This window comes from Paracoccus sp. SY, assembly GCF_002901215.1.
GTDB lineage: Bacteria > Pseudomonadota > Alphaproteobacteria > Rhodobacterales > Rhodobacteraceae > Paracoccus > Paracoccus acridae.
The window spans coordinates 1-107,031 of record NZ_NWMQ01000009.1 but is presented as its reverse complement, the minus strand read 5'-3'; the positions used below and the strand labels follow the sequence as shown (position 1 = coordinate 107,031).

Annotated in this window: 115 protein-coding genes, 2 tRNA genes and 1 other RNA gene (1 of these 118 only partly in view); 55 read left to right on the top strand and 63 right to left on the bottom strand. The window is 65.5% G+C overall.

Annotation, left to right across the window (positions count from 1 at the left end; translation table 11 throughout):
• Positions 1-329, top strand: the 3' portion of a protein-coding gene (locus CK944_RS09815; RefSeq protein ID WP_158247985.1) for a hypothetical protein. Its footprint begins 529 nt before the window's first position; only the last 329 of its 858 coding nucleotides appear in the window; its start codon lies beyond the left edge, outside the window; the stop codon is at positions 327-329.
• Positions 330-792: 463 nt separating this feature from the next.
• Here the strand turns inward: CK944_RS09815 and CK944_RS23200 are convergent, their stop codons facing one another.
• Positions 793-1,023, bottom strand: coding sequence for a hypothetical protein (locus tag CK944_RS23200; protein ID WP_158247984.1), 231 nt, complete (start codon positions 1,021-1,023; stop codon positions 793-795).
• 46 nt (positions 1,024-1,069) lie between these two features.
• On the opposite strand from CK944_RS23200, the gene CK944_RS09810 reads away from it, so the two are divergent.
• Genes CK944_RS09810 through CK944_RS09800 form a run of 3 tightly spaced genes read left to right on the top strand, consistent with a single transcriptional unit; the run spans position 1,070 to position 1,793 of the window.
• Complete coding sequence (locus CK944_RS09810; RefSeq protein ID WP_103172875.1) at positions 1,070-1,390, top strand: hypothetical protein; 321 nt, start codon at positions 1,070-1,072, stop codon at positions 1,388-1,390.
• Positions 1,387-1,596, top strand: a complete 210-nt coding sequence (locus CK944_RS09805; RefSeq protein ID WP_103172874.1) for a hypothetical protein — start codon at positions 1,387-1,389, stop codon at positions 1,594-1,596. The genes CK944_RS09810 and CK944_RS09805 overlap by 4 nt, the downstream gene beginning before the upstream one ends.
• Positions 1,593-1,793: a hypothetical protein gene (locus CK944_RS09800; RefSeq protein ID WP_103172873.1), complete on the top strand. Its 201-nt coding sequence runs from the start codon at positions 1,593-1,595 to the stop codon at positions 1,791-1,793. Before CK944_RS09805 ends, CK944_RS09800 begins: the two co-directional genes overlap by 4 nt.
• Before the next feature lie 141 nt (positions 1,794-1,934).
• Here the strand turns inward: CK944_RS09800 and CK944_RS09795 are convergent.
• The 4 genes from CK944_RS09795 to CK944_RS09780 form a co-directional block, all read right to left on the bottom strand.
• Positions 1,935-2,011, bottom strand: a tRNA-Arg gene (locus CK944_RS09795).
• A 59-nt stretch (positions 2,012-2,070) separates the two neighbouring features.
• Positions 2,071-3,093: a hypothetical protein gene (locus CK944_RS09790; RefSeq protein ID WP_103172872.1), complete on the bottom strand. Its 1,023-nt coding sequence runs from the start codon at positions 3,091-3,093 to the stop codon at positions 2,071-2,073.
• Positions 3,094-3,182: 89 nt separating this feature from the next.
• On the bottom strand, positions 3,183-4,091 hold the full coding sequence (gene rpoH, locus CK944_RS09785) for an RNA polymerase sigma factor RpoH (RefSeq protein ID WP_103172871.1): 909 nt from the start codon (positions 4,089-4,091) through the stop codon (positions 3,183-3,185).
• Between the two features lie 142 nt (positions 4,092-4,233).
• Positions 4,234-5,256 (bottom strand): RluA family pseudouridine synthase, encoded by a 1,023-nt coding sequence (locus CK944_RS09780; RefSeq protein ID WP_103172870.1) that lies wholly within the window; start codon positions 5,254-5,256, stop codon positions 4,234-4,236.
• Between CK944_RS09780 and CK944_RS09775 the strand changes: the two genes are divergently transcribed.
• A complete protein-coding gene (locus CK944_RS09775) occupies positions 5,255-5,560 on the top strand; it encodes a DUF6476 family protein (RefSeq protein WP_103172869.1) in 306 nt (101 codons plus the stop codon). The two genes, CK944_RS09780 and CK944_RS09775, sit on opposite strands and share 2 nt — an antisense overlap.
• Here CK944_RS09775 and CK944_RS09770 read toward each other — a convergent pair.
• A complete protein-coding gene (locus CK944_RS09770) occupies positions 5,551-5,799 on the bottom strand; it encodes an accessory factor UbiK family protein (protein ID WP_103172868.1) in 249 nt (82 codons plus the stop codon). The two genes, CK944_RS09775 and CK944_RS09770, sit on opposite strands and share 10 nt — an antisense overlap.
• A gap of 160 nt (positions 5,800-5,959) precedes the next feature.
• Between CK944_RS09770 and lgt the strand changes: the two genes are divergently transcribed.
• Genes lgt through dacB form a run of 5 tightly spaced genes read left to right on the top strand, consistent with a single transcriptional unit; the run spans position 5,960 to position 10,589 of the window.
• On the top strand, positions 5,960-6,838 hold the full coding sequence (gene lgt, locus CK944_RS09765; RefSeq protein ID WP_103172867.1) for a prolipoprotein diacylglyceryl transferase: 879 nt from the start codon (positions 5,960-5,962) through the stop codon (positions 6,836-6,838).
• On the top strand, positions 6,835-7,893 hold the full coding sequence (locus CK944_RS09760; protein WP_103172866.1) for a class I SAM-dependent methyltransferase: 1,059 nt from the start codon (positions 6,835-6,837) through the stop codon (positions 7,891-7,893). Before lgt ends, CK944_RS09760 begins: the two co-directional genes overlap by 4 nt.
• A complete protein-coding gene (gene pgeF, locus CK944_RS09755; RefSeq protein ID WP_103172865.1) occupies positions 7,877-8,641 on the top strand; it encodes a peptidoglycan editing factor PgeF in 765 nt (254 codons plus the stop codon). The genes CK944_RS09760 and pgeF overlap by 17 nt, the downstream gene beginning before the upstream one ends.
• Entirely contained in the window at positions 8,641-9,231 is a 591-nt protein-coding gene (locus CK944_RS09750; protein ID WP_103172920.1) for a nicotinate-nucleotide adenylyltransferase, read from the top strand. The genes pgeF and CK944_RS09750 overlap by 1 nt, the downstream gene beginning before the upstream one ends.
• A complete protein-coding gene (gene dacB, locus CK944_RS09745) occupies positions 9,228-10,589 on the top strand; it encodes a D-alanyl-D-alanine carboxypeptidase/D-alanyl-D-alanine-endopeptidase (protein ID WP_103172864.1) in 1,362 nt (453 codons plus the stop codon). Before CK944_RS09750 ends, dacB begins: the two co-directional genes overlap by 4 nt.
• On the opposite strand, the gene CK944_RS09740 is transcribed toward dacB, so the two are convergent.
• Entirely contained in the window at positions 10,590-11,012 is a 423-nt protein-coding gene (locus CK944_RS09740; protein ID WP_103172863.1) for a tellurite resistance TerB family protein, read from the bottom strand. It lies immediately after the preceding gene.
• Positions 11,013-11,107: 95 nt separating this feature from the next.
• Here CK944_RS09740 and CK944_RS09735 point away from each other — a divergent pair, with 95 nt between their 5' ends.
• The gene (locus CK944_RS09735) at positions 11,108-12,691 is read left to right on the top strand and encodes a lysine--tRNA ligase (RefSeq protein ID WP_103172862.1); all 1,584 of its coding nucleotides are present in this window, start codon (positions 11,108-11,110) and stop codon (positions 12,689-12,691) included.
• Here the strand turns inward: CK944_RS09735 and recR are convergent.
• The 6 genes from recR to trpA form a co-directional block, all read right to left on the bottom strand.
• Positions 12,688-13,287: a recombination mediator RecR gene (gene recR, locus CK944_RS09730; protein ID WP_103172861.1), complete on the bottom strand. Its 600-nt coding sequence runs from the start codon at positions 13,285-13,287 to the stop codon at positions 12,688-12,690. The genes CK944_RS09735 and recR overlap by 4 nt on opposite strands.
• A gap of 2 nt (positions 13,288-13,289) precedes the next feature.
• Complete coding sequence (locus CK944_RS09725) at positions 13,290-13,634, bottom strand: YbaB/EbfC family nucleoid-associated protein (RefSeq protein WP_103172860.1); 345 nt, start codon at positions 13,632-13,634, stop codon at positions 13,290-13,292.
• A gap of 4 nt (positions 13,635-13,638) precedes the next feature.
• Positions 13,639-15,408 (bottom strand): DNA polymerase III subunit gamma/tau, encoded by a 1,770-nt coding sequence (locus tag CK944_RS09720; RefSeq protein ID WP_103172859.1) that lies wholly within the window; start codon positions 15,406-15,408, stop codon positions 13,639-13,641.
• 66 nt (positions 15,409-15,474) lie between these two features.
• Positions 15,475-16,200, bottom strand: a complete 726-nt coding sequence (locus CK944_RS09715; protein WP_229665038.1) for a molecular chaperone DjiA — start codon at positions 16,198-16,200, stop codon at positions 15,475-15,477.
• Positions 16,201-16,244: 44 nt separating this feature from the next.
• Positions 16,245-16,763 carry a GNAT family N-acetyltransferase gene (locus tag CK944_RS09710; protein ID WP_192877750.1) on the bottom strand — a complete coding sequence of 173 codons (519 nt, stop codon included), beginning with the start codon at positions 16,761-16,763 and terminating at the stop codon, positions 16,245-16,247.
• Entirely contained in the window at positions 16,763-17,560 is a 798-nt protein-coding gene (gene trpA, locus CK944_RS09705) for a tryptophan synthase subunit alpha (RefSeq protein ID WP_103172918.1), read from the bottom strand. The genes CK944_RS09710 and trpA overlap by 1 nt, the downstream gene beginning before the upstream one ends.
• Before the next feature lie 230 nt (positions 17,561-17,790).
• Here trpA and CK944_RS09700 point away from each other — a divergent pair, with 230 nt between their 5' ends.
• A complete protein-coding gene (locus CK944_RS09700; RefSeq protein WP_192877749.1) occupies positions 17,791-18,603 on the top strand; it encodes an NF038132 family protein in 813 nt (270 codons plus the stop codon).
• A gap of 37 nt (positions 18,604-18,640) precedes the next feature.
• Here the strand turns inward: CK944_RS09700 and CK944_RS09695 are convergent, their stop codons facing one another.
• Positions 18,641-19,510 (bottom strand): LysR family transcriptional regulator, encoded by an 870-nt coding sequence (locus tag CK944_RS09695; RefSeq protein ID WP_103172857.1) that lies wholly within the window; start codon positions 19,508-19,510, stop codon positions 18,641-18,643.
• Positions 19,511-19,644: 134 nt separating this feature from the next.
• On the opposite strand from CK944_RS09695, the gene CK944_RS09690 reads away from it, so the two are divergent.
• Positions 19,645-19,872 carry a DUF1127 domain-containing protein gene (locus CK944_RS09690; protein WP_103172856.1) on the top strand — a complete coding sequence of 76 codons (228 nt, stop codon included), beginning with the start codon at positions 19,645-19,647 and terminating at the stop codon, positions 19,870-19,872.
• 68 nt (positions 19,873-19,940) lie between these two features.
• On the opposite strand, the gene CK944_RS09685 is transcribed toward CK944_RS09690, so the two are convergent.
• From CK944_RS09685 to CK944_RS23620, 6 genes are read right to left on the bottom strand one after another with little or no spacing between them, the layout of a single operon-like run.
• Entirely contained in the window at positions 19,941-20,426 is a 486-nt protein-coding gene (locus CK944_RS09685; protein WP_192877748.1) for a low molecular weight phosphatase family protein, read from the bottom strand.
• Between the two features lie 2 nt (positions 20,427-20,428).
• On the bottom strand, positions 20,429-20,908 hold the full coding sequence (locus CK944_RS09680; RefSeq protein WP_103172854.1) for a UPF0262 family protein: 480 nt from the start codon (positions 20,906-20,908) through the stop codon (positions 20,429-20,431).
• Positions 20,905-22,218, bottom strand: coding sequence for a histidinol dehydrogenase (gene hisD / locus CK944_RS09675; protein WP_103172853.1), 1,314 nt, complete (start codon positions 22,216-22,218; stop codon positions 20,905-20,907). The genes CK944_RS09680 and hisD overlap by 4 nt, the downstream gene beginning before the upstream one ends.
• 60 nt (positions 22,219-22,278) lie before the next feature.
• Entirely contained in the window at positions 22,279-22,755 is a 477-nt protein-coding gene (locus CK944_RS09670; protein ID WP_103172852.1) for a DUF2948 family protein, read from the bottom strand.
• Between the two features lie 3 nt (positions 22,756-22,758).
• On the bottom strand, positions 22,759-24,027 hold the full coding sequence (gene murA, locus CK944_RS09665) for a UDP-N-acetylglucosamine 1-carboxyvinyltransferase (protein WP_103172851.1): 1,269 nt from the start codon (positions 24,025-24,027) through the stop codon (positions 22,759-22,761).
• Positions 24,028-24,192 carry a hypothetical protein gene (locus tag CK944_RS23620; RefSeq protein WP_192877747.1) on the bottom strand — a complete coding sequence of 55 codons (165 nt, stop codon included), beginning with the start codon at positions 24,190-24,192 and terminating at the stop codon, positions 24,028-24,030. It lies immediately after the preceding gene.
• 123 nt (positions 24,193-24,315) lie between these two features.
• Between CK944_RS23620 and CK944_RS09660 the strand changes: the two genes are divergently transcribed.
• Positions 24,316-24,390: transfer RNA gene (locus CK944_RS09660), tRNA-Thr, on the top strand.
• A 77-nt stretch (positions 24,391-24,467) separates the two neighbouring features.
• Complete coding sequence (locus tag CK944_RS09655) at positions 24,468-26,063, top strand: peptide chain release factor 3 (protein ID WP_103172850.1); 1,596 nt, start codon at positions 24,468-24,470, stop codon at positions 26,061-26,063.
• Between the two features lie 29 nt (positions 26,064-26,092).
• On the opposite strand, the gene CK944_RS09650 is transcribed toward CK944_RS09655, so the two are convergent.
• Positions 26,093-26,560: an SspB family protein gene (locus CK944_RS09650; RefSeq protein WP_103172849.1), complete on the bottom strand. Its 468-nt coding sequence runs from the start codon at positions 26,558-26,560 to the stop codon at positions 26,093-26,095.
• Positions 26,561-26,691: 131 nt separating this feature from the next.
• Positions 26,692-27,046, bottom strand: a transfer-messenger RNA (tmRNA) gene (ssrA, locus tag CK944_RS09645).
• Between the two features lie 54 nt (positions 27,047-27,100).
• Between ssrA and CK944_RS09640 the strand changes: the two genes are divergently transcribed.
• Complete coding sequence (locus CK944_RS09640) at positions 27,101-27,358, top strand: PepSY domain-containing protein (RefSeq protein ID WP_103172848.1); 258 nt, start codon at positions 27,101-27,103, stop codon at positions 27,356-27,358.
• A 51-nt stretch (positions 27,359-27,409) separates the two neighbouring features.
• Here CK944_RS09640 and gndA read toward each other — a convergent pair whose 3' ends face one another.
• The 4 genes from gndA to CK944_RS23990 all read right to left on the bottom strand — a co-directional run bounded on the left by gndA (position 27,410) and on the right by CK944_RS23990 (position 30,855).
• On the bottom strand, positions 27,410-28,810 hold the full coding sequence (gene gndA, locus CK944_RS09635) for an NADP-dependent phosphogluconate dehydrogenase (RefSeq protein ID WP_103172847.1): 1,401 nt from the start codon (positions 28,808-28,810) through the stop codon (positions 27,410-27,412).
• A 69-nt stretch (positions 28,811-28,879) separates the two neighbouring features.
• The gene (locus tag CK944_RS09630; protein WP_239986025.1) at positions 28,880-29,329 is read right to left on the bottom strand and encodes a PaaI family thioesterase; all 450 of its coding nucleotides are present in this window, start codon (positions 29,327-29,329) and stop codon (positions 28,880-28,882) included.
• 12 nt (positions 29,330-29,341) lie between these two features.
• Positions 29,342-30,178, bottom strand: a complete 837-nt coding sequence (gene pdxY, locus CK944_RS09625; RefSeq protein WP_239986024.1) for a pyridoxal kinase — start codon at positions 30,176-30,178, stop codon at positions 29,342-29,344.
• Positions 30,175-30,855: an MOSC domain-containing protein gene (locus CK944_RS23990; protein ID WP_239986030.1), complete on the bottom strand. Its 681-nt coding sequence runs from the start codon at positions 30,853-30,855 to the stop codon at positions 30,175-30,177. Before CK944_RS23990 ends, pdxY begins: the two co-directional genes overlap by 4 nt.
• Positions 30,856-30,987: 132 nt before the next feature.
• Between CK944_RS23990 and CK944_RS09615 the strand changes: the two genes are divergently transcribed.
• Entirely contained in the window at positions 30,988-32,109 is a 1,122-nt protein-coding gene (locus tag CK944_RS09615; protein WP_103172844.1) for a Ppx/GppA phosphatase family protein, read from the top strand.
• Position 32,110: 1 nt separating this feature from the next.
• Complete coding sequence (locus CK944_RS09610; protein WP_103172843.1) at positions 32,111-32,854, top strand: RlmE family RNA methyltransferase; 744 nt, start codon at positions 32,111-32,113, stop codon at positions 32,852-32,854.
• Here CK944_RS09610 and CK944_RS09605 read toward each other — a convergent pair.
• Complete coding sequence (locus CK944_RS09605) at positions 32,842-33,834, bottom strand: AraC family transcriptional regulator (protein ID WP_103172842.1); 993 nt, start codon at positions 33,832-33,834, stop codon at positions 32,842-32,844. The two genes, CK944_RS09610 and CK944_RS09605, sit on opposite strands and share 13 nt — an antisense overlap.
• A gap of 78 nt (positions 33,835-33,912) precedes the next feature.
• Positions 33,913-34,815, bottom strand: coding sequence for a tRNA (adenosine(37)-N6)-dimethylallyltransferase MiaA (gene miaA / locus CK944_RS09600; RefSeq protein ID WP_103172841.1), 903 nt, complete (start codon positions 34,813-34,815; stop codon positions 33,913-33,915).
• An 83-nt stretch (positions 34,816-34,898) separates the two neighbouring features.
• Between miaA and pyrH the strand changes: the two genes are divergently transcribed.
• From pyrH to CK944_RS09560, 8 genes are all read left to right on the top strand, one after another.
• Positions 34,899-35,633: a UMP kinase gene (pyrH, locus tag CK944_RS09595; protein ID WP_103172840.1), complete on the top strand. Its 735-nt coding sequence runs from the start codon at positions 34,899-34,901 to the stop codon at positions 35,631-35,633.
• 116 nt (positions 35,634-35,749) lie between these two features.
• Positions 35,750-36,313: a ribosome recycling factor gene (gene frr / locus CK944_RS09590; protein WP_103172839.1), complete on the top strand. Its 564-nt coding sequence runs from the start codon at positions 35,750-35,752 to the stop codon at positions 36,311-36,313.
• 9 nt (positions 36,314-36,322) lie between these two features.
• Complete coding sequence (gene uppS, locus CK944_RS09585; RefSeq protein WP_103172838.1) at positions 36,323-37,057, top strand: polyprenyl diphosphate synthase; 735 nt, start codon at positions 36,323-36,325, stop codon at positions 37,055-37,057.
• Positions 37,054-37,899, top strand: coding sequence for a phosphatidate cytidylyltransferase (locus tag CK944_RS09580; protein WP_103172837.1), 846 nt, complete (start codon positions 37,054-37,056; stop codon positions 37,897-37,899). Before uppS ends, CK944_RS09580 begins: the two co-directional genes overlap by 4 nt.
• A gap of 3 nt (positions 37,900-37,902) precedes the next feature.
• On the top strand, positions 37,903-39,060 hold the full coding sequence (gene dxr / locus CK944_RS09575) for a 1-deoxy-D-xylulose-5-phosphate reductoisomerase (RefSeq protein ID WP_103172836.1): 1,158 nt from the start codon (positions 37,903-37,905) through the stop codon (positions 39,058-39,060).
• Positions 39,057-40,388 carry an RIP metalloprotease RseP gene (rseP, locus tag CK944_RS09570; protein WP_103172835.1) on the top strand — a complete coding sequence of 444 codons (1,332 nt, stop codon included), beginning with the start codon at positions 39,057-39,059 and terminating at the stop codon, positions 40,386-40,388. The genes dxr and rseP overlap by 4 nt, the downstream gene beginning before the upstream one ends.
• Before the next feature lie 104 nt (positions 40,389-40,492).
• Positions 40,493-42,805, top strand: a complete 2,313-nt coding sequence (bamA, locus tag CK944_RS09565; protein WP_103172834.1) for an outer membrane protein assembly factor BamA — start codon at positions 40,493-40,495, stop codon at positions 42,803-42,805.
• Positions 42,805-43,467, top strand: a complete 663-nt coding sequence (locus tag CK944_RS09560) for an OmpH family outer membrane protein (protein ID WP_103172833.1) — start codon at positions 42,805-42,807, stop codon at positions 43,465-43,467. The genes bamA and CK944_RS09560 overlap by 1 nt, the downstream gene beginning before the upstream one ends.
• Here CK944_RS09560 and CK944_RS09555 read toward each other — a convergent pair.
• Positions 43,439-44,377, bottom strand: a complete 939-nt coding sequence (locus tag CK944_RS09555) for a nucleoside hydrolase (protein WP_103172832.1) — start codon at positions 44,375-44,377, stop codon at positions 43,439-43,441. The genes CK944_RS09560 and CK944_RS09555 overlap by 29 nt on opposite strands.
• A gap of 112 nt (positions 44,378-44,489) precedes the next feature.
• Here CK944_RS09555 and CK944_RS09550 point away from each other — a divergent pair, with 112 nt between their 5' ends.
• A complete protein-coding gene (locus CK944_RS09550; protein ID WP_103172915.1) occupies positions 44,490-46,298 on the top strand; it encodes an ABC-F family ATP-binding cassette domain-containing protein in 1,809 nt (602 codons plus the stop codon).
• Here CK944_RS09550 and CK944_RS09545 read toward each other — a convergent pair.
• Positions 46,295-47,269, bottom strand: coding sequence for a putative zinc-binding metallopeptidase (locus tag CK944_RS09545; RefSeq protein ID WP_103172831.1), 975 nt, complete (start codon positions 47,267-47,269; stop codon positions 46,295-46,297). The two genes, CK944_RS09550 and CK944_RS09545, sit on opposite strands and share 4 nt — an antisense overlap.
• A gap of 262 nt (positions 47,270-47,531) precedes the next feature.
• Between CK944_RS09545 and rplU the strand changes: the two genes are divergently transcribed.
• The 4 genes from rplU (at position 47,532) to CK944_RS09525 (ending at position 49,967) form a co-directional block, all read left to right on the top strand.
• Positions 47,532-47,894 carry a 50S ribosomal protein L21 gene (rplU, locus tag CK944_RS09540; RefSeq protein WP_103172830.1) on the top strand — a complete coding sequence of 121 codons (363 nt, stop codon included), beginning with the start codon at positions 47,532-47,534 and terminating at the stop codon, positions 47,892-47,894.
• A gap of 12 nt (positions 47,895-47,906) precedes the next feature.
• Positions 47,907-48,179, top strand: a complete 273-nt coding sequence (rpmA, locus tag CK944_RS09535; RefSeq protein ID WP_103172829.1) for a 50S ribosomal protein L27 — start codon at positions 47,907-47,909, stop codon at positions 48,177-48,179.
• Positions 48,180-48,259: 80 nt separating this feature from the next.
• Entirely contained in the window at positions 48,260-48,841 is a 582-nt protein-coding gene (locus CK944_RS09530) for a GNAT family N-acetyltransferase (RefSeq protein WP_239986023.1), read from the top strand.
• Positions 48,842-48,986: 145 nt separating this feature from the next.
• Complete coding sequence (locus CK944_RS09525; protein WP_103172828.1) at positions 48,987-49,967, top strand: LLM class flavin-dependent oxidoreductase; 981 nt, start codon at positions 48,987-48,989, stop codon at positions 49,965-49,967.
• 72 nt (positions 49,968-50,039) lie between these two features.
• Here CK944_RS09525 and trpS read toward each other — a convergent pair whose 3' ends face one another.
• A complete protein-coding gene (gene trpS, locus CK944_RS09520) occupies positions 50,040-51,074 on the bottom strand; it encodes a tryptophan--tRNA ligase (RefSeq protein WP_103172827.1) in 1,035 nt (344 codons plus the stop codon).
• 75 nt (positions 51,075-51,149) lie between these two features.
• Between trpS and CK944_RS09515 the strand changes: the two genes are divergently transcribed.
• On the top strand, positions 51,150-51,851 hold the full coding sequence (locus tag CK944_RS09515; RefSeq protein WP_103172826.1) for a rhomboid family intramembrane serine protease: 702 nt from the start codon (positions 51,150-51,152) through the stop codon (positions 51,849-51,851).
• Here CK944_RS09515 and murJ read toward each other — a convergent pair.
• Genes murJ through CK944_RS09500 form a run of 3 tightly spaced genes read right to left on the bottom strand, consistent with a single transcriptional unit; the run spans position 51,848 to position 57,376 of the window.
• The gene (gene murJ, locus CK944_RS09510) at positions 51,848-53,377 is read right to left on the bottom strand and encodes a murein biosynthesis integral membrane protein MurJ (RefSeq protein ID WP_103172825.1); all 1,530 of its coding nucleotides are present in this window, start codon (positions 53,375-53,377) and stop codon (positions 51,848-51,850) included. The two genes, CK944_RS09515 and murJ, sit on opposite strands and share 4 nt — an antisense overlap.
• Positions 53,378-53,381: 4 nt before the next feature.
• Positions 53,382-56,138 carry a [protein-PII] uridylyltransferase gene (locus CK944_RS09505; protein WP_371411661.1) on the bottom strand — a complete coding sequence of 919 codons (2,757 nt, stop codon included), beginning with the start codon at positions 56,136-56,138 and terminating at the stop codon, positions 53,382-53,384.
• Between the two features lie 29 nt (positions 56,139-56,167).
• The gene (locus CK944_RS09500; protein WP_103172823.1) at positions 56,168-57,376 is read right to left on the bottom strand and encodes a penicillin-binding protein activator; all 1,209 of its coding nucleotides are present in this window, start codon (positions 57,374-57,376) and stop codon (positions 56,168-56,170) included.
• A gap of 89 nt (positions 57,377-57,465) precedes the next feature.
• Here CK944_RS09500 and rsmI point away from each other — a divergent pair, with 89 nt between their 5' ends.
• Both rsmI and CK944_RS09490 read left to right on the top strand, forming a co-directional pair.
• A complete protein-coding gene (gene rsmI / locus CK944_RS09495; RefSeq protein ID WP_103172822.1) occupies positions 57,466-58,371 on the top strand; it encodes a 16S rRNA (cytidine(1402)-2'-O)-methyltransferase in 906 nt (301 codons plus the stop codon).
• Positions 58,372-58,484: 113 nt separating this feature from the next.
• A complete protein-coding gene (locus CK944_RS09490) occupies positions 58,485-58,814 on the top strand; it encodes a YraN family protein (RefSeq protein WP_239986022.1) in 330 nt (109 codons plus the stop codon).
• A gap of 75 nt (positions 58,815-58,889) precedes the next feature.
• Here CK944_RS09490 and CK944_RS09485 read toward each other — a convergent pair whose 3' ends face one another.
• Positions 58,890-59,666: an alpha/beta fold hydrolase gene (locus tag CK944_RS09485; RefSeq protein WP_103172820.1), complete on the bottom strand. Its 777-nt coding sequence runs from the start codon at positions 59,664-59,666 to the stop codon at positions 58,890-58,892.
• Complete coding sequence (locus tag CK944_RS09480) at positions 59,663-60,262, bottom strand: 2-hydroxychromene-2-carboxylate isomerase (RefSeq protein WP_103172819.1); 600 nt, start codon at positions 60,260-60,262, stop codon at positions 59,663-59,665. Before CK944_RS09480 ends, CK944_RS09485 begins: the two co-directional genes overlap by 4 nt.
• Before the next feature lie 87 nt (positions 60,263-60,349).
• Between CK944_RS09480 and CK944_RS09475 the strand changes: the two genes are divergently transcribed.
• Entirely contained in the window at positions 60,350-61,369 is a 1,020-nt protein-coding gene (locus tag CK944_RS09475) for a ribose-phosphate pyrophosphokinase (protein ID WP_103172818.1), read from the top strand.
• Positions 61,370-61,430: 61 nt separating this feature from the next.
• Here the strand turns inward: CK944_RS09475 and purD are convergent, their stop codons facing one another.
• Positions 61,431-62,687, bottom strand: a complete 1,257-nt coding sequence (gene purD, locus CK944_RS09470; RefSeq protein ID WP_103172817.1) for a phosphoribosylamine--glycine ligase — start codon at positions 62,685-62,687, stop codon at positions 61,431-61,433.
• Between the two features lie 62 nt (positions 62,688-62,749).
• On the opposite strand from purD, the gene xseA reads away from it, so the two are divergent.
• Positions 62,750-64,312, top strand: a complete 1,563-nt coding sequence (gene xseA / locus CK944_RS09465; RefSeq protein ID WP_103172816.1) for an exodeoxyribonuclease VII large subunit — start codon at positions 62,750-62,752, stop codon at positions 64,310-64,312.
• A 74-nt stretch (positions 64,313-64,386) separates the two neighbouring features.
• Here xseA and CK944_RS09460 read toward each other — a convergent pair whose 3' ends face one another.
• The 3 genes from CK944_RS09460 to CK944_RS09450 all read right to left on the bottom strand — a co-directional run bounded on the left by CK944_RS09460 (position 64,387) and on the right by CK944_RS09450 (position 66,985).
• A complete protein-coding gene (locus CK944_RS09460) occupies positions 64,387-65,589 on the bottom strand; it encodes an MFS transporter (RefSeq protein ID WP_239986021.1) in 1,203 nt (400 codons plus the stop codon).
• A gap of 2 nt (positions 65,590-65,591) precedes the next feature.
• Positions 65,592-66,236 carry a bifunctional 4-hydroxy-2-oxoglutarate aldolase/2-dehydro-3-deoxy-phosphogluconate aldolase gene (eda, locus tag CK944_RS09455; protein WP_103172815.1) on the bottom strand — a complete coding sequence of 215 codons (645 nt, stop codon included), beginning with the start codon at positions 66,234-66,236 and terminating at the stop codon, positions 65,592-65,594.
• Between the two features lie 98 nt (positions 66,237-66,334).
• Positions 66,335-66,985 (bottom strand): hemolysin III family protein, encoded by a 651-nt coding sequence (locus CK944_RS09450; RefSeq protein WP_103172814.1) that lies wholly within the window; start codon positions 66,983-66,985, stop codon positions 66,335-66,337.
• Between the two features lie 238 nt (positions 66,986-67,223).
• On the opposite strand from CK944_RS09450, the gene rpsB reads away from it, so the two are divergent.
• The 3 genes from rpsB to CK944_RS09435 all read left to right on the top strand — a co-directional run bounded on the left by rpsB (position 67,224) and on the right by CK944_RS09435 (position 69,711).
• The gene (gene rpsB / locus CK944_RS09445) at positions 67,224-68,009 is read left to right on the top strand and encodes a 30S ribosomal protein S2 (RefSeq protein WP_103172813.1); all 786 of its coding nucleotides are present in this window, start codon (positions 67,224-67,226) and stop codon (positions 68,007-68,009) included.
• Positions 68,010-68,093: 84 nt separating this feature from the next.
• A complete protein-coding gene (gene tsf / locus CK944_RS09440) occupies positions 68,094-69,005 on the top strand; it encodes a translation elongation factor Ts (RefSeq protein ID WP_103172812.1) in 912 nt (303 codons plus the stop codon).
• 121 nt (positions 69,006-69,126) lie between these two features.
• Positions 69,127-69,711, top strand: coding sequence for a d(CMP) kinase (locus CK944_RS09435; protein ID WP_103172811.1), 585 nt, complete (start codon positions 69,127-69,129; stop codon positions 69,709-69,711).
• A gap of 6 nt (positions 69,712-69,717) precedes the next feature.
• Here CK944_RS09435 and CK944_RS09430 read toward each other — a convergent pair whose 3' ends face one another.
• Positions 69,718-69,993, bottom strand: a complete 276-nt coding sequence (locus CK944_RS09430; RefSeq protein WP_158247983.1) for an I78 family peptidase inhibitor — start codon at positions 69,991-69,993, stop codon at positions 69,718-69,720.
• A gap of 73 nt (positions 69,994-70,066) precedes the next feature.
• Between CK944_RS09430 and CK944_RS09425 the strand changes: the two genes are divergently transcribed.
• Entirely contained in the window at positions 70,067-70,369 is a 303-nt protein-coding gene (locus tag CK944_RS09425) for a hypothetical protein (protein WP_103172810.1), read from the top strand.
• 1 nt (position 70,370) lies between these two features.
• Here the strand turns inward: CK944_RS09425 and CK944_RS09420 are convergent, their stop codons facing one another.
• Positions 70,371-70,895: a superoxide dismutase family protein gene (locus CK944_RS09420; protein WP_103172809.1), complete on the bottom strand. Its 525-nt coding sequence runs from the start codon at positions 70,893-70,895 to the stop codon at positions 70,371-70,373.
• Positions 70,896-71,016: 121 nt separating this feature from the next.
• Here CK944_RS09420 and CK944_RS09415 point away from each other — a divergent pair, with 121 nt between their 5' ends.
• Positions 71,017-71,325, top strand: a complete 309-nt coding sequence (locus CK944_RS09415) for an ETC complex I subunit (protein WP_103172808.1) — start codon at positions 71,017-71,019, stop codon at positions 71,323-71,325.
• A gap of 174 nt (positions 71,326-71,499) precedes the next feature.
• On the opposite strand, the gene CK944_RS09410 is transcribed toward CK944_RS09415, so the two are convergent.
• The 4 genes from CK944_RS09410 to pyrC all read right to left on the bottom strand — a co-directional run bounded on the left by CK944_RS09410 (position 71,500) and on the right by pyrC (position 75,154).
• Complete coding sequence (locus tag CK944_RS09410; protein ID WP_103172807.1) at positions 71,500-71,856, bottom strand: DMT family protein; 357 nt, start codon at positions 71,854-71,856, stop codon at positions 71,500-71,502.
• Positions 71,847-73,334, bottom strand: coding sequence for a replicative DNA helicase (locus tag CK944_RS09405; protein ID WP_103172806.1), 1,488 nt, complete (start codon positions 73,332-73,334; stop codon positions 71,847-71,849). The genes CK944_RS09410 and CK944_RS09405 overlap by 10 nt, the downstream gene beginning before the upstream one ends.
• Positions 73,335-73,442: 108 nt before the next feature.
• Positions 73,443-74,114 (bottom strand): orotate phosphoribosyltransferase, encoded by a 672-nt coding sequence (locus tag CK944_RS09400; RefSeq protein ID WP_103172805.1) that lies wholly within the window; start codon positions 74,112-74,114, stop codon positions 73,443-73,445.
• Positions 74,111-75,154 carry a dihydroorotase gene (pyrC, locus tag CK944_RS09395; protein ID WP_103172804.1) on the bottom strand — a complete coding sequence of 348 codons (1,044 nt, stop codon included), beginning with the start codon at positions 75,152-75,154 and terminating at the stop codon, positions 74,111-74,113. The genes CK944_RS09400 and pyrC overlap by 4 nt, the downstream gene beginning before the upstream one ends.
• Positions 75,155-75,288: 134 nt before the next feature.
• On the opposite strand from pyrC, the gene CK944_RS09390 reads away from it, so the two are divergent.
• Both CK944_RS09390 and CK944_RS09385 read left to right on the top strand, forming a co-directional pair.
• On the top strand, positions 75,289-75,588 hold the full coding sequence (locus tag CK944_RS09390) for an antibiotic ABC transporter (protein ID WP_103172803.1): 300 nt from the start codon (positions 75,289-75,291) through the stop codon (positions 75,586-75,588).
• A gap of 54 nt (positions 75,589-75,642) precedes the next feature.
• On the top strand, positions 75,643-76,395 hold the full coding sequence (locus tag CK944_RS09385) for an SDR family NAD(P)-dependent oxidoreductase (protein WP_103172802.1): 753 nt from the start codon (positions 75,643-75,645) through the stop codon (positions 76,393-76,395).
• 32 nt (positions 76,396-76,427) lie between these two features.
• Here CK944_RS09385 and gap read toward each other — a convergent pair whose 3' ends face one another.
• The 4 genes from gap to purB form a co-directional block, all read right to left on the bottom strand.
• Entirely contained in the window at positions 76,428-77,447 is a 1,020-nt protein-coding gene (gene gap / locus CK944_RS09380) for a type I glyceraldehyde-3-phosphate dehydrogenase (protein ID WP_103172801.1), read from the bottom strand.
• Positions 77,448-77,535: 88 nt separating this feature from the next.
• On the bottom strand, positions 77,536-77,679 hold the full coding sequence (locus CK944_RS23615) for a hypothetical protein (protein ID WP_188714260.1): 144 nt from the start codon (positions 77,677-77,679) through the stop codon (positions 77,536-77,538).
• Between the two features lie 40 nt (positions 77,680-77,719).
• Positions 77,720-78,730, bottom strand: a complete 1,011-nt coding sequence (locus CK944_RS09375; protein WP_103172800.1) for a FliG C-terminal domain-containing protein — start codon at positions 78,728-78,730, stop codon at positions 77,720-77,722.
• Between the two features lie 69 nt (positions 78,731-78,799).
• The gene (purB, locus tag CK944_RS09370) at positions 78,800-80,113 is read right to left on the bottom strand and encodes an adenylosuccinate lyase (RefSeq protein ID WP_103172799.1); all 1,314 of its coding nucleotides are present in this window, start codon (positions 80,111-80,113) and stop codon (positions 78,800-78,802) included.
• A 145-nt stretch (positions 80,114-80,258) separates the two neighbouring features.
• On the opposite strand from purB, the gene CK944_RS09365 reads away from it, so the two are divergent.
• Together CK944_RS09365 and CK944_RS09360 are read left to right on the top strand one after the other, a co-directional pair.
• Positions 80,259-80,972, top strand: coding sequence for a hypothetical protein (locus CK944_RS09365; protein WP_103172798.1), 714 nt, complete (start codon positions 80,259-80,261; stop codon positions 80,970-80,972).
• 24 nt (positions 80,973-80,996) lie between these two features.
• Positions 80,997-82,019, top strand: coding sequence for a YihY/virulence factor BrkB family protein (locus CK944_RS09360; RefSeq protein WP_103172797.1), 1,023 nt, complete (start codon positions 80,997-80,999; stop codon positions 82,017-82,019).
• A 10-nt stretch (positions 82,020-82,029) separates the two neighbouring features.
• On the opposite strand, the gene CK944_RS09355 is transcribed toward CK944_RS09360, so the two are convergent.
• The 3 genes from CK944_RS09355 to CK944_RS09345 form a co-directional block, all read right to left on the bottom strand.
• Entirely contained in the window at positions 82,030-83,709 is a 1,680-nt protein-coding gene (locus CK944_RS09355; protein WP_103172796.1) for a peptidoglycan -binding protein, read from the bottom strand.
• A gap of 3 nt (positions 83,710-83,712) precedes the next feature.
• Complete coding sequence (locus CK944_RS09350) at positions 83,713-85,077, bottom strand: hypothetical protein (protein ID WP_192877746.1); 1,365 nt, start codon at positions 85,075-85,077, stop codon at positions 83,713-83,715.
• A gap of 76 nt (positions 85,078-85,153) precedes the next feature.
• Positions 85,154-85,711: a gamma-glutamylcyclotransferase gene (locus CK944_RS09345; protein ID WP_103172795.1), complete on the bottom strand. Its 558-nt coding sequence runs from the start codon at positions 85,709-85,711 to the stop codon at positions 85,154-85,156.
• Positions 85,712-85,792: 81 nt separating this feature from the next.
• On the opposite strand from CK944_RS09345, the gene CK944_RS09340 reads away from it, so the two are divergent.
• Complete coding sequence (locus tag CK944_RS09340) at positions 85,793-86,755, top strand: DUF2125 domain-containing protein (RefSeq protein ID WP_158247982.1); 963 nt, start codon at positions 85,793-85,795, stop codon at positions 86,753-86,755.
• Here the strand turns inward: CK944_RS09340 and CK944_RS09335 are convergent.
• From CK944_RS09335 to CK944_RS09315, 5 genes are all read right to left on the bottom strand, one after another.
• The gene (locus CK944_RS09335; protein WP_103172793.1) at positions 86,739-87,659 is read right to left on the bottom strand and encodes a prephenate/arogenate dehydrogenase family protein; all 921 of its coding nucleotides are present in this window, start codon (positions 87,657-87,659) and stop codon (positions 86,739-86,741) included. The two genes, CK944_RS09340 and CK944_RS09335, sit on opposite strands and share 17 nt — an antisense overlap.
• Entirely contained in the window at positions 87,656-88,747 is a 1,092-nt protein-coding gene (hisC, locus tag CK944_RS09330) for a histidinol-phosphate transaminase (protein WP_103172792.1), read from the bottom strand. Before hisC ends, CK944_RS09335 begins: the two co-directional genes overlap by 4 nt.
• A gap of 98 nt (positions 88,748-88,845) precedes the next feature.
• A complete protein-coding gene (locus tag CK944_RS09325) occupies positions 88,846-90,084 on the bottom strand; it encodes a Hint domain-containing protein (protein ID WP_103172791.1) in 1,239 nt (412 codons plus the stop codon).
• Between the two features lie 190 nt (positions 90,085-90,274).
• The gene (gene rpsD, locus CK944_RS09320) at positions 90,275-90,895 is read right to left on the bottom strand and encodes a 30S ribosomal protein S4 (RefSeq protein WP_103172790.1); all 621 of its coding nucleotides are present in this window, start codon (positions 90,893-90,895) and stop codon (positions 90,275-90,277) included.
• 139 nt (positions 90,896-91,034) lie between these two features.
• Positions 91,035-92,141 (bottom strand): ROK family transcriptional regulator, encoded by a 1,107-nt coding sequence (locus CK944_RS09315; protein WP_103172789.1) that lies wholly within the window; start codon positions 92,139-92,141, stop codon positions 91,035-91,037.
• Positions 92,142-92,260: 119 nt separating this feature from the next.
• On the opposite strand from CK944_RS09315, the gene CK944_RS09310 reads away from it, so the two are divergent.
• Genes CK944_RS09310 through CK944_RS09295 form a run of 4 tightly spaced genes read left to right on the top strand, consistent with a single transcriptional unit; the run spans position 92,261 to position 95,854 of the window.
• Entirely contained in the window at positions 92,261-93,289 is a 1,029-nt protein-coding gene (locus CK944_RS09310; protein ID WP_103172788.1) for a sugar ABC transporter substrate-binding protein, read from the top strand.
• Positions 93,290-93,348: 59 nt separating this feature from the next.
• Entirely contained in the window at positions 93,349-94,404 is a 1,056-nt protein-coding gene (locus CK944_RS09305) for an ABC transporter permease (RefSeq protein ID WP_103172787.1), read from the top strand.
• Positions 94,401-95,174, top strand: a complete 774-nt coding sequence (locus CK944_RS09300; protein WP_229665047.1) for an ATP-binding cassette domain-containing protein — start codon at positions 94,401-94,403, stop codon at positions 95,172-95,174. The genes CK944_RS09305 and CK944_RS09300 overlap by 4 nt, the downstream gene beginning before the upstream one ends.
• Entirely contained in the window at positions 95,171-95,854 is a 684-nt protein-coding gene (locus tag CK944_RS09295; RefSeq protein ID WP_239986020.1) for a nucleoside/nucleotide kinase family protein, read from the top strand. The genes CK944_RS09300 and CK944_RS09295 overlap by 4 nt, the downstream gene beginning before the upstream one ends.
• Here CK944_RS09295 and CK944_RS09290 read toward each other — a convergent pair.
• The 4 genes from CK944_RS09290 to thrS all read right to left on the bottom strand — a co-directional run bounded on the left by CK944_RS09290 (position 95,813) and on the right by thrS (position 100,149).
• Positions 95,813-97,027, bottom strand: coding sequence for a multidrug effflux MFS transporter (locus CK944_RS09290; protein WP_239986029.1), 1,215 nt, complete (start codon positions 97,025-97,027; stop codon positions 95,813-95,815). The two genes, CK944_RS09295 and CK944_RS09290, sit on opposite strands and share 42 nt — an antisense overlap.
• A gap of 60 nt (positions 97,028-97,087) precedes the next feature.
• Complete coding sequence (locus CK944_RS09285; protein WP_103172785.1) at positions 97,088-97,714, bottom strand: DsbA family oxidoreductase; 627 nt, start codon at positions 97,712-97,714, stop codon at positions 97,088-97,090.
• A 78-nt stretch (positions 97,715-97,792) separates the two neighbouring features.
• Complete coding sequence (locus tag CK944_RS09280) at positions 97,793-97,999, bottom strand: cold-shock protein (RefSeq protein WP_089388183.1); 207 nt, start codon at positions 97,997-97,999, stop codon at positions 97,793-97,795.
• Positions 98,000-98,202: 203 nt separating this feature from the next.
• Complete coding sequence (gene thrS, locus CK944_RS09275) at positions 98,203-100,149, bottom strand: threonine--tRNA ligase (RefSeq protein ID WP_103172784.1); 1,947 nt, start codon at positions 100,147-100,149, stop codon at positions 98,203-98,205.
• Positions 100,150-100,268: 119 nt separating this feature from the next.
• On the opposite strand from thrS, the gene CK944_RS09270 reads away from it, so the two are divergent.
• Together CK944_RS09270 and CK944_RS09265 are read left to right on the top strand one after the other, a co-directional pair.
• Complete coding sequence (locus CK944_RS09270) at positions 100,269-101,009, top strand: carboxylesterase (RefSeq protein WP_103172783.1); 741 nt, start codon at positions 100,269-100,271, stop codon at positions 101,007-101,009.
• The gene (locus tag CK944_RS09265) at positions 100,996-101,949 is read left to right on the top strand and encodes a carboxylesterase (protein ID WP_103172782.1); all 954 of its coding nucleotides are present in this window, start codon (positions 100,996-100,998) and stop codon (positions 101,947-101,949) included. The genes CK944_RS09270 and CK944_RS09265 overlap by 14 nt, the downstream gene beginning before the upstream one ends.
• Before the next feature lie 31 nt (positions 101,950-101,980).
• On the opposite strand, the gene phaZ is transcribed toward CK944_RS09265, so the two are convergent.
• Positions 101,981-103,288: a polyhydroxyalkanoate depolymerase gene (gene phaZ, locus CK944_RS09260; protein ID WP_370463835.1), complete on the bottom strand. Its 1,308-nt coding sequence runs from the start codon at positions 103,286-103,288 to the stop codon at positions 101,981-101,983.
• A 427-nt stretch (positions 103,289-103,715) separates the two neighbouring features.
• On the opposite strand from phaZ, the gene phaC reads away from it, so the two are divergent.
• From phaC to phaR, 3 genes are all read left to right on the top strand, one after another.
• Positions 103,716-105,500, top strand: coding sequence for a class I poly(R)-hydroxyalkanoic acid synthase (gene phaC, locus CK944_RS09255; protein ID WP_103172908.1), 1,785 nt, complete (start codon positions 103,716-103,718; stop codon positions 105,498-105,500).
• Positions 105,501-105,693: 193 nt separating this feature from the next.
• Complete coding sequence (locus CK944_RS09250) at positions 105,694-106,158, top strand: Phasin (RefSeq protein WP_103172781.1); 465 nt, start codon at positions 105,694-105,696, stop codon at positions 106,156-106,158.
• A gap of 147 nt (positions 106,159-106,305) precedes the next feature.
• Positions 106,306-106,917 (top strand): polyhydroxyalkanoate synthesis repressor PhaR, encoded by a 612-nt coding sequence (gene phaR / locus CK944_RS09245; protein ID WP_103172780.1) that lies wholly within the window; start codon positions 106,306-106,308, stop codon positions 106,915-106,917.
• Positions 106,918-107,031 lie beyond the last annotated feature (114 nt).

Genomic DNA, 107,031 nt, shown 5'->3' with positions numbered 1-107,031 from the left:
CTGCGGCCCTTGCTGGCCGAAACCTTCCACCGCAAAAATATCCGCCCCGTGATCATGGGAACTGCGAGGTCTGCGGAACCCGCTTTCTCAAGAAGGAGCGCCATACAAGATATTGCAGCCGCCAGTGCTGGTTTCAGTCACAGCATCTGCTGACCGCAAAGCGGCTGGACCGCATCCTTGGCATCATACCGCCGCGCCGGTTTCCTCTGACTGTCGAACGCTTGGACCGGGTGTTCAAGGAAACACGGCCGAAACGGTTAAAGAGGCCATTCAACTGGCACCTGACAGCGGCACGCCTTGATGCCATGCTGGAGCGGGTGGCAGGATAAAGCAGCAGGAAAGGCCCTCACGACCGGGCGTGGTGCAAGGGCCTCCCATGAAGGATGTGCGTTTAGCCCTCACCAAAGCGAACAGAACCAGCGTGGCAGTGGTTCCATGGCGGCAGAAAAAAGCCCCGCTGGCCTAGCGGGGCGTTAATCGTGAAGATGGCCCCGGCAACAAAGACGCGTGTCTATGTCCGGCATATCACAGAAAGCGCAATTGGCTAAATGATTGTTGCCCCCGGCGTGTCGTGGCGCCGGGGGTGCGAGACGAGGGTTGAGTGCCTGTAGCCGCCTACAATTACAGATAATGCAACCTTAAGGCGTTTGTAAATAGAAGTTTGATCGCGTTGGTAAAAATTTAAGGAATAGCTGCAAAGGTGGGCGCGACCTCTGGTCCAATAAACTTATCAACTTGCTCCTGAACCTGAAACTGAACCCAGTGCTACTGCTGAAACGATCTTTAAGTATCTCATTGTGCCAAATAACCTCGCTCTTTCAGCCAGTCCCGTAGAATAATCGTGACCAGCGAGGACAGAGAGCGATCATCTGCCTCCGCAGCAGCCTCCAACGCCGCCTTGATATCAGCGTCGATGCGGAACCCAATAGGGGCGCCCTTAGCCATTACTACAATCTCCAACATTGTTGTTGCGGTGTGTTGGAGATTGTAGTAGAAAGTAGCAGGCCGGGCAAGAGTTCGCACCTCTCATCCGGCCCTAACCGAAACCCGATCCGTGAGGAGATCGAGAATGGCTGATCATTGCCATAACACCCCCGGCTTGCCTGGGGAAACCCAAATTGAATTCCCGATCATCGATAACCTGATCAAGGTCGATGACCCTGCACAGTGGGCCGAACAACTCGCCTATCATGTGGAGGCGATGATCCTGACAGCAAGGCTGGCGTTGGACAACGATACCAGCGGCGAAATCATGACAGCCGGACGCCTCGATGCTGTGGAGCGCACTTTGAACGTGGCAGGCGCATTGATGGCTGTTGTCACCAACGGCACCGAATTGCTGTCTCGGCGCCAGAAGGCTGGGATCTGGCGCAAGGAGGACGCAGCATGAGCCGCAAGCCGATCCACATGGTGAACGATGGTTCTGACAAGATCAACGAGGCCATGTCCTTCCTCGATCTGATCTACCTGGCCGGTCTGCATGATAAGGATACTGCCTGCTTCTCAGTTGGCGCGCAGCAGGTTGTCGATCTACTGCGCGAAGCGAAGATGCAGTTGGACAATGCAGCAACAATCCTCAGAGAGGATGCAGCATGAGAACCGCCGATGAACTACAGGACGAGGTTATCCGGCTGGACGGCCAGTTGGCGGAATGCCGCAATCTGGTGAGCGCGTTGTTCCTCCTCGTGGATGATCTGGCGACCACCACAATGGAAGGCCATGCCGCCATGGTCCGTGACGGGATCGTAGGTGTGACCTGGGCACTCCAGCGCGAAATCGGCATGCCGATCTGACCATCAGCGCCCGGCTTCGGTCGGGCGTTTGATTCCCGCAAGTTCCCGCAGCTTCCACAATCGGATGGGGGATACGGAGGGGGACACGGCAAGCCAGACAGAGGCTAGTGCGTTGTAATATATACGAAAATATGGCATGATTGGCGCACCCGAAGGGATTCGAACCCCTGGCCTCTGCCTTCGGAGGGCAGCGCTCTATCCAGCTGAGCTACGGGTGCCTGGGGCGGTGATAACCGCAGCCGGGGCGGGGCGCAACGGCGAAAACGATATGGCGCTGTCAGCCTGCGCAGATCTGTTGCAAGGCCAGCCATTGCTCGTCGGTCAGAAGGGGACGGGCAGGGGGGGCGTTGCGGAACGGATCGCCCTCGATCAGGGGGATCACCGACTGCCCGGTCGGATCGATGGTCCGGGCATAGGGTTCCGCCGGGATGCCGCGTTCCGCAAGGGCTTCCAGGAAGTCGGTATTGTCAGGGCGTGGCGCCGGTTCACGCAGAAGCGTTGCCCCGAAGCCCTGCATCGCCTCCGCCGGCAAATGGCCCAGCGTCATCAGCCGCAAGGATGCCAGAAGCCCCGCGTGATGCACCGCAGCCTGCCGCAACATCTCGTCGGCAGTGGCAAGTTTCGCGGCAATCAGATGCGCGGCTGCGGCCTCGGGGCCGGGCGCGGTTCGCAGAAGGTCGCTGCCCATGACATAGACCTGGCCCGGCAGGCGCCGGGCCCCGCCGACGGGCCCGGGGACCACGCGGATCGCGGCGTCCGCGCCAAGCAGTTGGGGCGCCAGCCAATCCAGCACCGCCTGACCCGAGTTGCGCCGGCAGACCGCACCCGCTTCGCGTTCCAAGTCGGCCAGGATCGCCATGCCCATGTCGCGTGCCTGGGCCGGTGGCGCGATGCGGGCCGCATGGGTGACCAGGGCGCCGGGAAGCCAGAAGGCCAGCCAGCCAAGCGCAGCCAGGATCGCCAGCACGATCAACCCGCCGCGCAGCCGCCCCCGGTGGGCCCGATGGCTGGCGACCGCGCCCTGAACGCGGGTGATCGCCTGGATCATCAGCGGATCGTCGATGGCAACGGTTTCATCCGCGCCTTCAAGGCCGGGGGCATAGATTGCTGGCATGTTCCCGGGGTTCAACTGGACCACAGCGGGCAGCGACCAGTGGGACAATGGCCGGTCGGTCTTGGGGTCGGACAGGACCAGCGTCGCCTCGCCCACCGACACGATCACCTCGCGCAACGGCGCATCGGGCGCAGAGCGCCACGAGCCTTGGGCTTCGAGCCGTTGAAAATCCGTAAGCGCGGTCATGTTGTTTGATCTGCCAGCCTGCCTTGGACCATAGCGACCGCGCACGGCAGGTCAATCGCGCCTGCCGGACCGCGGCAGGATGCCCGATCCTAGAGGGCGGTGTCGGGCACCCTCATGCCCTTGTCGCGGGCCAGGACGCGCATCCGGTCCTGCAGCTTCTCGAAGGCGCGCACCTCGATCTGGCGGATGCGTTCGCGCGACACGTCATAGCGCGACGACAGGTCTTCCAGCGTCAGGGGATCGTCGCGCAGGCGACGTTCGATCAGGATGTCCTTCTCACGGTCGTTCAGCACGTCCATGGCCTGCATCAGCATCTGGCGCCGGGTATCCAATTCCTCGGATTCGGCGAAGGCTTCGGCCTGGTTGGCATCCTCGTCCTCAAGCCAGTCCTGCCACTGGGACGCGGATTCGCCCTCGCCGCTGCCGACGGTGGCATTCAGGGACGCGTCGCCACCCGAAAGGCGGCGGTTCATGTCGATGACTTCCTGTTCCGTCACGTTCAGGTCGTTGGCGATCTGGGCGACGTTTTCGGGGCGCAGATCCCCTTCCTCAAGCGCGCCGATGCGCGACTTGGCCTTGCGCAGGTTGAAGAACAGCTTCTTCTGCGCGCTGGTCGTGCCCATCTTCACCAGCGACCAGGACCGCAGGATGTATTCCTGGATCGACGCCCGGATCCACCACATCGCATAGGTCGCCAGCCGGAAGCCCCGTTCGGGATCGAACCGCTTGACGGCCTGCATCAGGCCCACATTGGCTTCGGAAATCACCTCGGCCTGGGGCAGGCCGTATCCGCGATACCCCATGGCGATCTTGGCGGCCAGGCGCAGGTGGGACGTCACCAGCCTGTGCGCGGCCTCGCTGTCCTGGTGATCGGCCCAGGCCTTCGCAAGCATGTATTCCTCTTCCGGCTCAAGCAGGGGGAACTTGCGGATCTCTTGCAAATAGCGGTTCAGCCCCTGTTCGGGGCTTGGGGCGGGAAGATTTCCATAATTCGCCATGGTTCGGGCCTTTCGCAACTATGCGGGGAACGCGCCCTGAAAGTGCAGGGTTCCGGCTTGCGGGTGCAACCCCAGGCAACGCTTGTGGTATCATTCTGTTTTGAAATCGTGAACGGGCCAGCACCGAAGCTTCACGATTGCGTCATGATGCCGTCCGCAACAGGTCCAGCAGCCCCTGCATATCGGTGGGCAAGGGGCTGTCGAATGACAATGGCTCGCCGCTGATGGGGTGATCGAAACCCAGATGCGCCGCGTGCAGCGCCTGGCGGGGAAAGGCCGCGACATCCGTCGCAGCGGGCCCGAGCGCCTTGGCGGATGCCCGGCGTGCCCCGCCATAGACCTGATCGCCGATCAACCCCAATCCCGCATGGGCCATGTGGACCCTGATCTGGTGGGTTCGCCCGGTTTCCAGGCGGCATTCCACCAGCATCGCGGACGGAGGAGTCCCGAACCGTTCCAGCATTCGCGCCCGCGTTACCGCATGCCGACCCTTGTCGAAATAGACCGCCTGCCGTTGCCGGTCCGTCGCATGGCGCGTCAGGCGCGAGGTGATTTTCAGCACCCCGCCATCCTCGAAGCTGACGCCCGGGGTGCCGCGCAGGCGCGGGTCGGCGCCATCGATCACCCCATGTGCAAGCGCAAGATACCGGCGTTGTGCCGTATGCGATTCGAACTGTGCGGCCAGACCGTGATGGGCGCGGTCGGACTTGGCGACCACCAGCAGGCCCGACGTGTCCTTGTCGATCCGATGGACGATGCCCGGTCGCCTTTCGCCGCCGATCCCCGACAGCGTATCGCCGCAATGGGCCAGAAGCGCGTTGACCAGCGTGCCGTTGGGCGATCCCGGCGCGGGGTGGACGACCATGCCTGCGGGCTTGTCGATGACGATCAGGTCGTCATCCTCGAAGGCGATGACCAGGGGGATCGCCTCGGGGCGGGTTTCCACGGGCTCGGGTTCCGGGATTCGGATCAGATAATCCTGCCCCTCGGCCACGCGGGCCTTGCCGTCGCGGACGACGCCGTCGGGTCCGCTGACCGCGCCATCGGCAATCAGTCGCGCCAGGCGCGACCGCGACAGGGCCGCCGCCTCTGGCACCGCAAGGGCAAGCGCCTTATCAAGACGGTCTGGCGGATCGGCCGGGATGGTGACGACAAGGTTCGACATGGATCAGGATGATAGCGACTGGAAAACGGCTGCGAAAGCGGTGCCGGAACTGCGGCTGCTGCGGTGGCTGGTGACAGGGCTGGCCCTGGTCATGGGCCTGGGGATGATCGCAATCGTCGCGCTGTTATGGCTGCGGCTGGGACAGCCGACGCTTCCCGACCTGCCTGACGCGATTGCCCTGCCGGACGGCGCGCAGGCCCAGGCCGTGACCTTCGCCCGCGACTGGATCGTCGTCGTCACCGACGCGGGCGAGGTGCTGCTGTACGACCGTTCCGGCGCGCTGCGTGACCGGCTTCAGCCCTGACGACCCGCAGACATCGCGTCCAGCCGGGCCTTCAGCTCGGCATTCTCGGTGCGGGCCTTGATGGCCATCTCGCGCACGGCCTCGAACTCCTCGCGGGTCACGAAGTCGCGATCCGCCAGCCAGCGGTCTATCCAGCCCTTCATGGCGGTTTCGGCCTCGGACTTGGCGCCGTGGGCCACGCCCATGGCATTGGTCATCAGCTTCGAGATGTCGTCAAAGAACTTGTTTTGCGTGGTCATTTGGCCTTCGCCCCTGATACGTGCTTGGCATCCTATATGGGCCGGGCCGCGCTGGGGTTCAATGCGGGCCATGCGCGAATGCACGATGGCGGCCGGCTGCCGCCATGTTGACACCGCGCCGCCGCCCGCTAGCGTGCGCCGCGCACAAGCCCGAGGCCCCATGATCCCCTTTCCCGACATCGCCCCCGAGATTTTCACCATCAATCTTGGCGGCCTGACGCTGTCGCTGCGCTGGTATGCGCTTGCCTATCTGGCGGGGCTGCTGATCGGCTGGCGGATCATCGTGGCGATGATGCGGCGCGACGCGATCTGGGGGGACCGCGCGCCCATGGCGGCGGACCGGGTGGACGACCTGCTGACTTGGGTGATCCTGGGCGTGATCCTGGGCGGGCGGCTGGGCTTCGTGCTGTTCTACGAACCGGGATATTACCTGTCGAACCCGGCCGAGATCATCAAGGTCTGGCAGGGCGGGATGAGCTTTCACGGCGGTTTCGCCGGGGTCATCGTGGCGACCTGGGCCTTTTGCCGCGCGAACGGCATTCCCACGCTGCGGCTGGCCGATGCGATGGCGGTCGTGGCGCCCATCGGCATCTTCTTCGGCCGCATCGCGAACTTCATCAACGCGGAACTGTGGGGCCGCCCGACCGACCTGCCCTGGGGCGTGATCTTCCCGGGACAGGCCGCGCAGGCCTGCCCTGACGTTGTCGGACCCTGCGCCCGCCATCCCAGTCAGCTTTACGAGGCGGGGCTGGAAGGGTTGCTTCTGGGGCTGATCCTGTTTGCCCTGGTCCGCGCGGGCGGGCTGCACCGTCCGGGCCTGGCCTTTGGCGTCTTCCTGGCCGGATACGGGCTGGCGCGGATGTTCGTGGAACTGTTCCGTGTGGCGGATGCGCAATTCATCACGCCCGACAACCCCTTGGGTCATGTGATCGGCGGGCCGGTGGTCGGGCTGACGATGGGTCAGCTTCTGTCGCTGCCCATGGTGCTGATCGGGTTGTTCCTGGTCCTGCGCGCCTTGCGCCGCCCTGCCGCCAGATGACACCCCTGGCGGAAATCATCGCGGGGCGGATCCGGGCGACGGGTCCGATCACGCTGGCGGATTACATGGAGATCTGCCTGCTGCATCCGCAATACGGATATTACGCCACGCGCGATCCCTTCGGCGTTCGCGGCGACTTCACGACGGCACCCGAAATCCACCAGATGTTCGGCGAATTATGCGGTCTTGCCCTGGCGCAGGCCTGGATGGACCAGGGGCGCCCGGCACCCTTCACCCTGGCCGAGCCTGGGCCGGGACGCGGCACCTTGATGGCCGACATGCTGCGCGCGATCCGCAAGGCCCCCGGCATGGCCGAGGCAGCCGAGGTCGCGCTGATCGAGGCATCCCCCCATCTGCGCCAGGTTCAGCGCGACCGGCTGGGCGCGGTCACCCACCTTGATGGTGTCGAGGATATGCCCGGCAAGCCCTTGTTCTTGGTTGCAAACGAATTCTTCGATGCGCTGCCGATCCGACAATATCAGCACGGCCCGGATGGCTGGTGCGAACGCATGGTGGGCTTGTCCGACGACGGGTTGCGCCTTGGCCTTGGACCGGTGGTGGACCTGCCGCGTGACGGTCGGCCCGGCGACGTGGTCGAGGAATGCCCCGCCGCCCCGGCCATCGTCGAAGCCATCGCCCGGCGGATCGCCGTTCATGGCGGGGCGGCGATCCTGGTCGATTACGGGGGCTGGAACGGCTATGGCGATACATTCCAGGCGCTTCGCGACCACCGACCCGAAGATCCCCTGGCTCATCCGGGCGAGGCCGACCTGACCGCCCATGTCGATTTCGCGCCCCTTGCCGCAGCGGCGATCCGTGCAGGCGCGGTCGCCTCGCGCCCCATCCACCAGGGCGACTGGCTGATGTCGCTGGGAGCGGGGCAGCGGGCGGAACGGCTGGCGGCCGCAGGGGACGAGGGGGCGATGACGGCGCTTCGGCGCTTGACCCACCCGGATGAAATGGGTCACCTGTTCAAGGCCATGGCCATCTGGCCGAAAGGGGCGCCCCCGGTGCCCGGTTTTGACGCGCTGAGGCTTCATGCAGACCACGCTTGAGATCCTGACCCATCCCAATCTTCACGGCGTCAAGCACGGGTTCTTCACCCGCAAGGGCGGTGCGTCATCGGGGCTGTTCTCGGGGCTGAACTGCGGCCGCCGGTCCACCGACCAGACCGATATGGTGGCCCTGAACCGCGCCCGCGTCGCAACCGCCATGGGCGTTTCTGCCGATGCGTTGGCAACGGTGAAGCAGGTCCATTCCGCCGATGTGATCACGCTGCGGGATGGCGACGACATCCCGACCGTCGCCAATACCGAAGCCGACGGCATCGTCACCGCCCGCCGCGACGTCGCCCTTGCCGTGCTGACGGCAGATTGCCAGCCGATCCTGCTGGCCGACGCAGATACGGGCGTGATCGGTGCCTGCCACGCAGGCTGGCGCGGCGCGCTTGACGGCATCATCGAGGCCACGGTCAGTGCCATGCGCGACCTTGGCGCCACCCGCATCCGCGCGGTGATCGGCCCCACCATCAGCCAGCGCGCCTATGAGGTCGGTCATGATTTCATGGACAGCTTCCTGGCCGAGGATCAGGCTTACGACCGCTTTTTCAGCGGCGGGCCGAACGGGCGGCCGATGTTCGACCTGCCATCCTTTGGCCTGATGCGGCTGCGCGATGCCGGGGTAGAGGCGGAATGGTCCGGGCATTGCACCTATTCCGACCCCGACAAGTTCTTCAGCTATCGCCGCGCCACGCATGAAGGCAAGGCCGATTACGGCAGGCTGATCTCGGCCATCAGGCTGTGATCCGGGCAGGGCTTCCCGTCGCCGTGCCGGGGATGCGCGTCGGCCTGCTGGGGGGATCCTTCGATCCCGCGCATGAAGGTCATTTGGCCATCACCCAGGCTGCGATGCGCCGGTTCCGGCTGGATCGCGTCTGGTGGCTGGTCTCGCCCGGCAATCCGCTGAAGGCGCGGGGGCCTGCGCCGATGCTGGAACGCATTGCCCATGCGCGGCGATTGCTGGACGATCCCCGGGTTGTTGTCACAGATATCGAACGGCGGCTGGGCACGCGAATGACGGCCGATACCATTGCCGCCTTGCGCGGCCTTTATCCCGGCGTGCGATTTGTCTGGCTGATGGGGTCTGACAACCTGGTGCAGTTTCACCGGTGGGACCGTTGGAAGCGGATCGCGGCGGCTGTCCCCATCGGCGTCTTGGCCCGGCCGGGATCGCAAACCGCCGCGCGCCATTCGGTCGCCGCGCAAGCCATGGCGCGGTCACGCCTGCCGCAAGAGCAGGCTGGAACGCTGGCCCTGCGCAGGCCGCCTGCCTGGGTGCTGGTCAACCTGCCGATGTCGCCTCAGTCCTCGACCGCCCTGAGGGCGGGGCGATGATCGCCCGCCGGTGCCTGCTGGCCGGACTGGCCGCGCTGCCTGCGGCCGCCTGGGGCAGGCCGCCGGAAAAGCCCCGCTTCAAGGCGGGTCAGGCCGTCGCCCTGGGCAAGCTGCGGGGCGTCGTCGCCTATGCGCGGCTTGACGCGGAGGGCGCGGGCCTTGCCGATGCCGCGCTGGCGGATGCGCAGATGATGCCCGCAAGCACGCTGAAGGCGGTGACGGCGCTTTACGCGCTTGCCCGGCTTGGCGGCGGCTGGACCTTCGCGACGCGGGTGATCCGCGCGGGCGACATGTTGGTCCTGGCGGGGGGCGGGGACCCGGTCCTGTCCACGGACGACCTTGCCCGGCTGGCCGCCGGTCTTGCGGCGACGGGACAGCCCGCGCCCGCGCGCTTTGCCGTCTGGGGCGGCGCCTTGCCCCGGTTCGAGGAGATCGCCCCGCCCCAGGCCGACCACCTTGCCTATAATCCCGCGCTTTCGGGTATGATGCTGAACTTCAACCGCGTCCACCTGGGATGGCGGCAGGGCGGGTCGCAGATGTCGCTGGAGGCGAGGGCTGCGGATCATTCGCCCCGCGCCTATACGATCACCGCCGCGCCCGGCGATCAGCCCGACCTGTTTTCCTATCGCGCCGAGGATGATCGTGAAAGCTGGACCGTCGCGCGCGCGGCCGTCAGGAACCCCGGCAGCCGCTGGCTTCCCGTCCGCAAGCCCGAACTTTACGCGGGCGATGTCTTCCAGACGCTGTGCCGGTCCAAGGGGCTTGTCCTGCCCATCCCCGAGGTAATCCAGACCCTGCCGCAGGGCGAGGTCGTCGCAAGCCATTCCAGCCCACCCCTGCGCGAAATCCTGCGCGGGATGCTTTATTTTTCGACCAACCTCACGGCCGAGGCGGTGGGCCTTCATGCCAGCGGGGCGCGGGATCTGGAAAGCTCGGCCCAGGCGATGCAGGCATGGCTTGCTGCCCAAGGCCATGGCGCGGATTTCATCCTGGCGGATCATTCGGGCCTGTCGTCCGACAGCCGCGTCACGGCGCAGGGCATGGCCCACCTGCTGGCAGGCCCCGGAGTCGCGGCGGGTCTGCCCGATCTCTTGAAGCTGAACCCATTGGACGAGGATCTGGGCCGCGACCCCGCAAGCGCGACGCAGATCCGCGCCAAGACCGGCACGCTGAACTTCGTGTCGAACCTTGCAGGCTATCTTCGCCGCCCGGACGGGACGCAATCGGCCTTCGCCATCCTGACGGCGGATGCGCAACGGCAGGCGGCCACGGCAGGGCAGGACCTGCCGGCGGGCGTTCTGACCTGGACGCGCGATGCAAAGCAGCTTCAGCGCGACATCCTGAACCTGTGGTCCTGACTACAGGACGCGGTGGCGGACCTGGGCCGAAAGCTCGATCGCGGCGGCGTGCAGGCGGGGGATGTTCAACTGGTGCCGGATCTCGGCCAGCATCGCGACCTCGCCCTCATACAGCCGTCCATCCGCCGCGCCCACGTCGCAGGCCAGGGCGTAGGCGGTCTCATACAGTTTTTCCGGCAAGGCGTCGCGGATCAGGCCGAACAGGGCGTCGATGCCGTCCTCATGCTCGAACAGGGTTATGACCGTCTGGCTGATCGCACGGATGCGGTCGTCGTCATAGGATGCGAAGACCGGGTAATGATCGACGCTGCGCTGGATCGCCACCAGTTCCGAGGTGCGATAGGTCTGGTCGGACGCCGACACGGCAACCATCACCGCCACCAAGGCATCGCAGGGCGAGAACGAGGGCAGGTCGATGGTCATGTCTGGTCCTGTGTCAGTCGGCATCTGGTGCAAATTATTGACCATTCACCCTGCTTTCAATAAGGCGTCAAGCCTTGGAACAGGAGAAGTATGCGATGACCACGCTGCGCGACGCCGCAATGCAATCGAAGGCCTGGCCGTTCGAGGAGGCGCGCCGGGTGCTGAAACGCTATGAAAAGAAGGATCCCGAAAAGGGCTATGTCCTGTTCGAGACGGGCTATGGCCCATCCGGCCTGCCCCATATCGGCACCTTCGGAGAGGTCGCGCGCACGACGATGATCCGCCGCGCGTTCCAGATCATCAGCGACATCCCGACCCGGCTGTTCTGCTTTTCGGACGACATGGACGGGATGCGCAAGGTGCCCGAGAATGTCCCGAACCAGGAGATGCTGCACCAGCACCTGCAGGAACCGCTGACCACGGTGCCGGATCCCTTCGGCGAATACGACAGCTTCGGCGGCCACAACAACGCGATGCTGCGGCGTTTCCTGGATACATTCGGCTTCGAATACGAATTCATCAGCGCGACCGAATTCTACAAGTCCGGCCGGTTCGACGACACGCTGCTGCTGGCGGCCGAGCGTTACGACGCGATCATGGAGGTGATGCTGGCATCCTTGCGCGAGGAACGCCAGCAGACCTATAGCTGCTTCCTGCCGATCAGCCCCAAGACCGGCAAGGTCCTGTATGTCCCGATCAAGCATGTGGACGCGAAGAACGGCACCATCACCTTCGACGACGAGGATGGGCAGGAACTGACCCTGCCGGTCACGGGCGGGCAGGTGAAGCTGCAATGGAAGCCCGATTTCGGCGCCCGCTGGGCCGCGCTTGACGTGGACTTCGAGATGTATGGCAAGGACCATTCCACCAACACGCCGATCTATGACGGCATCTGCCGGATCCTCGGCGGTCGGGCGCCGGAGCATTTCACCTATGAACTGTTCCTGGACCAGCACGGCCAGAAGATCTCGAAGTCCAAGGGCAACGGGCTGTCCATCGACGAATGGCTGACCTATGCGGCGACTGAAAGCCTGTCCTATTTCATGTATCAGAAGCCTAAGACGGCCAAGCGGATGTATTTCGACGTGATCCCCAAGGCCGTCGATGAATATCACCAGCAACTGCGTGCCTATCCCGACCAGACGCCGGACCAGCAGCTTGCGAATCCGGTCTGGCACATCCATGGCGGCGAGGTTCCTGCATCCGACATGGTGGTGCCGTTCCAGATGCTGCTGAACCTGGCATCCGTCGCGGGGGCCAAGGACAAGGACGGCCTCTGGGGCTTCATCCGCCGCTATGCGCCCGAAGCCTCGCCCGAGACGCATCCGGGGCTGGACCAGGCGGCGGGCTTTGCCGTTCGCTACTTCACCGACTTCGTGGCGCCGACCCGCCAGTTCCGCGAGCCGACCGAGGTCGAGCGCCGCGCGATGGAGGATCTGGCAGCCCGCTTGGCCGCCTGGGACCAGCCGGCGGATGCCGAGGCCTTGCAGTCGATGGTCTTCGCCATCGGCAAGGATCACGGCTTCGAACGCCTGCGCGACTGGTTCGCGGCGCTTTACCAGGTGCTGTTGGGGGCGGACCAAGGGCCGCGCTTCGGTGGCTTCATCGCGCTGTACGGCATTGACGAGACACGCGCGCTGATCGAGAAGGCCTTGGCGGGGGAACTGGTGGCGGCCTAAAGCCGCCGCCGCGCGCGCAGCGCCGCGCTGATCGTGCCGTCGTCGAGGTAATCCAACTCCCCGCCGATCGGCACGCCCTGCGCCAGTCCCGTCACGGCGGCGCCGGTTTCGGCCAGGGCGTCGGCGATGTAATGCGCTGTCGTCTGGCCGTCCACGGTGGCGTTCAGCGCCAGGATGACCTCGCGGATCTTCTCTCGCTCGACCCGGTCGATCAAGGACGGGATGCCCAGGTCGTCGGGTCCGATCTCGTCCAGGGCGGAAAGCGTGCCGCCCAGCACATGATAGCGGCCGCCGAAAGCGCGGCCGCGTTCCATCGCCCAAAGGTCGGCCACATCCTGGACCACGCACAATTCGCCCGTGGCGCGGGCGGGATCGGTGCAGATCGCGCATTCGTCGCGGTCGGTGATGTTGCCGCATGTCACGCATTCGCGCGAATTGACGGCCACGCGGTCCAGCAGCCCGGCAAGCTGGGACATCTGCCCGCTACGCTTGCGGATCAGGTGCAGCACGATCCGCCGGGCCGACCGGGGGCCAAGCCCCGGCAGCCGGGCCATCAGGCCGACAAGCGCCTGGATGTCGTCGCTGCCGTCGGCCATGCTCAGAAGGGCAGCTTCATGTCGGCGGGCAGGCCAAGTTCCTGCGTCACGCGGGCCATTTCGGACTGCATCCTGTCCTGCGCCTTGCGCTGCGCGTCCTTGATCGCGGCCAGGATCAGATCCTCGACCACTTCCTTTTCCGTGGGCACGAAGATCGACGGGTCGATGTCAAGCGCGGTCAATTCGCCCTTGGCGGTGGCGGTGGCCTTGACCAGGCCCGCGCCGGATTCGCCGGTCACGGTGATCGTGTCCAGGCTGGCCTGCACCTGAGCCATCCGGTCCTGCATGTCCTTTGCGGCCTTCATCATCTTGGCCATGTCGCCAAAGCCGCCCAAACCCTTGATCATGTCTCTATTCCTCGTCCTCGAAGGGATCCCATTCCTCGACCTCGGCCACGGGGCCTTGGGTCAGCTCGTGCGGGTTGGCCGCGCCTTCCGCCTCGACCGCCTCGACCTCGGGGGCAACGCGCCGCACGTCGCGCAGTTTCGCGCCGGGAAATGTCGCCAGCACCTGCTGCACGATGGGCAGTTGCATGGCCCGTTCCTCGCGTTCGCGCTGTTCCGCCGCCTGCTGTTCGGCAATGGTCGGTGCGCCGCCGTCGTTCGTGACGGTGACAGCCCAACGCTGCCCGCCCGTCCAGCCGCGCAGGCGTTCGGCCAGCTTCTGCGCCAGATCGCGGGGCGCGTTGCCCTTCGGCTCGAACTCGATCCGGCCGGGGCTGTAGCGGACAAGACCCACATGCCGTTCCACCTGCACCAGCAGAAGCATGTCGCCCATCCGCCGGATCAGTTCCAGGACCGAGGCGAAGTCGGGCCAAGCCGCGAAGGCGTCGGGGCTGACGGCAAGCGCCGTCGCCGCGCCCGACCGCTGCGCGATCACCGGCGCGGGACGTGCCGCGCGGGGGGCCTGCGAGGGTGCGGCTGGGACGCCCTGGCGCGCGAAATCACCCGCCGCCTGCGCCTGCTGGACGCGGCGGATCAGTGCCTCGGGGTCGGGCAGGTCGGCCACGTGGGTCAGGCGGATGATCGCCATTTCCGCAGCCATCATGGCGTTCGGCGCCGCCGACACTTCCTCCAGCGCCTTCAGAAGCATCTGCCAAAGCCGGGTCAGCACCCGCATCGCCAGCTTCTCGGCCAATTCCCGGCCGCGCGCGCGTTCGTCGGGCGCGATGGTCGGATCCTCGCCCGCGTCCGGCGTGATCTTCACCACCGAAATCCAGTGCGTGATCTCGGCCAGGTCGCGCAGCACGGCCACCGGGTCCGCGCCGTCGGCATATTGCGACTGCAATTCGGTCAGCGCCGAAGCCGCGTCGCCGCGCAGGATCATCTCGAACAGGTCGATGACGCGGCCACGGTCGGCAAGGCCCAGCATCGCGCGGACCTGTTCGGCGGTGGTTTCCCCCGCGCCATGGCTGATCGCCTGGTCCAGCAGGCTGGTCGCATCGCGGGCGCTGCCTTCCGCCGCGCGGGTGATCAGCGCAAGCGCGTCATCGGTGATCTGCGCGCCCTCGGCCGTGGCGATGCGGCGCAAAAGGGCGATCATCACCTCGGGCTCGATCCGGCGCAGGTCGAAGCGCTGGCAGCGCGACAGGACCGTGACCGGCACCTTGCGGATCTCGGTGGTGGCGAAGATGAACTTCACATGGGGGGGCGGTTCCTCAAGCGTCTTCAGCAGCGCGTTGAAGGCGCTTGTGGACAGCATGTGGACTTCGTCGATGATATAGATCTTGTAGCGCGCCGAAGCCGCCCGGTAATGCACGCTTTCGATGATCTCGCGGATGTCGTTCACGCCGGTGCGCGACGCGGCGTCCATTTCCAGCACATCGACATGGCGGCCTTCGCTGATCGCCACGCAATGTTCGCAGGCGCCGCAAGGTTCGGTCGTGGGACCGCCCTGGCCGTCGGGACCGATGCAGTTCATGCCCTTGGCGATGATGCGCGCGGTGGTGGTCTTTCCGGTGCCCCGGATACCCGTCATGATGAAGGCCTGCGCGATCCGGTCGGCGGCAAAGGCGTTCTTCAGGGTGCGCACCATCGCGTCCTGGCCGACAAGGTCGGCGAAGGTCTCGGGCCGGTACTTTCGGGCCAGGACCTGATAGACAGGTGCAGCGTCTTGGGGCATCACGGGGTCCGTCGCAGGGTCAGGGCGAACCTAGTCGCTGGCACCCGGCGCGGCAAGGGCCGCGGATCACTCGGCCGGCTGAGGAACCGATCCGCGACGCATCTGCCGGAACTTCTCCCACGCCTCGTTCAGGCGGCGGGTGCGGGCCTCGGCCAGGCGCACGGCCTCGGGCGGCAGGCCGCGGGCGATGGCGCGGTCGGGATGGGATTCCAGGATCAGGGCGCGGAACCGCTTGCGTGCCTCGGGCATGGGGGTGTCCAGCGGGATCCCCAGCACGTCGCAGGGCGGGCAGTCGGTCTGGCGGTCATGGCGCAGGCGGATCGCGGCCACGCGTTCGGCGGGCAGGCCGAAGATGCGGCCCACCTCGTCGATGAACAGGATCTCGTTCTCGTGCATCCCGCCGTCGGCCACGGCGATGATGCACAGGCCTTCGATGACGTCGGCCAGAACCGGATCGCCTGCCGGGAACATGGCGGCGATGCGGCGTGCCCAGGCGTCGAAGCCCGCGACGTCCTGGCGGGCCAGGTCGAAGACGCGGGCCGCGTTCTTTTCCTCGGCCCGGGGGATGATGAAGACGCGGCGGAAGGCCGCGACCTCGGACCGGGCAACGTCGCCGTCGGATTTGGCAAGTTTGGCGCCAAGGGCGATCACGGCGATGGTGAAGGCCACGGATCGTTCAGGCGGAATCGCCGGCTTGGCGCTGCCCAGAAAGGCCGCCAAACGGTCGCCGATGCGCTGCCAGAAGCTGCGTGGCTTCGGCAGGCTGGGGCAGGGGGTATCGGTCGCGCGCATGTCCATGCCTTCAGGTTATCCCCTAACAACGCGCATGGGTAGTGTCAGGGTGTCGCGGTTTGTTCGCTTTTGTCCAGATCCTTGCCCATCAGGATCAGGTCGTGGAAGGCACCGAATTTCCATCCGGCGCAGGGGATGCGGCCCCATTCTCGATATCCTGCCCGCGCGTGGAAGCGCAGTGAGCCTTCGTTGGAAGCCGTGATCCCGCCGACCATCAGCCGGTGTCCGCAGGTGCGGGCGTGATCTTCCAAGGCTGTCAGCAACAGCCTGCCCGTCCCGCTGTTACGGGCCTGGGGTGCAAGATAGATCGTGTGTTCCATGCTGCGAGCATAGCCGCCGCCATTGCGGAACTGGCTGTAGGTCGCGAAGCCCAGGATGTCGCCGCCAGCCTCGGCCACCATGAAGGGGCGACCGTCGGACTGGCGGTCGCGGACCAGGGCGGCGATTTCGGCCTCGCTGCGCTCGGTCGGCCAGAAGGTGATCACCGTGTCCCGGATGATCGGGTTCCAGATCGCCGCGATGGCGGGAACGTCTTCCTGCCGGGCACCGCGCAGCAGGACCATCAGCCGCGATGCGCCCCGGCGGCCAGGTCGCGCACGAAGTCCAGCACCTCGGGGACCGGGCGGCCTTCGCCGATCTTCTTGACGATGGCGCTGCCCACCACGCAGCCGTCCGCCACGCTTGCGATCGTCTCGGCCGCCTCGGGGGTCGAGATGCCGAAGCCCACGACGACCGGCAGATTCGCCGCCTTGCGGATGCGCGCAACCTCGGGGGCGACTTCGGCGGCATTGGCGGCGGGGCCGCCGGTGATGCCGGTCACGCTGACATAATAGACGAAGCCCGAGGTGTTCTTGACCACTGCGGGCAGGCGCCGGTCGTCGGTCGTGGGCGTGGCAAGGCGGATGAAGTTCAGGCCCGCGCGTTGGGCGGGAATGCACAATTCGTCGTCTTCCTCGGGCGGAAGGTCCACGACGATCAGCCCGTCCACGCCTGCCTCCTTGGCGTCGGCCAGGAAACGCTCGACCCCGCCGGTGCGGGCATAGATCGGGTTGTAATAGCCCATCAGCACGACGGGCGTGGTGTTGTCGGTCTTGCGGAATTCTTGCAGGATCGCCAGCGTCCGCGAGACGCTGCCCCCGGCGGCAAGCGCGCGCTGCCCGGCGGACTGGATGGTCGGGCCGTCGGCCATCGGGTCGGTGAAGGGCATCCCCAGTTCGATGATGTCCACCCCGGCTTCCGGCAGGCCGCGCATGATGTCCAGCGTCGTCGCGTCGTCGGGATCCGAGGCCATGATATAGGTCACGAAGGCCTTGCGCCCCTGGGCCTGAAGGCGCTGAAAGGTGTCGTCGATCCGGGTCATGGTCATCCTCTTGAGAACGCCAGTCTGTGTGTCCCACTTCGGCAGCGGGATCAAGTGTCCCGCCCGGCTGGGACCGGCGCAATTCGCAGTAGAGCAGTTCTTCCGATCGGCACCTGGAAATTGATAATCGCCTTAGACGAAAGAATAAATTTTTAGTTATCTGGAAATCTGTTATTTATCCAAGCGCAACCGATGTTGCGACGACTCTTTCGATGGTGGAGTTTTAAGTGATGATCAGAACCTTTTTTGCAACGGCAGCTGCGACCGCCTTGCTGGCCTTCGGGGCACATGCCGCCACCCTGCCGTCCGGCTGGACGGCAGAAGGCAATGCCGGCACCGGCGATCCCAACGGCGTCGTGTCGGCGCCTCCTGCCCAAGGGCCCGGCTATTATTATGTTTCGACATCCGGCGGCGTGACGGGCGGCGGTTCGCTGCCGGGCGTGGGCGGATCGGGCAACCCCACGAATGGCAGCAATGTCATCACAGCGGCCTTTACCGCCGCCGTGGGCGACGTGTTGGAATTCTATTTCAACTATGTAACCAGCGACGGTGCCGGCTTTGCGGATTACGGCTGGTCCAGGCTTCTGGATGCCACGACCAGCGATGAGGTCGCCCTGCTGTTCACGGCACGCACCACGCCGTCGGGGTCCAGCGTTCCGGGCTTTGGAATGCCTGCACCGGCGGCCACGCTGGATCCCGTGTCCGTCGATATCCAGGACGGTGCGACGACCTGGGACGTGCTGGGTGGTAGCAGCGGCACCTGCTATCAGGCCATAGGCCAGGGATGCGGCGCGACGGGATGGGTCAAATCGACCTATGCCATCACCGAGGCAGGCACCTATACGTTGCAGTTCGGGGTGACCAACTGGAACGATGCCGCGTTCGATAGCGCCATGGCCTTTGCCGGCGCCAAGATCGGCGACGTGATCATCACGCCGCCGGTCGATCCTTCCGCTGTCCCGCTGCCGGCCAGTGCGCTGCTGCTGGGTGCGGGGATTGGCGCCATGGGCGTGATTCGCCGTCGTCAAAAGGCCAAGGCCTGAAGAAAGCCGGCTGATCCGCCAACGTGCGGGTCAGCCGTCACGCCGCCATGGCGGCCACTTCGCAGACGGCCCGTCGGAGATATCCCGCAAACTCGGCCGCTTCGCGCCGCGCCGGACCGTCGGCGACATAGACGTTCAGCCATGTGGGCGGCAGGGGCGGCAGCGCCCCGCCATGTTCCACCGGCCCCAGCCCCGCCTGCGCGATGCCGCGCGGCAGGATGGTGATGCCCAGGTCGGCCGCCGCGCTGACCCGCCATGTATCGCTGCCGCCGTCGGCCACGGCCTGCACCCATTCGATGCCCGCCCGGTCCAGGGCCGTCAGCCCCACCGGATAATAGGCGCAATGCGGCGAATTCGCCAAAGGCAGCGGGCGCTGGGTCCAGGCATTGCCGCCGATCGCGCCGAACCAGGCCAGATCCACCTTGGCCAGATGGATCGCACCCGGCGGCGTCTCGAATTCCGTGGTCAGGATGACGTCATGCTCGCCACGCTTCATCTGCTGGCGCAGGTCCTTGCTGCGGCCATCGTTGATGATCAATTCGATCCGCGGATTGGCCTGGCGAAAGGCGCGCACAGCCTGCGCCACCTTGGTGAACAGCCAGTCGCTGGTCAGCCCGACGCGCAACCTGGAATCGGGCCGTTCGCCGGTAAAGCGGGACACGATTGAATCGTTCAAGGCCACCAGCTTGCGCGCCTCGATCAACAGTTCGGTCGCAAAATCCGTCAGCACCACGCCGCGGCCCTGCTTTTGCAGCATCGATTCGCCGAACAGGTCGTCCAGCCGCTTGATCTGCATCGACAGCGCGCTTTGCGTCATGTTCAGCGCCTCGGCCGCGCGGGTGACGGCACCATATTCGGCCACCGCCTGAAGCGAGCGCAGGGTAGAGATGTCGAGGTTCCGCATCATTCATGTTCCTTGATGAAAAGGATCAAAAACATTCGTTTCAAAGATACAAGAAGCTGCGCTATCTATCAATCATGGAAATTGAAAAACCCTAAGGCATCACGTCAGGTGATGCTTTTCATCACCGGAGACGAACGATGTTCACCAAGACAGCCGCTTCGCTTCCCTTTGTTGCCGGGCACGGCCATTCTCCGCGCCCGTCCTGGGGCAAGCGCATCATCACCATGCTGAGCCTGCGTCGCTCGCGCCTGGATCTTGCATATCTCAGCGACGAACAATTGCGAGACGTCGGACTGACCCGCGACGATGTCGCGACCGAAATCGCCCGTCCGATCTGGGACGTGCCTGCGAACTGGCGTCGCTGATCTTACCCCATCAGGATTGCCAAACTGCCGCGCCGCCCTTGATGGGCTGGCGCGGTTTTTTCATCGGGTCACAAGGGGTCGGCATCCTGGGTGTCCGGCAGGATGGGCGGGCCGAAGCGTTCGATCATCCGGGCCTTGATCTGGTCGCGCGTCTGGCGATAGACGGCCAGCCTAGCTTCGCGCCCTTCTGCCAGGCCGGTGGGATCCATGATGGGCCAGTATTCGACGTCCAGATGGAACACGCGGGTCAGTTCCAGGGCCTGCCTCTGGCTGGCCGGGGACAGCGCGACGATCAGGTCGAAGCCGCCCAGATCGTCCCCCCAGTTCTTCATTTCCTCGAAGCTGCGGCTGCGGTGGTTTTCGATCCTGATGCCGATTTCGTCGCACACGGCGATGGCGAAGCCGTCCACCTCCATGTCGTTCTTGACGCCCGCCGATTGCACATAGGCCGCCCGGCCATAGAATTTCTTCATCATGCCTTCGGCAATGGGCGACCGGATGGAGTTGTGATCACAACAGAACAGGACCGAGGCAGGGATCGTGTTCTGCGTCATCGTCAGCCTTGGGGCACCAGGGCGCAGATCAGGGTGAACAGGCGCCGGGCGGTGTCGATGTCCAGTTCAGCCTTGCCTTCCAGCCGTTCCTGCAAGGTCCGCGCGCCTTCGTTGTGGATGCCGCGCCGGGCCATGTCTATCGCCTCGATCTGGGCGGGGGGCAGGCGTTTCACCGCATCGAAATAGCTTTGGCAGATCTGGAAGTAATCCTTGGTCACCTGCCTGAACGGCCCCAGCGACAGGTGGAATTCGGCCACCTTTTCGCCCCCTTCGCCCGCCAGGTCGAAAACCAGCCGGCGCTCGCGGATGCACAGGTCCAGCTTGAACGGTCCCTGCGACGCGGGCTGGCCGTCGCGCCCCGGCACGGTGAAGCTGTTGTCCTCGATCAGGTCGAAGATCGCGACGCGGCGCTCCTGCTCCATTTCAGGGGTGGCGGGCGGCGCCTGGGAATCGTCGATCTGGATATGGATGATCCGGGTCATTCCGGCGCCCTTTCGTTCAGCTGCTCCAGCCGGACGCGGATGGATTCGCCATGCGCCTGCAGGCCCTCGGCTGCGGCCAGCCGCATGGCGGCGTGGCCCACGGCGTTCAGCGCGCCCGGCGTCAGGCGGGCCATGGTCGTGCGCTTCAGGAAATCCAGCACCGACAGCCCCGAGGAGAAGCGCGCCGACCGCGCTGTGGGCAGGACGTGGTTGGGTCCGCTGACGTAGTCGCCCACGGCTTCGGGCGTGTGCGGTCCCAGGAAGATCGCGCCCGCATGGACGCATTTCGTGGCTAGGGCCTCGGGGTCGTCCACGCACAGTTCCAGATGTTCGGGCGCGATGCGGTTCGACAGGGTTGCCGCCTCGTCCAGGTCGCGCACCACGATGATGGTGCCATAGTCGCGCCAGCTTGCCCCGGCGATGGCGGCGCGGGGCAGGGTGGGCAGGATGCGGTCCACCGCGCCCGCGACCGCATGGCCCAGGGCCGCGTCGGTGGTGATCAGGATCGACTGGGCATCCGCGTCATGTTCGGCCTGCGCCAGAAGGTCCAGCGCCAGCCAGTCGGGATGCTGGTCTCCCTGGGCGATGACCAGAACCTCGGACGGGCCGGCGATCATGTCGATGCCCACGCGGCCAAAGACCTGCCGCTTGGCGGCGGCGACATAGGCGTTGCCCGGCCCGGTGATCTTGTCCACCGGCGCGATCGTGTCGGTGCCATAGGCCATCGCCGCCACGGCCTGCGCGCCGCCGATGCGATAGATCTCCGTCACGCCCGACAGTTGCGCGGCCAGCAGCACCAGCGGGTTGATGTGACCCCCCGGCGTCGGCACGCAGATCACCAGCCGTTCCACCCCCGCGACCCGCGCCGGGATGGCGTTCATCAGGACGGATGAAGGATAGGCGGCCTGGCCCCCCGGCACATACAGCCCCGCTGCCGAAACCGGCGTCCACCGCCAGCCCAGGGTCGCGCCCTGGGGGTCGGTCCAGCTGGCGTCCTGGGGCATCTGGCGTTCGTGATAGGCGCGGATGCGGTCGGCGGCCAGCGTCAGGGCCGCGCGGTCCTGGGCCGGGACATGGGCCACCTGGGCCGCGATCTCCTCGGGCGAGAAGCGCAGGCGGTCGGCGGGAAGATCCAGCCTGTCGAAGCGGCGGGTCAGGTCGCACAGCGCGGCATCGCCCCGCTTGCGCACATCGGCGATGATCGCGGCCACCGCGTCATTCACATCGGTCGAATCCTCGCGCTTGGCCGACAGCATGTCGGCGAAGCGGGATTCGAAGTCGGGCTGCGATGTGTGAAGCGTTACCGGCATGGTCTTTCCCCTGGCGTCACGCCTTGTTAGCCGCAAGCCGGCGGCGCCTCAAGCCGCGCTTCAGTCGGGATGGACGGGTGCCTTGCCGGACACGGCGCGATAGGGCCGCGTCACGTCGCGAAGGTCTATGTTGATGCATTCGACCTCGGCCACCAGGGTGCCGTCGCCCGCGAATTCCAGCAACAGCCGCCCCGTGCCGTCCTCGCCCGACTGCCAGACCATCGCCAGCAGTTCCAGGACGGTGTCGGCATCCCGGCTGATCCCGTCCGACAGGACCCGCTGCACGTCGCGGATCAGCAGGACCGACCGGACGCGTTCATAATCGCGCCCCTCGGATGCGGCCTGTTCGGCGTCTTCCCAGCGGAACCGGTTCAGCAACAAGGCCAAGGACCGCCCGCGGTGGTCATAGGACATCTCGGACGCAGGCAGGATCGCGTCCTGCAGCAAGGCCGAGAGGATGCGCAGATCCTGCTCGTCCTCGGCCATCAGCGCCAGGGGCGCGGGATCGGCATCGGCAAAGCGGGCGTCCTGTGGCATGGCTTATTCCTCTTTCACGCGTTCGATATGGGCTCCCACGCCGCGCAGCTTGCGCACGACATGTTCATAGCCCCGGTCAAGGTGATAAACCCGGCTGACCGTGGTCTGGCCTTCGGCGGCAAGCCCCGCAAGGATCAGGCTGACCGAGGCGCGCAGGTCCGTGGCCATCACCGGCGCACCCCGCAACCCGTCAACCCCGGTCACGGTTGCATGGCCGCCGTGAACCTCGATCCTTGCGCCCATGCGGGTCAGTTCGGGGGCGTGCATGAAGCGGTTCTCGAAGATCGTCTCCTCCAGCACGCTGGTGCCTTCGGCCACGCACATCAGCGCCATGAACTGCGCCTGAAGATCCGTCGGGAAGCCGGGGAAGGGTTCGGTCGTGACATTGACGGCGCGGATGCCGTTCCTGCGGCTGACCTTGATCCCGCGCGCGGTTTCGGTGACGTCGATCCCGGCCTCGTCCAGCTTTTCGCAGAAAGCCGACAGAAGCTCGATCCGGCCGCCCAGGCACTCGACCTCTCCGCCGCAGATGGCGGGGGCCAGCATATAGGTGCCAAGCTCGATCCGGTCGGTCACGACGGGATGGGTCGCGCCGTGCAGGGCATCGACGCCCTGGATAGTGATGGTGCTGGTGCCTTCGCCCTCGATCTGGGCGCCCATGGCGCGCAGGCAGCGGGCCAGGTCCACGATCTCGGGCTCTCGTGCGGCGTTCTTCAGGACGGTCGTGCCCTTGGCAAGCGTCGCGGCCATCAGCGCGTTCTCGGTCGCGCCGACGGAAACCAGCGGGAAATCGACCACCGCCCCGCGCAGCCCGCCCATCGGGGCCTTGGCATGGACATAGCCTTCCCGCAGATCCAGTTCCGCGCCCATCGCCTCCAACGCCTTCAGGTGCAGGTCCACGGGCCGCGCGCCGATGGCGCAGCCGCCGGGCAGCGACACCTTGGCCCGGCCATCGCGGGCCAGCATCGGACCCAGCACCAGGATGGATGCGCGCATCTTGCGCACGATGTCGTAATCGGCGCGGTGGCTGGTCAGCGCGTGGCTGGACATGGCAAGGACCTGGCCGTCCTGCAGGCTGGCGGCCTCGGCCCCCAGGCTTTGCAGCAGGGCGGTCATGGTGCGGACGTCCGACAGGCGCGGCGCATTGGTCAGCGTCAGCGGCTGGTCGGTCAGCAGCGTCGCGGGCATCAGCGTCAGGCAGGCGTTCTTGGCCCCCGCAATCGGGATTTCGCCCTGAAGCGGGCCGTTCCCGCGAACGATGATCTGGTCCATCTAGCTGTCGTCCTTGCCTGTACCGCTGTCCTGCGGCCCGTCCGCGTCATCGACCGCCCGCGCGCGCGCCTGTGCCTTGCGGCGTTGCAGGTTGGCGCGCAGGGCAGCACGCAGCCGTTCGTCGCGGCTGTTCTGCTTCTTGCTGTCGTCGGGCCGGTCGCTCATCCGCATCCTGTTAGCCTTGGTTGCACGCGCAGTCCAGCAAAGGTGACAGGAACGCCAGGTCGGATTTTTCCGCCGACCCCCCTTGCGCGGGGCCGCCGCTTTGTCTAAACGCCCCCTCAAGATGCTGTGGTAGCTCAGTGGTAGAGCACACCCTTGGTAAGGGTGAGGTCGAGAGTTCAATCCTCTCTCACAGCACCATCTTCCAGAATGCCTCCGACCATGCCGCAAAGCCCTTGGCGATTGCGCATTTCCGTTTCGCAGGCTACAGGCCGCCCATGACAAACCGCCCCGATCTTCCCCCCGAAATCGCCCGCCGCCGCACCTTCGCGATCATCGCGCACCCGGATGCCGGCAAGACCACGCTGACCGAAAAGTTCCTGCTGTTCGGCGGGGCGATCCAGATGGCCGGGCAGGTGCGCGCCAAGGGCGAGGCACGGCGCACGCGGTCGGACTTCATGAAGATGGAACAGGACCGGGGGATCTCGGTCAGCGCGTCCGCGATGTCCTTCGACTTCGACCGCTATCGCTTCAATCTGGTCGATACGCCGGGCCACAGCGACTTTTCGGAAGACACCTATCGCACGCTGACCGCCGTGGACGCGGCGATCATGGTAATCGACGGGGCCAAGGGCGTCGAATCGCAGACCCGCAAGCTGTTCGAGGTCTGCCGGATGCGCGACCTGCCGATCCTGACCTTCTGCAACAAGATGGACCGCGAAAGCCGCGACACCTTCGAGATCATCGACGAGATCCAGGAAAACCTTGCCATCGACGTGGCGCCTGCAAGCTGGCCGATCGGATCGGGCCGCGATTTCCTGGGCTGCTATGACCTGCTGCATGACCGGCTGGAACTGATGGACCGGGCCGACCGCAACCGGGTGGCCGACTCGATCAAGATCAGCGGGTTGGACGATCCCAAGCTGGCCGAGCAGATCCCTGCGGACCAGCTTGAAAAGCTGCGCGAGGAGGTCGAGATGGCGCGCGAGCTGCTGCCCGCCTTCGACCGCAAGGCCTTCCTGGAAGGGCACATGACGCCGATCTGGTTCGGCAGCGCGATCAACAGCTTCGGCGTCAAGGAACTGATGGTCGGCATCGGCGAATTCGGCCCCCAGCCGCAGCCCCAGAACGCCGCGGATCGCGAGATCGCGCCCGAGGAGAAGCCGGTGACCGGCTTTGTCTTCAAGGTGCAGGCCAACATGGATCCCAAGCACCGCGACCGGGTGGCTTTCGTGCGCCTTGCCAGCGGGCATTTCGAACGCGGGATGAAGCTGACCCATGTGCGGTCGAAAAAGCCGATGGCGGTGACGAACCCGGTGCTGTTCCTGGCCGCTGACCGCGAACTGGCTGAGGAGGCTTGGGCCGGCGACATCATCGGCATCCCGAACCACGGCCAGCTTCGCATCGGCGACGCCCTGACCGAAGGCGAGGCGCTGCGCTTCACCGGCATCCCGTCATTCGCGCCGGAACTGCTGCAATCGGTGCGGGCGACCGATCCGATGAAGGCCAAACACCTGGAAAAGGCGCTGATGCAATTCGCCGAGGAAGGCGCGGCCAAGGTCTTCAAGCCGATGATCGGCTCCGGCTTCATCGTCGGCGTCGTGGGCGCCCTGCAGTTCGAGGTCCTGGCCAGCCGGATCGAGATCGAATACGGCATCCCCGTCCGCTTCGAGGCGTCCCAGTTTACCAGCGCCCGCTGGGTTGCAGGACCCAAGGACAAGGTCGATGCCTTTGTCCAGGTCAACAAGGGCCATATCGCCCAGGACCATGACGGCGACATGGTCTATCTGACCCGTCTGCAATGGGACATCGACCGCGTCAGCCGCGATCATCCTGAATTGCGGCTGACCGCGACAAAGGAAATGATGGTGTGAAACAGGGGCGCTTCAGGCGCCCCTTTTTGCTATTTCCGCCAGCGGTCCAGTTGCACGACCTCGCCGCCGCCATTCGGGGCACCGTCGGGATTGTCGTCGCCGTCTTCACCGTCTTCGTCATCCTCCTCATCATCGTCGGATTCCTGCGTTTCGAAGCGCAGGCCGAATTCGACGGACGGATCGACAAAGGTGCGCAGCGCGTCAAAGGGGATGCGCAGCGGTTCGGGAGAGTTGCCGAAGTTCAGGGTGACGGTGAAACCTTCGTCGTCCACGGTCAGATTGTCGAACCAGTGCTGGATGACAATGGTCATTTCCTCGGGGTAACGTTCGCGCAGCCAGTCGGCCATCTCGACGCCTTCGTCGCGCGTGTCGAAGGTGATGAAGAAATGATGATCGCCCGGCAGACCGTGTTCGGCGACGCGTTCCAGCACATCCGCGATCAAAGCCTGCATCGCGCGATGCATCATTCCGCCATAGTCGATTCCCGATCGCGCCATGCCCGTCCCCTTCGATTTCGGGCCAGCATAGGCATATGACGGACGATGAAAAGGGGGGCGTCCCGCGCATGGGCAAGAAACACGCGCAGCTTCACGGGACGGATGGGAAGCAGGGGAAATAATGGGTTGGAGGTGCAGGATTCTGTTGCCAGGCTCCTGCGGGCCCCGCCTTACGCTGCTAGGCGCAAGGGCTTAGGTTTCGATCACTCGAACTGCTTACGCAGCCAGAGCAACCGGAGCACGGTTGTCGTTGGCAACTGTACATTTTGCACCGATAACGGTGGTGGCTCACCGAGACAAAGCAAACATCTTTAGACGTTCGTCGATCCTGTTTCGACCCCAAGGCCCCCCAACGAGGGTGATCTGGTGGAGTCGCCGGGTACCGCCCCCGGGTCCGATCCGCTTATTCCATGCGCGTTTATGTCCATAGTCCGAGTTGCCCCGGACAGGTCGAATATAGGACCGCGCCTTGCCCGCCGCAAGACCCCGGAACCCCGGGCAGGACAAGTCGTTGGGTCCCGCAACGCAAGGAGTTTACCCATGACGATTCGCATGATTGCCCTGGCCACGCTGATTGCCGCCCCCACCGCGCTGATGGCGCAGGATACCCCGCCCGAAGGCTCGATGCCCTTGTCGCAGTTGGTGACCAAGCTTGAAACCGACCTGGCGGGCGAACTGGGCCACATCACCGATGTGTCTTGGGACGACGACGGCTATTGGGAGGTCGAGTATCACAACGCCGAAAACCGCGAGGTCGAGATCCGCGTGGATCCCGCCACCGGCGAAGTGCGCCAGTAGGCGACCCGGCTTTTCCACGAAGGGGGGCAGCATCGCGCTGCCCCGTTTTGCTTATGCGATCCCGCCCCAGGGACCATGCGGATCGTCGATGCCGTCCAGGCGCTGGAAGCCATGCGCGCCGAAGAAGTCGCGCTGCGCCTGGATCATGTTGGCCGTTCCGCGCCCGGTTCGCATCAGGTCGAACCACATCAACCCCGACGCCAAGGCAGGCAGCGCGTGCCCGGCCGCCGCACCCTGGGACACGACCTGCCGCAGGGCCGGCATGGCGGCCCTGATCAGGTCGGCGAAGAAGGGCGCCATGATCAGGTTGCGGGTTGGATCCTCGGCCAGGGCCGATGCCATGTCGTTCAGCATGGCGGACCGGATGATGCAGCCCGCGCGCCAGACCCGCGCGATCTCGGGCAGATCCAGCGTCCAGCCGAATCGTTCCGACGCCGCCGCGATCATCGCGAAGCCCTGGGCATAGCAGAGGATCTTGCCCGCGATCAGCGCCTGTTCCAGAACCTCGGGCGGCAGGGAACAGGGCTGCGGGGCCGGGCCGAACAGCGCCTGGCCCGCCAGCCGTTCGTCCAGACGGGCCGAGACGTTGCGTGCCATCACCGCGGCCTCGATCACGGGGATGGGGGCGGACAGGTGCTGCGCCTCGATCGCGGTCCAGCGGCCGGTGCCCTTCTGGCCTGCGCGATCCAGGATCACGTCCACCATCGGCTTGCCGGTATGGGGGTCGATGGCAGCGGTCACGGCCGCCGAAATCTCGACCAGATAGGATTTCAGGACGCCCCCGTTCCACCGGGCAAAGATGCCCGAGATCGCGGCGGCATCCATGCCCATGCCGTCGCGCAGCAGGCCATAAACCTCGGCGATCATCTGCATGTCGGCGTATTCGATGCCGTTGTGGACCATCTTGACGAAATGTCCCGCGCCCGCATCGCCCATCCGGGCGGCGCAGGGGGTGCCGTCTTCGGCCCGCGCGGCGATGGCGGTCATCACATCGGCCACGCGGTCCCAATCGGCGGCGTCGCCCCCGCCCATGATGGCGGGACCGTGGCGCGCCCCTTCCTCTCCGCCCGACACGCCCATGCCGAGGAAGCGAAAGGGCAGGCGGGCGGCATTGCGGCGGTTGGTGTCGTGGAAATCGGCATTGCCCGCGTCGATCACCAGATCATCGGCATCCAGCAAGGGTGCCAAGGCGGCAAGCTGGTCATCGACCGGCTGGCCCGCAGGCACCATGAGGATGATCGCGCGTGGCGGTGCGATGGCGGCCACCAGGTCGGCCAGGGTTTCCGCCGGCACGATCCGCGGCGCCAGTTCGCCCGCGCTTGCCGCGAAATCCCGCGTCACCTGGGTGGTGCGGTTCCAGACCGCGATGGGAAAGCCTTTTTCCGCGATGTTCAGCGCCAGCGCCGATCCCATCGTTCCCAAGCCGATCAGCCCGATCCGTGCCTGTTCCATGCGCGATCCTTCCCGCAAATCCGTGTTTTCGGCTGTTTACGCTAACGGCATGTGGTTGTCACGCCGGGGTCAGGCGGGCTTGTCCTGAACAAGGATCAGCGTTTGAAGTCCTGTTGCCACATGGGTGCGGCGTTCGGGGGTAACGCCCCAGACATCAAGCTGACAGATCGTCAGGGTGCGGCCCGGCTTGATGACGCGGCCCTCCGCCTCCAGCCAGTCGCCTTGGGCGGGGTTCACAAGGTTCAGCTTGAATTCGACCGTCAGGACCGACGTGTTTTCGGGAAACAGCGTGAAGCCTGCATAACCGCCTGCCGAATCCGCGATGGATGCGGTCCCGCCCGCGTGGAAATAGCCGTGCTGCTGGGTCAGTTCCTGCCGGAAGGGCAGGCGGATCGTCACCAGGCCCGCCTTGATCTGGCCCAGTTCAGCGCCCAGCAGGGACATCAGCCCCTGTCGGGCAAAGCTGTCGCGGATGCGGTCCACCGTTGCCTGGGGCAGGTCGCTGCCAATGTCCATCATGTCCTCTTGGGTTTACAGGGTCAGAAGGGCGGCGCGGAAGCCCGGGTCGGACAGCACCACCTCTCGGGCGCCGATGCGGCCGGCGTGGGCAAGCGCCGCCGATGTCAGATCCTGCGCCGTCTCGACCGCAAAGGTCAGGTCGCGGCCCTTGGCCAAGGACGCCACGATCAGCCCCGCGAACAGATCGCCCGTGCCGGGAAGGGCCACAGGCAGGCGGCGCGTCGGGTGCCGCGTTGCCCCGGCGGGTCCAAGGATCACGCTTTCCAGATGATCGGCCGGGCTGTCCTCCAGCACGCAGCCCGTGGCGATCAGCGAGGCGCCGGGCGCCATGCGCAGACGGGCCCCGGCGGCTTGCAAGTCGTCCATGTCCCTGATGGGCTGTCCGGTCAGGAAGCCCAGTTCAAAGGTGTTCGGCGTCGCCAGATCGGCCAGGGGCAGCAGCCTGTCCGCGATGATGCGCGCCAGTTCCGCAGGGACGTAAAGGCCGGGTCCGTCATCGCCCATCACCGGGTCGCACAGGTAACGCAGGCGCGGATTGGCCGCCTTGCAGCGGGCGACGAAGTCGGCGGTCAGCCGCCCCACCTCGACCGAGCCGATATAGCCCGTCATCAGCCAGTCCGCGCGCTGCGGCAGCCCGCGTTCCTCGGCCCCCAGCAGCAGGTCGGCGAACAGATCGGGCGGCAGCGGCGCGCCGCGCAGCGTCGGATAGTCGGGCGTGTTGGAAAAGATCACCGTGGGAATGGCCGCGACCGCCAGCCCCGCCGCCTGCATGGGAAAGACGGCGGCGGAATTGCCGACATGGCCGTGGACGACCTGGCTCTGGACAGAGATCACCAGCGGCGGCGTCACGACCGGCCCTCCAACCGGGGGCGCCAGTCTTCGACGCGGCCGCTGTCCAGGCGGCTCCGGGCATGACGCCGCCAGCCTTCGGCCAGCACGTCCAGTGCGGCGATGCCTTCCAGTTCGGCTCGGTTCAGGCGGTCCACATACATCGCCCGCCACAGCCTGCGCAGCGTCCATTCGGGGGCCAGCCGGTCGATCAATTGCAGATCGTCGCCCGGTGCAACCATGCCCGGCTGCAACACGCGATAATACCACCCCGTCCGCCCCGTCCCTTGCACGCGCCGCGCCATGTCCGGCACGCCAAAGCGGTGGTTCAGCTTCCAGCACGGCTGGCGTCCCTGCGAGACCTGGATCAGCGCGCCGCCCAGCCGGAAGATGTCGCCCACGGCCACCCTGTCCTCGGTCATGCCGAGGTCCGAGATATTTTCCCCAAAGGCACCAGGCGTGTTCAGCAGGGGCAATGCGCCCAGGTCGGTGCGCCAGGCCGTATAATGATCCAGGGGATAATGATGAACGGCCTTTTCCGGTCCGCCATGGACCCGCCGGTCGGCCTGTGCGTCGCCCTGCAACCCGGCGGGCCCCAGCCACAGGGGGGATGCGGCAGGGGTCTTGGCGATGGCGCTTGTTGCCGGGCTTCCGGCAAGGGGCGCGACAGATCCGGTCAGCAGGGTTATCGGCATGATGTTCCGCGCGTAAACTTGCGTCACTTATCAACCGATTGTCACGCCCTGGGCAATCACCCTTTCGCCGCCCCTTGATCGGGCAGGGGGCGCGCGTTACGTTTTATTCAACTTGATATCGGAGGGCGTGTTGTCATGACGCCCAAGCGTCCTGCGGGTGCGGACGCGTTCCCGAAAACTGCGGTAGAGCCGTCCGCCGCCCGCCAACCCGAGGAGGGGGCGCTTTATGCTGCCCTCGACTTGGGCACGAATTCGTGCCGGATGCTGATTGCCCAACCGAAGGGCAGTCAGTTCCAGGTCATCGACAGCTTCTCCAAGCCGGTGCAGCTTGGCCAGGGGCTGGAAGCGTCTGGGCGATTGTCGCGCAGTTCGATGGCGCGCACGGTCCATGCCTTGCAGGTCTGCCGGCGCAAGCTGGAACAGCATCGCGTGCGCAACATGCGCCTGGTCGCGACCGAGGCCTGTCGCCGCGCGCGCAACAGCCGCGATCTGCTGCGCACCATCCGGCGCGAAACCGGGCTGCAGATCGAAACCATCGGCGCCGAGGAAGAAGCCCGGCTGGCCGTGATTTCCTGCGCGCCGCTGGTCAGCCACAAGACCGAGACGCTGATGGTCGTCGATATCGGCGGCGGATCGACCGAACTGGTCTGGATCGACCTTGAGGACGTGGAGCCCAAGGAACGCCCCCGCGCGATCATGCGGCTGTCGGACGGTTTCGGCAATCCGCAGCCGGGCGGCGCGCGGGTCGTGGACTGGATCAGCGTTCCGCTGGGTGTGGCGACGCTGCGCGACCAGTTCGCGGATGTCGAGGACGACCAGGGCCGCTTCGCCCTGATGTCCTGGTATTTCGAGGAGATGCTGTCGGGCTTTACCCCCTATGCCCAAGGGTCGCCTGACGAAGGGTTCCAGATCATCGGCACCTCGGGGACGGTGACCACGGTCGCGGCCAGCTTCCTGGGCCTGCGCCGCTATGACCGGACCAAGGTGGACGGGCTGGAAATGACCAGCGACCAGATCGACCGGGTGATCCATTCCTATCTGCAGCTTGGTCCCGACGGGCGCCGTGCCGATCCGCGCATCGGGCGCGAACGGCACGCGCTGATCATGTCGGGCGCGGCGATCCTGCAGACCCTGATGCGGATCTGGCCGACCAGCAAGCTGTCGGTGGCGGATCGCGGCCTGCGAGAGGGGTTGCTTTATTCCCAGATGGTGCGCGATGGGGTGCTGGCTGCGGAAGGACTGAACGGAGTGGCATGAGATGACGAAGACGCCCACCAGCCGCGCGGGCAAATCCAGCGGGCGCGGTCAGCGCGACCTGCGGGTGCGGGTGAAGACCGCCAAGGGCCGCAAGCTGTCCAGCAAGCTGTGGCTGGAACGGCAGTTGAACGACCCCTATGTCGCCCGCGCCAAGCGCGAGGGGTATCGCGGGCGCGCGGCCTACAAGATCTTGGAACTGGACGACAAGTATCGTTTCCTGGTGCCCGGCGCGCGGGTGGTGGACCTGGGCTGCGCGCCCGGCGGCTGGTGCCAGGTTGCCGTGGACCGCGTGAATGCGCTTGGCGAAAAGGGCGGCAAGGCGGTGGGCAAGGTCCTGGGCGTCGATCTGCAAGAGGTCGATCCGATCGCGGGCGCCGAGATCCACCAGCTTGATTTCCTGTCCGAAGGCGCGGACGAAAAGGTCAAGGAATGGCTGGGCGGTCCCGCCGATGTGGTGATGTCGGACATGGCGGCGTCGTCATCGGGCCACAAGGGCACCGACCACCTGCGCATCGTGGCCCTGGTCGAGGCTGCGGCGGCCTTGGCTTTCGACATCCTCGAACCCGGTGGAACTTTCGTCGCCAAGGTATTGGCGGGCGGGGCAGAAACCGAGATGCAGGCAATGCTGAAGCGCAATTTCGACAAGGTCGCGAACGTCAAGCCGCCTGCCAGCCGCAGCGATTCATCCGAGAAATTCGTCGTCGCGACCGGCTTTCGCGGCCGGCAGCCCGATCAGCGGGACTGAGCGCGGAAGGCATCGGGGCTGCGCCCCGTGGCGGCCACGAAGGCGCGGATGAAATGGGCCTGGCTGGAATAGCCAAGATCGGCGGCGATGCGCGACAGGGGCCGGTCGGTATTGCGCAACAGGTCCGCCGCGCTTTCCAGTTGCAGGTCGTGGATCAGCTCGACCGCCCGCTTGCCCCGCGCGGACAGGCAGGCCTGGTCCAGCACCGCCGTGGTGCTGTGCAGTTCAGCGGCCAGTTCGGGGACCGATCGCGTCGATCCCAGCCGCTGCCTTGCCAAGGCCAGAAACCGCTCGATCAGCGGAAGATCGGGCGGCGCCGTTTCGGGGATGTCGGGGGCGCGGCCGGGCTGAAGCTGGCCCAGCCGCAGCGCCAGCAGGTTGATCAGGCACGACAGCGTTCCGGCATCGGGATTGCCAGCCTCGACGGCAAGTTCGTGCAGGGTCGCTTCCAGCTGCGCGGCATGGGAACCGGCTTGCGCGGCCAGCCCCCGATCCGGCAACGGCGGTTCCGCCCCGGCGGCAAGGCTGGGCGATATCAGCGCGACATGCCCGTGCGACCCGGCGGAAGGCATCGCGGCAAAGGCCGTTCCCGCGGGAATGTAGCGCACATCCCCCGCACGCAGGACAAAGTGGGCGCGCGGGAAATCAAGCTGCACCCGGCCATCGGTCACCCAGATCAGGGTATGGTCGGGGCGCGTGCGCGGTTGCGGCGGCATGGCGCGGTTGCCCCAGACGAAAGCCGCAAGGGGCAGAAGCCGTATCCCCTGTCTGCGGCCGATGGGATGCCCGCCGCGCGGGAATGGTTGCATGGCGGCCGGGGTGGCCACCGGCAAGACGGGGGCCGCAGCGCGATCGGTGGGAAGCGGGGCGGAGGCATTGGGGATGGATGCCGCGTTCACATCCGCGTCCTGCCGCCCTGTCCTGATCCGGCTGGCCGAGAAGGGAAAGCCATTCCACCGCGAATGCCCGAACGCCGACATGAAAAACCGCCTGACACATCACCACATAAGCGGATTATTGCCGAAATCCGGATCATATTCAACCGGGCCGGGTAAGGATCAATCCCCGCTTGTGCTTCCTGCATCAGCAGGCAGATGCGTCCAGTCCTTCATCCGCCCTCTGAACCAGATGCGCTGCGCCTTGGCATATTGCCGGGTGGCGATGATCGCTCGTTCGGTGGCCGTGTTCAGGGCGATTTCCCCCCGCAGATGGGACACCAGTTCGGGTGCGCCGATGGCGCGCGCCCATTGCCGGGAAGGATCCCAGTGGGGCAGCATGGTCCGAACCTCGTCCAGGGCACCCTGTTGCATCATCATGTGGAAGCGGTCCGCGATTCGCCGGGCCAGCCAGTCGCGGTCGGCCATCACAAGGATCTTCTGGGCATCCGCAGGTGCGATCAGGGGCGGTGGCGTATCGTCCTGCCAGTCGGCCAAACCCCGCCCCGTTGCGGTCCAGACCTCCCACGCGCGTTGGACGCGGGCAGGGTTGCGGGTGTCGATGCCGGCGCGTGTCCGGGCGTCAAGATCGGCCACCATGCGCGCCAGACCGTCTTCCTGGGCCAGTCGGGCATCCCCTTCCGCCCGGATCTCGGCGGGAACGGGGGGAACCGGGGCCAGCCCCTGCGTCAGCGCCGTCAGGTAAAGGCCGGTCCCGCCCACCACGATCAGGCGGCGGTCCAGAAGCCCCGCCACCTCTCGCAGCCAGTCGCCCACCGAATAGGTCGCGCCTAGCGCGACATGGCCATACAGCGCATGGGGCGCGGCTGCTTCCTCGGCCGGGCCGGGACGGGCAGTCAGCACCCGCCAGCAGGACCAGATTTGCAGCGCGTCGGCGTTCACGATAAGCCCGCCCTGGGCCTGCGCGACCGCCAGCGCCAGCGCGGATTTGCCGCTGGCGGTCGGGCCTGCGATCAGCAGGTGGCGCGCGGGATCGATCTGGTCCAAGGGGATCAAAGCAGGCATCTTTCGGGCGGTTGAACACGCCCACCTTTTGCGACATTTTGTGCCGCGATGAAAGCGACCGGCGCGGACACGAAGGAACCAACATGACCGATCATCAGGGCGCAGCACCCGCGCAATACGGCAGGGTGATGCTGAAAATTTCGGGCGAGGCGCTGATGGGCGATCAGGGTTACGGCCTGCATCCCCCCACCGTGGCGCGCATCGCCGACGAGGTGGAATCGGTCCAGAAGATGGGGGTCGAGGTCTGCATGGTGATCGGCGGCGGCAACATCTTCCGTGGGCTGCAGGGCAGCGCCCAGGGGATGGAACGGACCACCGCCGACTATATGGGGATGCTGGCCACGGTGATGAACGCGCTTGCCATGCAATCCGCGCTGGAGGCGAAGGGCCTGCATTGCCGCGTCATCAGCGCCATCCGCATGGACGAGGTCTGCGAGCCATACATCCGCCGCCGCGCCATCCGGCACCTGGAAAAGAAGCGGATCGTGATCTTCGCGGCGGGCACCGGCAACCCTTATTTCACCACCGACACCGCCGCGACCCTGCGCGCGAACGAGATGAACTGCGAGGCGATCTTCAAGGGCACCAAGGTCGATGGCGTCTATGACAAGGATCCCAAGAAGCACGCGGACGCCAAGCGTTACGGCGAGGTCAGCTATGACGAGGTGCTGCAAAAGCACCTGGGCGTGATGGACGCGTCGGCCATCGCGCTGGCCCGCGACAACCGCCTGCCGATCATCGTCTTCTCGCTGGACGAACCGGGCGGGTTCCGGGGCATCCTGGAAGGCCGCGGCACCTATACGAGGGTCCACAACTAGGCCGCCACCCGGCCGCACGCGCTGGCGAAGGCTTGCCCGAAAGCGGGGCAAAGTCTTTGCCAAGGTATGCATCTCTCGTTACAAGCAATCAAAATTCAATGCAAAGGCAGTTCCCCATGGCAGAGGACATCGAAATCGACATCGACGATCTGGAACGGCGGATGAAGGGGGCGATGGACAGCCTGCGCCACGAATTCTCCAGCCTGCGGACGGGCCGCGCCTCGGCCTCGATGATCGACCCGGTGCAGGTCGAGGCCTATGGTCAGATGACCCCGATCAACCAGCTTGGCACGGTGAACGTCCCCGAACCGCGCATGGTCACGATCAACGTCTGGGACAAGGGCATGGTCGGCAAGGTCGAAAAGGCGCTGCGCGAATCCGGCCTGGGCATCAACCCGCAGACGAACGGCACCATCATCATGCTGCCGATCCCCGAACTGAACGAGGAACGGCGCCGCGAGCTGACCAAGGTCGCCGCCCAATATGCCGAAAGCGCCCGCGTCGCGATCCGCAACGTTCGCCGCGACGGCATGGACCAGATCAAGAAGGGCAAGGCCAATGGCATGCCCGAGGACGACCAGAAGTTCTGGGAAACCGCCGTTCAGGAATTGACCGACAAGATGATCGCCAATGTCGATCAGGCGCTTGAAGGCAAGCAAGCCGAAATCATGCAGGTCTGAGGGACGAACATGGCCGCTGAAACCGCACCGCTGCTGACTACCGGCGGGGTCGATCAGCGGCCCCGGCATGTCGCCATCATCATGGATGGCAATGGCCGCTGGGCCACCAACAAGGGCTGGCCCCGCCTTGTCGGCCACAGGCGGGGGGCCGAGCGCGTCAAGCAGATCGTCCGCGCCTGCCCCGACCTGGGCGTGAACTGGCTGACCGTTTATGCCTTTTCCACCGAAAACTGGAAGCGCACGACCGAGGAAGTCCTGGGTCTGATGAAGATCTTCCGCCGCTATATCCAGTACGAGGCCGAGGGCATGGCCGCTGAAGGCGTGCGCCTGCGCTTCATCGGCGGGCGCGAACGGCTGGACCACAAGCTTCAGGCGCTGATGTCCTCGATCGAGGCGCGGACGGCGGGCAATTGCCGCCTGAACCTGACTGTGGCGATCAATTACGGCGGCCGGGACGAACTGACCCGCGCATCCGCAAGGCTGGCCCAGAAGATCGCGCGGGGCGAGGTGGAGACCCCGACCGAGGCCGATCTGGCCGCCTGCCTGGACACGGCCGGGCACCCCGATCCCGACCTGGTGATCCGCACGTCCGGGGAAACGCGGACCTCGAACTTCCTGCCCTGGCAGGCGGCCTATGCGGAATATGAATTCACGCCCGTGTTGTGGCCCGATTTCACGCCCGACCATCTTGCGCAGATCCTGGACCGCTTCGGGATGCGGGACCGGCGTTTCGGGGGCGCATGAGCGCCGGGCGCCTTGGGGTAGCAAAACCCCCACCCGGCAAGTGGGCGGACCTGTCACGCCGCGTCGCCTCGACCCTGGTATTGCTGGGGATCGGCATCATGCTGGCCGTGGCGACGGGGGTGTGGCTGCGGCTGTCGATGGCGCTGATATCGGCGATCACCTTCTGGGAACTGGCGGCCATGACCGGCTGGCGCAATCCGCGCCTGCATCCCGGCATCTTTGGCGCTTGGCGGCCCATCGCCCTGGCCCTGATCGCCTTCATGTCACAGGTCATCGCCTTGGGCTTCGATCATCCCCTGGCGATCCTGGCCCTGTTGTTCCCGCTAATCGCGGGGATCCCCGGCGCGGCGCCACGCGACCGCTGGACCTATGCGCTGTTCGGTGCGGCGATCATGCTGGTCGCCTATGGCTTGGTCGGTTTCCGGGAAAATTACGGCCTGAATTTCGTGCTGTGGCTGATGGGGATCGTCATCATCTCGGACACGGCGGGCTATTTCTTCGGCCGCATGATCGGCGGGCCGAAGTTCTGGCCCTCGCTCAGCCCCAAGAAGACCTGGTCGGGCACCGTGGCAGGCTGGTTCGGAGCCTTGCTGCTGGGGGTTCTGCTGTGGCGGCTGGGGCGCGGCGATGCCATGCTGATCTGGTGTTCGCCCATCGTCTGCCTTGCCGGTCAGATGGGCGACATTGCGGAAAGCTGGCTGAAACGCCGGGCAGGGGTCAAGGACAGTTCCAACCTGATCCCCGGACATGGCGGCTTCATGGATCGTTTTGACGCCGTGACGGGCGCGGTGCTGGCAACCATGCTGATCGGGCTGCTGACGGCATTACCTTCGGTGAGCTGACCCATGCGGCGGATTTCGATTTTCGGGGCCACCGGCTCTGTCGGGGCGAACGGCGTTGACCTGATCCGCCGCGCGGGGGGGCCTGACGCCTATCACACGGTCGCGCTGACCGGCGGGCGCAACATTGCAAGCTTGGCGCAGATGGCCCGCGACCTGCGCGCCGAGATCGCCGTGACGGCGCATGCCGAACTGCTGGATGATCTGCGTGCGGCCCTTGCGGGCAGCGGGGTCGAGGCGGCGGCGGGTCCGCAGGCCCTTGTCGAAGCTGCGAGCCGTCCCGCTGACTGGGTCTTGTCGTCCATCGTCGGCGCGGCGGGGTTGATGCCGGGACTGACGGCGCTTGCTCAGGGCGGGATCCTGGCACTTGCCAACAAGGAATCGCTGGTCTGCGCCGGTCCGCTGCTGCGCCATGCCGCGACGACCAGCGGATCCAGAATCCTGCCGGTTGATTCGGAACATTCCGCGATTTTCCAGGCGCTTGGCTCTGAAAAGCTCGAATCCGTCAAGGATGTGACCATTACCGCATCGGGCGGCGCCTTCCGGGATTGGCCGCTGGAACGGCTGGCCTCCGCGACCGTGGCCGAGGCTTCGACCCACCCCAATTGGGCGATGGGGCAGCGCATCACCATCGACAGCGCCTCGATGTTCAACAAGGCGATGGAGGTCATCGAGGCAAAGGAGTTTTTTGGCCTCCGTTCCGACCAGATCAAGGTGCTGGTCCACCCGGAATCGATCATTCATGCGATGGTCAGCCATGTGGACGGCGGCAGCATCGCCCATCTGGGCGCACCCGACATGCGCCATGCCATCGGCTTTGCGCTGCATTGGCCCGATCGTGCGCCCCTGCCGGTCGCGCCCCTGGATCTGGCCGCGCTTGGCAGCCTGACCTTCCGCGCCCCGGAGGAGGTTCGCTGGCCCGCCCTGCGCCTGGCGCGAGAGGTGATGGCGGCAGGCGGCATGGCAGGCGCCGTGTTCAATGCCGCCAAGGAACAGGCGCTTGACGACTTCATCGCCGGTCGGATCGGGTTCACGCAGATGGCGCCTCGCGTGGAAATGACCTTGCAGGCCCTGTCGGGGCGGGACGGTTTCGGCCATGATCCGGCCGATCTGGAAACGGTTCTTCACTGGGACCGCGAAGCACGCAAGGAAGCCGCCGCATGACCGACCTGATCCCGCAATTCGGAGGCACGCTGTGGACGCTGGCCGCGTTCTTCATTGCCCTTGCGGTGATCGTGACGGTCCATGAATTCGGCCATTACTATATCGGCAGGCTGTCGGGCATCCGGGCCGAGGTCTTCTCGGTCGGCTTCGGTCCGCGCCTGATCTCGCGCCGCGACAGACGGGGAACGCTGTGGCAATTGGCGGCGATCCCGCTGGGCGGATATGTGCGGTTCCTGGGCGATGCCAATGCCGCAAGTGCGGGGCCGAGCCGGGCCGTCGATCCGGCCTTGCGGCGCCAGACGCTGACGGGCGCGCCGCTGTGGGCACGCTTCGCCACGCTGCTGGCCGGACCGGTCTTCAACTTCATCCTGTCGATCCTGGTCTTTGGCGGTTTCGCGCTGTTCCAGGGTCTTCCGACGGACGAGCCGCAGGTCGGCACCATCGCCGAGGCGCCGCCCGGCGTGGTCAACGAACTGCAGCCGGGCGACCGGATCCTGGCCTTGGGCGGCCAGCCGGTCGAAAGCTGGCGCGACATCGGCGGGATCGCACAAACCCTGCCGGTTGCCGACCACCAGGACTGGACGGTTCGGCGCAATGGCGCGGAGTTGACCGTGCGCGGTCCCGACCCCATGCCCTCCCGGATCAGCGGCGTGGCCCCACGCAGCGCCGCGGCCGATGCCGGCCTGCGGGCGGGCGATGTGGTGATGGCCATCGACGGCCAGCCGGTCAGCCGCTTCACCCAGATGCGCCAGACGGTCGAGGCGGCCGAGGGCCAGCCGCTTGCCTTGCAGGTCTGGCGCCCCGGCCAGGGCGTCGCGGATTACACGCTGGTTCCCAAGATGCAGGATCTGCCCGCCGAGGGGGGCGGATACGAACGGCGCTGGTTGATCGGCGTGACAGGCGGCGAAAGCTTCTTCACGCCCGCCACGCGTAGCGCCGGGCCGCTGGAATCGCTGTGGCTGGGTGTCCAGCAGACCTGGGGGATCATCGCCTCGTCCCTGTCGGGGATGTGGGCGATGATCTCGGGCCAGATCGACAGCTGCAATCTTGGCGGCGCCATCAGCATCGCCGAAAGCACGGGCCAGGCGGCAAGCGCGGGGGGCGGCAATTTCCTGTGGTGGATCGCCGTCCTGTCGGCGGCCATCGGCTTTCTGAACCTGCTGCCGATCCCGGTCCTGGATGGCGGTCACCTGATGTTCTACACATGGGAGGCGGTGACCGGCCGCCCGCCTTCGGACAAGGCCCTGAACCTGCTGACCGCGATGGGCATGGCGGCGGTGCTGTCGCTGATGATTTTCGGCCTGACCAACGATCTTTTCTGCCCCTGACGCGCGATGCGTTTTGACAGGGCAAGCGGATTGATGCACAAGCTTGACACAAAAGAAGGCGCCGAAAAGGGTGCCGTTTCAGGCTGACGACAAGAGGGACAGCAATGACACGGAAACTGGGCAGGGGCGCGGTCGCCCTGGTGACGGCCTTGACGATTGCGGCCCCGGCGGCACTGATCCCCGCGGCGGCTTCGGCCTATGTGTTCAACGACGTGCGGATCGAGGGGTCGCAGCGGGTCGAACCGGCGACCGTGCTGTCCTATGCCAACATCGCGCGCGGCCAGGACGTGTCGGCGGGCGAACTGAACGACGCGCTGCAACGGCTGCAGAATTCCGGCCTGTTCGAGACGGTCGAGATCGTGCCGCAGGGCAATGTCCTGGTGATCCGCGTCAGCGAATACCCCACGATCAACCAGATCAGCTTCGAGGGCAATCGCCGCATCAACGACGAACAGCTGGCCCAGGTCGTGCAAAGCCAGTCGCGCCGGGTCTATCAGCCCAGCCAGGCCATCCAGGACGCCAACAACATCGCCCAGGCCTATGCCGCGCAAGGCCGCTTGGCCGCCCGTGTCGATCCGCGCATCATCCGCCGCAGCGACAACCGCGTCGATCTGGTCTTCGAGGTCCGCGAAGGCAACGTGACCGAGATCGAGCGCATTGGCTTTACCGGCAACCGCGCCTTCAGCGACCGCCGGTTGCGCAACGTGCTGGACACCAAGCAGGCGGGCATCCTGCGCACCTTCATCCGCCGCGACACCTTCGCGCCGGAACGGCTGCAACTGGACGAACAGCTTTTGACCGACTTCTATCGCTCGCGCGGCTATGCGGATTTCCGGGTGCAGGCGGTGGCGCCGGAAATCGCGCGGGAACGCGACGCCTTCTATATCACCTTCAACATCCAGGAAGGCCCGCGCTATCGTTTTGCGCAGGTCAACACCGTGTCGGAAATCCCGGGCGTGGATGCGGCGCCCTTTGCCGCGCAGAACCGCGTGGGCCGGGGCGATGTCTATAACCCCGCCGCCATCGACAACACCATCCGCCGGATGGAAACGATCGCGCTGCAGCAGGGGCTGAACTTCGTCAATATCGAGCCCCGCGTGACGCGCAACCCGCAGAACCAGACGCTGGATTTGACCTTTGCCCTGACGCGCGGCCCGCGCGTCTTTGTCGAACGCATCGACATCGAGGGCAACACGACCACGCTGGACCAGGTGATCCGCCGCCAGTTCAACACGGTCGAGGGCGATCCCTTCAATCCGCGCGAAATCCGCAACGCCGCCGAACGTATCCGCGCACTGGGTTATTTCAGCGACGCGCAGGTCGAAAGCCGCCCCGGCAGCAGCGACGAACAGGTGATCGTCGATGTGAACGTGGAAGAACAGCCGACCGGGTCGCTGTCCTTCGGCGCGTCCTATGGCGTGGCCTCGGGCGTGGGGCTGAACGCGTCCTTGCAGGAAAACAACTTCCTGGGCCGGGGCCAGACGGTCGGGCTGTCGATCTCGACCGCCGATGGCGACCAGTCGTCGTCGCTGACCTTCATTGAGCCTTATTTCCTGGGCCGCGACCTGCGCTTCGGCTTCAACACCTATTACAACGTCACCGAAGGCCTGAATTCGGATTACAATACCCGGTCCGTGGGCGTGCGGCCGTCGATCGAATTCCCGATCTCGCAGAACGGGCGGCTGGAACTGCGCTATCGCCTGTCCAAGGAAACCCTGGGCGGGGTCGAGGAGGACAGCTCGCAGCTGCTCCAGGCCGAGGAAGGGCAGCGCACCACCTCGGCCCTGGGTTACAGCTATCTGTGGGACACGCGCATCACCGGGCTTGATCCGCTGACCAGCTACAAGCTGCGCTTCTCGCAGGATTTCGCGGGTCTTGGCGGCGACACGAAGACCGTCACGACCAGCGGCCTTGCCGGGGTGGAAAGCAATGCCTGGCGCGAGGAAGTGACCCTGCGCGCCGAATTCGAGGCGGGCGCGATCCATTCCTATGACGATTATTCCACCTGGATCCTGGACCGTTATCGCGGCGGCACGCGCATCCGCGGGTTCGAACCCAACGGCATCGGCCCGCGCGACCTGGCGGCCGAGAACGACGACGGCCTGGGCGGCAACTATTTCTGGGTGGTCCGCACCGAGGCGCAGTTCCCCATCGGCCTGCCCGAGGAATACGGCATTTCCGGTGGTCTGTTCGCCGATGTCGGGTCGATCTGGGGCCTGGACACGACAAGCTATGTCAACGATGCCGGCGCCACGGTCAACATAGACGACAGCATGGCCATCCGCGCATCGGTCGGGGCCTCGATCTTCTGGACCACGCCCATCGGTCCGCTGCGCTTCAACTTCTCGAAGGCGGTCAAGAAGGAAGACTATGACGAGGAGCAGAACTTCGATCTGACCATCTCGACCCGGTTCTGATGCGGATCCTCGGCTGGATCGGACTATGCGCGCTGCTTGCCCTGCCAGGCGGCGCCATCGGCCAGCAAATCCCCGAACAGGAACAGCCGGCCGCGCCCGAACTGCCCTCGCGTACGATCCAGACGCCAGCCGATGCCAAGCCGCTGGCGGCGCCGATCCTGACCGTCGATCAGGATGTGCTTTTTGCAACGTCCGACTGGGGCAACCGGACGCAGCGCGTGCTGGAACAGGAAGGCAGCAAGATCGAGACCGAGAACCAGCGGCTTGCAGCCCAGCTTTCGGCCGAGGAAGCGACCCTGACCGAACAGCGCGGCACGCTGGATCCGGCCGAGTTCCGCAGGCTGGCCGAGGCCTTCGATACCCGCGCGACCGAAGTGCGCCGCCAGCGGGCGCAGGTCGTCCAGGATCTGAACGCCTGGGCCGAGGCCGACCGCGCCGCCTTTTATCGTGCCGCGCTGCCCCTGATGGGCGAGATGATGCAGGAACGCAATGCGGTGGCCGTTCTGGACCGCCGCACGCTGTTCGTGTCCATGGATGTCATCGACATGACGCAGGATCTGGTCAAGCGGCTGAACGCCGAACTGGGCGACGGTTCTGGCACCGTGCCCCTGCCGGTCCTGGACGGAAAACAGCCTAGGGCAGGCGCGCCAGGCGATCGCTGAGCAGCGTGAACAGACTGTCGCGGTCCACATGCCGGATGAAGGTGGCATTCGCCGGTCGGTCCGTCACGCGCCACCAGTCCGCAACCGTCATCCCGGTCGTGAACTGACCTGCCGTTTCGATTTCCACATTGATGTGTCGCCCGGTGAACAGGTCGGGACGCAGCAGCCAGGCGATGGCGCAAGGATCGTGCAGCGGGGCGCCCTCGCTTCCGTATTTTCCCTTGTCGAAGCGTTCGAAGAAATCCGTCCAGCTTGCGATGGCGGGGCCGCAGCGGCCGGGCAGGGCACGCATCCGGCCGATCCAGTCGCGCGATGTCAGCGCCTCGTGCGTCACGTCCAGGGGCATCACCACCAGGGGGGCGCCTGCCGCGAAAACCTCGGCCGCGGCTTCGGGGTCGACGAAGATGTTGAATTCGGCGGCGGGGGTGATGTTGCCCACCTCGAAATAGGCGCCGCCCATCAGGACGATTTCCTGGATGCGCCCGATGATGTCCGGGGCTTGGCGGAAGGCTTGGGCGATGTTGGTCAGGGGGCCGATGGGAACCAGCGTCACCGTTCCGGCGGGTTCGCGGCGCAGCGTGTCGATGATGAAATCGACCGCGTGCCCAGGTTGCAGCGCCATCCTGGGCGCGGGCAGTTCGATGCCGTCAAGGCCCGACTTGCCGTGGACATGTTCCGCCGTGACCAGGGGGCGGACCAGCGGCCGGTCGCATCCGGCAAAGACCGGGATGTCGGTCCGGCCTGCCAGTTCCAGGATCTTGCGCGCGTTCAGTTCGGTCAGCGCCAACGGCACGTTGCCGGCAACCGCTGTCAGGCCCAGCACCTCCAGTTCGGGGCTGGCCAGGGCCAGAAGGATCGCCACCGCGTCGTCCTGACCGGGATCGGTGTCGATGATGATCTTGCGGGCCATGCGAACCTCCTGCGGCGTCGCGCCGTTGTGAAAGGGAATGTCCGGCGGTGCAAGCCCCCCATTGGGCGGGGATCCATTGACCGGCCGCCCGCCCCGCGATAGGGGCCGCATCATGGCACGCGCACCCCTTCTTCAACTGTCCGATATTTCGCTGACCTTTGGCGGAAATCCCGTTTTCGACGGATTGTCCCTGACGATCCAGCCCGGCGACCGCGTGGCCCTGGTGGGGCGCAACGGATCGGGCAAGTCGACCCTGATGAAGGTCATGGCAGGCCTGGTCGAGCCTGACCGGGGCGAGGTCGTGGCCGGTGCGGGGGTGACCACCGGCTATATGGAACAGGATCCCGACCTGTCGGATTTTGTGACCCTGGGCGAATTCGCGGCCTCGGGTCTGCCCGAGGCGGAAGCCTACCGTGTCGAGATGGCGGCCGAAGGGCTGAAGTTCGATCCCGCCCGTCCTGTCGCGACCGCATCAGGCGGGGAACGCCGCCGCGCCGCCCTGGCCCGTCTTCTGGCGCAGGCGCCCGAGCTGATGCTGCTGGACGAGCCGACCAACCACCTGGACATCCAGGCGATCGGCTGGCTAGAGGATCACCTGTCCCAGACCCGCGCGGCCTATGTCATCATCAGCCATGACCGCGCCTTCCTGCGCCGCCTGACCCGCGCCACCCTGTGGATCGACCGGGGCGAGGTTCGCCGCCAGGAAAAGGGCTTCGAAGGCTTCGAGGACTGGCGCGAATCCGTCTGGGCGGCCGAGGATGACGCCCGCCACAAGCTGGACCGCAAGATCAAGGCCGAGGCCCGCTGGGCCGTCGAGGGGATCAGCGCACGCCGCAAGCGCAACCAGGGCCGCGTGCGCGCGCTTGCTGCGCTGCGCGCCGAACGCAGCGCCCAGATCCGGCGGCAGGGGACGGCCGCCATGGCGCTGGAATCCGGGCCGCAATCGGGCAAGAAGGTGATCGAGGCCAAGGGCATCGCCAAGTCCTTCGGCGGCCGCGAGATCCTGCGGCCCTTCGACCTGCTGGTGAACAGGGGCGACCGGATTGCCTTTGTCGGGCCGAACGGCGCGGGCAAGACCACGCTGATCAAGATGCTGACCGGGGAAATCGCGCCGGACCAGGGCACCGTGACGCTGGGCACCAACCTGGAACTGGCGGTCTTCGACCAGACCCGTTCGGCGCTGAACCCGGACCAGACCCTGTGGGAATCGCTGACGGGCGATCCCGACATGCGCGTGTCGGGGCGGGCCGATCAGGTCATGGTGCGGGGCCAGCCGCGGCATGTGGTGGCCTATCTCAAGGATTTCCTGTTCGACGACGCGCAGGCCCGCGCACCTGTCCGCAGCCTGTCGGGCGGCGAGAAGGCGCGGCTGCTGTTGGCGCGGCTGATGGCGCGGCCTTCGAACATGCTGGTGCTGGACGAACCGACCAACGACCTGGACGTGGAAACGCTGGATCTGTTGCAGGATCTGCTGGGCGAATACGACGGCACCGTCCTGCTGGTCAGCCATGACCGCGACTTCATCGACCGCGTGGCCGACACCACCGTGGCAATGGAAGGGCATGGTCGCGCGACCGTCTATGCGGGCGGCTGGTCCGATTACCGGGCCCAGCGGGGTGAGGATGCACCTGCCGTCACGGACAACGCCCCCCGAAAGGCCGAGACCGCGCCAGACAGGCCGAAGGCTGCCAAGTCGGGCCTGTCCTTCACCGAGCGACATCGCCTCGACGCGCTGCCCGCCATGATCGAGCGTCTTGAGGCCGAGATCGCCAAGCTGTCGGAATTCCTGGCCCAGCCCGACCTGTTCACGACCGCCCCCGCCAAGTTCCAGAAGGCCACCGAGGCCTTGGCCGAACGGCAGCAGGCCTTGTCCGAGGCCGAGGAGGAATGGCTCGCGCTGGAGGAGAAGGCCTCGGCCTAGGCGCCCCGCGCGGCATGGTTGCTGATCCAGCCATGCGCGAACTTGATCTTTTCCCGGATCTTCGGCGTCAGGATGAAGGGATACAGGTCCGAGTTGTCCAGCGCGCGGTTGATGTCGTTGATGGCGATTGCGACCTCGGCGGCGATGTTCAGCAGATGGTCTGCGTCCGTTTCGGCATAAGGCTGATACCCGTCAGGAACGTTCTTCATCAACAATCCCGCGTTGATGAAGCTGTCGGTGAAATCCACCATGTGCAGCAGATGGGCCACGGTTTCGGCCCAATCCTCGTGCGGGTGCGAGGTCGCATAGGCGGTGATGAAATCCTCTCCCGGATCCTTGGGATTGGCGTAATGTTCCTGGAGCGCGGCGTTGTAGTCCTGGGTTTCATCCCCGAACAGGGGCCGGAATTCGGCCTGGAAGCCCGGCGCGACGGTCAGGCGGTCGAACAGGAAATGCGCCAGTTCGTGCCGGAAATGCCCCACCATCGACCTGTATTGTTCGCCCAGCTGCTGCTGGCGCTGAACGCGGATCAGTTCATCCGCCTCGGTCACGTTGATGACGATCTCGCCGTTGTCGTGGCCCATCATGATCTGCACGGCCCGGCCGCCGCCGGTGTTTTCCGACAGCATCTGAAAGCGGGGCCGCATCCCCTGATCCGCGTCGGTGAACCATTGCCAGTTCGACAGATTGGCCAGCACCCACCGCTTCGCCCGCTCGGCTCTTTCAAGAAGCTGCTGGTTGTCGCCGACATTCAAGGCGGGGACCACATCCGACATGGCGCAGGACCGGCAAAGCGCCTGGCCCGGCGCGGCGACCCAGTTGCACTGGATGGTCTCGCGGTTCGCGCAGGGTTCCCCCTGGTTCAACATGGCCCGGGATTCGGGCTCGTAATAGAGAGAGGCGCCGCAGGCGCAGAACAGGTTCTCGAAATAGACGCGGGCGTCGCAGTCGGGGCAGGTGAAACTCTGCATGATGTGTTTCCTAGGTGGCCGGGGACAAAACCGCATCATCGTCCAAGGTTCCATGCATCTATGGGAATTTCGCGGCTGTGCGATGCTTGACTTGGGGGCGGGAATCCGCCATATCCCCGCCAACCGGCCGGGCGACTGCCCTTGGCCGGTGAGTTATTTTCAATGACATCCCCTTGCCGGGGATGCGCTGTCCGAAGGCGGGGAAACCCGAACGCCGGCTTGATCCGGGGCCGAAGGACGCGGCAACGAAGGAAAAGAAGCGATGTTCGCGGTTCTGAAGACGGGCGGCAAGCAATACAAGGTGCAGGCGGGCGACGTCCTGCGCGTTGAAAAGCTGAATGCCGCGGCTGGCGACAAGGTCCAGTTCAACGAAATCCTGATGGTCGGCTCGACCCTGGGCGCGCCCCTGGTGGACGGCGCCTGCGTGCAGGCCGAAGTGATCGACCAGATCAAGGCCGACAAGGTCATCACCTATGTCAAGCGCCGCCGCAAGCACAGCTCGCAGCGCACGCGCGGGCATCGCCAGCAACTGACCCTGCTGCGTGTGACCGACGTCCTGGCCGAAGGCGCGGCATCGACCGGCGTGAAGACCGCCGTCGGCGCGCGCACCAAAGAAAACGCGTAAGGAGACTGAGCCATGGCACACAAGAAAGCAGGCGGTTCGTCCCGCAACGGTCGCGATTCGGCCGGTCGCCGTCTGGGCGTCAAGCTGTATGGCGGCCAGGAAGCCGTCGCCGGCAACATCATCGTCCGCCAGCGCGGCACGAAATGGTGGGCTGGCACCAATGTCGGCATGGGCAAGGATCATACCCTGTTTGCTCTGACCGACGGGCAGATCACCTTCAAGAAGGGCCTGAAGGGCCGCACCTTCATTTCGGTGGTCCCCGCGACCCTTGAAGCGGCCGAGTAACCCGAGCTTAACATTTCACTGTTACAGGGGGATCGGCGAAAGCCGGTCCCCCGCCTGTTTTCCGGGGAGGGAAGATGGTCATGTCAGCACCCATGCGGGAGGGGACGCGTTTGGACGACCTGAAGATTTCGGACGCCACGCTGAACCAGCCCGTCATCGCCACGGAACGGTTCATCCTGCGCCCCTTGCGTCCTTCGGATGCGGGGATGATCGCCCATTACACCGCCGACAAGCGTGTGGCCGAAGGCACGCGGGCCATTCCCCATCCCCTGCCGCCCGGCGCGTCCGAAGCCTTTGTGGCCCGCGCCTTGTCGGCCGAGCGGACCGAGGATGTCTGGGCCATTGACGGGTCCGCCAACAAGTTGGCCGAACTTCTGGGCGTCGTGTCCCTGACGCGGATGGAAGGCGACCAGTCCGAACTGGGCTTCTGGATCGGCGCGGGCTTCTGGAACACCGGCTTCGCGACCGAGGCCGTGGACGCCCTGGTCAAGGCCAACCCTCACAAGGCCCGCACGCTGTTCGCCGAGGTGTTCCAGGACAACCCCGGCTCGGCACGGGTTCTGACCAATTGCGGTTTCGTTTATCTCGGCGATGCCGAAAGCTGGTCGGTTGCCCGCAATGCCCGTGTTCCGACCTGGACCTATCTGCGCAAGATGGGCTGAAGCACAGGGGGCGCTCGCGCCTCTTGTGGCGTGCCGCGGGCCATTCACCGCCGCCGGATATTTTCGTGAAGAGGAAGCCGGTTGCAGAATCTGCATCTGCCCCGCTTGCATTCATGCGACGAGAGCATAATTCGGCTGCATGAGCATGCCGTATTCCCTTCTCGATCTATCGCCGGTGCCCGAGGGCTTCGAAGCCCGGGACGCCATCCGCAACACGCTGGACCTTGCCGTCAAGGCAGAGGGCTGGGGCTATCGCCGGTTCTGGCTGGCGGAACATCACAACATGCCGGGCATCGCCAGTGCTGCGACGGCGGTGCTGATCGGGCTGGTGGCACAGGCGACATCGCGGATCAGGGTCGGTGCGGGCGGGATCATGTTGCCCAACCACGCGCCCCTGACCGTGGCCGAGGCTTTCGGCACCCTGGCCACTGCCTTCCCGGACCGGATCGACCTGGGGCTGGGCCGGGCGCCTGGCGGAGATGGTGCCGTCATCCGTGCCCTGCGGCGCGATCCGATGGCGGACAGCTTTCCGCAGGATGTGGTCGAACTTCTGGATTACCTTGGGCCGGAACGCCCCGGCGCCGCCGTCCGCGCACTGCCGGGCGAGGGCACGAACGTGCCGGTCTGGATCTTGGGCAGCAGCCTGTTCGGCGCGCAGCTGGCCGCGCATCTGGGCCTGCCCTATGCCTTTGCCAGCCATTTCGCGCCCGGTGATCTGGACCGCGCCATCGCGATCTATCGCGAGCGGTTCCGGCCGGGGCCGTGGAACGACCGGCCGCAGGTGATGCTGGCGATCAACGTCTTCGCGGCCGACGATGCCGAGGAGGCGCGGTATCTGCGCACCTCGATGCAATTGGCCTTCGCACGCTTGCGGACAGGGATGCCCGGCAAATTGCCGCGTCCGGTGCGTGATCTGGATGCCGAGATCGGCCCGCAGATGCGCCGGATGGTCGATGAGGCCTTGAAGATCAGCGCGGTCGGCAATGCCGATGACGTTGGCGTCCAGTTGCGCGATCTGATCGCCACCTATCGCCCGGATGAGGTGATCCTGACCGGCCAGATCCATGACCAGCAGGCCCGGCTGCGCAGCTTCGAGATCGCGGCCGATGTGATGAAGGCGATCTAGCGGACCGGCTTGCACCGGAAAAGTCGATAACGAAAGGCCGCCCCGATCATACGACGGGGCGGCCTTCTTGCGTCAGGGGCGCGTGCGCAGCAGGCCCATGATCTCTTTCGTGCGTTCCAGGATCGGTGTTGCGATCTCGTCCGCACGGACTGCGCCTTGGCCCAGGATGCGGTCGATCTCGGCCGGGTCGGCCATGAAGTCGTTCATCCGCTTCGTGATCGGTTCCAGCGAGGAGACGGCAAGATCGGCAAGCGCGGGCTTGAAGGCGCCGAAGCCCTGGCCCTCGAACCGCGACAGGACAGCGTCGGGGGTCTGGTCGGCCAGGGCGGCATAGATGTTGACCAGGTTGCGCGCCTCGGGCCGGTCCTTCAATCCTTCGGTCGTGCCGGGCAGGGGGTCCGCATCCGTGCGGGCCTTGCGGATTTTCTGGGCGATTGCGTCCGCGTCGTCGGTAAGGTTGATCCGGCTGGCATCCGAAGGATCGGACTTCGACATCTTCTTGCTGCCGTCCCGCAGCGACATGACGCGGGTCGCCACGCCCTCGATCAAGGGTTCGGTGATGGGAAACTGCTCGACGCCGTAGTCGTGGTTGAACTTCGCGGCGATGTCGCGTGTCAGCTCCAGGTGCTGCTTCTGATCCTCGCCCACCGGCACCGCGGTCGCCTGATAGGTCAGGATGTCGGCGGCCATCAGCGCCGGATAGGCCAGCAGGCCCAAGCTGACGTTTTCGGTGTTCTTGCCCGCCTTGTCCTTGAACTGGGTCATTCGGTACATCCATCCGACCCGCGCCACGGTATTGAACAGCCACGCCATTTCCGCATGGGCGGAAACCTGGCTCTGGTTGAACAGGACCGACTGTTGCGGATCGACGCCTGCGGCCATAAAGGCCGCCGCCGCCTCGCGGATGTTGCGGCGCAGGGTTTCGGGTTCCTGCCAGACGGTGATCGCGTGCAGGTCCACAAGGCAATAGATCGTCTCGGCCTCACCCCCCTGAAGGGCCGCGAAGCGTTTCAGGGCGCCAAGATAGTTGCCCAGCGTCAGCCCGCCCGAGGGCTGGATGCCCGAGAAGATGCGCGGTTTGAAACGGGTTTTCGTCGTCTCGGTCATGTCGGGCCTGCTTGGATTTTCGCTGCCAGTGGCTTAGCCCTTGCCCAAAGCGACCGCAACCGCGAAGGAATCCCGATGCGCCAGGCCATGCCCACCTCGCCCCTCAACCCGCTGCCCGTCGTGCTTTGGGCCCTGGCGCTGCCGGCCATCGCGGGCGAGATCGTGTTCCTGCTGGGCCAGACGGGCCTGATCGGCGGGGCGCAGGGCGTGGGCCTGCGGTTGTCGGCCATGCAGATGACCGCCTTTGCGCCCGAGATGGTGCAGCGCATGTGGCAGCTTGGCGCGGTGGATTGGGACCAGGCTTATCGCATCCTGACCTATAGCTTCGTCAATTCGTCCTTCACCCATGCGCTGTTCGTGGTCGTCTTCACGCTTGCGCTTGGCAACATGATCGCGCGAGAGTTCCGCCCCTGGGCAGTCGTCGCGCTGTTCCTGGGTTCGGCGATCGGCGGCGCGTTGGTCTATACGGCGGCGATCTCGGTCCTGCCGGGGCGGCCGGGGCCGCTGATCGGCGGCTATCCGGCGGTCTATGGGCTGGTGGGGGCCTTCACCTTCCTGCTGTGGTCGCGGCTGGGGGCGGTCCAAGCCAACCGGATGCGGGCCTTTACGCTGATCGGGATGCTGCTGGCCTTCCAGCTTGTCTTCGGGATCGTCTTCGGCGGTGCGGGCTATGGCTGGATCGCCGAGATCGCGGGCTTTGGCGCGGGCTTCCTTCTCAGCTTCGTGCTGGTGGACGGGGGCGTGCAGCGGGTGCTGCGCCAGATCCGGGCGCGCTAGCCGCGCCGCACCGCCGCCTTCAGGTCCGACAGGCGATAGGCCCGCGTCGCGAAGCTGAGCGCGAAATAGATCGCGGCCCCGCCGAAGACCAGGATCGCCAGGCCCGAAACGCGACCGATGCCCGCGTCATCCAGCCAGCCCATCATCAGCCACAACGCGCCCGCCATCAGCGCCGATGACAGCACGATCAGCGGCGTCTTGCGGCGCAGGCGATCGTCGGCGCGGGCCGCGTCGCCCATGGCCCGTGTGCCCCACCACAGTTGCGCGACCATGATCCAGGCGGCAATGGTGGTGCCGAGGGCCGCTGCCAGAAAGCCCAGGACGGGCATCAGCCCAAAGGCGACAAGCGCGTTCACCACCATCGACCACAGGGCATAGCGGAAGGGGGTCTTCGTATCCTCGCGCGCGAAATACAGCGGCTGCAGGATCTTCTGCAGCACGAAGGCGGGCAGGCCGAAGGCATAGACGATCAGCGCGCGGGCGGTCTGGGTCGTGTCCTCGGCCGTGAATTCACCGCGTTCGAACAGGGTGCGGACCATGGGTTCCGCGATCACCGCGATGGCGAAGGCGGCGGGCAGGGTCAGGAACAGTCCGAATTCTGTCGCGCGGGAATAGGCGGACTGTCCGCCCGCGTGATCGCCCGCCCGCAACCGGCGCGCCAGTTCCGGCAGCAGGACCACGGCCACCGCTGCGCCCACCACCCCCAGGGGCAGTTGATACAGGCGGTCGGAATAGGACAGCCAGGAAATCGCGCCCTCGAAATGGCTGGCGACCTGGCGGCCCACCAGCAGGTTGATCTGCACCACGCCCCCCGCGAAGGCGGCGGGCAGGGCCACGGCCAGCAACCGGCGCATGTCGGGCGTCAGGCGCGGGCGCTGCGGTCGGAAGGACCAGCCCGTGCGACGGGCGTCCCACCAGACAAGCGCAAGCTGCGCGATGCCCGTGATGGGCGTGGCCCAGGCCAGTGTCAGGCCCACGTCCCAGCCGCGCCACCAGGCAATCGCCATGGCCGCGATGAACAGCAGGTTCAGCAGCACCGGCGCGGCAGCGGCGGCCGTGAAGCGGCCATTGGCGTTCAGCACGCCCGAGATCATCGAGGCCAGCGAGATCAGCAGGATATAGGGGAACATGATCCGGCCGTATTGCACGGCCAGCGGGAAGCGTTCGTCCCCTGCAAATCCCGATGCCATCAGCCAGACCAGCACCGGCATGAACACCATCGCGACGGCAGACAGCAGCAGCACGGTCATCAGAAGGCCCGAAAACGCCTCGGACGCAAAGCGTTGCGCGTCGGCGCGGTCGTCCAGCTTCTTGGAAAACATCGGCACGAAGGCGGTGTTGAAAGCGCCTTCCGCGAAGAAACGGCGGAACATGTTGGGCAGCGACAGCCCCACAAAGAACGCGTCGGCGACAGCCCCGCTGCCCAGCCAGGCGGCCATCAGGATGTCGCGCACGAATCCCGACAAACGCGACACGAAGGTCCAGATCCCTACCGAGAGGAATCCGCGCACCAGTCCCGATTTCATGATTTCAAGCCTCTGCCCGTTTTGCCCCGTCGGCAATAGCCGCGCGCAGCTTCTTTTCCAAGGCGTCGCGCTTGGCCTCGCTGTGCAGCTTCAGGCCGAACATGTCCTTGACATAGAAGCTGTCCACCACCTGCGCCCCGAAGGTGGCGATCACGGCGCTGACGATCTGGATGTGGTTCGCGGCCATGGTCCGGGTCAGGTCGTACAGAAGGCCGGGACGGTCGCGGGTATCGACCTCGATGATGGTATAGATGTCGCTGCCTTCGTTGTCGAAGGTGACATGGGTGGGGAACTTGAATTCGCGCGTGCGCTTCTTGGGCTTGTCGCGGCTGGCAAAGGCCTCTCGCGCGACGATCTCGCCCTTGAGGGTGCGCAGGATCGTCTGGCGCAGCTTGGGCAGGCGATCCTCGGCAAAGGGGCGGCCGTCGGGATCCTGCACCCAGAACACCGCGGTCGCGAAGCCGTCGCGGGTCGTATAGGTGCGCGCATCCACCACATTCGCGCCCATCAGCGTCAGCGCCCCGCAAAGGCGCGAGAAGATGCCCGGGTGGTCGGCCAGGACAAAGGCCGCGCGGGTCGCATCGCGGTCGTGATCGGCGCAGAGGTCGATGCGGATCTCGTCCGGGCCGATGTCGCCCAGCAGTTCGGCGAAGGTCGCCTGCGTTTCGGTGGGCAGGCCCGACCAGTAGTTGTCGTAATGGCGGCCCAGTTCCGCCCGGATCGTCCTGGCCTCCCACCCCTTGGCGACCAGCAGGTGGCGCAGGCTGCGCTTGGCCTCGTTCTGGCGGCGGTCGCGGTTCAGCTCCTCCAGCCCGTTTTCAAGCACCAGGGCCGTTTCGGTATGCAGCTTGCGCAGCAGCGCGGCCTTCCAGTTGTTCCAGGTGCCGGGACCGACCCCGCGAATGTCGCAGACGGTCAGCACCAGCAGCATGTCCAGCCGCCTGCGGGTCTTCACCGCCTTGGCGAAGTCGCGCAGGGTGCGCGGGTCGCCGATGTCGCGCTTTTGCGCCACGTCCGACATCAGCAGGTGATTGCGGACCAGCCATTCCACCGTGTCGATGTCGTCTTGCGGAAAGCCGAAGCGGGCCGCGATCCGACGCGCCAGGCGGGCACCAAGGATCGAATGATCCTCGCGCCGACCCTTGCCGATGTCGTGCAGCAGCACTGCCAGATACAGGACGCGGCGGTTGACGCCGCTTTCCATGATCTCGCTGGACAGGGGCAGGTCCTCGGGATGCTCGCCTCGCTCGATCTCGGCCAGGGCGGCGACGCATTGGATGGAGTGTTCGTCAACGGTATAGTGGTGATACATGTTGAACTGCATCATCGCCACGACAGGTTCGAATTCGGGGATGAAGGCCGCCAGAACGCCCAGTTCGTTCATGCGCCGCAGCCCCCGTTCGGGATTGCCGTGCTTCAGCAGCAGATCCATGAAGATGCGGTTCGCCTCGGGGTCGGACCGCACCTTGTCGTCGATCAGGTCCAGGTTGGCCGCGACCAGCCGCATCGCGTCGGGATGGATCAGCAGGCCGGTGCGCAGCGCCTCCTCGAACAGGCGCAGGATGTTCAGGGGGTCGGCCAGGAATTCGGCATCATCCGCGATGCAAAGGCGGCCATGATTGTCGGTGAAGCCGGGTCTTACCTTACGGCGGCGGCGGAACAGGCGGCCCAGGAACGGGGCGCTGCGGACATGGCGCGCTTCAAGTTCCGTCAGGAAGACCCGGGTCAGTTCGCCCACATGGGTGGCGTGGCGGAAGTAATCCTGCATGAAGTATTCGACGCCGCGCCGGGCCGAGGTATCGCGATAGTCCATGCGCCGCGCGACCTCGACCTGCATGTCGAAGGACAGCACATCCACGGGCCGCCCCGCGATCAGGTGCAGGTGGCAGCGCACGGCCCAGAGGAAATCCTCGGCCTGCCAGAAGGCCAGGTGTTCTTCGCGCGTGAAGACGCCAAGATCGACCAGTTCCACCGCGCGATCGACCCGGTGGATGTACTTCGCGATCCAGTACAGCGTCTGCAGGTCGCGCAACCCGCCCTTGCCTTCCTTGACATTGGGTTCAAGGACGTACCGCTGCCCGCCCTGCCGCTGATGCCTGGCCGAGCGTTCTTCCAGCTTGGCCTCGATGAATTCGGGCACGGTCTTCGAAAACAGTTCCACCCACAGCCGTTCGCGCAGTTCCTCGGCCAGGGGGGCGTGCCCGGCGACCAGCCGGTGTTCCACCAAGGATGTGCGGATGGTCATGTCGCCGGCGCCCAGGCGGATGCAATCCTCGACGCTGCGGATCGAATGGCCGATCTTCAGCTTCAGATCCCACAGGATGTACAGCATGGATTCGACCACGCTTTCGGCCCAGGCGGTGATCTTCCAGGGCGTCAGGAACAGCAGATCCACGTCCGACGCGGGCGCCATCTCGGCCCGGCCATAGCCGCCGACGCCCAGCACAGCCAGACGCTCGGCCTCGGACAGGGATTGCTGGGGGTGCAGCCAGACCGTCGCGACATGATGGGTGGCGATGACGATGCCGTCGGTCAGGGTGGCGATGGCACGGACGGTTTCGCGCGCGGCACGGGGATGGCTGGTCAGGCCCGCCTCGATCGCGCGCATGGCCTCGGCGCGGGCCTCGGACAAGGCGGTGACAGCGCGGGCGCGGATTTCGCGGCGGTCCGTCAGCCCGTGCAGCGCGGCGTCCAGCATGGGCAGGAACGTATGGGGGTCAAAGATGGGATGCGCCCCGGACAGGGCCGGGGCGCTTTGCAGGACTGCCGTATCGGAACGGTCGGCCAAGATCAGAACCCGGCGCCGCCAAAGCCGCGCGGCGCAGGATCCAGGATCACCAGCCGGTTGCCGCGCAGGGTGGCCACCGCCAGGGCGCGTTCGGAGGTGCCGTCCGGCCGCAGCCGGAAGACGCCGCCCACGCCCGAGAAGCCCGCCCGCTGGGTCAGGCCGGTGGTGGTCAGGGCATTGCGCTGTCCGCCGCGCACCAGGGATGCGATGGCTGCGACCCCGTCATAGGCAAGGCTTGCCAGTTCATGCGGCTGTTCGCCATGCGCGTTGCGATAGCGCGCATCGAACTGTGCCCGCAGGCCCTGGTCGGGGATCGCGAACCAGCCTTCCTGCAACTGCGGCAGGCTGGCACGGGCCGGGGGCTGGTCCCAGCGGGTCAGTCCCATCATCTGCGTCACCGGCGACCGGACCCCCGCAGCGGCCAGCTTTTCCGTCAGATAGGGAAGGACGGCCTGGTTGTTGGCGGTCATGAACACGGCATCGACCTGTCCCGACTGCGCCGCATTGGCGATCTGCGGAACCACGGCATCGATGCCGGTGACCGATACGGGATGGTTGATGCGTCCGGCCATGCGCGCGCCATTGCGGGCGATGGCGGTTTCGATCGCGCGCCCGCCAAGCTGGCCCGCGATGTCGTCCTCGGCCACGACATAGACGTTGCGCTTGCCCTGGCGCACCCCATAGCCGACAAGCCGGTCGGCGATATTGGCGAAGCTGTTGCCCAGGATGAAGACGTTGCCGCCCGCGATCTCGGCGTTGTTCGAGAAGGTCAGCACGTTGATGTTGCGCGGCCGCATGGCGTTGCCGACGGCATTGGCGCCTTCGGCAAACAGCGGGCCGACGATGATCTGCGCACCCGCGTCCACCGCCGCGTTGGCCTGGGCCACCGCCTGTTCGGTGCTGGTGCCGGTATCATAGACCCGCAGATCGACGCTGGCGCCCTGTGCGTCCGCCGCAGCCATCCGCGCCGAGTTCCTGAGGCTGCGCGCCAGCCATTCCAGATCGGCCGATCCGCTGCCGCCCGGCACCAGCAGGGCAACCCGGACCGGTTCTCCGGGATTGATCAGGGGGCCGATGGCCGGGCCGCTGGCCTGCTGCGATCCCCCGACCGGGTCGCAGGCCGCAAGAACGAAGGCTGAGATGATGGCGGCGGCACCCGTGACGACGCGGCGCAATCCGGTGGCGGGCCGGGTTGTGGCGGAAACGACCATATGAAACTTCCCTGCTGTAAGGTATCGGCGAGGTGCCGGCAGCCTAGGACCAATGGACCTGCTTGGCAATCAGGCGGAAGGAGAGGACGATGACCGACAAACGCGACGATCCACAGCCGGCCGATCGTCTTTCGGCCCATGTCGAGGCGCCGCGGCTGGAGGGCGGTCTCTATCTGGTGGCGACGCCCATCGGCACGGCACGGGACATCACGCTGCGCGCGCTGGATGTGCTGAACGCCGCCGATGTGCTGGCGGCCGAGGACACGCGCGTGCTGCGGCACCTTCTGGACATTCACGGCATTCCGCTTCGGGGCAGGCGGATCATCCCCTATCACGACCACAACGGCGAACGCGCCAGGCCGGGGCTGATGGCGGCCCTGGCCGAGGGTGCCAGCATCGCCTATGCCTCGGACGCGGGAACGCCGCTGGTGGCCGATCCAGGATACCGCCTCGCCAGAGAGGCCGCCGAGGCAGGCCACCGGGTCCATGCGCTGCCCGGCCCCTCGGCCCCGCTGGTCGCGCTCAGCCTCTCGGGGCTGCCCAGCGACCGCTTCCTGTTCCTGGGCTTCCCGCCATCGACCAAGGGGGCGCGGCTGACATGGCTGCGCGACTGGATGGCGGTCGATGCGACGCTGATCCTGTTCGAAAGCCCCAGGCGCGTTAACCAGACATTGAGAGAGATGTGCGAGGTTGATGCGAATCGCCCTACAGTGGTGGCGCGGGAACTGACCAAGAAGTTCGAAGAGGTGATCCGGGGAACCGCCGCCGAACTGGCGCAGGATCCCCGCATGGCCACCCTGAAGGGCGAGGTGGTGATGCTGGTCGATCGACCGGGCGCGGTCGTCGTGGACGAAGATGCGGTGCGGCGGGCGCTGCAGGCGCGGCTTGGGGCGATGACGGTGAAGGATGCCGTCCGGGAAGTGGCGGCGGAACTGGATATGGCGCGGCGCGATGTCTATCAGATCGCGCTTGGCCTCGACGAAGGCAGGGATTGAAGATGGGTCATGTCGTCAGATCGCTGAACTTGCCGGGCGCAGGGCCGGTGCAGCCCCGAGAGGTATCATCGGCGCGCAGGACAAGGGGCCGGATGGCACACCTGTCTGGGGTCATGGCCGAGGACAGCGTGGCGCGGCTGCTGGAAGGGCGGGGAATGACGATTCTGGCACGGCGTTGGCGGGGCAAGGCGGGGGAAATCGACCTTGTCGCCAGCCAGGGGGCTTGCCTGGTGTTCGTCGAAGTCAAGCAGTCGGCCACTCACGAGGAGGCTGCCCTGCGGCTGGGTTCGGCGCAACAGGGCCGCATCATGCGTGCGGCACTGGAGTACTGCGACAAGGCGGGCTGGGACTTGCTGCCGGACATGCGCTTCGATGCGGCACTGGTCGATGGTCAGGGCCGTGTCGACATCATCGAGGGTGCTTTCGAGGAAAGCTTTGCCTGACGTAGTACGGGTTCCGAAAGGCCAAGATGCCGAAGGTGTCCGGTGGGTCAGGAACAATGCACAAGGTCGGCGTCTTCAGGCGCGATCCAGGTTCAAGCCGATCAGCCCGGCGGTCTGATCGGGATGGGTCAGGGGCAGCATGTGTCCTGCATCCGGCACGACCGCCCGTCCGACATCCGCAAATCGCGCGGCCAAGGCATCGGCGATGCGGTGGATGACCCCAGGGGATTTCTCGCCTGCAATGATCAAGACCGGCGCATCGATGGACTCCAGCCCACCCTCGCGCAGAATGCCTGCCCGGTCTTTGGCCAAAGTCGCATCCGTATCGACCACCAGACCGATCTGTTCGGTCATGGTCTGCTGCGCAGAGGGCGGAAGGGTATCGAAGGGCTGGGCGCCCCAGATGTCGATAAAGCCGCGTGCGGCATCGCTGGCGCGCCCATGGATCAGGTGATCGGACATGACATTGTCACGGGCTTCCTGTTCGGCATCCGGGGCGGCGGCAAACAATACGGGTTCGATCAGCGTCAGGCTGCGCACGGCATCAGGCGCGGCGACCGCGATGCGCAGGGCGACCGTCGCGCCCAGGCTGTGGCCGATCAGATCGAGCGGTCGGTCGATGAAGCTGGCGGCAATCCGCGTCACGGCCGTGTGGAAATCGGGGCCGTCGGCCTGCGGCGTCCAGGCACCGCTGCGGCCGTGGCCGGGCATGTCGAAGCCCGTCAGGTCGAGACGGCCGTCAAGCCGCTTGGCGATCGGTCCCCAATAGGCCGCGTTTCCCATCATGCAATGCAAGGCCAAGGCCGGACGATCCTTGTCCCCGGGCCAGTGCCGCTTGTGAATGCCGGTCATAGTGCGGCCAGGTGACGATCAAGGAAATCCAGACGGTCCTGTCCCCAGAACTTCTGCCCGCTTTCCTGCACGACATAGAAGGGGGAACCAAAGACCCCGGCTTCCACCGCCTGTTCCAGGTTGCGGCCATAGGTTTCGGCGCCCACGAACAGGCCCTTGTCGACCAGGGCCGGATCGAAGCCGTGCCGGCCCAGGATATCGCGAAGCACTGCGTCATCGCTGATGTCCCGATCCTCGGCCCAGACGGCGCGCAGGATGGCTTGCACCAGTCCGCCCAGATCGCCGCCGCCCGTTTTCTGCGCCGCGATGATGGCATAGGATGACGGCGCCATGTTCACCGGCCAGAAGGCGGGCTTGATGTTCAGCGCCATTCCAAGATGGTCTGACCAGCGGGATAGTTCCTGGGCGCGGTATTCCATACGGCTGGCATGGCGATTGGCCGGGCGAACCCCGCCCGTGCGATCGAACAGTTGCAGGATGTCCAGCGGCTTGTAGGTGATCTTCGCCCCATGGCGTTCGGCGATCCGTTCCAGCCGGTCGCCCGCCAGATAAGCCCAGGGGCTGATCGTCCCCAGATAGTAGTCGATATTGGCCATGAAGACGGTCCTTCGCGATTTGCCCGCAGGCTAACCGGGTGGTAAGGCGGGCGCAATCTGGCGAATCCCCCGAAAAAGGCCCCATCCATGCCCGTCATGACCGAACCCAAGCTGATTTCCGGCAATGCAAACCGGACCCTTGCCGCATCCATCGCGCGGCGGATGTCGATGCACCGGGGCATGAATGTCAGCCTCTGCGATGCGCGGGTCGAGCGGTTCAACGACCAGGAAATCTTCGTCGAGGTCTATGAGAACGTCCGCGGCGAGGACATGTACATCATCCAGCCCACTTCGAACCCGGCCAACGACAACCTGATGGAGCTGATGGTCATGGCGGACGCGCTACGCCGGTCCTCGGCCGCGCGGATCACGGCGGTGATTCCCTATTTCGGCTATGCCCGGCAGGATCGCCGCGCGAAGGCCCGCACGCCGATCAGCGCCAAGCTGGTGGCGAACCTGCTGACCGAGGCCGGGATCGACCGCGTGCTGACGCTGGATCTGCACGCAGCCCAGATCCAGGGCTTCTTCGACATCCCGGTGGACAACCTTTATGCCGCCCCGGTCTTTGCCCTGGACGTCCAGCATCACTTCCGTGGCCGCATGAATGACCTGATGGTCGTATCGCCTGACGTGGGGGGCGTTGCCCGTGCGCGGGAACTGGCGACCCGGATCGGAGCGCCGCTGGCCATCGTGGACAAGCGCCGGGAAAAGGCGGGCGAGGTGGCCGAGATGACCGTGATCGGGGACGTGGAGGGCAAGGCCTGCATCATCGTGGACGACATCTGCGACACGGCGGGCACGCTGGTGAAGGCCGCGCAGACCCTGACCGACAGCGGCGCGACCGAGGTTCACGCCTATATCACCCATGGCGTCCTGTCCGGCCCCGCGGTCGAGAGGGTCAGCAAGTCCGTGATGAAATCGCTGGTCATCACCGATTCGATCCAGCCGACCGATGCAGTGAAAACGGCACCGAACATCCGCATCGTGCCAACCGCTCCGATGTTCACGCAGGCCATCCTGAACATCTGGAACGGCACGTCGGTCAGCAGCCTGTTCGAGACCGATACCCTGCTGCCGATCTATGAAGGACTGTATTCCAGTCTGTGAGGATGGCGCGTGTTGCCCCGTCGGATGCCTCCGGCGGGGATATTTGCGCACAGAAGATGGGTCAGAGCGCGCGCCAGCCGATGTCGCGGCGGCAAAAACCCTGCGGCCAGTCGATCGCATCGACCTGGGCATAGGCACGGCGATGGGCTTCGGCAAGCGTCGGGCCGCGCCCGGTGCAGGTCAGGACGCGGCCGCCGGTTGCGATGATCTGCCCGTCCTTCGCGGCGGTCCCTGCGTGGAAGGTCATCTCGAAGCTGGTTTCGGAAAGGCTGTCCAGTCCCTTGATGGTGCTGCCTTTCTGGTAGGAGCCTGGATATCCCTCGGCCGCCATGACCACGGTCAGCGCGTGGTCGTCGGCCCAGTTGACCGATGTTTCGGACAGGCGCCCCTCGGCGCAGGCCAGAAGCAGGTCCAGAACCTGCGCGCCCAGCCGCATCATCAGGACCTGGCATTCGGGATCGCCGAAGCGGACATTGTATTCGACCAGTCGTGCTTGCCCGTCTCGGATCATCAGCCCGGCGTAGAGGACGCCCTGGAAGGGCATTCCGCGACGTTCCATTTCCGCGACGGTGGGGCGCACGATCCGCGCCATCACCTGGTCCTGCAGCGCCTGGGTCAAGACGGGGGCGGGGCTATAGGCGCCCATGCCGCCAGTGTTCGGGCCTGTGTCGCCATCGCCCACGCGCTTGTGGTCCTGCGCGGTTCCGATGGGCAGGCAGTCGGTGCCGTCGCACAGGATGAAGAAGCTGGCTTCCTCGCCCGCCATGAATTCCTCGATCACCACCGACATGTCGCCGAATTCGCCGTCGAAGATGGCGTCGATGGCCTGATGCGCCTGGTCGACTGTTTCGGCCACGGTGACGCCCTTTCCGGCGGCCAGGCCATCGGCCTTGACCACGATGGGCGCGCCCTGGGCGGTGACGTAATCGCGGGCGCTGGTTGCATCGGTGAAGCGGGCCCATGCGGCCGTGGGGGCCCCGCAGGCATCGCAGATTTCCTTGGTGAAGGCCTTCGAGGCTTCCAGTTGCGCGGCGGCCTGGGAGGGCCCGAAGACCAGGAAGCCCGCATCGCGCAGGGCGTCGGACACGCCGGCGGCCAGGGGTGCCTCGGGTCCGATCACGACGAAGTCGATGGCGTTTTCCTGCGAAAATTCCAGGACTTCGGCGCGAGACAGGATATCCAGGTCGGCGCATTCGGCGACATTGGCGATGCCCGCATTGCCCGGCGCGACGATCAGGCGGTCGCATTTCGGGTTCTGCCGGATCGCCCAGGCCAACGCATGTTCGCGCCCGCCGCCGCCGAGGATCAGGATGTTCATGGGCCGCCCTTTCGCTTCTGGTCGCGGCGTTCTAGTGTGGCGCGGCGAAGGGAACAAGCCGCATGGATTTGCTGGAAGACGCGCCGGGCAGCAACGCCCATGAATTCACGGTTTCCGAACTGTCGGGCGCGGTCAAGCGCAGCCTGGAAGATCAGTTCGGCCGCGTCCGCGTGCGCGGAGAAATCGGGCGCGTGTCGCGGCCGTCCTCGGGGCACCTGTATTTCGACCTCAAGGACGACCGGTCGGTGCTGGCCGCAGTGACCTGGAAGGGACAGGCGGCCAAACTGGCGCAACGCCCAGAGGAGGGAATGGAGGTCATCGCCACGGGCCGCATCACCACCTTTCCCGGCCAGTCGAAATACCAGTTGATCGTGGACCAGATCGAGCCTGCGGGCCTTGGCGCGCTGATGGCGATGCTGGAAAAGCGCCGCCAGGCGCTTGCCGCCGAGGGGCTGTTCGACGAAGGGCGCAAGCGCCCGCTGCCGGCATTGCCGCGGGTGATCGGGGTCGTGACCTCGCCTTCCGGGGCGGTGATCCGCGACATCCTGCACCGGCTGCGCGAGCGCTTTCCGACGCGCGTCGTGATCTGGCCTGTGGCCGTCCAGGGCGAGGGGTGCGCCCCCCAGGTGGCCGCCGCGATCCGGGGTTTCAACGACTTGGCCGTGGGCGGGCCGATCCCGCGCCCGGATCTGCTGATCGTCGCACGCGGGGGTGGCAGCCTGGAAGACCTGTGGGGCTTCAACGAGGAAGCGGTGGTTCGCGCCGCCGCCGAAAGCCGGATCCCGCTGATTTCCGCCGTGGGGCATGAAACGGACACGACGCTGATCGACTTCGCATCCTACCGCCGGGCGCCGACACCGACTGCGGCGGCCGAGATGGCGGTGCCGGTGCTGGCGGACCTGGCCGCCCGGCTGGCAGAATCGCAGGCTCGGCTGACGCGCTGCGCAACGGTTCACGTCGAACGGCCCCGCCAACGTCTGCGCGACCTTGCCCGGGCGCTTGGGCGGCCCGCCGCGCTGACCGAAGGCGCACGGCAGCGGCTGGACCTGTGGGCGGGGCGGCTGGACCCGGCGTTGCAGGGGCTGATCCGGGCGCGCCGGCATCAACTGGCGGTCCGGCCGATGCCGGTCGCGTTGCTGCGCCGCTTCATGGACGGCAAGGGCCACACGCTGCACCGGCTGGAGCATCGGCTGGATGCGGCGGCAACGCGCCGCCTGGAACGGCGGCGCGACCGGATGACAGCGCTGCAGGAACGTCTGGATGCCTCGCTGGCGCGGGTCATGGCGACGACCCGGCGGGCGATCACCGTCCAGGACCAGAGGCTGGCCGACTTGTCGCGGCGGCTGGATCTGGCCGTGCAGCGTGCCGTCCGCAGCCGCAACGATGCCCTGCAACGCGTGGACCGGATGCGGCAGTCGCTGGGCCACGAGGAAACCCTGAAGCGTGGCTTCGTGATCGTCCGGGGACCGGAAGACAGCGTTATCACATCGATCGAAGACGCGCGGCACCATGCCCGGCTGGAACTTCAGTTCGCCAATGATCAGAAACTGCCGGTTCGCCCCGAAGGTGCCCCGCCAAGGCAAAGTCGGAAGCCCCGCCAGCCGGAACAGAAGTCCCTTTTCTGACCTTCATTCTGGTCGAAAACCCGGGGTGCGCGGTCGGTTCGGGAACCAAAAGGCGACGGGTCAGGGCCGTGCTTCTACGCCTCCCTCGGGCGCAGCATCAGCCAGATCAGCGCACCGCCCGCCAGCACCAGGAAGGGCAGCATCGCCAGGTTGACCGCATTCCAGCCCGCAACGGTGGACCCGCCGCTGCAGTTCATCAACCCGCCCGACGATAGCGAGGCCAGGAACACGCCGCCAAAGACCACAGCATCGTTCAGGCCCTGGACCCGGCCCCTTTCCTCGGGCGAATGCGCGCGCGTCAGCATGGTTGTCGCCCCGATGTAACCGAAGTTCCACCCCATCCCCAGCAGGATCAGCGCCGCGAAGAAATGCGTCAGTTCCACCCCTGACAAGGCTGCAGCCCCGGCCATGGCCAGCAGGAACAGCCCAACCGCCACGATCCGCTCAGGGCCGAACCGGGCGATCAGATGACCGGTAAAGAAGCTTGGCGCAAACATCGCCAGCACATGCGCGCTGACGATGTTGGCGGCGTCCGTCGGCGCAAAGCCGCAACCCACCACTGCCAAAGGGGTCGAAGTCATCACCAGGTTCATCAACGCATAGGCGACCATTCCACAGATCATCGCCACCGCGATCTGCGGCTGGCCCAGCAGTTCGGCCACTGAGCGTCCGGGGCGCCGGTCTTCGTGGAGCGGCGCGGGCGGGGGGCTGTGCAGGAAAGCGAACAGGAAAGGACCAAGGGCGTTCAATCCGATCACGGCCAGATAGGTCGCCAGGAACGGCACCGCCGTCAGCCCGTCCGTCGCACGCACCACGGCTGGACCGATGATCGCGGATGCCAGACCGCCCGCCATGACCCAACTGATCGCGCGGGGGGCGTAATCCTCGGGCGCCAGGTCGGTGGCTGCGAAGCGATAGAACCCCTGGGCCGACATATAGATGCCGGTCAGCAGCGATCCGGCCATGAACAGCCAGAAGGATCCCGACCACAGCCCCCAGGCCGCGAAGGCCGCACCCAGAGCGCCCGCCAGGACCGCCAGCAGGAACCCCGCCTGCCTGCCGCGATGCTGCATGAACCGCGCCAAGGGACGCGCGGTCAATGCCGATCCCAGGACGATCATCGACAAGGGCAGGGTGGCGATGCAGGGGTTCGGCGCAAGGATCTGGCCCGCAAGTCCGCCCACGATGAAGATCACCGACATCTGCGCGCCCAGGATCGCCTGGGCCGCGACCAGCACGATCACATTGCGCCGGGCCTGCGCCAGATCGGCGGGCAAGATCAGCCCCGGCTCAGCCGGGCGGCGGCATGGGCACGTTCCTGGATGGCGCCCCAATTCTCGGCGCTGACATCCGCGTCGGTGGCGATCCAGCTTCCGCCCACGCAGACGACATTCGGCAAGGACAGATAGTCACCGGCATTCGCGGTCGAGATGCCGCCCGTCGGACAAAAGCGGATCTTCGGCAAGGGACCCGCCAGGGATTTCAGCGCAGGCGCGCCCCCGATCGCCTCGGCCGGAAAGAACTTCAGCATGTCATAGCCCGCATCCGCCGCGCGCATCACTTCGGACGCGGTGGCGGTGCCGGGCAGAAGGGGCAGTTCCAGTTTCTCGCAAACCGCGATCAAGCGGTCGGTCAAGCCCGGCGATACGGCAAAGGTCGCGCCCGCATCCTTAGCGCGTTTCGCATCGTCCGGCGTCAGCACCGTTCCCGCCCCGACATGGCCGCCCGACACACCCGACATCGCGCGGATGGCGTCCAGGGCGGCGTCCGACCGCAGGGTGATTTCCAGAACCGGCAACCCGCCCGACACCAAGGCCTGCGCCAGTCCCGCCGCGCGTTCGGCGTTCTTGATCACGATCACCGGAATGACCGGGGCAAGGCTGCACAGCGCGCGTGTCTTTTGCGATTGGATTTCAGGGGTCATGCCGCACCTTCCGTTCCGCGATTGCGGGCAAACTGCCCGCTGGCGGAGGGCGATGCAAGCGGTTTGCCGCCCTTGGGCGCAGATCCTGGTAACGCTAACTAGATCGCGGACAGCACCGCGACGTAATGGATCGCCGCCGCCGTCACGACGAAGCCGTGCCAGATCGCGTTCTGGAAGCGCAGCCTTTCCCAGACATGAAAGACGATGCCTGCCGTATAGACGACGCCGCCCGCCACGATCAGCAGGACGGACACCGGGGGCAGGTGTTCCGCGATGGGACGGAAGGCGACAAGCCCGCTCCACCCCATGAGGACATAGAGCAGGATCGCCAGCCGGTCGTACCGCCCCGGCAGCAGGCATTTCAGCGCGATGCCAAGCGCAGCCACGGTCCAGATGCAGACCAGCAGGCCGAAGGCCACCGGATCGGACGAGGCCTTGTGCAGGAACGGCGTATAGGTGGCCGCGATCAGGACGAAGATCGCCGAATGATCGGCCCGCCGCAGATACCATTTCAACGGCGAATGCGGCAGCATGTTATAGGCAAAGGACATCCCCAGCGCGAGGATCAGCCCGGTGCCATAGATCACCGCCGCCACGACCTCGGCCCCGCCGGCGGAAATCGAGGCATGGAAGATCAGGGCCGTCACCCCAATCAGGGCCAGGACCACGCCGACCCCGTGGACGATCCCGTCTGCAAGCAGTTCGTAGAAATCGTATTGCCGTCCAAAGCGGAAGCGGATGTCAGTCATGGCAAACCCTGTGTTGATTTCAGCTTGCCTGACCGGACCCAACCCGGCAACTGACAGTTCCGTCAGCTTTTATCGGTCTCTTGGTGTGCTGGGTCTTGCAAATGGGGCACAACGGGTCTATTTGCGCCACACTTCACAGGCAGGGGCGGGCCCTTGCGGGAAAAATCCGCAAAAGGTCCACCGGTTGGGGCATCTGCCCTGAATCCCCTGCCAAGGCGCAAACCGGAAAGGACATGGAATGGCGCTTCCCGAATTCAATCTGCGTCAGCTCTTGGAAGCTGGCGTTCACTATGGTCACCAGACGCAGCGCTGGAATCCGCGCATGGCGGAATTCATCTATGGCGACCGCAACGGCATCCACATCCTGGACCTGACCCAGACCCTGCCGATGCTGGACGCCGCGCTGCAGGTCGTGCGCGATACCGTTGCCAAGGGCGGCCGCGTGCTGTTCGTCGGCACCAAGCGTCAGGCACAAAAGCCGATCGCGGACGCAGCCGAGAAGTCGGCCCAGTTCTACATGAACCACCGCTGGCTGGGCGGCACGCTGACCAACTGGAAGACCGTGTCCCAGTCGATCAGCCGCCTGAAGGCCATTGACGAGACGATGGCAGGCGGGGCCGAGGGCCTGACCAAGAAAGAGCGTCTGCAGCTTGAGCGCGAGCAGCAGAAACTGCAAGCCTCGCTGGGCGGCATCCGCGACATGGGCGGCCTGCCGGACCTGCTGTTCGTCATCGACGTGAACAAGGAAGACCTGGCGATCCTGGAAGCCAAGAAGCTGGGCATCCCGGTCGTGGCCGTGGTCGATACCAACTGCTCGCCCGAAGGCGTGGACTATATCATCCCCGGCAACGACGACGCTGCCCGCGCCATCGCCTTGTATTGCGATCTGGCCAGCCGCGCCGCGCTTGACGGCATGTCGGCCCAGATGGGCGCCGCCGGCGTCGACGTGGGCGCCCTGGCGGAAGCCCCGGAAGAGCTGCTGGACGAACCCGCTGTCGAAGAACAGGCGACCGCAGACGCCTGATCCGGCTGCCATCTGACATTCACGGAACTGTGGTCAGGCGGGGGTATGCCCCGCCTGACGCGTTGATCAAAGAGGAGACGGATCATGGCAATCACCGCCGCGATGGTGAAAGAGCTGCGCGAGACGACCGGCGCAGGGATGATGGACGCCAAGAAGGCGCTGACGGAAACCGACGGCAACATGGACGCCGCCATCGACTGGCTGCGCACCAAGGGTCTGGCCAAGGCCGCCAAGAAGGCCGACCGTGTCGCCGCCGAAGGTCTGGTCGGCGTGCAGGTGACCGATGGCCGCGGCGTCGCCGTCGAGATCAATTCGGAAACCGACTTCGTTGCCAAGAACGCCGACTTCCAGCAGCTGGTGCGTGACATCACCGACATCGCGCTCAGCACCTCGGGCGACGTCGAGGTTCTCAAGTCCACCCACCTGAACGGCAAGCCCGTGTCCGAGGTCCTAACCGACGCCATCGCCCGGATCGGCGAAAACATGACCCTGCGCCGGATGCATCTGCTGGAAGGCGATACCGTCGTGTCCTATGTCCACAACGCCGCGGGCGAAGGCATGGGCAGGATCGGTGTCCTGGTCGCGCTGAAAGGCGACAAGGACAAGGCCCAGGCCATCGGCAAGCAGTTCGCGATGCACATCGCCGCGACCAACCCGGTCTCGCTGTCCGAAGCCACGCTGGATCCGGCCATGCTGGCGCGCGAACTGGAAGTGCAGACCGCCAAGGCCTTGGAAGAAAACGCCTCTTCCGCCAAGCCCAAGCCCGAAGCCGTGATCCAGAACAACATCATCCCCGGCCGGATGAAGAAGTTCGTGGCCGAAAATACCCTGATGGGCCAAGCTTTCGTGATCAATCCCGACGTGACGGTCGAACAGGCCGCCAAGGAAGCCGGGGTCGAGATCACCGGCTATGCCCGCGTCGCCGTCGGCGAGGGGATCGAGAAGAAGGAAGAGGATTTCGCGGCAGAGGTCGCCAAGACCCTCGGCAACGCCTGATCCTTTCTTTCGGAATGTCGAACGCCGGACCCTTCAGGCCCGGCGTTTTTCATTGTCTCATGCTGTGGACCTTGCGCCATCTGTCATGCAATGGGTGGCGGGAAACCAGTGAGGCGTGACCATGCCATTCATCATTGCCATCGACGGCCCTGCCGCATCCGGCAAGGGCACCATTGCCCGCGCGCTTGCTGCCCATTTCGGCTTTCATCACCTGGATACCGGCCTGCTTTATCGGGCGACCGGGGCCAAGGGTGGCGACCCGGTCACGGCGGCGCTATCGCTGGACGCCAGCGACCTGGCCCGCGCCGACCTGCGCAGTGCCGAGGCGGGCCAGGCTGCCAGCCGCATCGCCGCCATTCCCGAAGTGCGTGCGGCTCTGGTCGATTTCCAGCACCGCTTTGCCGCGCAGGAACCAGGTGCCGTTCTGGATGGTCGCGACATCGGAACGGTCATATGCCCCGATGCTGCGGTCAAGCTGTATGTGACGGCCTCGGATCAGGTGCGGGCACGGCGCCGGGCGGCCGAACTTGGTGCCGACCCTGAGGAAATGTTGGCGCAGTTGCAGGAACGAGACCGGCGCGACAGCGAACGTGCCGCTGCGCCCCTGAAACCCGCGCCCGACGCGGTTCTTCTGGACACAACCCACCTAGGCATTCCCGAAGCGATTGCGCAGGCCATCGCGCAGGTGAACAAGGTTCGCGGTTGAATCCGGTCAGCCGCAACTGACCCGCGCGATCCATCCTTTCGGATCCAGGAAGATATTCAGCCGATCCGGCTGATATTCCTGCGTCACGACCTGGCCCGGGCTGATTTCCCGATAGCGAAGCTGTTGCGGCAGATAGACCTCGCCGATGTTCATGCCGACCAATGCCTGATGCCGCGCGGGATCACAGCGGGTGGCCGAAACGGTGGGGGCATAGCCGGTGGAACAGGCCGCCAAGGGAACCAGGGCGATGACAGGCAGGATCATGCGCAGCGAAGATGGCATCAGATCACCTTTGTGTTTAGAACCAAACGATGCAGGGGGCCCAAGTGTTCCCTGCCGTTGACGGAGATGCCAGATGAAACAACGACTTATTGCGGCCATCCTGCCTGTCCTGCCCGTGGCGGCCCTTGCCTCCAGCGAAGAAGCCTGGGACGATTTCCGCGCCGCGGTCGAAAGTGCCTGCAGGGCGGCGGTCGAGGCCCCGCAAACTGCCTCCGTGTCAGTCGAGGTCAATCCCTTCGGATCGGAAAGCTATGGGGCGGCACTGGTGACGGTTGGCGGAGAAGGCGGCCAGGACCGCCTGGTCTGCATCTTCGACAAGCGCAGCCAGGCTGTCGAGATCACGGCGCCCTTTGCGGACGCCGCGCCGGCAGAATAGGCTACTGGGTCTGGGTGAAGGTGCCGCAGCCGATGCGGCCACCGGCATGGCCCGAAGGCTGGCCCACGTAGTCATCGGGCTGTTCGTGGATGATGATTGCCGATCCGTCGTCATCGTTCATCAGTTCCGGCGTAAGACCGGCCGCGAAATATTCCACCGTCAGCGTGCCGCTGTCCGGCACATGGATATTGGGCAGATCGCCGGGATGGGGGCCGTTCTCGGCCATGATGCCATGTTCCTTGTCCCCCGCCAGGTGGCCGCCTGCCGATTCGAAGTCGGGCGGCGCGCATTCGCCGGTTTCATGGATATGCGCGCCGTGGATGCCCGGTGGAACGCCTTGCAGTTCCAGCGTCACCAGCATCATGCCTGACGGCGTGGCCGCGACTGTCGCGGTGCCCAGGCTTTCGCCCTCGGCGGTCTTGATCTCGGCGATCATCGAGGCTTGGTCCTGGGACGGTGCGGCGTCCTGGGCGGCAGCGGGCAGGGCCATCAGCAGCCCCAGGGCAGCGGCGGTTCGGAATGCCATCTAAGATCCTCCTTATGGTTGTCCCCGCCCAACGCAGGGGGCACAAAGGCGTTCCGACCCTTGATCAGCGCCGCGCTATTGGCGATAAGTCGCGCGACATCCGCCCGAAAGGTAGTTTCGAATGCGTGCTCGCATCTATCAACCCGCCCGAAATGCCATGCAGTCCGGCACGGCTCGGACCAGGAAATGGGTGCTGGAATTCCCGCCCGTCGGGCGCGAGATCGACCCGCTGATGGGCTGGATCAGCGCCGACGACACGCAAAGCCAGGTCCGCCTGCGGTTCGACACCCTGCAGCAGGCCGAGGATTACTGCCGCGAGAACGGCCTGGACTACATCGTCCAGCCGCCGCATCGCCGTGCAGCCAACATCCGTCCCCGCGGATACGGCGAAAACTTCGCGACGGACCGCCGCGGGCCCTGGACGCACTGACCAGTCGGGCAGGTCCGGTGCCTGTGGTTCAAGCTTCTGGAAAGCCGATGATGCCAAGCGCAACAGGTGCGGGTGCCGCCTAGGCCCGCGTCGTGCATGGCATGGGATTGGTCTTGTCGCGAAGGGTGGCGCGGCACGCAGGCCCTTGCCCGACCAAGCGGTCACGACCGGCGGTTAGCCGAAGTCGTGAAAGATGAACCAGGCGCCCAGGCAGATCAGGCCGAAGCCCACGCCGTGCTGCCAGCCGATGCGTTCGCCCAGATAAAACCACGAAAACAAAGCAAAGACCGACAGGCTGATGACTTCCTGGATGGTCTTGAGCTGCGCTGCGCTGAAATGCCCGTGGCCGATGCGGTTGGCGGGCACCTGCAGGATGTATTCGAACAACGCGATGAACCAGCTGATCGCGATGACCGTCACCAGCGGCGCCGTCTTGAACTTCAGATGCCCATACCACGCCACCGTCATGAACACGTTGGAGGCGATCAGCAACCCGATGGTGACGACGGGGACAGGCAGCCCTAGTCCCATTGCGACTGCCGGTCCTTCGCCAGGTTGCCGAAGCGGGTGAACTGGCCCTCGAAGGACAACTCCACCGTGCCGATGGGCCCATGGCGCTGCTTGCCCAGGATGACCTCGGCCTTGCCATGGCATTGTTCCATCACCTGCTGCCACTTGGCCATGGCATCCAGATCGCTATCGGACGGTTTTTCGCGTTCCTTGTAGTATTCCTCGCGGAACACGAACATCACGATATCGGCGTCCTGTTCGATCGACCCGGATTCGCGCAGGTCCGACAACTGCGGGCGCTTGTCATCGCGGTTTTCGACCTGGCGCGACAACTGCGACAGGGCGATCACCGGGATGTTCAACTCTTTGGCGATCGCCTTCAGGCCCTGGGTGATCTCGGACACCTCGTTCACGCGGCTGTCCTTGGCGGACGCTGCCTTCAGAAGCTGAAGATAGTCCACCATGAGCACGTCCAACCCATGCGTCCGCTTCAGCTTGCGGGCGCGGGCGGCAAGCTGGTTGATCGGCAGGGCGGGCGTGTCGTCGATGTAAAGCGGGCAGTTCTGCAGCGCATGCGCGGCCTCGACGAAGCGGCGGAACTCGGCCTCGTCCATGTTGCCGCTGCGGATGCGTTCGGACGGCACCTCGGCCGCTTCGGACAGGATCCGGGCGGCAAGCTGTTCGGCCGACATCTCAAGGCTGAAAAAGCCCACCACGCCGCCTTCGACCGTGCCGATGGTGCCGTCGGGGCGTTCGCCGGTCTTGTGGGCCTTGGCGATGTTGAAGGCGATGTTGGTCGCAAGCGAGGTTTTCCCCATCGAGGGTCGGCCTGCCAGGATGATGAGGTCCGAGTTGTTCAGCCCGCCCATCTTGCCGTCCAGATCGATCAGCCCGGTCGAGATCCCCGACAGCTTGCCGTCGCGCTGATAGGCGGCGTTGGCGGCCTGCACGGCCCCGGTCACGGCCTTGAGGAAGGACTGGAAGCCGCGTTCGGCCGTGCCAGCCTCGCCCAGTTTGTACAGCGTCTGTTCGGCGGCCTTGATCTGTTCCTCGGCCTCGTCGCCGACCTCGACGGTGGCGGCGCGGGCGGCGATGTCCTGGCCCAACTGGATCAGTTCGCGGCGCAGGGCGAATTCGCGGATCATCTGGGCATAGTCGCGCGCGGCATAGGCGCTGATGGCGGCACCCGCCATCCGCGCCAGATAGGCGGGTCCGCCCAGTTCCTTCAGCCCTTCGTCATGTTCCAGGAAGGCCTTGATGGTGACGGGGCTGGCAAGCGCGTTCTTGCGGATCCGTTCCGCGCAGATCTCGAAGATGCGGGCATGGACCGGGTGATAGAAATGGTCCGGCTTGATGATCTGGCTGACCCGGTCGAAGACGTCGTTGTTGGTCAGCAGCGCGCCCAGAAGCTGCTGCTCGGCCTCCAGCGAGAAGGGGATCGAGGGCGTTTCCTCGGCGCTGACGGGCTGGCCCGGAATGATGGCGCGCAGATTGGTCATGGACTGCCCCCTTTGGTCTTCGGATCCGTTCTACACCCGAAGCCCTGCGCGGGGAACGGCGCGCCGTGCGATTTCCGGGGGCCGATCTGTGGATCGGCTGTGGATAAGTCAGGCGTTCGCGGCCTGCCAGGCACGGGGGTCGGTCAGGAAGGTCTCGACCTCGGCCAGGGTATGCTGATCGAAGGCCTGCTGCGCGCGGGCTTCGGCCAGCACGTCCCACCAGGTGCAGAGGTGATGCAGCGTTACACCATGGTCACCCAGCCGCTGCGTCGTTTCGGGAAAGATGCCGTAATAGAAGATCACCGCCGTATGGGCGCAGGTCGCACCGGTGTCGCGAATCGCATCCACGAAGGACAGCTTGCTGCCGCCGTCGGTCGTCAGATCCTCGACCAGCAGGACCCGCTGACCCTCGGTCATGGCGCCTTCGATCCGGGCATTGCGGCCGTATCCCTTGGGCTTCTTGCGCACATAGGTCATGGGCAGGCCAAGACGTTCGGCCACCATGGCGGCGAAGGGGATGCCTGCGGTTTCACCACCCGCCACGTTGTCGAAGGCCTCGAAACCCGCGTCGCGCATCACGGTCGCGGCCAGGAAGTCCATCAGGGTCGCACGGACGCGCGGAAAGCTGATGATCCGGCGGCAGTCCACATAGGTCGGCCCCTTCAGCCCCGAGGCATAGGTGAAGGGCTGGGCCGCGTTGAAGTCCACAGCTTTGATTTCCAGCAGCATCCGGGCGGACAGTCGGGCGATCTCCTCGCGCGCGGGGAAGGTCAGGCTCATTTGTCCTCCAGATGCCAGTAAAGCGGAAAGCCGGGGTCGAAGACGGTGACGGTCTCGCCGCCTGCGGCGACCTGCGCGGGGTATTCGGCAGGGGTGCCGCGCTTGACCAGGGTGATCCGGTCATCGTTCGGGGCCATGCGATAGAAGGCCGCGCCGTTCAGGCTGGCGAATGCCTCCAGCCGGTCCAGGGCGCCCTCATCCTCGAAGACCTGGGCCAGGATCGACATGGTGTTGGGCGCGGTGAAGCAGCCCGCGCAGCCGCAGGGTTGCAGCTTGGCGCTGTCCGCATGCGGGGCGCTGTCGGTGCCCAGGAAGAAGCGCGCCTCGCCGCTGGTCGCAGCCCCGCGCAGCGCCAGGCGGTGCGATTCGCGCTTGGCGACAGGCAGGCAATAGTAGTGGGGCCGAATGCCGCCAGCCAGGATCGCATTGCGGTTGATGACCAGATGATGCGTGGTGATCGTGGCGGCCAGGCCGTCGCCGCCCGCACGGGCATAGGCCACGCCCTCGCTGGTGGTGATATGTTCCATCACCACGCGCAGACCGGGGGTGCGGCGACGCAGCGGGTCCAGCACGCGGTCGATGAAGACGGCCTCGCGGTCGAAGATGTCCACCGCCGGATCGGTGACTTCGCCATGGACGCAAAGCGTGACGCCCGCCTCGGCCATGGCCTCCAGCACGGGCTGGACGCGGTCGAAATCGGTGACGCCGCTGGCCGAATTCGTCGTGGCGCCTGCGGGATACAGCTTCACGGCGCGGATGATGCCCGCGCGGAATGCGCCCACCAGGTCGGAGGCATCGGTCGCGTCCGTCAGATACAGCGTCATCTGCGGCTGCAGCGCCGCGCCTTGGGGCAGGGCCGCCAGGATCCGGTCGCGATAGGCCGCGGCTTGGGCGCCCGTCACCACCGGCGGCACAAGGTTCGGCATGATGATCGCACGGCCGAAAGCCGCGGAATGGGGCGCCACGGCCGCCAGCATCGCGCCGTCGCGCAGGTGCAGGTGCCAGTCGTCGGGGCGGCGAAGGGTGATGCGGTCGGTCATGGCCTGCCTCTATACATGGCAAGGCAAGGTTGCCAAGCGGCGATGTCTAAAATACCGGACACATGGATCAAGGTCGTACTTGTGTTGACGCGGGCGTCAGCCCAGATTGAACGAACGATCCAAAGGATGAACCCATGTTTCCGATGATGCCCAAGAACCCCGTTCGATTGTGGGCGCAGTTCGCCCGGATGGCCATAGAAGCACAGACCGTGATCGGCCTTCGCACGGCGGGGATGATGGGCATGATGGCCCAGGCTCCGGGCGAACCCTTCCGGATGGTCGCGGAAAAGCAGGCTGCCGCCACCGAATCGCTTTTCGCCATGGCCCAGGCTGCGGGCCGGGGTGCAAGCGCCGAACGCGTGATGTCGGCCGCCCTGCGCCCCTATGGCAAACGGACCCGCGCCAACTCGCGTCGCCTGACCAAGGTCCGTTAGGCGGAACGATCCCGGCCAAAGACCCGTTGTTCCCCGTCAAGGCAGGAGCATGGGATGAAATCGGCGCTGATCACGGGCGGGGCGCAGGGTATCGGAAAGGGGATCGTCCAAAGGCTGAGGGCGGATGGCTGGCGCGTCGCTTTGTTCGATCTGGACAAGGAAGCCGTGGCAGAAGCGAAGGCCGACGATCCGGGGCTGCTTGCGGCTGTTGTGGATGTTTCGGACGAGTGTGCGGTTCGCAGGGGTTTCGAGCAGTTGAAGGACTGGCTGGGGGACGGCGGTCTTGATCTTCTTGTCTCGAATGCCGGAATTGCCGACCCGCAGAACGGCCCCATCGAAAATCTTTCACTGCATGACTGGCGGCGGATGCTGGACAGCCATGTGACAGGCGCGTTCCTTGTGGTGCGCCAAGGTGTTCCTCTGCTTCGCAAGGCGACCGGGTCGATCGTGCTGATGTCCTCGATCCGGGCCTTGCAGTCCGAGCCGGAAACGGAAGCCTATGCCGCGTCGAAGGGGGCGCTGCTGGCGATGTCCCATGCGCTGGCGGTAAGCCTTGGCCCGGATATCCGGGTCAACTGTATCCTGCCCGGGTGGATCGAAACGGCGGCTTACCAGAAAAAGGAAAACCGCAGCACTCCCAAGCATACGGAAGCCGAAAAGGCCCAGCACCCGGTCGGTCGTATCGGTGATCCGGAGGATATCGCGGGGCTGGTTGCCTTTCTGGCGTCGGACGATGCGGGGTTCATCACCGGACAACGCTTTGTCATCGACGGCGGGATGGCCGCCCGGTTGATCTATACGGACTGACAGGCGGCGGGGTGTCCCCGCCGCCCGAAGGTTCAGATCAGCTTGCCCATGGCCACAGCCGTATCCGACATGCGGTTCGAGAAGCCCCATTCGTTGTCGTACCAGGTCAGGATGCGGCACAGCCGGCCTTCCATGACCTTGGTCTGGTCCATGTGGAAGATCGAGGAATGCGGATCATGGTTGAAGTCCGACGAAACCAGGCTCTCCTCGGTATAGCCCAGGATGCCCTTCATCGGACCGTCGGCGGCGGCCTTGATCGCGGCGTTGATTTCCTCGACCGAGGTGTCGCGGCTTGCCTCGAAGGTCAGGTCCACGACCGAGACGTTCGGCGTGGGCACGCGGATCGCCACGCCGTCCAGCTTGCCCTTGAGTTCCGGCAGAACCAGGCCCACGGCCTTGGCCGCGCCGGTCGAGGTCGGGATCATCGACAGTGCGGCGGCGCGGGCGCGGTACAGATCCTTGTGCATCGTGTCCAGCGTCGGCTGGTCGCCGGTATAGCTGTGGATGGTGGTCATGAAGCCGCGATTGATACCGATCGCCTGGTTCAGCACTTGCGCCACGGGCGACAGGCAGTTCGTCGTGCAGGAGGCGTTCGAGACGACGTGATCCTCGGATTCCAGGGTCTGGTGGTTCACGCCATAGACGATCGTCTTCAGCGCACGGTCGGTCGACCATTCGCCCGAGACGGGAGCCGAGACCAGAACGCGCTTCGAGCCGTTTTGCAGGTGGACTGCGGCCTTGTCACCGCTGGTGAAGATGCCGGTGCATTCCAGGGCCACGTCCACATCGCCCCAGGGCAGATCGGCCGGGTTGCGGATCGCCGTCACCTTGATCGGGCCTTGGCCCACGTCGATGGAATCGCCGTTGACCTTGACTTCGGCCGGGAAGCGGCCGTGCACGCTGTCATAGCGCAGCAGATGCGCGTTGGTCTCGACCGGACCCAGATCGTTGATCGCGACGACCTCGATATCGGTGCGGCCGGATTCGATGATCGCGCGCAGCACGTTGCGCCCGATGCGCCCGAAACCGTTGATCGCAACTTTGACAGCCATGGTTTTCTCTCCCGACCAAGTGACGTTGCGCCCCTCGTATCGCGCAGTTCCGGCTGATGCAAATGCCCTGCGGCATGAAGCCTTCGTGTTAGCGCCAGAAGCTGAGATATTCGATGAACCCGTCCAGCGTCCTGGCCATCGCCAAGGGCACCTGCCACTGCAGCCAGAGATGATCGGCGACGATCAGACCCAGAACGGCAAGCACGATCAGGATGGCGATGGCATTGGTCATGGCCTGTTATCGGACGGGCGGGGCATCCGTGCAAGCGCACTCAATCCTCATCCTGGGGCAGGATCAGCGTGATCTCTCCGGCTTCCTCAAGACGGCGGATGGCGCTGACGACCTCGGTCATGGCTTCCTCGATATCCGATGCCCGCAGCTTGCCCAGATCGTTGCGCTCTTCTCTCAGGCCGTCGGACATGCGCTGCGACAGGTTCGACAGGATGAATTCGGCGGCTGCGGCGTCGGCCTCGTCCTGTGCGGCCAGGGCGCGGACCAGGACCGGCTGTTCGACCTCGCGCACGATCCGGGGAACGTCGCGGGGAAGGATGCGGGCGGGAATATGGGCGAAGATGAAGATCGCCTTGCGCACATTGCCCGCGAAATCCGCATCATGAGTGTCGAGGCTGTTCAGCACGTCGTCGCGCAGGTCAGCGGTCGCGAAATTCAGGATCGCCCCCATCCGGTCCGTGGCCGGGGTCGGGATTGCGGGTCGCGGCAGGGCCTCGGCCGCCTGAAGCAGGATCAAACCGACGCGGTGCAGCGATTCGGGCGTCACGCCCGCCGTCATGGACATGGCTTGCGCCACGGCCCGCGCCCGTTCGCGGGGCAGCCCCACGAACAGTTCCGAGGCGCGCTCCACTGGCAACTTCGACAGCATCAGGGCCACCATCTCGACCGCTTCGGACTTGGCCAGGGCTTCGATGACCGGGGCGGGAAGGGCCGCGATCCGGGGCCAGGGATCGCCGCGCCCGGACACGGCAGCGCGTCGCCGCAGGCGGTCGGTGCTGTCCTCGGACAACTGCGCGCCCAGCATGGCCAGCGTTCCGTCCAGATCGCCCGGAAAGGTCACGCCAACCGATTCCAGCCGGTCGCAGAATTCGGCGATGATGGCGTCGCGGGTCTGGCGGTCGATCAGCTCCATCCCCGCCATTTCTTCTGCCAGAAGGGTCTGGCTTTCGCTGTTCAGCCGCGACAGGCTGGATGCCTCGTTGTCGTCCAGAAGCAGGCGCACGATCACCGCCGCCTTTTGCCGCTGGCTCAATCCCGTATGTATCGTCATGGTCCCACCAGATCGACCGTCCATGCGGCCAATCTGGCAGGGCTTTCCTAATATCCGGTTTACGCGATCCTAGGTCCGGCCGTCTTCGAACACGCGCCGGAAGATCGTGTCCACATGCTTGGTGTGATAGCCAAGGTCGAACTGCTCCTCGATCACTGCGGGGGAAAGAGCGCGCGTCACTTCGGGGTCGGCAAGCAGTTCGTCCCTGAAATCAGCGCCTTGTTCCCAAACCTTCATGGCGTTTCTTTGCACCAGGCGATAGGCGTCCTCGCGCGAGACCCCCGCCTGGGTCAATGCCAGAAGAACCCGCTGCGACATGATCAGGCCCTTGAACTTGTTCATGTTCTTCAGCATGTTTTCGGGATAGACGACCAGTTTCTCGATCACGCCTGCCAGACGGTTCAGCGCGAAGTCCAGCGTGATCGTCGCGTCCGGGGCGATGCCGCGTTCGACCGAGGAATGGCTGATGTCGCGTTCGTGCCACAGCGCCACGTTCTCCATCGCCGGAACGACCGCCATGCGCACCAGACGGGCCAGGCCCGTCAGGTTCTCGGTCAGGACCGGGTTGCGCTTGTGGGGCATCGCGGACGAGCCCTTCTGGCCGGGGCTGAAGAATTCTTCGGCCTCCAGCACCTCGGTCCGCTGCATGTGGCGGATCTCGATGGCGATGTTTTCGATGCTTGATGCAATGACGCCCAGGGTGGCGAAGAACATCGCATGGCGGTCGCGCGGGATGACCTGCGTGCTGATCGGTTCCGGGCGCAGGCCCAGTTTCGCGCAGACATGTTCCTCGACCGCCGGGTCGATATTGGCGAATGTGCCGACCGCGCCGGAAATCGCGCCGGTCGCGACCTCTTGCCGGGCCTGTTCCAGCCGCGTCCGGTTGCGGTCCATTTCCGCATAGAAGCGGGCAAAGGTCAGGCCCATCGTGGTGGGTTCGGCATGGATGCCATGGCTGCGGCCGATGCGGACCGTGTCCTTGTGTTCATAGGCGCGGCGCTTCAGCGCTTCCAGCACCCGGTCCATGTCGGCCAGCAGGATATCGGCGGCGCGGACAAGCTGGACGTTCAGCGTGGTGTCCAGAACGTCGCTGCTGGTCATGCCCTGATGGACGAAGCGCGCTTCCTCGGCGCCGACATGTTCGGCCAGATGGGTCAGGAAGGCGATCACGTCATGCTTGGTGACGGCCTCGATCTCGTCGATGCGGGCCACGTCGAATTCCACGTCCTTGGCGCGCCAGACGGCTTCGGCGCTTTCGCGCGGGATGACGCCAAGGTCGGCCTGGGCGTCGCAGGCATGGGCCTCGATTTCATACCAGATGCGGAACTTGGTCTCGGGGGACCAGATGGCGGTCATCTCGGGGCGGGCATAACGGGGGATCATGAGGGCCTCTTTTCCGGTTGGGGCGGGCATAGCGGGCTGATGACGCGGGGGCAAGTTTTCGATGGGCCTGGCGCCATGGCGGGGAACATTCCCGCTGTGCAGGCTGTTGGTGAACAGATCAATCCGACAAGACCGGAGAGAAGCGATGCACCCGACCGATAACGACAACCGTCCCATGACCGAAGCCGATCACACCAGCGAAACCCGCTTTGGCCCGCGTCCCGTCCCCAAGGGCCATCATGTGCCGCATGGGACGGCTCATGCCCGCCGGGTGATTCCGTCGGGCCACGTTTCGCCGGACGGGCGATCAGCCTATCCCAGCCCGGCGACGGGAACGAAGATCGCGGTCTGGGGCGGAATCGCGCTTGGCGTCGCAGGCGGGACCGCCGCGGCCGTGCTGGCCGTCCGCAAGATCGCCGAGGCGATGTCGGACGACTCATCCTCCGGCCAGACGCGCCACCACACCCCGCCGCATATCGCCCGCATGGACGAGGACGAGCGCGAGGCGATGCGCCGCCGGGTCCGCGCCCAGGAACGCGATGACCGGCAAGAGATCGCCCGCCTGCGGGCAGACGCCTCGCAGCGCCGGTCTGCCCCGTCCTCATCCAAGCCGAAGGTGCGAAAGAAGAATTTCGCGGAAAGCCTGATCGAGACCTCGACAAAGCTGTCCGAAAGCCTCGAAAACGTTGCGAAATCCATGTCCATCGCGGTCGAGAGCTTCCGCGGCGTGGCAGGCCAGGCGACCGAGATCGTCCATGAATTCGCCGGTGCGGCCGATCAGTTGCGGTCTGCCTTGCGGGGGGAACAGCCCGGTCATTCTCGGCATTCGGGTGGGGACGATCGGACCCACCGGCTCTGATCCCCTGACAAGGCGGGGTGTGTGATGCAAAGCATTACGCCCGGCGTTCTTGACGCGTTGTTCGGGGATTTGGACGATCCGACCCGTCAGCGCTTCGGAATGAAGGGAGACCCGCTAAACACGGCCGCCCCCGAGCCGCCAGCCGCGCGGCTGGCGGGCAAGGATGTCGGCCTGCGCGATCTGCAATGGGCCGACGTCGTGGCGATTGCGAAGGCGACGGTGACCCAGATCGGCGTTGACAGGGTGACGGCCGTCGCAGGAGGGATAACCTTCTTCTGCCTGCTTTCGCTGTTTCCCGCATTGACGGCCTTCGTGTCCATCTATGGCCTTGTGGCCGATCCCGCGACGATCGCCGGGCATCTGGACATGCTGGAAAGCTTCCTGCCCCAAGAGGCACTGGGCATCATCCGCGATCAGGTCAATGCGATCACGTCCTCGCCCCGGACGGCCTTGTCGCTGGCCGGGATCGGGGGGCTGCTGATCGCCTTCTATTCCGCCAATGGCGGAATGAAGGCGATGCTGTCGGCGCTGAACCTGGCATTCTACAAGTCCGAAACCCGTGGATTCCTGCGCCTGAACGTCGTTGCGATGGGCTTCACCCTGGGGGGATTGATCATGGTTGTGCTGATGCTGGGCACGATTGCGGTGATCCCGATCCTGTTGGAGATGCTGCCCTTGTCCGAATCCACGCGAAGCTGGGTGGGACTGATCCGCTGGCCCATCATGTTCGGAGTGTTGATCCTGGCCCTTGCCGCACTGTATCGCTGGGGACCTGCGGCACCCGATCCCCGCTGGCGATGGATATCGCCCGGCGCGGTGCTGGCGGCCGTGACGCTGGTCATCACCTCGGTCTTGTTCAGCTGGTATGCGGCGAATTTCGCCAACTACAATGAAACCTACGGATCGCTGGGGGCGGTCGTGGGCTTGATGATGTGGCTTTGGCTGGCGGCCACCATTGTCCTGGTCGGGGCCGAGGTGAATGCGGAAATCGAACACCACATGAAGCGGTTGGCGGGCGTTCCTGCCGCGCACAAGCAACCCGCCTGACGGGAGGCATTCAGCGTTCGGTCAGCTTCAGTTCGATCCGGCGGTTGGACGCCAGGGCCTCGGGCGTGTTCCCGGAAGAAATGGGGCGGGTATCGGCAAAGCCTGCCGGCGCAAGCCTGTTCGACGGAAAGCCCAGCCGGTCGATCATGTAGCGCACCACGGCCAGTGCCCGCGCCTGGCTGAGTTCCCAGTTATCCCGATACCGGCCTGCTCCTGACAGCGGGGTGCTGTCGGTATGGCCGTCCACGCGGATGATCCAGTCGATCTCGGGGGGGATTTCATCCGCAATCTCGGACAGCATCCGCGCCACGCGGGCGACCTGGTCCTGGCCCGCCGGTGACAGCGTGGCCTCGCCCGGTGCGAACAGGACTTCGGACTGGAAGACGAAACGGTCGCCCACGACCTGCACGCCTTCGCGCCCCGACAGGATCTCGGACAGGCGCCCGAAGAATTCGGACCGGTATCGGGCCAGATCGCGCGCTTCCTCCTCGGCCTTTTGGCGAGCCTGTTCCTCAAGCGTCAGGCGGCGGTCCTTTTCCTCGGCGGCCACCAGCAGCGCGGCGTTCAGTTGCCGCCCCAGGTCTTCCACCCGCAGTTCCGCTTGTCGCTGTTGGTCGCCCGCAGCATCCAGAAGCGCCTGCAGGGAACCAAGTTGCGCCGTCAGCGATGCCACCTGCTCGTTCAGCAGGGCGGCCCGGCGCTGCCCATCCTCGGACAGGGCGGTCTGGTCGCTCAGCGCCTTCTGTGCCGTTGCAAGCAGGGCGGCCTGACGCTGTGCCTCGGTCAGGTTCTGCTGCGCCTGGGCGGTCGCCTGATCGCGCGCCGCCTCGGCAGCGGCCAGCAGGGTCAGGGTTTCCTCGGCCCGTTTGCGGCTTTCTTCCAGCGACAAGGTCATCGCAGTCAGTTCGGCGTCGGCGCGTTCCAGACGTTCGCGCAAGGCGCGCGCCGCCTCGGCATCCGTCAGCCTCATGGCCTCGGCTTCAGTCAGTTCGGCCTGCAAGGCCTCGGCCCGCGTCGTCGCCTCCTGGTTTTGCCGGCGCAGGTCGGCGGTCAGCGCCTCCAGCGCCTCTCTCCTCGCGGCGGCCAGCCGGGCCTGCTCGGCCTGGGCGTCGATTTCCTGCCGTGCCGCCGCCACGGCCAGTTCCGCGGCGCTGGCGCGGTTCTGCTGTTCCGTCAGTTGCGTCTGCATCTGCTGCTGACGCGCCTCGGCCTGTTCGCGGTCGGCCACGCGCGCGGCCATCAGGGCCGCCACCTCGGCCTCGAAATCCGTCAGGCGGGACCGGGCCTGCGCCAGTTCGCCTTGACTGGTTTCCAGTTGCGTGGACAGCCGGGTGATCCGGGCCGCCCTGTCGCGGGCTTCGGCTTCGGCATCGTCCAGGCGGTCTTGCAGGGTGGTTTCCCGGTCCTCGGACGCGGTCAGGGCCTGACCCAATGCCGCGACTTGCCGGCCCAGTTCTTCCAGCCGCTGTTCCTGGCTGGAAATCACCGCGCCCTGTTTCGTGATGGTCTCGCCCTGTTCGGTTATGGTGTCGTCCTTGTCGGTGATCTGATCGCGCAGCACCGATTGCATGACCGTGAAGATGGTCAGCACGAAGACCAGCACCATCAGCAGGGTGGCCAGGGCGTCCACGAAACCCGGCCAGATGTTGCTGGTGAAGCGGTGCCCCGTGGCGGCGCGGCGCAATGCCATGCCTCAACTCCTCTCGCGAGAGACCAGGGGATCGCGCAGCAGGTCGTCGCGGAACGGATCGTTGAAACGCGCGGCCCGGACCGCGCGGGTCAGGACCAGGATATCGGAGCGCAGTTCGGCCACCATTTCATCGCGCCCTTCGGTCAAATCGACGGAAAGACGGTTCAGGGCAGCTTCGATCCCCGACATGTCGAAGGGCGGCGACACAGGGCGTTCGGCCTGCGCACGCGCCAGATCGACCAGCCGGTCCTGTCCTTCGGCAAGGCGCGACAGCGCCTCGGTCAACGATGCGGTGCGGGACAAGGACGACTCGCGTTCCGTTTCGCCGCGCTGGATCAAGGCCTCGACCGCCTGGGCCATCACCACCACGCGTTCGTCGGCCATTGCGGCGGCTTCGTCGCGCTGCAGGTCCCGTTCGGCCTGGAACTGTTGCAGGCGGTCCATCTGGCCCGCCATGTGTTCCAGGAACCCGGCCAAGGCAGCCTGATCGACCGCGTCGCCTTCCGCCCCGGCCATGCCGACGCGGGTAAAGCCCGACATCCATTCCTCAAGCTCGCGGTAGAAACGGTTCTGTCCATGGGTGGCGAACAGCTCCAGCAAGCCCACCACCAACGATCCGGCAAGTCCCAGCAGCGAGGACGAAAAGGCCGTGGCCATGCCGCCAAGCTGCGCTTCCAGCCCGCTCATCAGCTTGTCGAAGACCTGGATGCCGCTTTCGCCTTCCTGCGGGGCCAGGGACCGGATGGTTTCCACGACGGCCGGGATGGTCGTCGCAAGGCCGTAGAAGGTTCCAAGAAGGCCAAGGAAGATCAGCAGGTTGGACAGGTATCGGGTGATGTCGCGAAGTTCGTCGATGCGCGTCGCGACGGAATCCAGGATCGAGGTGGCGGCCCCGGTCGAGATCACGCCCCCCGCCGGGCCGCGCGTGCCCAGCAGGGCGGCCAGCGGTGCCAGAAGGCGCGGCGGCTGGTCGCTGGCATCGGCCTCGCCCCGCGCGGCGATCCCCTTTTCGACGGCGCGGTGCCGGCGTTCGGCAAAGCGTTCGATCCAACTGACCGAACGGATCAACTGGCCGACCTGCCAGAAACAGGCCAGCACGCCGATCGCGAAGACGCCCAGGATCACCCCGTTCAGCCAAAGGTTCGCCTGGAAGATCGGAAGGATCCGGCCATAGGCGACCCAGCCGCCAGCCAGCACCAGGGCCAGAACCGTGACCATCATCACGATCTGGCGGATGGGCTGCGAGAAGTGCGGATTGGAAGGCCCGGCATGGTGGGAACGCGTGGCGGTGATCCGACGATGCGCCGGGCCGATCCGTTGCCCAAGGCCGGACGCGTCGCGCCCATGGCTGCTGGATGGTTCGCTCAACTGGTCGCCTTCCCATGGCCGAGACTGTTCGGCCGAGTGTAGGATGCGGCCTTTCGCTTGCCAAGCGATCCGAACGTCAGGTGCTGCGGTTTCCGTCCCTTTCCAGCAGCTTGCGCACTTCGCCCGTCAGGTGATCCAGGGTCGCATCGCCAAGCCCGATCTGCGTCAGATGGGCTGCGGTATTGAACAGGTATTCGGCGTTCGGACCCCGCCCGCCATGCGCCTGGGCGATGATCCGCGCCTGTTCGGCCAGGGACAGTCCGCCCGCATACTGGACGTGGTCGCGGCGCATGACATAGGCCAGACCCTCGACCCGGCGGCCGTCTTCCAGACGCAGGGGCAGGATCGCTTCCTGATAGGCATCGGTCACCAGTTCGCGCGCGCGAAGATAGGCCAACACCTCGTCATGGTCGTGATCGGCGATGCGCAGGGCCAGGCCGCCGCATTCGGCATCCGGTTGTTCGTCCAGGCCAAGCACCAGGCCGGGCCGTGTCCTGGTGCCGCGATGCTGGATCGACCGCAGGCAGAAGCTGCGGGTATAGCCGGACGTCCAGGCCCGCACCGCCTCGGCCGGGGCAAAGCCCGGATCCCAGATCAGCGATCCGTAACCGAAGACCCAATCAATCTTTCGCATCCGTTCGAACCCGTCCATTCACCGCAGGTTAGGATAGCGTGTATCAGGATGAAAGGGCGCCGCAGGCGAAATGGCGGGCTGATGGGACGGGCAAGACTGCCGATGATGATCGTGCTGCTGCTGGCCGGGGCGTGGCTGGTGGCCGAGCCTCTGCTGGTCTCGCAAGCCCGCAGGCATGTGCAGGCGGACACCGTGGACGGGCAGCCCGGCCCGTTGCGGCTGGGACTGGCGCTGCAGGACCTGACGGTGCCGGTGCAGGCGGGTGCTGTGACGCTGCCGCGCCTGGACGCTTGGGTAACCCCTTGGGCGCCCCTGACCGCCCGTGCGATCCTGCCCCCTACGGCCTTGCTGGACACGACGGATGGGCAACAGCGGCTGGAATTGTCCGACGCGACGGCCCGCATTCGCTTGTCACCGATCGGCGGTCGCCTTCGGCATCTTGAAACCCGGTTCGCGGGCGTCGGACTGGATGGCACGCCCTTGTCGGGACAAGGCGGGATCACCCTGCAGGCCGTTTCCGATGACCGGGCAGAAGGCGTGGCCTATGACATCCATCCCGACCTGCCCGATCTGCACTTCCCACAGCTTGCGGCGCTATCGGGCGGATTGCGCCTTTGGCTGGACCGGCCGATCGGGCTGTCCAATGCGGATGCGCAACCGGTGGTGCAGCGCGTGTTGACCGAAGGGTTGGACATCGATGCCCGCCGCTTTCGGCTGCGGGTGGTGGGGCTGATCCTCAAGGGGGCCGATGGCCGGGTCGAGGGGCGGCTGGCGATCTATGCCAGCGATGCCGGTGCCATGCTGGAAAGCGCGGCCGAGCAGGGGGTACTGCCCCCGCAGGTCGGACTGCTGGTCAGGGCGATGCTGAACCGCATCGGCCAGGCGGATTTCTCTGGCCCGCCCATTCCCGGTCAGCCCCCGATGCCGGCAGCGCCGGAGGGAGAATTGCGCATCCCGGTCGAGATGCGGGACGGGCAGATGTATCTGGGCGGGATCCAGATCGGCCCTGCGCCGGTCTGGCCGGACCCTAGCGTGCAGGGCTGACGCGACCGAAGTCGGGCGCCGCCGTATCCTGGCCCGCCTCGATGATGCCGCGGCGGATGGCGCGGGTGCGGGTGAAATAGTCGAACAACTGCTGGCCGTCGCCCATGCGGATCGCGCGCTGCAGGACGAACAGTTCCTCGGTGAAGCGGCCAAGGATGTCCAGCGTGGCCTCCTTGTTGTGAAGGAACACGTCGCGCCACATGGTCGGATCGCTGGCGGCGATCCGGGTGAAGTCGCGGAAACCGGCGGCGGAATACTGGATCACTTCCTCGTCCGTGACGCGGCGGAGGTGGTCGGCGACGCCCACCATCGTATAGGCGATCAGGTGCGGCGCATGGCTGGTCACGGCAAGAACCAGGTCGTGATGCGCCGGTTCCATGGTGTCGGTCTTGGCACCCATAGCGCGGACCAGATCCGACAGGCGGGCGGCGGCGGCGGGATCGGTGTCGGGCAGGGGGGTCAGCAGCCACCAGCGGTTCTGGAACAGGCTGGCAAAGCCCGCGCGCGGCCCGGAATGTTCGGTTCCCGCCAAGGGATGGCCGGGCACGAAATGCACACCCGCCGGAATATGGGGCGCCACCGCGTCGATCACCGACTGCTTGACGGAACCCACGTCCGTCACGGTCGCGCCGGGCTTCAGATGCGGCGCGATCTCGGCCGCGACCGGCCCCATCGCACCCACGGGCACCGCCAGCACCACCAGATCGGCGTCGGCCACGGCATCAGGCGCGCTGTCGGTGATGCGGTCGCACAGGCCGATGTCCCGGGCGACCTCTCTCGTCCCCGCGCTGCGGGCAAAGCCCACCACCTCGCGTGCAAGTCCCTTTTCGCGGATCGCATGGGACATGGACCCGGCGATCAGGCCCAGCCCGATCAGGGCCACACGGTCATAGATGACGGTCATGCGCCCCTCCGATCCGCCATGAAGCGGCCCAGGCTGTCGATCACGCGGGTCACGCCGTCCTCGTCGCCGACCGTGATGCGCAAGGCCGCTGGCAGGCCATAGCTGGACACGCGGCGCACGAGGATGCCGTCCTCGCGCAGGGCCGCATCGGCGGCCTCGGCCTCGGCCGCGTCGGCAAAGCGGGCCAGCACGAAATTCGCAAAGCTTTTGTCGCAGCCGATCCCCATCTGGATCAGCGAATTGCGCAACCGGTCGCGCATCCGGGCATTCAGGTCGGCGCAATGGTCGCGAAAGGCGGTGTCGCGGATCGCGGCCTCGGCGGCGGCCATCTGGGCATTGGACAGGTTGAAGGGCTGCCGGATGCGGTTTAGCACGTCGATGATCTGGCGGCTCGCATAGCCCCAGCCGATCCGCAGCCCGCCAAGCCCGTGGATCTTGGAGAATGTGCGGGTCATGATCACGTTCTGATGCCGGTCCACCAGTGCCGCGCCGCCATCGGCCCCGGCTGCGAATTCGGTATAGGCGCTGTCATGGACCAGCAGCACGGTTTGCGGCAGCCCGTCCACAAGGCGCTGAACCTCCTCCGGGGTCAGCATCGTGCCGGTCGGGTTGGCGGGATTGGCGATGAAGACCACGCGCGTCCGTTCCGTCACGGCGGCCAGGATCGCGTCCACGTCGATGCGGCGATCGGCTTCGGGGACGGTAACGGGGGTCGCGCCGACCATCCGCGCCAGAATCGGATACATGGAAAAGCCATGCTGGGTCGTGATCACCTCGTCGCCTGCGCCCGCGAAGGCGTGGACCACGAACTGCAAGACCTCGTCCGAGCCCACGCCGCAGATGATCCGGTCGGGGTCCAGCCCGTGAACCTCGCCGATGGCGCGGCGCACGGGGGCGTGGTCGGTGTTCGGATAGCGATGCAGATCGGTGGCTGCCGCGGCATAGGCCGCCCGCGCCTTTTCGCTGCAACCCAGCGGGTTTTCGTTCGAGGACAGCTTCAGCACCGTGTCGCGCCCCGCCAGCCTGCTTTCGCCGCTGACATAAAGCGCAATGTCCATGATGCCGGGTTTGGGGGTGATCTGCGTCATGTTCCTATCCTTTGCGCGCCCCGTCTAGTCGATCGCGGCGCGCCGAGGAAGTGTCATGCGCGGGAAATCCGGCAACCATGGCCGCCGGATCTCATCGGTCAGTGCATCGCCACCAAGGGCTTGCCGTGCTGCAAGTGGCGCATTGCCAGCTTGCGCCCCATGCGGCCGCTTGCCAGCTCGCGTGCCGAGGGCGGCAGGCTGGCCGTGTGTTCCAGTTCCGGGAACAGGGCGAAGATCTCTGCCTTGGCGGCGCGGCCGACGCAACGAAGCGCCTGTGGTCCGGTATAAAGCGACTCGGTCTCGGTTCCGTTGGCGAAGACGATCTCGTGCCGGTCGAACAGGATGTGGAAATATTCGACCGTTTCTAGGTCGTCCGCGATGTCGATCCCCTTCAGCGGCAAAAGCTGCTTTGCGGCGACCAGAACCTCGGGCGCGCCGAACATGCGCTGCGCGATGGCCGACCGGATCAGGATCCGGTGCTGTGGTGACACCACCAGCGGTTGCGCCGGAAGGTTCGGGCCAAGGGCGCCAACCGCGATCCGGATCGGGCGCAGGTTCGGCTGGGCGCGCAGCCGTTCTGCCAACAGGGTGACCCGGCCGATCCAGCGGATCGGCTGATGGCCGTTGTCGCGGGTCACCACCATTGTGCCAACTTCCAGATCCTCGACCGCCACAGCGCCGTTGGCGGCAAGGATGACCGTGCCGCGCGTGAAGCAAGGAACGACATCATCGGCGTCCAAGGGCAGCGTGCCTGCGGGATCATAGTCGAGGGACAGGACAGCAGTATCCAGAACTTGCTGTGCCAGATCGGTGGCAACATCCGTCACCGGCCCCACGATCCCTCCCAGAAGCGGAATATCCGCCAAGGCATCGGCAATGCCGCTGATGGGGACCGTCAAGGGCGGCAAACTGATCCCGACCAAGCTGAAGTCGATGATGACGCTCAGGTGATCCTCGGTCAGAGGATTGTCCGACAGCAGAAAGGCCTGGTCATTCTCATCGACGTAAACCCCGACTTCGATCGGATTCAGCCGGAGGGACAGGCTTCCCAGCGGAATGCCCGGCAGGAGGCCAGGTACCGTTGCACCAACCGAGGCCGTGGACAGTTCCGCCGTCCCGGCGAAGGTGCCGGTATCGACGGTGCCGCCGTTCTGGTTGACCAAGGTCAGGGCATCTCCTTGGCCCAGCGTGGTCGCAGAGGTGGCATCGACATCGTATTGGTTGAATTGGGTGGGGGAACCCAGGTTGTTCAGCACGAAGGTGGGGGGGAGTGTCAGGACTGGCGTCGCGGCTTCCAGATCAATCAGGCTGCCGGGAACCGGTGTTGTATAGGGCATGTCGTCTTCCTATTGCAGACCCGGCATCTTTGCCGAATCGATCAGGGGGGCGCGAAAACATGCGGACGAATGAAATGTACAATTTGTATAAACTTGACCAAGTCTGACTTGGCAGACGATTTTTCGGCCGGAAAACGAAAAAGCCGCATCCCGAAGGATGCGGCCATGTCTTTGTGCAGAACCGGATGGATCAGTTCTTGGCGTAGTATTCGACGACCAGGTTCGGCTCCATCACGACGGCATAGGGCACGTCGCCCAGGGCCGGGGTGCGCACGAAGGTGGCGGTCATCTTGTTGTGGTCGACTTCCAGATAGTCCGGGACGTCACGCTCGGTCAGGGCGACGGCTTCCAGCACGATGGCCAACTGGCGCGAACGCTCGCGGATGGCGATCACGTCGCCTTCCTTGACGCGATAGGACGCGATGTTGACGCGCTGGCCATTCACGGTGATGTGGCCGTGGTTCACGAACTGACGAGCGGCCCAGATGGTCGGCACGAACTTGGCGCGATAGACGACGGCGTCCAGGCGGCGCTCCAGCAGGCCGATCAGGTTCTCGCCGGTGTCGCCCTTGACGCGCTCGGCTTCGGCATAGATGCGGCGGAACTGCTTTTCGGTCAGGTCGCCGTAATAGCCCTTGAGCTTCTGCTTGGCGCGCAGCTGGGTGCCGAAGTCCGACAGCTTGTTCTTGCGGCGCTGGCCGTGCTGGCCGGGACCGTATTCGCGACGGTTGACCGGGGACTTGGCACGGCCCCAGATGTTTTCGCCCATGCGACGGTCGATCTTGTACTTGGCAGAGGTGCGTTTGGTCACCGCTGATCTCCTTCATTCATTGCTTCGAAGGGCGTTGTCCTTTGGCCAGGGACTTGCGATCCGGGGCCCGACAGGTTTCCCCTTGCGGGGTCCACCAACACCAATGGAAGCGGCGCTTATAAGCATGGGCGCGGCCCTGTCAAGTCAAGGATCCGTCCGGTTCGAAGAAATGCGCCAAGGGCAGGGCAGCGGCCCCCAGGATGCGGGCGCTGCGGGCAAGGCTGCCTTCCAGGATCAGTGGCCGGTCGATGCCGGCTGCGGGAAGCGTTGCAATCTCGGCCCGGGTCGCATCGACCAGCAGGCGGCGGGTGGACGCCGGCACGGCGCCATCGACCACCGCCACGGGGATATCCAGAAGCGCGGTCGCGGCCAGGACTGAAAAGGCAAGGGCCTTGGCGGCTTCCGCGATCCAGGGTCCCTCGATCTCGGCGGGAACCACCCAGCCGGAATCGTCCGGCGGCAGCGAATGGCCCAAGCGCGCTTCGAGGGTCGAGACCGAGGCCACGTCCAGCAGTTGCCGCCCGCCCGGCACCGGCATGGATCCAAGCGCCCCGGCATTGCGGGCGGGGCCGACCCGCAGCCGGCCGTCGAGGACCACGCCGCCGCCCGCGAAATGCGCAATATAAAGATGCACGAAATCCGGCGGCAGCGAAAGCCGCCCGAAGATCAGTTCGGCCGCGCAGGCGGTGCTGCCGTCGTTTTCCAGGAAGACCGGAAACGGCAGGTCTTCGGCCAGTCGGCCTGCCAGGTCGAAGCCGTGCCAGTCCGCCATCTCGGCGCCCCAGTCCCACAGGCGGAAAGGGGTGGCCACGCCAAGCCCGGCGATTCGCCCCGGATCCGGCACCGAGGACAGGATCGTGGCGATGCCGTGGCGGGCAAAGGCGATGATCCGGTCGGGGGTCGGATGGGCATATATCTCTTGCCGGTGGATCTTTATGGCCCCGGTAAAATCCACCAGGGCCAGTTCGACCAGCCGGCGGCCTAGTTTCAGGCCCAGGAACAACGCCCCATCGGGGGCCAGGGAAAGCGGCGTCGACGGCTGACCCACCTTGCCGCGCACGACCGCGCCCTCGTCCAGGAAACCGTTCTGGATCAGCTTTCTTGTCTGGTTCGTGATCGCCTGGGCCGACAGCCCGGTCGCCTGGGCCAGGGCGGCGCGGGGCAGGGGCCCGCGCCTGCGGATCAGCGACAGGATCAACCGTTCATTGCGGCTGAGATCCAGCCAGTTCCGGGGGTCATTCAGCATGGATATCGCCTCCTGAAATGAATTAATCAACATGATTGACTTATTGACAAGAGGAAACGCTTCATGCTTTCTGAAAAGGCAAGGCGGAGGAGGTGCCGCCAATCGGAGGAGTATTCAGTATGATCATCAAGTCTTCGCTTCGCCTTTCGCTGGCCGCTTCGGTCCTGGCGCTTTCCGCGGGCCTTGCCGCCGCGCAGGATCCGGTCAAGGCCTGCCTTATCACCAAGACGGACATCAACCCGTTCTTCGTCAAGATGAAGGAAGGCGCGACTGCCAAGGCGCAGGAATTGGGCATCGAGCTGATGAGCTTTGCCGGCAAGATCGACGGCGACCACGAAACCCAGCAGCAGGCCATGGAAAGCTGCATCGCCGCGGGCGTGAAAGGCATCCTGATCACCGCGTCGGACACCAAGGCCATCACGGAATCGGTCGGGCAGGCGCGCGATGCAGGCATCTTGGTCATCGCGCTGGACACGCCGCTGGATCCCATCGACGCAGCCGACGCGACCTTCGCCACCGACAACCGCGAAGCGGGCCGACTGATCGGCGCCTGGGCCGCGGGCAAGATGGGGGCCGAGGCCGAGAACGCCAAGATCGCGATGCTGGATCTGTCGGCAAGTGCGCCGTCTGTCGATGTGCTGCGCGACCAGGGGTTCCTGGAAGGCTTCGGCATCGACGTGAAGGACAACAACGTCATCGGCGACGAGGAAGACCCGCGCATCGTCGGCCATGACGTCACCTCGGGCAACGAGGAAGGCGGCCGCCAGGCGATGGAGGCGCTGATGCAGAAGGATCCGGGCATCAACCTGGTCTATACGATCAACGAACCTGCTGCCGCCGGGGCCTATGAGGCACTGAAATCCTTTGGGATGGAAGGAAACGTGACCATCGTCTCCGTCGATGGTGGCTGCCCCGGCGTCGAGAACGTCAAGGCCGGCGTGATCGGCGCGACCTCTCAGCAGTATCCCCTGAAGATGGCCTCCATGGGGATCGAGGCGATTGCCGCCTTCGCCAAGGACGGCACCAAGCCACAGACCACCGAGGGCCTGGATTTCACCGACACCGGCGTGAACCTGGTGACCGACCAACCGGTCGAGGGCGTGGCCTCGATCAGCGTCGAGGACGGTTTGGCCCAGTGCTGGGGTTGACCGGCGAAAATCGGGCGGCTGCACTTGCGGCCGCCCTTTTCTGAACTTCGGAGGGCCCGATGTCTGACACTCCCGATCCCGTGGTCGCGCGAAACCCGTCCGAGACGGTGGCGAGCTTCGAGCATCATTCGCGTGGCGCGCTTGACCGGGTGCAGCACTTCCTGCACCGCTTTCCCACGATGGTCCCGGTCATCGTGCTGCTTTTGTCGGTGGCGGTCTTCGGGCTGGTATCGCCCAACTTCTTTTCGGCCTTCAACCTGTCGCTGATCCTGCAGCAGGTGGCGGTCGTGGGCACGCTGGCGGCGGCGCAGTCGCTGGTGATCCTGACGGCGGGCATCGACCTGTCGGTGGGGGCGGTCATGGTGATGGTGTCGGTCATCATGGGCAAGCTGTCCGTGGACTTCGGCATCCCGGTGCCCATCGCGATCCTGATCGGCCTGGCCGTGGGCGGCGCGACAGGCGCGTTGAACGGCGCGCTTGTGACGCGGCTGAAGCTGCCGCCCTTCATCACGACGCTGGGCACCTGGAATATCTTCCTTGCGTTGAATTATTACCTGTCGAACCGCGAGACGATCCGCAGCCAGACCCTGGACGCCGAGGCGCCGATGCTGAAGTTCTTCGGCGAACGCTTCAGCCTTGGCGGCGCGGTGCTGACCTATGGTGTGGTGCTGATGATCCTGGTCTTCGCGGTCCTGTGGTATGCGCTGAACCACACCGCCTGGGGGCGCCGGGTCTATGCCGTGGGCGACGACCCCGAGGCCGCGGCCCTGGCGGGCATCCAGACCAAGCGCGTGTTGATGTCGGTCTATATCGTATCCGGCGCGATCTGTGCGCTTGCCGCCTGGTCGTCGATCGGCCGCGTGGGATCGGTCAGCCCGACATCCTTCTTCGAGGCGAACCTGGAATCCATCACGGCGGTAGTGATCGGCGGCATATCCCTGTTCGGGGGGCGCGGGTCGATCCTGGGGCCGCTGATCGGGGCGCTGATCGTGGGCGTCTTCAATTCGGGACTGCGGCTGGCCGGCGTCGATGTGCTGTGGCAGCTGTTCGCGACTGGCTGGCTGATCATCGTCGCCGTCGCCATCGACCAATGGATCAGGAAAATCTCGTCATGACCCAGCCGCTTCTGTATGCCCGCAATCTGGTCAAGCGCTATGGCCGCGTGACCGCCCTGGACCATGCTGACTTCGATCTGTATCCGGGGGAAATCCTGGCCGTGATCGGCGACAACGGCGCGGGAAAATCCAGCCTGATCAAGGCGATTTCCGGCGCGGTCCAGCCCGACGAGGGCGAGATCCGCCTGGACGGCCAGCCGGTCAGCTTCGCCAGCCCGCTTGAGGCGCGCAGGGCGGGGATCGAGACGGTCTATCAGACCCTTGCCCTGTCGCCCGCCCTGTCGATTTCCGACAACATGTTCATGGGCCGAGAGATCAGGCGCGGCGGCATCATGGGCAAGTGGTTCGGGATGCTGGACAAGCCGGCGATGGACGCCTTCGCCCGCCAGAAGCTGTCGGAACTGGGCCTGATGACGATCCAGAACATCGGCCAGCCGGTCGAGACGCTGTCGGGCGGCCAGCGGCAGGGGGTGGCCGTGGCCCGTGCCGCGGCCTTCGGCAGCCGCGTCATCATCCTGGACGAACCCACCGCCGCGCTTGGCGTCAAGGAAAGCCGCCGCGTGCTGGATCTGATCCTGGACGTGCGGTCGCGCGGCATCCCCATCGTGCTGATCAGCCACAACATGCCCCATGTCTTCGAGGTCGCGGACCGCATCCACATTCACCGGTTGGGACGTCGGCTGTGCGTGATCAACCCGAAGGAACACACGATGTCCGATGCTGTGGCCTATATGACCGGGGCCCGCGTGCCCGAAGGGGTCGCGGCATGACGGGCGGGGAAGGGGGGCTTCGCCCCCAGTCCTTCGGACTTCCCCCAGGATATTTCGACACAGAAGAGGGACAGGGATTGCTGGCCCGGATCCGCGCACTGGATGGCGCGCGGGTGCTGGTTGCGGTCGCAGGCGCGCCGGGGTCGGGCAAATCCACGCTGGCCGAAGCTTTGGTCGGCAGGTTGGAGGATGCCGTGCTGGTGCCGATGGACGGGTTCCACCTGGACGACCGGGTATTGTCCGCGCGGGGGCTGCTGGCGTGCAAGGGTGCGGTCGAGACGTTTGATACGGAAGGTTTTGCTTCTCTGGTCCAGCGATTGGCCGTGCCGAACAGCGAGGTCATCTTTCCCGTCTTCGACCGCAGCCGAGAGATTGCCGTGGCAGGCGCAGGGGTCGTTTCCCCCCGTCACCGCCTCGTGGTGGTCGAGGGGAACTATCTGCTGTTGGACCGCGCGCCCTGGAACGGGCTGCGATACGACCTGAGGGTCTGGCTTGACGTGCCGGTGCCGGAACTAGAACGGCGGCTGACCGCGCGATGGCAGGGCTTTGACAAGGACGCGGATCAGATCGCGGCACATCTGGAAAACGACTTGGCCAATGCGCGCTTGGTCACGTCGCAGTCGCGCCCGGCCGATCTGTCAATCCCGCAGGCGCTTCATCAGAACCCAGGCGAGGGCTGAGCAGACCAGCGTCGCGGTCATCGCCGGGATCGCGGTGCCGTTGTAAAGCAGCCCGACCGGCGCGGCGATTAGGGTTGCCGCGATGGTCGAAAGGGCGGCGATGATGGAGGCCGCCATGCCCGCGATATGACCCATGCGTTGCAGGGCCAGGGCGTTCAGGTTGCCGAAGGTCACGCCTGCCATGAAGAACACGCTGACCGCCCAGAAGAAGAAGGCCGGAAAGCGCAGGCTGGGGGGCAGCGCATCCGTCAAGGTCAGCGCCAGCATCACGGCCGACACGACGGTCTGCATGACATAGGCCCATTTGGCGATGCGCCGCATTCCGAAGCGCATCACGAAGGTGGCGTTCAGCAGCGTGCCGATCCCCGACAGCAAGGCCATCAGCGCAAACCAGGCCGGGAAGTTGTCGCCCTTGCCATAGGCCTCTCCGAACAGTTGCTGGGCCGAGGACAGAAGCCCGAACATCTGTCCGAAGCCCAGGGTCAGCACCAGCGTGCAAAGCATGACCTGTCCGTCCGACAGCACCTCGCGCGCGGCGGCGCTGAGGGGGGCGATGCGCAGGGGACGGCGGGCCGAAGGGGGCAGCGTTTCGGCCTGGCGCAGGCCCAGCCAGATGGTTCCCACCAGGGCGAACAGGATGAAAGCCACGAAGACGCCGTGCCAGCCGGAAAACCAGATGATGCCTGCGCCGATGGACGGGGCGAGTGCGGGAATCAGGATGAAGACCATCATGACGAAGCTGGAAATCCGCGCCATCTCCCGGCCCGAATACAGGTCGCGGATCAACGCCATGCCGACGATGCGCGGGCTTGCGGCGCCGAGTCCCTGGACAAACCGAGCGGCCAGCAAAAATTCGATCGAAGTGGCAAAGATCGCGGCCACCGTTGCCACGACATAGATGGCAGAGCCCATGTAGATCGCAGGCTTGCGTCCAACCGCATCCGAAATGGGGCCGGCGAAAAGGGTGCCCAGTCCCATGCCCGCCATGAAGGCAGTCAGGATCAACTGGGCCCGATTCACATTGTCCGGCGTCAGTTCTGTCGCGATGTCGGGCAGCGCGGGCAGCATCGCGTCGATGGAAAAGGCGACGGTGGCGAACAGGAACGCCAGCATCGCGACGAATTCCGGCAAGGGCAGGCGACGCTGCGGCGCGGTCGCGTCAGAGGCGGTCATGGACATGGGAGGCCTTTCGGTCAGGCGCAGCCTATACTGGAATATTGCACACTGTGCAAGTTATTTCAGGGTGCTTTCCGCCAGTTCGTCGATGACCTGCTGCCACAGGGTTGCCGGCTGCGCGCCGCTGATCGCGTGCTGGTTGGCGACGATGAAGGTCGGCACCGAGGAGATGCCGCGTTCGCGGGCGTGCCCTTCGCGGGCCGCAACCTCGGCCCGGTCGGCGTCGCTTGCCAGAAGGCGCGTCACCAGATCGGCGTCCATGCCCGCCGCTGCGGCGATGCGCGCCAGTTCGGAGGCATCGCCGATGTCGCGGGCTTCCTGCCAATGGGCGCGCAGCAGCCCCGACATCACACGGGTCTGTGCGCCTTCCAGGCCCGCCCAATGCATCAGCCGGTGGGCATCGGTCGTATCCGGTTCGCGGGGCGAGGGGTTCAGGTCAAGGCCAAGGCCTGCCGCCCGTTCGGCCACGGCACGGGACGCGTCCTCGGCGCGCGAGCCAAGTTTCGCGCGCAGGTATTCGATCCGGTCCATGCCTCCCTTCGGCATCTGCGGGTTCAGGCGGAAGGGATGCCAGGTGATCTGGAACGGATGAAGCGGCCGGCTTTCAAGCGCGCGGTCCAGTTCCAGCTTGCCGATCAGGCACCAGGGGCAGACCGGGTCCGCGAAGATGTCCAAGGGTATCATGGCCCGTCCTTTCCGCCGTGTTCGGCAAAATGAAAACGGCCCGCGAACGGGCCGTTTCGCAACCTTGACAAAGCTGGTTCAGAGCAGCTTCAGATCGCTGGCCGATGCGCGGCCGTCGCGGCCCGACTGCAGCTCGTATGCGATCTTCTGGTTGTCCTTCAGGCCCGTCAGCCCTGCACGTTCGACGGCCGAGATGTGGACGAAGATGTCCTTGCCGCCGTCATCGGGGGCGATGAAGCCATAGCCTTTGGTGGCGTTGAACCATTTAACCGTTCCGGTCGCCATAACCGTTCTCTCCTTCAAGTCATCCCGACGCAGGATTGCGCCAGGCCGTGCAGCCTGCTTTCGAACTTCCGGCTGCCCTGAACGGGAGGCGGTAGAAAGGCTTCGCTCACGCAGGTGAGAGGATGGACGAATCGTTAAAAAACGCAAGAAGGAAACGCGCGCAGATAAAATCTGCACGCGACAAACCCCTGAAAAGCCGCGATTCAGCGCAGATCGGGGGGCGTGGCCTCGTCTTTCAGTGCGTCGATGGCTTCGGTTAACGGTAACGAACGCGACCCTTGCTGGTCCAGGCGCCGAAGCGAGACGGTCCTATCCTCTACCTCTTTCATGCCGATGGCAAGAATCGCCGGGACCTTTCCGACCGAATGTTCGCGCACCTTGTAGTTGATCTTCTCGTTCCGGGTATCCGCCTCGGCGCGAATACCTGCGGCGCGCAAGGTCTCCACCACCTCGGCCACATAGGCATCGGCATCCGAGACGATCGAGGCCACGACCACCTGGCGCGGCGCCAGCCAGAAGGGCAGCTTGCCCGCGCTGTTCTCGATCAGGATGCCGATGAAGCGTTCGAAGCTGCCCAGGACCGCGCGGTGCAGCATGATCGGGCGGTGCTTGGCGCCGTCGGGTCCGACATATTCCGCGTCCAGCCGTTCGGGCAGGTTGGGGTCCACCTGCAGCGTGCCGCATTGCCAGTCGCGACCGATGGCGTCGCGCAGCACGAATTCCAGCTTGGGACCATAGAAGGCGCCTTCGCCGGGGAACAGTTCGTAATCGTATCCCGCCGCCTGGCAGGCATTGCCAAGCGCGGCCTCGACCCGGTCCCAGCTTTCGTCGCTGCCGATGCGCTTTTCGGGGCGGGTGGACAGCTTGATGCGCCAGTCGGTAAAGCCCAGGTCGGCATAGACGCCCGCCAGAAATTCGATGAACTTCTTCGTCTCCGCCTCGATCTGCTCCTCGGTGCAGAAGATATGCGCGTCATCCTGGGTAAATCCGCGCACCCGCATGATCCCATGCAGCGCGCCCGAGGGTTCGTAGCGGTTGCAGGATCCGAATTCCGCCATCCGCAGCGGCAGGTCGCGATAGGATTTCAGGCCGTGGTTGAAGACCTGCACATGGCACGGGCAGTTCATCGGCTTCAGCGCGTTGACCGTCTTGGTCTTGGCATGTTCCTCGTCCACTTCGACGATGAACATGTTTTCCTGGTAATTGTCCCAGTGGCCGGATTCTTCCCACAGCTTGCGGCTGACGACCTGGGGGGTGTTCACCTCGACATAGCCGTCAGCGCGCTGCTTGCGGCGCATATAGTCCTGCAGCGTGGTATAGATGCTCCAGCCGTTCGGGTGCCAGAAGACCTGGCCCGGCGCTTCCTCCTGCATGTGGAACAGGTCCATCTCGCGGCCCAGCTTGCGGTGGTCGCGCTTGGCGGCCTCCTCCAGCATGGTCATGTGGGCCTTGAGGTCGTCGCGGTTGCGGAAAGCCACACCATAGATGCGCTGCAGCATCGGCCGGGTGCTGTCGCCCAGCCAATATGCGCCCGCGATATGGGTCAGCTTGAAGGCGTCGGCGGGAAGCTGGCCGGTGTTCTGCAGGTGCGGGCCGCGGCACAGATCCTGCCAGTCGCCATGCCAGTACATCCGCAGGTCCTCGCCTTCGGGGATGCGGTCGATCAGTTCGACTTTGAACGGCTCGCCCCGGTCCTTGTAATAGGCGACGGCGCGGTCGCGGTCCCAGACCTCGGTGCGGACGGGATCGCGGGCGGCGATGATCTCTTTCATCTTCGCCTCGATCCGGCCCAGATCCTCGGGGGTGAAGGGGTCCGCACGGTCGAAGTCGTAGAACCAGCCATAGTCGCGCACCGGGCCGATGGTGACCTTCACGTCGGGCCAGATTTCCTGCACGGCGCGGGCCATGACATGGGCGAAGTCGTGGCGGATCAGTTCCAGCGCGGCGGCGTCGTCCTTCATCGTGTTGATGCTGATCGCGCCGCTGCCGGTGATCGGCCATTGCAGGTCGATATGCCGCCCGTCCAGGCTGGCCGAGATCGCGCGTTTGGCAAGGCTGGGCGCGATGCTTTCCGCGACCTGCGCGGCGGTGATGCCTGCGGGATAGTCGCGCGAATTGCCATCGGGGAAGGTGAGGGAAATCTGGGACATAGGTCCTCCTCGTCGGTTTGGCGCCCACGGAACGCCCGGTTGCGGGTTATCTGCGCCCTCCATTGGACCGGGGCGGGAAAACTGTCAAGATAAGCGCCACCATCGCAGGAGAGCCGTGAATGAGCGAATATCTGGACACCCCCGCCGGTCGGCGCATCGCCTTTCAGCGCAGCAACGGGCGCGGCCCGGGCGTGGTCTTCCAGGGCGGGTTCAAGTCGGACATGACAGGAACCAAGGCCGTCTGGCTGCACGACTGGGCGCGGCAGCAGAACCGCGCCTTCCTGCGCTTCGATTATTCCGGCCACGGCGACAGCAGCGGCAGCTTCGAGGAAGGTTGCATCGGCGACTGGTTCGAGGACGCGCGCCATGTCATCGAGGCGCTGACCGACGGGCCGCAGGTCTTGGTCGGATCGTCGATGGGGGGATGGATCGCCCTGCTGGTCGCGCGCGCCTTGCCGCAGCGGGTGGCGGGCCTTGTCACCATCGCGGCAGCACCGGATTTCACGGAACAGGGCTTCTGGGCCGGGTTCAGCGATGCGCAAAGACAGACCCTGACAAGGACCGGGCGGATCGAGTTGCCCAGCGAATACAGCGACAAGCCCTATGTTATCACCCGCCACCTGATCGAGGACGGGCGCCGCCACCTGGTCATGACCCAACCCCTGCACCTGCCTTTCCCGGTGCGGATGCTGCAAGGGACGGCGGATGCGGATGTGCCGGCCGAATGGGCCGTTCGCCTGCTGGATCACGCGGCGGGCGACGATATCCGGCTGACGCTGGTGAAGGGCGCCGATCACCGTTTCTCGTCCCCGGAATGTCTGGCGCTGATCGGGCAGTCGATTGGCGATGTTCTGGCCTAGGCTTGCGCTTGGGCTGGTTGCGGTGTTCGGCCTGATGTGGGTCCTGGGGCCGCGCGACCGGCTGCGCATGGATTCGCTGCCGGTCGATCCGCCACTTGATCCACAAGCCTGGCTGGAAGAACGAGAGGCGGGCATCCGCCCCGAGGTCGTGTCCTATCTACAATGGGCGGACAAGCCCGGTCAGGCGGCCGACCTGGCAATCCTTTATGTCCACGGCTTTTCGGCCAGTCCGGCTGAACTGCGTCCCTTGCCCGAGGATCTGGCGCGGCGCCTGGGCGCAAACCTGCTGGGGATCCGCCTGACGGGACATGGGCAGGGCGGTGCCGAACTGGCTGCGGCCCGGGCGGAGGACTGGTGGCGTGATCTGGCGGAAGGCCTGGCCCTGGCGCGCGGCATGGGGCGGCGGGTGGTCGTGCTGGGCATGTCCACGGGTGCCACGCTTGCGGCGCAGGCGGCCCGCCACCCGCAACTGGGCCGGATGATCGACGCGGTGGTCCTGATCTCGCCCAACTTCGCGCTGAAGGCCGGCAATGCATGGATGCTGGATTTGCCCTTGATGCGGCCGGTCCTGCGGCTGCTGGGCGATCCCCAGCGGTGCTTTGCAACGCGCAACGACATGCACCGCAGGCGATGGACAAGCTGTTATCCGGTTTCGGCCACGCTGGCGGTTGGGGCGGTGATCCGGCAGGGGCGGCAGGGCGATTACCGGAATGCACAGTCCCCCGCGCTGTTCGTCTGGACCGAGGGTGACCGCATCATCGACCACCGGGCCAGCGAACGGGTGGCGGCGGAATGGGGCGGCGGGGCCACCGTCATCAAGGTCGAACCGGGACCGAACGACGACCCCGATGCGCATGTGATCGCAGGCGAGGCTTTGTCGCCAGACCTGACCCGCGATCTTCTGCCAAGGATTTCGAACTGGATCCAGGCTTGTCCCTGACCACGGGCAAGGCCTGTTCAGGTGCGGCGGATCAGACGGCGATCTTGCTGCTGTCGCCGATGGGATCGGTGACGCCGCAATCCGCCGCCACCCCGCCACGGGTGCGACGTCGGCGAGGCTTGATCGAATCCGGGACGTTCATGTTTTCGTCGATGAAGTCCAGGACAAGCGGGCGGATGTTCAGCCGCCAGGACTTGCCCGCGAAGATGCCGTAATGGCCCGCGCCGGGTTCCAGATGCTGCTTCTTCTTGTCCGCGGGAACGCCCGTGCACAGATCCAGTGCCGCCACGCATTGCCCCGGGGCCGAGATGTCGTCATTCGCCCCCTCGACCGTCATGATGGCGACATCGCTGATCTTGCCGATATCGACGCGGCGGCCGTTCACGACGAATTCGTTCCGGGCGATTTCCAGCTTCTTGAAGATCCGGTCCACCGTCGAAAGATAGAATTCCGCCGTCATGTCCATGACGGCAAGGTATTCGTCATAGAACTTGTAGTGCTTGTCGCCTTCGGACGCGGTGCCGCGCGCTTCGCCCCAGATCTTGTCCATGAAGGCGCGTGCATGGGTTTCGGCATTCATGGCGATGAAGGACGCCAGCTGCGCCAGCCCCGGATAGACCATCCGGCCTGCGCCGCGATATTTGAAGCCCACGGATTGGATCACCAGATGTTCCAGTTCGCCCATGGTCATCCGGTTGCCGAAATCCGTCACCTCGGTCGCGGCGGCATCGGGATCGACCGGCCCACCGATCAGGATCAGGCTGCGCGGCTGCGATGCGGGATCATCCTCGGCCAGGATGGCGGTGGCGGCCAGGGCCAGCGGGGCAGGCTGGCAGACGGCGATGACATTCGTGTCCGGCCCGAGATGGCGGATGAAATCGACGAGGTACTGGGTGTAATCCTCGATGTCGAACTTGCCTTCGCTGACCGGGATGTCGCGGGCGTTGTGCCAGTCGGTGACGTAAACCTCGCAGTCGGGCAGAAGCGAGGTGACGGTGGAGCGCATCAGCGTGGCGTAATGGCCCGACATCGGCGCGATCAGCAGCACCTTGCGGGGCTGGGTTTCGCGGCGTGCGACGCGGAAATGGATCAGGTCGCCGAAGGGGCGCTTCATCACCGGTTCCACATAGACGATATGGTCCTGGCCCTGGTCGCCCGCGATCGGGGGAATTTCCCAGTCGGGCTTGATGACCATCCGGGCGAAGCTGCGTTCGGTGACCCGTCCCCACGCGCTCATCAGCTTGAAGATGGGGTGGGGATTCAGCGCGAAGATCGGATAGGACGCGATGGCCCGCGCAGAAGCGCCCATCCATTCGTTGGTATTCCGAATGGTTTCCATCGCATCATAGGATACGATGCCCTTTATACCTTTGATTGCCACAGGGGCCAGCCTTTCATTGCTGCGTCAGGAAGAAACGCATCACTGGGCAAATGGGTCCAAAACCCGCATTTGCGCAATGTCGGCCCTGCGCATATCATTGTTCGGGTAATAGGGGGGAACCAGCATCATGGCAAGAAGCACAGGATCTGGCGGCAAGGAAGTTGCCGGGAAGCGTGGCAAGGCGGACATAATCAAACAGGCCGCCGATGCCGACGCTGAAAAGCCGGGCACTGAAAAGGCAGCCGCCCCGCGTCGTCGCCGCGCCAAGACGGAATCGGCGCCCGCTGCCGCTGATCCCCAGGTGGCGTCGCCGCAGATGCATATTGACCAGGCGGCCCCGGTTTCCTCTGACACCGCGCCCGAGCCGGGCCGCGGCCCGCAAGCCATGGCCGACGCCTTGGCGCGGGGATCGTCCAAGGCCACGGCCAGGAAGCTGGCGGAAAACATCGAACGGATCGAGGCCTTGGGCCAGCGGCTGCGGGTGGCGCTGGCGACGCGGTCTCTTCCCAATCCGGGCATCGAGGCGCCCGGACCCGAACTGTTCCTGACCGCCGCGAATGCTTGGGTCAAGACGATGTCCGAACAGCCCGGTCGCGTTCTGGAAACCCAGGTGAATTACTGGGGCGAGACGCTGAAGAACTATGCCGATGCGCACATGGCCCTGGCGCGCGGACAGGCCCCGGCCGAGGATGACGAGACGGCACAGGACAAGCGGTTCTCGAATCCGCTGTGGCAAAGCCATCCTTACTTCAACTTCGTCAAGCGGCAGTATCTGATCAATGCAAAGGCGTTGAAGGATGCCGCGCAGAACCTGCAGATGCCCGACGATACTGCACGGCGCCGGATCACCTGGCTGACCGATCAGATCGTCGACATGATGGCCCCCACCAACTTCCTGGCGACCAATCCCGACGCCCTGGAACGCGCCGTCGAAACCGAAGGCGAAAGCCTGGTCCGGGGCCTGGAAAACCTGGTCCGCGACATCGAACACCATGGCGGCGATATCGTCGTGTCGCTGGCGGACCGCGAAGCCTTTTCGGTGGGCGAGAATATCGGCACGTCGGAAGGCGTGGTTGTTCACCGGACGCCGCTTTTCGAATTGATCCAGTACAAGCCCGCCACTGACCAGGTCTTTGAAACACCGCTGCTGATCTTTCCGCCCTGGATCAACAAGTTCTATATTCTTGATCTCAAGCCGCAGAACAGCCTGATCAAATGGCTGGTTGAACAGGGCCAGACGCTGTTCGTCGTCAGCTGGAAAAACCCCGATGCCAGCTACGCCGATATCGGGATGGAGGATTATGTCGCCGCCTATCTGGAGGCGATGGACAGGGTCCGCGACCTGACCGCGCAGCCCCGCCTGAATGTCGTGGGTTATTGCATCGCGGGCACGACACTTGCCCTGACGCTGGCGCTGTTGAAGCAGCGGGGCGATGACCGGGTCAATTCGGCGACCTTCTTCACCACCCTGACCGACTTTTCGGATCAGGGTGAGTTCGTGAGCTTCCTGCAGGACGATTTCGTCAATGGCATCGCCGAGGAGGTCAGCCGCCACGGCCTGCTGCGCGCCAGGCTGATGTCGCGCACCATGAGCTTCCTGCGCCCCAACGATCTGGTCTGGGGGCCGGCCATCCGCAGCTACATGATGGGCGAGACGCCGCCGGCCTTCGACCTGCTGTTCTGGAATGGCGACAGCACCAACCTGCCGGGCAAGATGGCCATGCAATATCTGCGCGGCCTGTGCCAGCAGAACGCCTTTGCCGGCGAGGGCTTCGACCTGATGGGCCACAAGCTGCATTTGTCCGACGTCAAGGTTCCCCTTTGCGCCATCGCCTGCGAGACCGATCATATCGCACCTTGGAAGGATTGCTGGCGGGGGGTCGCCGGAATGGGTTCGGACGACAAGACGTTCATTCTTTCGGAATCGGGCCATATTGCCGGGATCGTCAATCCGCCGACCAAGAAGAAATACGGCCATTACATGGGAAGCACCGATTTCAGCGGAGGGCACCAATCCTGGAAGGAATCAGCCAGCTTTGCGCCGGGAACCTGGTGGTCGCGCTGGGGCGATTGGCTGGCTGAAAGGGCAGGGCGAATGGTCCCGGCGCGCGATCCGGGAACCGGACTTGGCCCTGCGCCGGGAAGCTATGTCCACGAAAGGGCAGCTTAGGGCAAAAGGAAACAATGCCTTGTAATGAATTTTCGGTTCGAGAAACCGAGAGCCATAATTTTTCTGCGCCGCAGCATAAAATACTTGAAATGCCGCGGCGCAGCATTCATATTCCGGTCACGAGAATGGCTTTGGCTGCGGAAACCTCTCTCATCGAATACGTCCTTCCGCGGCGTTGACAGGAGTGAATGACATGGCGAAGACCCCCGATTTTGCAAAGAACTTCCAGGATATGATGGCGAATTTCCCGATCGACACCTCGTCGTTCCAGGAAGCGTTCAAGTCGCAGGGCGTCCTGGGTGAAAAGCTGGCTCGCGTGGCCCTGGCCGCTGCCGAGCGTTCGACCGAGATTTCGGCCCAGTGGGCCAAGGACACCATTGCCCGCGTGGGTGAACTGGCCGTCGTCAAGCATGAACCCTCGGACTATGCCAAGTCGCTGACCGATTTCGCCTCGGCTTCGGCTGAAGTCGCGGCCGAGCACATGGCCGCCTTCGCGGAAGTCGCGAAAAAGGTCCAGATGGACACCGTCGATCTGATGCTGACCGCCGGCAAGGACGTCGCCGCCGACGCCCGCACTGTTGCGGAAACCGTCGTGCGCGACAACCAGGTCGCCGTGAAGAAAGCCGCTGCCGCTGCTTCGACCGTCGCCGCGAAATAAGCGCATCCGACAGTGATCGGAAGGAAGGGGCGTCATCGCCCCTTTTTTCATGCGGTCTTGCCAGGTCTTTGGCAGGTGCAGAAAATTGCTTTGCCTTTTGCGGTTGCAGCACCCATCATGGCGTAAATCGCTTGCCCGAGGTCCGTCATGGCCGCAACGTCCGCGCCGCTTCTCATCAAACGCTATGCCAGTCGGCGGTTGTATAACACCGAAACCAGCGACTATGTGACGCTCGAGGATATTGCGACCTTCATCCGCGCCGGACGAGAGGTCAAGATCGTGGACCTCAAGTCCGGGGACGACCTGACCCGGCAGTACCTGCTGCAGATCATCGCCGAGCACGAGGGCAGGGGCGAGAATGTCCTGCCCATCGACGTGCTGACCGACCTGGTCCGCAGCTATGCCACCAGTGCGCATTCGGTGGTGCCGCAGTTCCTGGCCGCCAGCTTCGAGATGTTGCGCGAAAGCCAGTCGAAGCTGATGGAGAACATGGCCGTCATGCCTCATCCCATGGCCCGCGTCCCAGGCTTCGACGCCCTTCATCGTCAGCAGCAGGCTTTCCTCAAGGCAATGATGGGCGGCTGGACCGGCGCCTCCGGCCCGGAACCGGACGGCATAGAGGATGCGTCCTCGTCCGACACTCCATCGGTCCGCAAGCCTGCAAAGCGACATGCCGCCGTCGAAGGCGAAGGGTCCGAGGACATGGCGGAAATCCGGCGCCAGCTGGCGGAACTTCAGCAACGTATTTCAAAGCTCTGACTTGCGCCCGTCGCGGACACCCGTTAGACCGCCCCCAAGGACAGTTGGCCGAGTGGTCGAAGGCGCACGCCTGGAAAGTGTGTAGGCGGGGAACCGTCTCGAGGGTTCGAATCC

What these genes read in the sequence shown, in the direction of transcription:
- CK944_RS09810 (WP_103172875.1), top strand. Translation starts at nt 1,070, where the DNA reads ATGGCTGATCATTGCCATAACACCCCCGGCTTGCCTGGGGAAACCCAA.
- CK944_RS09805 (WP_103172874.1), top strand. Translation starts at nt 1,387, where the DNA reads ATGAGCCGCAAGCCGATCCACATGGTGAACGATGGTTCTGACAAGATC.
- CK944_RS09800 (WP_103172873.1), top strand. Translation starts at nt 1,593, where the DNA reads ATGAGAACCGCCGATGAACTACAGGACGAGGTTATCCGGCTGGACGGC.
- CK944_RS09790 (WP_103172872.1), bottom strand. Translation starts at nt 3,093, where the DNA reads ATGACCGCGCTTACGGATTTTCAACGGCTCGAAGCCCAAGGCTCGTGG.
- rpoH (WP_103172871.1), bottom strand. Translation starts at nt 4,091, where the DNA reads ATGGCGAATTATGGAAATCTTCCCGCCCCAAGCCCCGAACAGGGGCTG.
- CK944_RS09775 (WP_103172869.1), top strand. Translation starts at nt 5,255, where the DNA reads ATGGATCAGGATGATAGCGACTGGAAAACGGCTGCGAAAGCGGTGCCG.
- CK944_RS09780 (WP_103172870.1), bottom strand. Translation starts at nt 5,256, where the DNA reads ATGTCGAACCTTGTCGTCACCATCCCGGCCGATCCGCCAGACCGTCTT.
- CK944_RS09770 (WP_103172868.1), bottom strand. Translation starts at nt 5,799, where the DNA reads ATGACCACGCAAAACAAGTTCTTTGACGACATCTCGAAGCTGATGACC.
- lgt (WP_103172867.1), top strand. Translation starts at nt 5,960, where the DNA reads ATGATCCCCTTTCCCGACATCGCCCCCGAGATTTTCACCATCAATCTT.
- CK944_RS09760 (WP_103172866.1), top strand. Translation starts at nt 6,835, where the DNA reads ATGACACCCCTGGCGGAAATCATCGCGGGGCGGATCCGGGCGACGGGT.
- pgeF (WP_103172865.1), top strand. Translation starts at nt 7,877, where the DNA reads ATGCAGACCACGCTTGAGATCCTGACCCATCCCAATCTTCACGGCGTC.
- dacB (WP_103172864.1), top strand. Translation starts at nt 9,228, where the DNA reads ATGATCGCCCGCCGGTGCCTGCTGGCCGGACTGGCCGCGCTGCCTGCG.
- CK944_RS09740 (WP_103172863.1), bottom strand. Translation starts at nt 11,012, where the DNA reads ATGACCATCGACCTGCCCTCGTTCTCGCCCTGCGATGCCTTGGTGGCG.
- CK944_RS09735 (WP_103172862.1), top strand. Translation starts at nt 11,108, where the DNA reads ATGACCACGCTGCGCGACGCCGCAATGCAATCGAAGGCCTGGCCGTTC.
- recR (WP_103172861.1), bottom strand. Translation starts at nt 13,287, where the DNA reads ATGGCCGACGGCAGCGACGACATCCAGGCGCTTGTCGGCCTGATGGCC.
- CK944_RS09725 (WP_103172860.1), bottom strand. Translation starts at nt 13,634, where the DNA reads ATGATCAAGGGTTTGGGCGGCTTTGGCGACATGGCCAAGATGATGAAG.
- CK944_RS09720 (WP_103172859.1), bottom strand. Translation starts at nt 15,408, where the DNA reads ATGCCCCAAGACGCTGCACCTGTCTATCAGGTCCTGGCCCGAAAGTAC.
- CK944_RS09715 (WP_229665038.1), bottom strand. Translation starts at nt 16,200, where the DNA reads ATGCGCGCGACCGATACCCCCTGCCCCAGCCTGCCGAAGCCACGCAGC.
- CK944_RS09710 (WP_192877750.1), bottom strand. Translation starts at nt 16,763, where the DNA reads ATGGTCCTGCTGCGCGGTGCCCGGCAGGAAGACGTTCCCGCCATCGCG.
- trpA (WP_103172918.1), bottom strand. Translation starts at nt 17,560, where the DNA reads ATGACCCGGATCGACGACACCTTTCAGCGCCTTCAGGCCCAGGGGCGC.
- CK944_RS09700 (WP_192877749.1), top strand. Translation starts at nt 17,791, where the DNA reads ATGATCAGAACCTTTTTTGCAACGGCAGCTGCGACCGCCTTGCTGGCC.
- CK944_RS09695 (WP_103172857.1), bottom strand. Translation starts at nt 19,510, where the DNA reads ATGATGCGGAACCTCGACATCTCTACCCTGCGCTCGCTTCAGGCGGTG.
- CK944_RS09690 (WP_103172856.1), top strand. Translation starts at nt 19,645, where the DNA reads ATGTTCACCAAGACAGCCGCTTCGCTTCCCTTTGTTGCCGGGCACGGC.
- CK944_RS09685 (WP_192877748.1), bottom strand. Translation starts at nt 20,426, where the DNA reads ATGACGCAGAACACGATCCCTGCCTCGGTCCTGTTCTGTTGTGATCAC.
- CK944_RS09680 (WP_103172854.1), bottom strand. Translation starts at nt 20,908, where the DNA reads ATGACCCGGATCATCCATATCCAGATCGACGATTCCCAGGCGCCGCCC.
- hisD (WP_103172853.1), bottom strand. Translation starts at nt 22,218, where the DNA reads ATGCCGGTAACGCTTCACACATCGCAGCCCGACTTCGAATCCCGCTTC.
- CK944_RS09670 (WP_103172852.1), bottom strand. Translation starts at nt 22,755, where the DNA reads ATGCCACAGGACGCCCGCTTTGCCGATGCCGATCCCGCGCCCCTGGCG.
- murA (WP_103172851.1), bottom strand. Translation starts at nt 24,027, where the DNA reads ATGGACCAGATCATCGTTCGCGGGAACGGCCCGCTTCAGGGCGAAATC.
- CK944_RS23620 (WP_192877747.1), bottom strand. Translation starts at nt 24,192, where the DNA reads ATGAGCGACCGGCCCGACGACAGCAAGAAGCAGAACAGCCGCGACGAA.
- CK944_RS09655 (WP_103172850.1), top strand. Translation starts at nt 24,468, where the DNA reads ATGACAAACCGCCCCGATCTTCCCCCCGAAATCGCCCGCCGCCGCACC.
- CK944_RS09650 (WP_103172849.1), bottom strand. Translation starts at nt 26,560, where the DNA reads ATGGCGCGATCGGGAATCGACTATGGCGGAATGATGCATCGCGCGATG.
- CK944_RS09640 (WP_103172848.1), top strand. Translation starts at nt 27,101, where the DNA reads ATGACGATTCGCATGATTGCCCTGGCCACGCTGATTGCCGCCCCCACC.
- gndA (WP_103172847.1), bottom strand. Translation starts at nt 28,810, where the DNA reads ATGGAACAGGCACGGATCGGGCTGATCGGCTTGGGAACGATGGGATCG.
- CK944_RS09630 (WP_239986025.1), bottom strand. Translation starts at nt 29,329, where the DNA reads ATGATGGACATTGGCAGCGACCTGCCCCAGGCAACGGTGGACCGCATC.
- CK944_RS09615 (WP_103172844.1), top strand. Translation starts at nt 30,988, where the DNA reads ATGACGCCCAAGCGTCCTGCGGGTGCGGACGCGTTCCCGAAAACTGCG.
- CK944_RS09610 (WP_103172843.1), top strand. Translation starts at nt 32,111, where the DNA reads ATGACGAAGACGCCCACCAGCCGCGCGGGCAAATCCAGCGGGCGCGGT.
- CK944_RS09605 (WP_103172842.1), bottom strand. Translation starts at nt 33,834, where the DNA reads ATGTCGGCGTTCGGGCATTCGCGGTGGAATGGCTTTCCCTTCTCGGCC.
- miaA (WP_103172841.1), bottom strand. Translation starts at nt 34,815, where the DNA reads ATGCCTGCTTTGATCCCCTTGGACCAGATCGATCCCGCGCGCCACCTG.
- pyrH (WP_103172840.1), top strand. Translation starts at nt 34,899, where the DNA reads ATGACCGATCATCAGGGCGCAGCACCCGCGCAATACGGCAGGGTGATG.
- frr (WP_103172839.1), top strand. Translation starts at nt 35,750, where the DNA reads ATGGCAGAGGACATCGAAATCGACATCGACGATCTGGAACGGCGGATG.
- uppS (WP_103172838.1), top strand. Translation starts at nt 36,323, where the DNA reads ATGGCCGCTGAAACCGCACCGCTGCTGACTACCGGCGGGGTCGATCAG.
- CK944_RS09580 (WP_103172837.1), top strand. Translation starts at nt 37,054, where the DNA reads ATGAGCGCCGGGCGCCTTGGGGTAGCAAAACCCCCACCCGGCAAGTGG.
- dxr (WP_103172836.1), top strand. Translation starts at nt 37,903, where the DNA reads ATGCGGCGGATTTCGATTTTCGGGGCCACCGGCTCTGTCGGGGCGAAC.
- rseP (WP_103172835.1), top strand. Translation starts at nt 39,057, where the DNA reads ATGACCGACCTGATCCCGCAATTCGGAGGCACGCTGTGGACGCTGGCC.
- bamA (WP_103172834.1), top strand. Translation starts at nt 40,493, where the DNA reads ATGACACGGAAACTGGGCAGGGGCGCGGTCGCCCTGGTGACGGCCTTG.
- CK944_RS09560 (WP_103172833.1), top strand. Translation starts at nt 42,805, where the DNA reads ATGCGGATCCTCGGCTGGATCGGACTATGCGCGCTGCTTGCCCTGCCA.
- CK944_RS09555 (WP_103172832.1), bottom strand. Translation starts at nt 44,377, where the DNA reads ATGGCCCGCAAGATCATCATCGACACCGATCCCGGTCAGGACGACGCG.
- CK944_RS09550 (WP_103172915.1), top strand. Translation starts at nt 44,490, where the DNA reads ATGGCACGCGCACCCCTTCTTCAACTGTCCGATATTTCGCTGACCTTT.
- CK944_RS09545 (WP_103172831.1), bottom strand. Translation starts at nt 47,269, where the DNA reads ATGCAGAGTTTCACCTGCCCCGACTGCGACGCCCGCGTCTATTTCGAG.
- rplU (WP_103172830.1), top strand. Translation starts at nt 47,532, where the DNA reads ATGTTCGCGGTTCTGAAGACGGGCGGCAAGCAATACAAGGTGCAGGCG.
- rpmA (WP_103172829.1), top strand. Translation starts at nt 47,907, where the DNA reads ATGGCACACAAGAAAGCAGGCGGTTCGTCCCGCAACGGTCGCGATTCG.
- CK944_RS09530 (WP_239986023.1), top strand. Translation starts at nt 48,260, where the DNA reads ATGTCAGCACCCATGCGGGAGGGGACGCGTTTGGACGACCTGAAGATT.
- CK944_RS09525 (WP_103172828.1), top strand. Translation starts at nt 48,987, where the DNA reads ATGCCGTATTCCCTTCTCGATCTATCGCCGGTGCCCGAGGGCTTCGAA.
- trpS (WP_103172827.1), bottom strand. Translation starts at nt 51,074, where the DNA reads ATGACCGAGACGACGAAAACCCGTTTCAAACCGCGCATCTTCTCGGGC.
- CK944_RS09515 (WP_103172826.1), top strand. Translation starts at nt 51,150, where the DNA reads ATGCGCCAGGCCATGCCCACCTCGCCCCTCAACCCGCTGCCCGTCGTG.
- murJ (WP_103172825.1), bottom strand. Translation starts at nt 53,377, where the DNA reads ATGAAATCGGGACTGGTGCGCGGATTCCTCTCGGTAGGGATCTGGACC.
- CK944_RS09500 (WP_103172823.1), bottom strand. Translation starts at nt 57,376, where the DNA reads ATGGTCGTTTCCGCCACAACCCGGCCCGCCACCGGATTGCGCCGCGTC.
- rsmI (WP_103172822.1), top strand. Translation starts at nt 57,466, where the DNA reads ATGACCGACAAACGCGACGATCCACAGCCGGCCGATCGTCTTTCGGCC.
- CK944_RS09490 (WP_239986022.1), top strand. Translation starts at nt 58,485, where the DNA reads ATGGCCGAGGACAGCGTGGCGCGGCTGCTGGAAGGGCGGGGAATGACG.
- CK944_RS09485 (WP_103172820.1), bottom strand. Translation starts at nt 59,666, where the DNA reads ATGACCGGCATTCACAAGCGGCACTGGCCCGGGGACAAGGATCGTCCG.
- CK944_RS09480 (WP_103172819.1), bottom strand. Translation starts at nt 60,262, where the DNA reads ATGGCCAATATCGACTACTATCTGGGGACGATCAGCCCCTGGGCTTAT.
- CK944_RS09475 (WP_103172818.1), top strand. Translation starts at nt 60,350, where the DNA reads ATGCCCGTCATGACCGAACCCAAGCTGATTTCCGGCAATGCAAACCGG.
- purD (WP_103172817.1), bottom strand. Translation starts at nt 62,687, where the DNA reads ATGAACATCCTGATCCTCGGCGGCGGCGGGCGCGAACATGCGTTGGCC.
- xseA (WP_103172816.1), top strand. Translation starts at nt 62,750, where the DNA reads ATGGATTTGCTGGAAGACGCGCCGGGCAGCAACGCCCATGAATTCACG.
- eda (WP_103172815.1), bottom strand. Translation starts at nt 66,236, where the DNA reads ATGACCCCTGAAATCCAATCGCAAAAGACACGCGCGCTGTGCAGCCTT.
- CK944_RS09450 (WP_103172814.1), bottom strand. Translation starts at nt 66,985, where the DNA reads ATGACTGACATCCGCTTCCGCTTTGGACGGCAATACGATTTCTACGAA.
- rpsB (WP_103172813.1), top strand. Translation starts at nt 67,224, where the DNA reads ATGGCGCTTCCCGAATTCAATCTGCGTCAGCTCTTGGAAGCTGGCGTT.
- tsf (WP_103172812.1), top strand. Translation starts at nt 68,094, where the DNA reads ATGGCAATCACCGCCGCGATGGTGAAAGAGCTGCGCGAGACGACCGGC.
- CK944_RS09435 (WP_103172811.1), top strand. Translation starts at nt 69,127, where the DNA reads ATGCCATTCATCATTGCCATCGACGGCCCTGCCGCATCCGGCAAGGGC.
- CK944_RS09430 (WP_158247983.1), bottom strand. Translation starts at nt 69,993, where the DNA reads ATGCCATCTTCGCTGCGCATGATCCTGCCTGTCATCGCCCTGGTTCCC.
- CK944_RS09425 (WP_103172810.1), top strand. Translation starts at nt 70,067, where the DNA reads ATGAAACAACGACTTATTGCGGCCATCCTGCCTGTCCTGCCCGTGGCG.
- CK944_RS09420 (WP_103172809.1), bottom strand. Translation starts at nt 70,895, where the DNA reads ATGGCATTCCGAACCGCCGCTGCCCTGGGGCTGCTGATGGCCCTGCCC.
- CK944_RS09415 (WP_103172808.1), top strand. Translation starts at nt 71,017, where the DNA reads ATGCGTGCTCGCATCTATCAACCCGCCCGAAATGCCATGCAGTCCGGC.
- CK944_RS09410 (WP_103172807.1), bottom strand. Translation starts at nt 71,856, where the DNA reads ATGGGACTAGGGCTGCCTGTCCCCGTCGTCACCATCGGGTTGCTGATC.
- CK944_RS09405 (WP_103172806.1), bottom strand. Translation starts at nt 73,334, where the DNA reads ATGACCAATCTGCGCGCCATCATTCCGGGCCAGCCCGTCAGCGCCGAG.
- CK944_RS09400 (WP_103172805.1), bottom strand. Translation starts at nt 74,114, where the DNA reads ATGAGCCTGACCTTCCCCGCGCGCGAGGAGATCGCCCGACTGTCCGCC.
- pyrC (WP_103172804.1), bottom strand. Translation starts at nt 75,154, where the DNA reads ATGACCGACCGCATCACCCTTCGCCGCCCCGACGACTGGCACCTGCAC.
- CK944_RS09390 (WP_103172803.1), top strand. Translation starts at nt 75,289, where the DNA reads ATGTTTCCGATGATGCCCAAGAACCCCGTTCGATTGTGGGCGCAGTTC.
- CK944_RS09385 (WP_103172802.1), top strand. Translation starts at nt 75,643, where the DNA reads ATGAAATCGGCGCTGATCACGGGCGGGGCGCAGGGTATCGGAAAGGGG.
- gap (WP_103172801.1), bottom strand. Translation starts at nt 77,447, where the DNA reads ATGGCTGTCAAAGTTGCGATCAACGGTTTCGGGCGCATCGGGCGCAAC.
- CK944_RS23615 (WP_188714260.1), bottom strand. Translation starts at nt 77,679, where the DNA reads ATGACCAATGCCATCGCCATCCTGATCGTGCTTGCCGTTCTGGGTCTG.
- CK944_RS09375 (WP_103172800.1), bottom strand. Translation starts at nt 78,730, where the DNA reads ATGACGATACATACGGGATTGAGCCAGCGGCAAAAGGCGGCGGTGATC.
- purB (WP_103172799.1), bottom strand. Translation starts at nt 80,113, where the DNA reads ATGATCCCCCGTTATGCCCGCCCCGAGATGACCGCCATCTGGTCCCCC.
- CK944_RS09365 (WP_103172798.1), top strand. Translation starts at nt 80,259, where the DNA reads ATGCACCCGACCGATAACGACAACCGTCCCATGACCGAAGCCGATCAC.
- CK944_RS09360 (WP_103172797.1), top strand. Translation starts at nt 80,997, where the DNA reads ATGCAAAGCATTACGCCCGGCGTTCTTGACGCGTTGTTCGGGGATTTG.
- CK944_RS09355 (WP_103172796.1), bottom strand. Translation starts at nt 83,709, where the DNA reads ATGGCATTGCGCCGCGCCGCCACGGGGCACCGCTTCACCAGCAACATC.
- CK944_RS09345 (WP_103172795.1), bottom strand. Translation starts at nt 85,711, where the DNA reads ATGCGAAAGATTGATTGGGTCTTCGGTTACGGATCGCTGATCTGGGAT.
- CK944_RS09340 (WP_158247982.1), top strand. Translation starts at nt 85,793, where the DNA reads ATGGGACGGGCAAGACTGCCGATGATGATCGTGCTGCTGCTGGCCGGG.
- CK944_RS09335 (WP_103172793.1), bottom strand. Translation starts at nt 87,659, where the DNA reads ATGACCGTCATCTATGACCGTGTGGCCCTGATCGGGCTGGGCCTGATC.
- hisC (WP_103172792.1), bottom strand. Translation starts at nt 88,747, where the DNA reads ATGACGCAGATCACCCCCAAACCCGGCATCATGGACATTGCGCTTTAT.
- CK944_RS09325 (WP_103172791.1), bottom strand. Translation starts at nt 90,084, where the DNA reads ATGCCCTATACAACACCGGTTCCCGGCAGCCTGATTGATCTGGAAGCC.
- CK944_RS09315 (WP_103172789.1), bottom strand. Translation starts at nt 92,141, where the DNA reads ATGCTGAATGACCCCCGGAACTGGCTGGATCTCAGCCGCAATGAACGG.
- CK944_RS09310 (WP_103172788.1), top strand. Translation starts at nt 92,261, where the DNA reads ATGATCATCAAGTCTTCGCTTCGCCTTTCGCTGGCCGCTTCGGTCCTG.
- CK944_RS09305 (WP_103172787.1), top strand. Translation starts at nt 93,349, where the DNA reads ATGTCTGACACTCCCGATCCCGTGGTCGCGCGAAACCCGTCCGAGACG.
- CK944_RS09300 (WP_229665047.1), top strand. Translation starts at nt 94,401, where the DNA reads ATGACCCAGCCGCTTCTGTATGCCCGCAATCTGGTCAAGCGCTATGGC.
- CK944_RS09295 (WP_239986020.1), top strand. Translation starts at nt 95,171, where the DNA reads ATGACGGGCGGGGAAGGGGGGCTTCGCCCCCAGTCCTTCGGACTTCCC.
- CK944_RS09290 (WP_239986029.1), bottom strand. Translation starts at nt 97,027, where the DNA reads ATGACCGCCTCTGACGCGACCGCGCCGCAGCGTCGCCTGCCCTTGCCG.
- CK944_RS09285 (WP_103172785.1), bottom strand. Translation starts at nt 97,714, where the DNA reads ATGATACCCTTGGACATCTTCGCGGACCCGGTCTGCCCCTGGTGCCTG.
- CK944_RS09280 (WP_089388183.1), bottom strand. Translation starts at nt 97,999, where the DNA reads ATGGCGACCGGAACGGTTAAATGGTTCAACGCCACCAAAGGCTATGGC.
- thrS (WP_103172784.1), bottom strand. Translation starts at nt 100,149, where the DNA reads ATGTCCCAGATTTCCCTCACCTTCCCCGATGGCAATTCGCGCGACTAT.
- CK944_RS09270 (WP_103172783.1), top strand. Translation starts at nt 100,269, where the DNA reads ATGAGCGAATATCTGGACACCCCCGCCGGTCGGCGCATCGCCTTTCAG.
- CK944_RS09265 (WP_103172782.1), top strand. Translation starts at nt 100,996, where the DNA reads ATGTTCTGGCCTAGGCTTGCGCTTGGGCTGGTTGCGGTGTTCGGCCTG.
- phaZ (WP_370463835.1), bottom strand. Translation starts at nt 103,288, where the DNA reads ATGGAAACCATTCGGAATACCAACGAATGGATGGGCGCTTCTGCGCGG.
- phaC (WP_103172908.1), top strand. Translation starts at nt 103,716, where the DNA reads ATGGCCGACGCCTTGGCGCGGGGATCGTCCAAGGCCACGGCCAGGAAG.
- CK944_RS09250 (WP_103172781.1), top strand. Translation starts at nt 105,694, where the DNA reads ATGGCGAAGACCCCCGATTTTGCAAAGAACTTCCAGGATATGATGGCG.
- phaR (WP_103172780.1), top strand. Translation starts at nt 106,306, where the DNA reads ATGGCCGCAACGTCCGCGCCGCTTCTCATCAAACGCTATGCCAGTCGG.